The 83,704-nt window shown below is 72.2% G+C and carries 77 protein-coding genes, 1 tRNA gene and 4 pseudogenes; 40 read left to right on the top strand and 42 right to left on the bottom strand.

Annotated elements, in window-relative coordinates; genetic code table 11:
- Window positions 1–26 precede the first annotated feature (26 nt).
- The gene (locus VGP36_19160; GenBank protein HEV7656834.1) at window positions 27–314 is read right to left on the bottom strand and encodes a WhiB family transcriptional regulator; all 288 of its coding nucleotides are present in this window, start codon (window positions 312–314) and stop codon (window positions 27–29) included.
- Window positions 315–564: 250 nt separating this feature from the next.
- On the opposite strand from VGP36_19160, the gene VGP36_19155 reads away from it, so the two are divergent.
- Window positions 565–2,979 (top strand): transglycosylase domain-containing protein, encoded by a 2,415-nt coding sequence (locus VGP36_19155; GenBank protein ID HEV7656833.1) that lies wholly within the window; start codon window positions 565–567, stop codon window positions 2,977–2,979.
- Between the two features lie 248 nt (window positions 2,980–3,227).
- Here the strand turns inward: VGP36_19155 and VGP36_19150 are convergent, their stop codons facing one another.
- Window positions 3,228–3,683, bottom strand: a complete 456-nt coding sequence (locus VGP36_19150) for a GatB/YqeY domain-containing protein (protein ID HEV7656832.1) — start codon at window positions 3,681–3,683, stop codon at window positions 3,228–3,230.
- A gap of 39 nt (window positions 3,684–3,722) precedes the next feature.
- On the opposite strand from VGP36_19150, the gene VGP36_19145 reads away from it, so the two are divergent.
- Window positions 3,723–4,613, top strand: coding sequence for a metallophosphoesterase (locus VGP36_19145; protein ID HEV7656831.1), 891 nt, complete (start codon window positions 3,723–3,725; stop codon window positions 4,611–4,613).
- Between the two features lie 17 nt (window positions 4,614–4,630).
- Window positions 4,631–4,707, top strand: a tRNA-Pro gene (locus VGP36_19140).
- A 485-nt stretch (window positions 4,708–5,192) separates the two neighbouring features.
- On the opposite strand, the gene VGP36_19135 is transcribed toward VGP36_19140, so the two are convergent.
- Window positions 5,193–5,747, bottom strand: coding sequence for a hypothetical protein (locus VGP36_19135; protein HEV7656830.1), 555 nt, complete (start codon window positions 5,745–5,747; stop codon window positions 5,193–5,195).
- A gap of 514 nt (window positions 5,748–6,261) precedes the next feature.
- Between VGP36_19135 and VGP36_19130 the strand changes: the two are divergent.
- A pseudogene (locus VGP36_19130) lies at window positions 6,262–6,405 on the top strand (IS6 family transposase).
- Window positions 6,406–6,470: 65 nt separating this feature from the next.
- Here the strand turns inward: VGP36_19130 and VGP36_19125 are convergent.
- Window positions 6,471–7,055 (bottom strand): hypothetical protein, encoded by a 585-nt coding sequence (locus tag VGP36_19125; protein ID HEV7656829.1) that lies wholly within the window; start codon window positions 7,053–7,055, stop codon window positions 6,471–6,473.
- Window positions 7,048–9,249 (bottom strand): MMPL family transporter, encoded by a 2,202-nt coding sequence (locus tag VGP36_19120; protein HEV7656828.1) that lies wholly within the window; start codon window positions 9,247–9,249, stop codon window positions 7,048–7,050. Before VGP36_19120 ends, VGP36_19125 begins: the two co-directional genes overlap by 8 nt.
- A 127-nt stretch (window positions 9,250–9,376) precedes the next feature.
- Here VGP36_19120 and VGP36_19115 point away from each other — a divergent pair, with 127 nt between their 5' ends.
- Window positions 9,377–9,979 carry a TetR/AcrR family transcriptional regulator gene (locus VGP36_19115; protein HEV7656827.1) on the top strand — a complete coding sequence of 201 codons (603 nt, stop codon included), beginning with the start codon at window positions 9,377–9,379 and terminating at the stop codon, window positions 9,977–9,979.
- A gap of 166 nt (window positions 9,980–10,145) precedes the next feature.
- Here VGP36_19115 and VGP36_19110 read toward each other — a convergent pair whose 3' ends face one another.
- The gene (locus tag VGP36_19110) at window positions 10,146–10,298 is read right to left on the bottom strand and encodes a hypothetical protein (GenBank protein HEV7656826.1); all 153 of its coding nucleotides are present in this window, start codon (window positions 10,296–10,298) and stop codon (window positions 10,146–10,148) included.
- Between the two features lie 326 nt (window positions 10,299–10,624).
- Between VGP36_19110 and VGP36_19105 the strand changes: the two are divergent.
- Window positions 10,625–11,337 (top strand): annotated as a pseudogene (locus VGP36_19105) (IS6 family transposase).
- Between the two features lie 82 nt (window positions 11,338–11,419).
- On the opposite strand, the gene VGP36_19100 reads toward VGP36_19105, so the two are convergent.
- The 4 genes from VGP36_19100 to VGP36_19085 form a co-directional block, all read right to left on the bottom strand.
- Window positions 11,420–12,520 (bottom strand): hypothetical protein, encoded by a 1,101-nt coding sequence (locus VGP36_19100; GenBank protein HEV7656825.1) that lies wholly within the window; start codon window positions 12,518–12,520, stop codon window positions 11,420–11,422.
- A 462-nt stretch (window positions 12,521–12,982) separates the two neighbouring features.
- Complete coding sequence (locus VGP36_19095; GenBank protein HEV7656824.1) at window positions 12,983–13,630, bottom strand: response regulator transcription factor; 648 nt, start codon at window positions 13,628–13,630, stop codon at window positions 12,983–12,985.
- Complete coding sequence (locus VGP36_19090; protein HEV7656823.1) at window positions 13,627–14,823, bottom strand: histidine kinase; 1,197 nt, start codon at window positions 14,821–14,823, stop codon at window positions 13,627–13,629. Before VGP36_19090 ends, VGP36_19095 begins: the two co-directional genes overlap by 4 nt.
- A 9-nt stretch (window positions 14,824–14,832) precedes the next feature.
- Complete coding sequence (locus VGP36_19085; GenBank protein HEV7656822.1) at window positions 14,833–14,970, bottom strand: hypothetical protein; 138 nt, start codon at window positions 14,968–14,970, stop codon at window positions 14,833–14,835.
- 12 nt (window positions 14,971–14,982) lie between these two features.
- Between VGP36_19085 and VGP36_19080 the strand changes: the two genes are divergently transcribed.
- Window positions 14,983–15,453, top strand: a complete 471-nt coding sequence (locus VGP36_19080; GenBank protein HEV7656821.1) for a substrate-binding domain-containing protein — start codon at window positions 14,983–14,985, stop codon at window positions 15,451–15,453.
- A gap of 23 nt (window positions 15,454–15,476) precedes the next feature.
- Here the strand turns inward: VGP36_19080 and VGP36_19075 are convergent, their stop codons facing one another.
- Window positions 15,477–15,620, bottom strand: a complete 144-nt coding sequence (locus VGP36_19075; protein HEV7656820.1) for a hypothetical protein — start codon at window positions 15,618–15,620, stop codon at window positions 15,477–15,479.
- Window positions 15,621–15,694: 74 nt separating this feature from the next.
- Here VGP36_19075 and VGP36_19070 point away from each other — a divergent pair, with 74 nt between their 5' ends.
- Both VGP36_19070 and VGP36_19065 read left to right on the top strand, forming a co-directional pair.
- Complete coding sequence (locus VGP36_19070) at window positions 15,695–16,372, top strand: hypothetical protein (GenBank protein ID HEV7656819.1); 678 nt, start codon at window positions 15,695–15,697, stop codon at window positions 16,370–16,372.
- Window positions 16,373–17,197: 825 nt separating this feature from the next.
- On the top strand, window positions 17,198–18,208 hold the full coding sequence (locus VGP36_19065) for an SDR family oxidoreductase (GenBank protein HEV7656818.1): 1,011 nt from the start codon (window positions 17,198–17,200) through the stop codon (window positions 18,206–18,208).
- A gap of 558 nt (window positions 18,209–18,766) precedes the next feature.
- Here the strand turns inward: VGP36_19065 and VGP36_19060 are convergent.
- Window positions 18,767–19,615 carry a hypothetical protein gene (locus tag VGP36_19060; GenBank protein HEV7656817.1) on the bottom strand — a complete coding sequence of 283 codons (849 nt, stop codon included), beginning with the start codon at window positions 19,613–19,615 and terminating at the stop codon, window positions 18,767–18,769.
- Window positions 19,616–20,068: 453 nt separating this feature from the next.
- Here VGP36_19060 and VGP36_19055 point away from each other — a divergent pair, with 453 nt between their 5' ends.
- On the top strand, window positions 20,069–21,079 hold the full coding sequence (locus VGP36_19055) for a cobalamin-dependent protein (protein HEV7656816.1): 1,011 nt from the start codon (window positions 20,069–20,071) through the stop codon (window positions 21,077–21,079).
- A gap of 300 nt (window positions 21,080–21,379) precedes the next feature.
- Here VGP36_19055 and VGP36_19050 read toward each other — a convergent pair whose 3' ends face one another.
- A complete protein-coding gene (locus VGP36_19050) occupies window positions 21,380–22,540 on the bottom strand; it encodes a PP2C family protein-serine/threonine phosphatase (GenBank protein HEV7656815.1) in 1,161 nt (386 codons plus the stop codon).
- A gap of 1,214 nt (window positions 22,541–23,754) precedes the next feature.
- Here VGP36_19050 and VGP36_19045 point away from each other — a divergent pair.
- The 3 genes from VGP36_19045 (at window position 23,755) to VGP36_19035 (ending at window position 25,987) form a co-directional block, all read left to right on the top strand.
- Entirely contained in the window at window positions 23,755–24,870 is a 1,116-nt protein-coding gene (locus VGP36_19045; protein HEV7656814.1) for an exo-alpha-sialidase, read from the top strand.
- Complete coding sequence (locus VGP36_19040) at window positions 24,867–25,184, top strand: MoaD/ThiS family protein (protein ID HEV7656813.1); 318 nt, start codon at window positions 24,867–24,869, stop codon at window positions 25,182–25,184. Before VGP36_19045 ends, VGP36_19040 begins: the two co-directional genes overlap by 4 nt.
- A 365-nt stretch (window positions 25,185–25,549) precedes the next feature.
- Window positions 25,550–25,987 carry a hypothetical protein gene (locus VGP36_19035; protein ID HEV7656812.1) on the top strand — a complete coding sequence of 146 codons (438 nt, stop codon included), beginning with the start codon at window positions 25,550–25,552 and terminating at the stop codon, window positions 25,985–25,987.
- Between the two features lie 719 nt (window positions 25,988–26,706).
- On the opposite strand, the gene VGP36_19030 is transcribed toward VGP36_19035, so the two are convergent.
- Genes VGP36_19030 through VGP36_19015 form a run of 4 tightly spaced genes read right to left on the bottom strand, consistent with a single transcriptional unit; the run spans window position 26,707 to window position 30,371 of the window.
- Entirely contained in the window at window positions 26,707–27,579 is an 873-nt protein-coding gene (locus tag VGP36_19030; GenBank protein HEV7656811.1) for an alpha/beta hydrolase, read from the bottom strand.
- Complete coding sequence (locus VGP36_19025) at window positions 27,564–28,415, bottom strand: sugar phosphate isomerase/epimerase (GenBank protein ID HEV7656810.1); 852 nt, start codon at window positions 28,413–28,415, stop codon at window positions 27,564–27,566. The genes VGP36_19030 and VGP36_19025 overlap by 16 nt, the downstream gene beginning before the upstream one ends.
- Window positions 28,412–29,452: a Gfo/Idh/MocA family oxidoreductase gene (locus VGP36_19020; protein HEV7656809.1), complete on the bottom strand. Its 1,041-nt coding sequence runs from the start codon at window positions 29,450–29,452 to the stop codon at window positions 28,412–28,414. The genes VGP36_19025 and VGP36_19020 overlap by 4 nt, the downstream gene beginning before the upstream one ends.
- Window positions 29,445–30,371: an ROK family protein gene (locus VGP36_19015; protein ID HEV7656808.1), complete on the bottom strand. Its 927-nt coding sequence runs from the start codon at window positions 30,369–30,371 to the stop codon at window positions 29,445–29,447. The genes VGP36_19020 and VGP36_19015 overlap by 8 nt, the downstream gene beginning before the upstream one ends.
- An 89-nt stretch (window positions 30,372–30,460) precedes the next feature.
- Between VGP36_19015 and VGP36_19010 the strand changes: the two genes are divergently transcribed.
- From VGP36_19010 to VGP36_18995, 4 genes are read left to right on the top strand one after another with little or no spacing between them, the layout of a single operon-like run.
- On the top strand, window positions 30,461–31,150 hold the full coding sequence (locus VGP36_19010) for a ribulose-phosphate 3-epimerase (protein HEV7656807.1): 690 nt from the start codon (window positions 30,461–30,463) through the stop codon (window positions 31,148–31,150).
- The gene (locus VGP36_19005) at window positions 31,147–32,136 is read left to right on the top strand and encodes an alcohol dehydrogenase catalytic domain-containing protein (GenBank protein ID HEV7656806.1); all 990 of its coding nucleotides are present in this window, start codon (window positions 31,147–31,149) and stop codon (window positions 32,134–32,136) included. Before VGP36_19010 ends, VGP36_19005 begins: the two co-directional genes overlap by 4 nt.
- Window positions 32,133–33,122, top strand: a complete 990-nt coding sequence (locus VGP36_19000; GenBank protein HEV7656805.1) for a zinc-dependent alcohol dehydrogenase family protein — start codon at window positions 32,133–32,135, stop codon at window positions 33,120–33,122. Before VGP36_19005 ends, VGP36_19000 begins: the two co-directional genes overlap by 4 nt.
- Before the next feature lies 1 nt (window position 33,123).
- On the top strand, window positions 33,124–34,362 hold the full coding sequence (locus tag VGP36_18995) for an AGE family epimerase/isomerase (GenBank protein ID HEV7656804.1): 1,239 nt from the start codon (window positions 33,124–33,126) through the stop codon (window positions 34,360–34,362).
- On the opposite strand, the gene VGP36_18990 is transcribed toward VGP36_18995, so the two are convergent.
- On the bottom strand, window positions 34,314–35,171 hold the full coding sequence (locus VGP36_18990; GenBank protein HEV7656803.1) for a dihydrodipicolinate synthase family protein: 858 nt from the start codon (window positions 35,169–35,171) through the stop codon (window positions 34,314–34,316). The genes VGP36_18995 and VGP36_18990 overlap by 49 nt on opposite strands.
- A 69-nt stretch (window positions 35,172–35,240) precedes the next feature.
- On the opposite strand from VGP36_18990, the gene VGP36_18985 reads away from it, so the two are divergent.
- Window positions 35,241–36,221 carry an acetylxylan esterase gene (locus VGP36_18985; GenBank protein ID HEV7656802.1) on the top strand — a complete coding sequence of 327 codons (981 nt, stop codon included), beginning with the start codon at window positions 35,241–35,243 and terminating at the stop codon, window positions 36,219–36,221.
- On the opposite strand, the gene VGP36_18980 is transcribed toward VGP36_18985, so the two are convergent.
- The 3 genes from VGP36_18980 to VGP36_18970 all read right to left on the bottom strand — a co-directional run bounded on the left by VGP36_18980 (window position 36,211) and on the right by VGP36_18970 (window position 39,399).
- Entirely contained in the window at window positions 36,211–37,107 is an 897-nt protein-coding gene (locus VGP36_18980; GenBank protein ID HEV7656801.1) for a carbohydrate ABC transporter permease, read from the bottom strand. The genes VGP36_18985 and VGP36_18980 overlap by 11 nt on opposite strands.
- Window positions 37,104–38,066, bottom strand: coding sequence for a sugar ABC transporter permease (locus VGP36_18975; GenBank protein ID HEV7656800.1), 963 nt, complete (start codon window positions 38,064–38,066; stop codon window positions 37,104–37,106). Before VGP36_18975 ends, VGP36_18980 begins: the two co-directional genes overlap by 4 nt.
- 85 nt (window positions 38,067–38,151) lie before the next feature.
- The gene (locus VGP36_18970; protein ID HEV7656799.1) at window positions 38,152–39,399 is read right to left on the bottom strand and encodes an extracellular solute-binding protein; all 1,248 of its coding nucleotides are present in this window, start codon (window positions 39,397–39,399) and stop codon (window positions 38,152–38,154) included.
- A 390-nt stretch (window positions 39,400–39,789) separates the two neighbouring features.
- Between VGP36_18970 and VGP36_18965 the strand changes: the two genes are divergently transcribed.
- Both VGP36_18965 and VGP36_18960 read left to right on the top strand, forming a co-directional pair.
- Entirely contained in the window at window positions 39,790–40,866 is a 1,077-nt protein-coding gene (locus VGP36_18965) for an Ldh family oxidoreductase (GenBank protein ID HEV7656798.1), read from the top strand.
- Window positions 40,863–41,822, top strand: a complete 960-nt coding sequence (locus VGP36_18960; protein ID HEV7656797.1) for an NAD(P)-dependent oxidoreductase — start codon at window positions 40,863–40,865, stop codon at window positions 41,820–41,822. The genes VGP36_18965 and VGP36_18960 overlap by 4 nt, the downstream gene beginning before the upstream one ends.
- 3 nt (window positions 41,823–41,825) lie before the next feature.
- On the opposite strand, the gene VGP36_18955 is transcribed toward VGP36_18960, so the two are convergent.
- The 7 genes from VGP36_18955 to VGP36_18925 all read right to left on the bottom strand — a co-directional run bounded on the left by VGP36_18955 (window position 41,826) and on the right by VGP36_18925 (window position 47,406).
- Window positions 41,826–42,563 carry an SDR family oxidoreductase gene (locus VGP36_18955; protein ID HEV7656796.1) on the bottom strand — a complete coding sequence of 246 codons (738 nt, stop codon included), beginning with the start codon at window positions 42,561–42,563 and terminating at the stop codon, window positions 41,826–41,828.
- Complete coding sequence (locus VGP36_18950) at window positions 42,553–43,533, bottom strand: transketolase C-terminal domain-containing protein (GenBank protein HEV7656795.1); 981 nt, start codon at window positions 43,531–43,533, stop codon at window positions 42,553–42,555. Before VGP36_18950 ends, VGP36_18955 begins: the two co-directional genes overlap by 11 nt.
- A complete protein-coding gene (locus VGP36_18945; protein ID HEV7656794.1) occupies window positions 43,530–44,585 on the bottom strand; it encodes a thiamine pyrophosphate-dependent dehydrogenase E1 component subunit alpha in 1,056 nt (351 codons plus the stop codon). The genes VGP36_18950 and VGP36_18945 overlap by 4 nt, the downstream gene beginning before the upstream one ends.
- Window positions 44,585–44,830, bottom strand: a complete 246-nt coding sequence (locus tag VGP36_18940; GenBank protein ID HEV7656793.1) for a biotin/lipoyl-containing protein — start codon at window positions 44,828–44,830, stop codon at window positions 44,585–44,587. The genes VGP36_18945 and VGP36_18940 overlap by 1 nt, the downstream gene beginning before the upstream one ends.
- A 54-nt stretch (window positions 44,831–44,884) precedes the next feature.
- A complete protein-coding gene (locus tag VGP36_18935; GenBank protein HEV7656792.1) occupies window positions 44,885–45,673 on the bottom strand; it encodes an SDR family NAD(P)-dependent oxidoreductase in 789 nt (262 codons plus the stop codon).
- Window positions 45,670–46,551, bottom strand: a complete 882-nt coding sequence (locus tag VGP36_18930; GenBank protein ID HEV7656791.1) for a fumarylacetoacetate hydrolase family protein — start codon at window positions 46,549–46,551, stop codon at window positions 45,670–45,672. The genes VGP36_18935 and VGP36_18930 overlap by 4 nt, the downstream gene beginning before the upstream one ends.
- A gap of 81 nt (window positions 46,552–46,632) precedes the next feature.
- Window positions 46,633–47,406, bottom strand: a complete 774-nt coding sequence (locus VGP36_18925) for a GntR family transcriptional regulator (protein ID HEV7656790.1) — start codon at window positions 47,404–47,406, stop codon at window positions 46,633–46,635.
- Window positions 47,407–47,564: 158 nt separating this feature from the next.
- Between VGP36_18925 and VGP36_18920 the strand changes: the two genes are divergently transcribed.
- Window positions 47,565–48,452 (top strand): SMP-30/gluconolactonase/LRE family protein, encoded by an 888-nt coding sequence (locus VGP36_18920; GenBank protein HEV7656789.1) that lies wholly within the window; start codon window positions 47,565–47,567, stop codon window positions 48,450–48,452.
- Between the two features lie 202 nt (window positions 48,453–48,654).
- Here the strand turns inward: VGP36_18920 and VGP36_18915 are convergent.
- Window positions 48,655–48,807: pseudogene (locus VGP36_18915) on the bottom strand (IS6 family transposase).
- Window positions 48,808–49,135: 328 nt separating this feature from the next.
- Here VGP36_18915 and VGP36_18910 point away from each other — a divergent pair.
- The 3 genes from VGP36_18910 to VGP36_18900 are packed head-to-tail and all read left to right on the top strand — an operon-like array spanning window position 49,136 to window position 51,305.
- Complete coding sequence (locus VGP36_18910) at window positions 49,136–49,285, top strand: hypothetical protein (protein ID HEV7656788.1); 150 nt, start codon at window positions 49,136–49,138, stop codon at window positions 49,283–49,285.
- A gap of 11 nt (window positions 49,286–49,296) precedes the next feature.
- Window positions 49,297–49,863: a DinB family protein gene (locus tag VGP36_18905; GenBank protein HEV7656787.1), complete on the top strand. Its 567-nt coding sequence runs from the start codon at window positions 49,297–49,299 to the stop codon at window positions 49,861–49,863.
- Complete coding sequence (locus tag VGP36_18900) at window positions 49,860–51,305, top strand: hypothetical protein (protein ID HEV7656786.1); 1,446 nt, start codon at window positions 49,860–49,862, stop codon at window positions 51,303–51,305. Before VGP36_18905 ends, VGP36_18900 begins: the two co-directional genes overlap by 4 nt.
- A 487-nt stretch (window positions 51,306–51,792) precedes the next feature.
- Here the strand turns inward: VGP36_18900 and VGP36_18895 are convergent, their stop codons facing one another.
- The 3 genes and pseudogenes from VGP36_18895 to VGP36_18885 all read right to left on the bottom strand — a co-directional run bounded on the left by VGP36_18895 (window position 51,793) and on the right by VGP36_18885 (window position 54,318).
- The gene (locus tag VGP36_18895) at window positions 51,793–52,719 is read right to left on the bottom strand and encodes a hypothetical protein (GenBank protein ID HEV7656785.1); all 927 of its coding nucleotides are present in this window, start codon (window positions 52,717–52,719) and stop codon (window positions 51,793–51,795) included.
- Between the two features lie 123 nt (window positions 52,720–52,842).
- Window positions 52,843–53,712 (bottom strand): glycine-rich protein, encoded by an 870-nt coding sequence (locus VGP36_18890; protein HEV7656784.1) that lies wholly within the window; start codon window positions 53,710–53,712, stop codon window positions 52,843–52,845.
- A gap of 504 nt (window positions 53,713–54,216) precedes the next feature.
- Window positions 54,217–54,318 (bottom strand): annotated as a pseudogene (locus tag VGP36_18885) (IS6 family transposase).
- Window positions 54,319–54,579: 261 nt separating this feature from the next.
- On the opposite strand from VGP36_18885, the gene VGP36_18880 reads away from it, so the two are divergent.
- The 5 genes from VGP36_18880 (at window position 54,580) to tcuA (ending at window position 61,534) form a co-directional block, all read left to right on the top strand.
- On the top strand, window positions 54,580–55,902 hold the full coding sequence (locus tag VGP36_18880; GenBank protein ID HEV7656783.1) for an MFS transporter: 1,323 nt from the start codon (window positions 54,580–54,582) through the stop codon (window positions 55,900–55,902).
- Window positions 55,903–55,968: 66 nt separating this feature from the next.
- Window positions 55,969–57,591 (top strand): thiamine pyrophosphate-binding protein, encoded by a 1,623-nt coding sequence (locus tag VGP36_18875; protein HEV7656782.1) that lies wholly within the window; start codon window positions 55,969–55,971, stop codon window positions 57,589–57,591.
- Between the two features lie 3 nt (window positions 57,592–57,594).
- Window positions 57,595–58,581, top strand: a complete 987-nt coding sequence (locus VGP36_18870; GenBank protein ID HEV7656781.1) for an NAD(P)-dependent oxidoreductase — start codon at window positions 57,595–57,597, stop codon at window positions 58,579–58,581.
- Window positions 58,578–60,035, top strand: coding sequence for an aldehyde dehydrogenase family protein (locus VGP36_18865; GenBank protein HEV7656780.1), 1,458 nt, complete (start codon window positions 58,578–58,580; stop codon window positions 60,033–60,035). The genes VGP36_18870 and VGP36_18865 overlap by 4 nt, the downstream gene beginning before the upstream one ends.
- A gap of 17 nt (window positions 60,036–60,052) precedes the next feature.
- On the top strand, window positions 60,053–61,534 hold the full coding sequence (tcuA, locus tag VGP36_18860; GenBank protein HEV7656779.1) for an FAD-dependent tricarballylate dehydrogenase TcuA: 1,482 nt from the start codon (window positions 60,053–60,055) through the stop codon (window positions 61,532–61,534).
- 50 nt (window positions 61,535–61,584) lie between these two features.
- Here tcuA and VGP36_18855 read toward each other — a convergent pair whose 3' ends face one another.
- Window positions 61,585–62,958: an aldehyde dehydrogenase family protein gene (locus tag VGP36_18855; protein HEV7656778.1), complete on the bottom strand. Its 1,374-nt coding sequence runs from the start codon at window positions 62,956–62,958 to the stop codon at window positions 61,585–61,587.
- Window positions 62,959–63,085: 127 nt separating this feature from the next.
- On the opposite strand from VGP36_18855, the gene VGP36_18850 reads away from it, so the two are divergent.
- A complete protein-coding gene (locus VGP36_18850) occupies window positions 63,086–64,474 on the top strand; it encodes an MmgE/PrpD family protein (GenBank protein ID HEV7656777.1) in 1,389 nt (462 codons plus the stop codon).
- A gap of 25 nt (window positions 64,475–64,499) precedes the next feature.
- The gene (locus tag VGP36_18845) at window positions 64,500–66,146 is read left to right on the top strand and encodes a thiamine pyrophosphate-binding protein (GenBank protein ID HEV7656776.1); all 1,647 of its coding nucleotides are present in this window, start codon (window positions 64,500–64,502) and stop codon (window positions 66,144–66,146) included.
- A 132-nt stretch (window positions 66,147–66,278) separates the two neighbouring features.
- On the opposite strand, the gene VGP36_18840 is transcribed toward VGP36_18845, so the two are convergent.
- Entirely contained in the window at window positions 66,279–67,931 is a 1,653-nt protein-coding gene (locus VGP36_18840) for a thiamine pyrophosphate-binding protein (GenBank protein ID HEV7656775.1), read from the bottom strand.
- A gap of 300 nt (window positions 67,932–68,231) precedes the next feature.
- Here VGP36_18840 and VGP36_18835 point away from each other — a divergent pair, with 300 nt between their 5' ends.
- Window positions 68,232–68,912 (top strand): GntR family transcriptional regulator, encoded by a 681-nt coding sequence (locus VGP36_18835; protein HEV7656774.1) that lies wholly within the window; start codon window positions 68,232–68,234, stop codon window positions 68,910–68,912.
- A 22-nt stretch (window positions 68,913–68,934) separates the two neighbouring features.
- Here the strand turns inward: VGP36_18835 and VGP36_18830 are convergent, their stop codons facing one another.
- Window positions 68,935–70,158, bottom strand: a complete 1,224-nt coding sequence (locus VGP36_18830; GenBank protein HEV7656773.1) for an alpha/beta fold hydrolase — start codon at window positions 70,156–70,158, stop codon at window positions 68,935–68,937.
- 336 nt (window positions 70,159–70,494) lie between these two features.
- On the opposite strand from VGP36_18830, the gene VGP36_18825 reads away from it, so the two are divergent.
- From VGP36_18825 to VGP36_18795, 7 genes are read left to right on the top strand one after another with little or no spacing between them, the layout of a single operon-like run.
- Window positions 70,495–71,349, top strand: a complete 855-nt coding sequence (locus VGP36_18825; protein HEV7656772.1) for an ABC transporter ATP-binding protein — start codon at window positions 70,495–70,497, stop codon at window positions 71,347–71,349.
- Complete coding sequence (locus tag VGP36_18820; protein HEV7656771.1) at window positions 71,346–72,209, top strand: ABC transporter permease subunit; 864 nt, start codon at window positions 71,346–71,348, stop codon at window positions 72,207–72,209. The genes VGP36_18825 and VGP36_18820 overlap by 4 nt, the downstream gene beginning before the upstream one ends.
- Window positions 72,206–73,006: an ABC transporter permease subunit gene (locus tag VGP36_18815; GenBank protein ID HEV7656770.1), complete on the top strand. Its 801-nt coding sequence runs from the start codon at window positions 72,206–72,208 to the stop codon at window positions 73,004–73,006. Before VGP36_18820 ends, VGP36_18815 begins: the two co-directional genes overlap by 4 nt.
- 15 nt (window positions 73,007–73,021) lie before the next feature.
- Window positions 73,022–73,786: an MBL fold metallo-hydrolase gene (locus VGP36_18810; GenBank protein ID HEV7656769.1), complete on the top strand. Its 765-nt coding sequence runs from the start codon at window positions 73,022–73,024 to the stop codon at window positions 73,784–73,786.
- Window positions 73,783–74,664, top strand: a complete 882-nt coding sequence (locus VGP36_18805) for a fumarylacetoacetate hydrolase family protein (GenBank protein HEV7656768.1) — start codon at window positions 73,783–73,785, stop codon at window positions 74,662–74,664. Before VGP36_18810 ends, VGP36_18805 begins: the two co-directional genes overlap by 4 nt.
- On the top strand, window positions 74,661–75,413 hold the full coding sequence (locus VGP36_18800) for an MBL fold metallo-hydrolase (protein ID HEV7656767.1): 753 nt from the start codon (window positions 74,661–74,663) through the stop codon (window positions 75,411–75,413). Before VGP36_18805 ends, VGP36_18800 begins: the two co-directional genes overlap by 4 nt.
- A 24-nt stretch (window positions 75,414–75,437) precedes the next feature.
- The gene (locus tag VGP36_18795) at window positions 75,438–76,592 is read left to right on the top strand and encodes an alpha-hydroxy acid oxidase (protein ID HEV7656766.1); all 1,155 of its coding nucleotides are present in this window, start codon (window positions 75,438–75,440) and stop codon (window positions 76,590–76,592) included.
- Between the two features lie 10 nt (window positions 76,593–76,602).
- Here the strand turns inward: VGP36_18795 and VGP36_18790 are convergent, their stop codons facing one another.
- From VGP36_18790 to VGP36_18770, 5 genes are all read right to left on the bottom strand, one after another.
- Window positions 76,603–77,391 carry a hypothetical protein gene (locus VGP36_18790; protein HEV7656765.1) on the bottom strand — a complete coding sequence of 263 codons (789 nt, stop codon included), beginning with the start codon at window positions 77,389–77,391 and terminating at the stop codon, window positions 76,603–76,605.
- Window positions 77,388–77,687 (bottom strand): putative quinol monooxygenase, encoded by a 300-nt coding sequence (locus VGP36_18785; GenBank protein HEV7656764.1) that lies wholly within the window; start codon window positions 77,685–77,687, stop codon window positions 77,388–77,390. Before VGP36_18785 ends, VGP36_18790 begins: the two co-directional genes overlap by 4 nt.
- A gap of 10 nt (window positions 77,688–77,697) precedes the next feature.
- The gene (locus VGP36_18780) at window positions 77,698–78,252 is read right to left on the bottom strand and encodes a PPC domain-containing DNA-binding protein (GenBank protein ID HEV7656763.1); all 555 of its coding nucleotides are present in this window, start codon (window positions 78,250–78,252) and stop codon (window positions 77,698–77,700) included.
- On the bottom strand, window positions 78,242–79,354 hold the full coding sequence (locus tag VGP36_18775; protein ID HEV7656762.1) for an enolase C-terminal domain-like protein: 1,113 nt from the start codon (window positions 79,352–79,354) through the stop codon (window positions 78,242–78,244). Before VGP36_18775 ends, VGP36_18780 begins: the two co-directional genes overlap by 11 nt.
- Window positions 79,355–79,424: 70 nt before the next feature.
- Window positions 79,425–80,522, bottom strand: coding sequence for an ABC transporter substrate-binding protein (locus tag VGP36_18770; protein ID HEV7656761.1), 1,098 nt, complete (start codon window positions 80,520–80,522; stop codon window positions 79,425–79,427).
- Between the two features lie 267 nt (window positions 80,523–80,789).
- On the opposite strand from VGP36_18770, the gene VGP36_18765 reads away from it, so the two are divergent.
- Window positions 80,790–81,731 carry an aldo/keto reductase gene (locus VGP36_18765; protein HEV7656760.1) on the top strand — a complete coding sequence of 314 codons (942 nt, stop codon included), beginning with the start codon at window positions 80,790–80,792 and terminating at the stop codon, window positions 81,729–81,731.
- On the opposite strand, the gene VGP36_18760 is transcribed toward VGP36_18765, so the two are convergent.
- Together VGP36_18760 and VGP36_18755 are read right to left on the bottom strand one after the other, a co-directional pair.
- Window positions 81,716–82,279, bottom strand: a complete 564-nt coding sequence (locus tag VGP36_18760) for a hypothetical protein (protein HEV7656759.1) — start codon at window positions 82,277–82,279, stop codon at window positions 81,716–81,718. The genes VGP36_18765 and VGP36_18760 overlap by 16 nt on opposite strands.
- Window positions 82,269–83,342, bottom strand: a complete 1,074-nt coding sequence (locus VGP36_18755) for a 2-dehydropantoate 2-reductase (protein ID HEV7656758.1) — start codon at window positions 83,340–83,342, stop codon at window positions 82,269–82,271. The genes VGP36_18760 and VGP36_18755 overlap by 11 nt, the downstream gene beginning before the upstream one ends.
- Window positions 83,343–83,704 lie beyond the last annotated feature (362 nt).

The following is an 83,704-nucleotide window of genomic DNA, read 5'->3' as shown; positions in this document are numbered from 1 at the left end:
AGACCGACCGCGGTGGTTTATCTGGGTCAGCCGGTGGCCTGCAGCTGCAGGTGCTCCCGGCGTGCGGTCTCCAGCAGAGCCCGCCACGAGGTCACGTCCGGCCGGCGCTTGAGCAGCGCGCGCCGCTCCCGCTCGGTCATGCCGCCCCAGACCCCGAACTCGACCCTGTTGTCCAGGGCGTCGGACAGGCACTCCGTACGCACGGGACACCCCATGCACACGGCCTTGGCCCGGTTCTGCGCGGCCCCCTGGACGAAGAGCTCGTCCGGGTTCGTGGTCTTGCAACGTGCGTCCTTCGACCAGTCCACCAGCATGTCGGCGTTCATCCGCTTGTCCCCCTGCGTACCCGCGCCCCCCACCAGAACGCTGGGAGCAGCCTAGGAAACCGGACACCTGTTCAGACAGACCCCGATCGGATCATTAGGAGTGGCCCGCTCTGACTAAGCCCGTCGGCAGGTGAGAGTCAGATTCGCACTACTCCGTTCTAGCCCGTTCGGCGTAGTAAGCGGCTACGCCGCTAACAGCCGGCGGTGAACGTCAGCCGTTGGCCGTAGTCTGCACCGCATGGCTGGTCCGTTCCTGCGGAAATCCCTAGGTGTCGTACAGCTCACAGCGGCGGTCGGCGTCACCGGAGTACTCGTCGCGGCGGTGTTGTTGCCGGTGACCGGCGGGCTCGGCCTCGCCGCCCGCAACAGCGTCCAGGCCTTCGACGACCAGCCCTGTGACGTCGAGGCCGGCATCCCCGAGCAGGCCTCGGTGATGTACGCGGCGGACGGCACCACGATCGCCACGTTCTACAACCAGAACCGGCAGGTCGTCAGCGCCAAGCAGATCCCCAAGATCATGCGCCAGGCCATCGTCTCGATCGAGGACCGCCGGTTCTACGAGCACCACGGCGTCGACCCCGAGTCGCTGCTGCGCGCGGTCGTGAAGAACCAGCAGGCCGGCGAGGTCGTGCAGGGCGGTTCGACGCTGACCATGCAGTACATCAAGAACGTGCGGCTCTACCAGGCCAAGACCCTGGAGGAGCAGAAGGAAGCGATCGACCAGAGCCCGGGCCGCAAGCTCATCGAGGCCCGCTGCGCGCTGGAGCTGGAGAACAAAGAGACCAAGGACGAGATCCTCACCAACTACCTGAACATCACCTACTTCGGCGCCAGCGCGTACGGCGTGGAGAAGGCGTCCCGGACCTACTTCGGCAAGTCGGCGACCAAGCTGACGGTCCCGGAGGCCGCGCTGCTGGCCGGCCTGGTGCAGAGCCCCATCCGGTACGACCCGTACAAGTCGAAGACGGCCGCGAAGGCCCGCCGCGACACGGTGCTCAACGACATGCAGAGCCTGGGCTACATCAGCGCCGCGCAGGCCAAGGCGGCCAAGGCGTCGGCGGTCCACATCGTCCCGAAGCCCAGGTCCAGCGGCAAGGACTGCGCGAACTCCACGACGAAGATCATCAACGCCGGGTTCTTCTGCGACTACGCGAAGGCCGCGCTGACCGCGGCCGGCTTCCCGCAGGACCGCCTGGAGACCGGCGGCCTGAAGATCTACACGACGCTCAACCCGAAGATCCAGAACTCGGTCCAGGGCGCGATGCCGTTCGACGTCTGGGCCGGGAAGAAGTCGGCTGCGGTGACCGACATCATCCAGCCCAAGACCGGCAACGTGCTCGCCTTCGGCGTCAGCCGGAAGTACGGCATCAACACGAAGGATCCGAACGTCACGTCCAACCCGCTGAACACGTCGGCCACGGCGGGATCCGGGTCGACGTACAAGGTGTTCACGCTGGTGTCGGCGCTGCAGAACAAGGTGCCGCTCGAGGCGTTCAACATCACCGTCGGGAACACGTACACGTCCCAGGTCTGCAAGAACGGCAACGACCCGTACACGGTGGTCAACGCGGGCAACTACAAGGAAGGCCCGTACAACCTGGACGTGGCGACGTACGAGTCGGTGAACACCTTCTTCGTCGCGCTGCTGGACCAGCGGTTCAACTGCGACCTGACCGGTCCGGTGCACGTCGCCCAGGCGATGGGGATGAAGCAGACCCTCTCGGCCAAGCGCCCGAACAGCAACCTGACCGAGGCCCAGGCCTACATCAAGGGCAAGAGCGCCTCGTTCACCCTCGGGCCGAACGGGACCAGCCCGCTGGAGCTCTCCTCGGCGTACGCGACGCTCGCCAACGACGGCAGGTACTGCCCGCCCACCCCGCTGGCCAAGATCATCGGTGCGGACGGCAAGGCGATCGGGCTGCCGGAGCGGTCCTGCCAGCAGGTGATCACGGCGGGCATCGCGCACACCGTCACCACGGTGCTGGAGAAGGACACCAGCCACTCCGGCGGTACGGCGGTCGGCTCGTTCGCCGGGCTGGTCGGCGCGGGCCGCCCCATCGCCGGCAAGACCGGTACGGCGTCGGGCCGCAAGCCCGGTGACGACAAGCGCGCCACCGGGAACTCGGCGGCCTGGTTCGTCGGCTACACCCCGGACTACGCCGGCGCGACCGCGGTCTTCGACCCGAAGAACACCTCGATCGCGCTGACCGACGTGCCCGGCAGCGGCAGCGTCTTCGGTCGCTACTCGGCCGACATCTGGCGCAAGGCGATGCAGCCGTTCCTGGCCGACCACACCTGGTCGTTCCCGGCGGCCGACCCCGCGGTCGTCAACGGCGACAGCGTGCCGGTGCCCTCGGTCACCGGCCTCGACCCGAACGCGGCCGTCGCGGTGCTGCAGGCCAACGGGTTCCAGGCCCGGGTCGACCCGACGAAGAAGGACAGCGCGGTGCCGCCCGGGCACGTGGCCGAGCAGTCCCCGAGCGGGCGGGCCTCGCGCGGTCAGGTCGTCACGCTCTACCTGTCCACCGGCAAGGGCGCGGCGGTGCCGATACCCGGCCAGCCGCTGCCGCCCGGGGTGACGCCCCCGACGCCTCCTGGCCGCGGTGGTGGTGGCCGTGGTGGCGGCGGCGGCGGTGGGGGCGGCAACAACTAGCGCTCGTACGACGTGGGGCCCGGGCTGACCGGCCCGGGCCCTCGTCGTCGGCGGCGTCGTCCGCGGCCTGGTCACGTCCGGCCCTCACCCGTCTCGCGCAGCGACAGGCGCATCTGCCGCGCATTCGAGCAGACGCAACCTTGTCGAGTGCAACGCGTCGACCCCAACCGGCGCAGCCCTACTGGACTCACGGCCGATCCGGCCAGGGCCGAGGCCCGGTCGACAGCGAGCCCGCGGTCGGTCCCTGCTCAGCCGGCGAGCTGGCGGCGTACCTCGGTGGACAGCCGCTTCCCGTCGGCACGCTTGCCCGCCTTCGCCTGGACCGCCTTCATCACGGCGCCCATCTGCGGCATCCCGGTGGCGCCGGTCTCCGCGATCGCGGCCGCGACCAGGTCGGTGATGCGGGCGTCGTCGAGCTGCTCGGGGAGGTAGCGGTCGAGCACCGTGCCCTCGGCCCGCTCCCGCTCGGCCAGCTCGTCCCGCCCGGCCGACCCGAAGGCCTCGGCCGCCTCCCGCCGTTTCTTCGCCTCCCGCACGAGCACGGTGAGCACCTCGTCGTCGGACAGCTCGCGCACGCTCGCCCCGGCGACCTCTTCGGTGGTGATCGCGGCCAGCGCCATCCGCAGGGTCGCGGTGGTCAGCTGGTCACGCCCGCGCATCGCGGTGGTCAGGTCGGTCTGCAGCCGGTCCTTGAGCTCGCTCACGCCCGGGAACCTACCCCGCCCGCCGGATAGTGTGGACCGATGCAGAGCCGCTCGCTCGTCGCGCCCGCCGCCGGTCTGGTGGGGGCCGGTCTGGCGACGCTGGCGTACGCGGGGCTGATCGAGCGCAACGCTTTCCGGCTGCGGGAGCTGGAGGTCCCGGTGCTGGCCCCGGGCGCGGACCCGCTGCGACTGCTGCACCTCTCGGACCTGCACCTGACCTCGGCCCAGAAGCGCAAGCGGGAGTGGATCCGCCGGCTCGGCCGGCTCGAGCCGGACCTGGTGGTGGTGACCGGCGACTTCCTCGCCGGCATGGATGCGGTGGGCCCCGTGCTGGCTGCGCTGGAGCCGCTGCTGGAGCGCCCGGGCGCCTTCGTCCCCGGCAACAACGACTACTACGCGCCGCGGGCGAAGAACCCGCTGCGCTACTTCGTGCCGGAGAAGAACCGCGTCTTCGGCGCCAGGCTGCCCTGGCCCGACCTGGCGACCGCGATGACCGACGCCGGCTGGGTCGACGTGACGAACCGCCGCGCCACCCTCAAGGCCGGCGACCGCGTCATCGCCCTGGCCGGCACCGACGACCCGCACCTCGGCCGCGACCGGTACGCCCCCGCCCCCGCCGACCCGAGCGCGGATCTCCGCCTCGGCGTGACCCACTCCCCGGAGCCGCGGGTGCTGGACGCGTTCACCGCCGACGGCTACGAGCTGATCCTCGCCGGCCACACCCACGGCGGTCAGCTTCGCGTCCCCGGCTACGGCGCCATCGTCACCAACTGCGGCATCGACCGGGCCCGCGCCCGGGGCCTGTCCCGCTGGGACGACCGCGCCTGGCTGCACGTCTCCCCCGGCCTCGGGACCTCGCCGTACGCGCCGGTCCGGTTCTGCTGCCCCCCGGAGGCGACCCTGCTCAAACTCGTTCCGCGGCTGGGCTAGACTCCTCTACGCACCATCGGGGTGTGGCGCAGCTTGGTAGCGCGCTTCGTTCGGGACGAAGAGGCCGCAGGTTCAAATCCTGTCACCCCGACCACGTACTCCCACGTCAGGGACGTGGCGTCCGTCCACTGTGGATCTGCGAACGGCCCAGTGGGAGGGAATTGGGAGGATCCGTTGTCGATCATGGACTGACACCACGCGCCGGCGACTACCGACCGTAAGAACTGACCCGACCGGGCTACTTGCTCAACGTGACACGAGCTCAAGTATCAATCAACGGGCGTCAACGGCGCCGAACAACCGCGCAGCTGGCTTCGCGAACGTTATGCGGTTCGATGAATATATGCGTCGCGGGCGAATGTCGGTCTCGTAGGCCGCCGATGCCAGTGAGGGGAGAACCGTCGTTGCGGCGGGACGGTGTTGCCATGCTGGCGCTCTCCATGACCGTCAGGGGCGTTCCGATGTCCGGTGTGCCGTTTGGTGCGATCCCGGCGCCGTACGGCGCCTGCGGCCGAGCAAGGTACCAGCGCGACGGTCGCGGTCATCGCGCAGCCGATCGACCGGCGCCGGTGCCGCCGGCTACGTCCCACTCCGGCGGCGGTACAGGCGCTCGCCGTGCTCTATCAGCTCCCAGCAGACTCGGCCTAAGGCCACGACGTCCGCCTCGGAGGCGACCACGGTCAAGGTGTAGCCGCCGGTCGCCGGCTGCGCCCCGACCAGGTCCAGCCCGATCAGTCGCGCCCAGTACCGGCCGTGCGCCAGTCCGGACGACAGGCTCCATAGCCGCTGCGCCTCGTCCCGCCGCCCGACGAGGTCCGCCGCCTGCGCGATCATCGAGGTGGTGTGGAGCTTGCCGCCGACCGTGCCGGCGTTGAGGCCTAGCGTCTTCGCCAGTCCGATCATGTCGGCTTGGCGGTCGACGCCGGTCTTCCGGCCCGGCTGCTGCGGCCTGATCTTCTCGTACTCGGCGCGGTCGCCGAAGTCGCGGTACCAGATGCGGAGCGCGCGCAACAGCCGTTCGTCCTGCTGGTCAGGCGCCAGCAGCCACAACGCCTCGGCAGCGTCCTGGAGCGACGCCCGTAGCAGCGTTAGTGGCACGTGCGGGTGGGCCACCTGCGCGTCGATGAACAGCACGCCGAGCCCGTGTAGGTGCTCGATAGCGGTGTCTAGGCCGATCCGCATCAGGGAGCTGCCGGGGAAACCCGGCAGGTGCTGGTCATCGTCCGCTAGCTCGCTGCCCGGGCCTGGCTCGGGGCGCGGCGACGCCGACACGGCTGCGTACCGCAACCGCGCGGAGTGAAGGATAGGTGCAAGGCCCGGGAACGTCCCGCTCTGCTGAGCCGAGGTCACTCGTCCAGCCTGACATGCGTCATGGGCTGCAGCCGACCGCGGCCCGCGACGCCGGTGCCCACCTCGCTGGAAGCGGCAGCGCGACGCTCGCCGGCGAAGTCGTGGATGCCCAAGGCGGCACGCCCGGCACGACGGCGGAGCCGGAGCTCTGGCAGGCGTTGCAGACACTCGCGATCGCAGGACTCGACCTCCGCGGAACCTCCTGAGACCTGGGACGCTACACAGGACGCCTCCGCCGCGACCCGATCGAGAAGGTTGCGATCGTCAGCCGGGCTGGGTTGTTGACTCGGCGTTGACTGAACGCCTCCGCTCGGCCGCACGAATCGCTGCCGGCCACGCGTTCGTGCAGAACCTTCGCCGCGGCCACTACGAACTCGCCACCGAAGTCCCGCCTCAGCTGCGCCTCGCGGCAGCCTTCACCGAGCTCGCACTTGCCGTCTGACCGAAGCAGCTACCGGGCCCGGTCTTGCCCATTCCGGCCCAACGCAACACCGCCTTCTGGCGCTCCTACCGCCTCGCGAACTGACCGGACCTCGGTCGATGGCGGTAGCGGGTCAGGAAGGCCGCGGCGATCAGATACCAGACGATGCCGCCGAGGGAGTACTGGGCGAGGGTGTCGAGGGCGTTCTGGGGTGTGCCGGTCCAGGCGAGGTAGCCGAGGCCGGCCAGGACGGAGCCGGCGCCGCTGATGGCCATCAGCCACTGTCCGCGCATGGCTCGCGCACGCTGCAGCGCGACGCCGAGTTGGACGGCTCCGGCGATGATTCCCCAGGCACCGAAGGTGGCCAGGAGTGCGGTGTATCCGTCGCGGCCGGCCGTGAGGATCGCGGCGGTGCATAGGAGGTCACCCGCGATCTCGGCGTAGTGCGCCGCGGTCACGGGTGACCTCGTGGTCGTGCGGAGGTCGATGAGAGTCGCGACGGCGTCGATGATCGGGTAGAGGGCCACCAGAGCGACGACCGTCGCTTGTGGAGGATCGGCGGCGAGGGAGCCGGCCTGGGTCAGGGTGAGCAGGGCGGCCACCCAGACGATCGCGGCGGCGGATCGTCCGGCGTAGATGAGGGTGAGTGGAGGGGCGGAGCGGTCAGTCATCGACGGCTGCGGACGGTACGAGCCTGGTGTCGCCCGGTGCGGGTTCGGTCTGTTCGCCGTCGAGGTCGACGTGCGGCAGGACGCGGGCGATCCGGCGGGGGAGCCACCAGTTGGCCGGGCCGAGCAGGTGCATGGCGGCGGGGACGAGGATTGTCCGCAGCAGCACGGCGTCGAGCAGGATCGCGACGGCGAGCCCGAGTCCGAACTCGCCGATGGGGCGCCGGCCCTCGAGGACGAAGGCGAAGAAGACGAAGATCATGATGGCCGCGGCGGCGGTGATCACCCGTCCGGTGGCGGCCTGCCCGAGCCGGATGGCACGGCCGGTGTCGCGCGTGCGCTGCCATTCCTCATGGATGCGGCTGACCAGGAAGACCTGGTAGTCCATCGACAGGCCGAACAGGATCGCGATCAGCATGACCGGCAGGAACGACTCGATCGGTCCGGCCCGGCCGAGGCCGATCGCGTCGGACCCCCAGCCCCATTGGAAGACCGCGACGACGACGCCGAATGACGCGCCCGCGGCCAGGAGGTTCATGACTGCTGCGGTGAGCGGGATGACGAGGCTGCGGAACGCGATCAGCAGCAGCGCCATGCCGAGCAGGACGATCACGGCGAGGAAGACCGGCAGCTTGCCGCGGAGTAGGTCGGCGAAGTCCTGGAAGACCGCGGTCTGCCCGCCGACGTACGCGTGCAGGGTGGTGCCGCTCTCGGCGGCCGGGATGACCTGGACACGGAGGCGGTCGATCAAGTCGGTGGTCGCGGTGGACTGCGGGGCGTTCGCCGGGACGACGTCGAGCACGCTGACCGTGCTGCCGGCCGGCCCCGGGACGGCCGTGACGGACGCGACTGCCGGCAGCTGCCGCACCGTGCCGGTCAGCGCGGTGAATGCGGTTCGCGCGGCCTGGTCCGGGGTGTCCCCGACGACCAGCAGCGGTCCGTTGACGCCGGGACCGAAGCCCTCCGTCAGAAGGTCGTACGCCTTGCGGGTCGTCGACGCTGCCGGGTCGTTGCCCTGGTCCGACGAGCCGAGCCGGATCGCGAAGGCCGGGATCACCAGCACCAGCATCACGAGGAGCGCGGCCGCGCCGAGCACGGCGGGGCGCCGTTGGACCATGCTGGACCAGCGGTCCCAACTGCCCGCGCGGGCCGGCTTTGCCCCGCCGGGCCCGGCGGCGCCGAGGCGGCGGCGTTCGCGCCTGCTCAGCACCCGCGTACCGAGCAGCCGGAACAGGGCGGGCAGCAGGGTGGTGGCCGCGGCGACCGCGACCGCCACGGTGATCGCGGCCGCGACGCCGACGCCGGTGAGGAAGCCGACGCCGAGCACGAGCAGACCGAGCATGGCGACGACCACCGTGGCGCCGGCGAACACGACCGCCCGCCCGGCGGTGGACAGGGCGGTGACGGCGGCCTGTTCCGGGGTCAGCCCCGCCCGCAGTCCGGTGCGGTGCCGGGTGACGACGAACAGGGCGTAGTCCACCGCCACGCCGGTCCCGATGAGCGCGGCCACGCTCGGGGTGATCGAGTTGATCGACAAGGTGTGGCTGAGCAGCCCGATGATCTCAATTCCGGCGCCCACGGAGAAGACGGCCGCCAGCAGCGGGAGGACGACCGCGGGCAGCGAGCCGAAGGCGAGCAGCAGGACGACCGCCGCGGCCGCGAGACCGATGCCGACGCTGCCGGAGACCGGGCTGCCCTTGAGCGTCTGGAACGCGCCGCCGCCGAACTCGACCTGCAGGTGCGGCCCGCGCAGCGCCGACGCGGTGCTGACCAGCGGGGTGATGTCAGCCTTGGTGAGAGCCTGATCGGGCCGATCGAAGCTGACCGTCGCGTACGCAGTGCGGCGGTCGGCGCTCACCCGGCCCGGACCGTACGGGCTGGTGACGGCCGTGACGAAGGGCTGCCGAGCGATCGCGGCCAACGCGCTCCCGACCGTACGGGTGGTGGCCGGGTCGGTCACCGGCGTGCCCGGGTCGGTGCTGTGGAACACGATGGTGTCGTCGCCGGAGCCCGGCCGGTGCACTCCGCTCGCCAGCAGGGTCTGCGCGCTGGTGGAGTCGGTACCGGGCAGCGCGAAGCCGTCCGCGTAGTCCTTGCCGGCCTTCTTCCCCACCCCGGCGAGCAGTGCGAGCAGGACGAGCCACAGCACGATCACGGCGCCGGCGTGCCGGTAGCACCAGCGGGCGAGGCGGCTCACGACCGCACCCGTCCGGTGGCGATCGAGTCGGGTCGATCCGGTTGCCGGCGCATCGTCTCTCCTGTCAGTCAGGTAACTGACTTAGTCCTATCAGCGGGAGACGGTGCCTGTCCATATACTCAGCCAGGTGACTGACTCAACCGAGGGAGACGCGGCGCCGAAGTCCCCGCGCGGCGCCGACAAACGGGCCCGGCTCGTCGCCGCCGCCCGCCGGACCCTGCATGAACAAGGGATCGAGCGGACCACACTGGCGCACGTCGCGGCCGCGGCGGACATCCCGGTCGGCAACGTCTACTACTACTTCAAGACGAAGGACGAGCTCCTCGCCGCCGTCATCGAGAACTACGACGGCGACTACCCGATGCTGCGGGAGATCATGGGACGGCACCGGACGCCCAAGGCACGGCTGAAGGCGCTGGTCCGAACCTGGTCGGCGGCCAAGGAGCGGATCGCCGCCCACGGCTGCCCAATCGGCTCGCTGTGCTCGGAGCTCGGGAAGCGGGAGGAGTACGACACGCTGTCTCGAGCCGCCGGCGACGTACTCGGTCAGCTCGTGACGATCGCCCAGGAGCAGTTCGCCCTGCTCGGCCGCCGGGACGCCCGCGATCTCGCGCTCACCCTGGTGGGGGCGTATGAGGGAGCTGCCTTGCTGGCCAACAGTCTGCGCGACCCCGGCGTACTGGCGGGCGAGGCCAAGCGATTGGAGCGCTGGATCGACTCGATCGCCTGATCCTGGCCGGCGCGGCGGGGACCACGAGCAGGCTCAGTGAAAGGCACGCGCAGCGCGCCCACGAGTAGCTGCACCCGGACGAGCGGTCCCACCAGCGCGGCCACTTCGGCAGCGGAGTTCCTAGTCACGGGGGGAACAGTGCGTTGACCACCACCACTGCGTCGTCTCAGTCGCAGGACAGGCCCATCCGGTCGGAGTAGGCCCGGACGTGCCGTCCCGGTCCTACCCGGTCGGTAAAGGTGAGCAGCACGTCGTATCCGCGCCCAGAGCTCCACGACCTGACCGTCCAGCCGGAAGCCGTGTACTCGTCCGCCAGCACGTCGACAGCGTCGAAGTGCGTTGCCGAGGCCGATTGCAACGTGCCGTCGGGGTTCTGGCTGTCGGCGTCCCAGACGACAGCGCGCCGAATCGTCCGACTGTTCGCCTCTGAGCGGGGCGGCGCCGGTAGTCGTGTACGGAACGTAGCCAGACTTCGGGTTGTCCGAGGGCGTTCGTCTTGGCTGACGGGGGCGAAGAGTCCGCAAGCTACGGGGATGCCCGCCCAGGCGGGTGGCTCTCGCGCCCATCGCCGCCGACCCGAGTCGGGTCTGTTGCGTAGGCCGAGACCGGGCGCGGCCGTCGGGGCTGGCTGAGGAGGCTGGACGGGTGCGTCGACCTCGAGCCGTCCGTCCCGCTGTCGAGCGGTCGGCGTTTGCCGGGTTTCGATTTCCGCCGGAGGTGATCACCCTCGCGGTCCGCTGGTACCTCCGTTACAGCCTCTCCTACCGGGACATCGAGGAACTGCTGGCCGAGCGCGGTATCGAAGTCGATCACGTCACCGTGTACCGGTGGGTGCAGCGGTTCACCCCGCTGTTCGCCGACACCGCCCGCTCGCTGCGGCATGTATCCGGGGACCGGTGGTTCGTCGACGAGACCTATGTCAAGGTCGCCGGCCGCTGGCGGTACCTGTACCGGGCGGTGGACCAGTACGGGCAGGTCATCGACGTGCTGCTGTCTGAGCAGCGAGACACCGCCGCCGCCCGCCGATTCTTCACCTGCGCTCTTCGCCACGGACCGGCGCCGGTCGAGGTGACGACCGATAAGGCCAGGCCGTATCTGCGAGTCATCAACGACCTGGTCCCGGCTGCTGCGCACGTCACGGAGCAGTACGGCAACAACCGGGTCGAATCCGATCATGCTCGGTTGAAGGCTCGGCTGCGGCCGATGCGGGGGCTCAAACAGTTCCGGTCGGCGACCGGATTGCCGCCGGCCACGCGTTCCTGCAGAACCTCTGCCGCGGCCACTACGAGATCGCCACCGACGTCTCACCACCGCTTCGACTGGCAACGGCGTTCGCCGAGCTCGCCCTCATCATGTGACCAGCGCTTCGGTCGAGACTCGACGCGTCCCGTCACGCTGGATGCAACAGACCCGGTCAGCGGGCTCCCGGCCGGAGACCGGTCAGTGGGCGGAGTCGTCCCGCGCCCGGTGGTACTGGCGGTCAATGCGGGCCAGCGTGTCGGCGGTGATCCCCGCGGCCGGCGCCGGTGGGTACGCGGCGAGGATCGCGTTGACGACCCGCTGCAGCCAGGGGTCGGCGGTCAGGTCGCCCCGGACCGGGCGCTGGGTGAAGTCCGCGCCGCCCGCGGGCCCGGCGCCGAAGGTCATCTGCACGACTCCGCCGGCGACCGCGGCGCTCGGCGCGCCGCCCTGCTGCAGCGCGTGGGTCAGCGGGCCGCTCTGGCCGTGCAACGTCGACAGGGCCTGCACGATCTGGTTGGCCCGGGTCGCGTCGGCCGGGTCGAGCAGCGGGGCCGCGGCGGCCGGCCGCATCCCGTCGGCCAGGTCGGTGATCTGCTGGGAGGTCTGGCCGGTCCGGATGCAGCGGACCATCTCCTCCAGCATGTTCTCGGCGTGGATGCGGGCGTGGGTGATCAGCATCTGCGCCCGGCCCAGCTGTGCGCCGGCTGCCGGGGCGAGCTGGGCACCCGGTCCGGCGGCGACGGCCACCGCGTTCGGGTTGCCGGCGGCGACCGCCCCCGGCGCGGTGCCGGCGTGGAAGGCGTTGGTGGTGAAGTCGTAGTGCGGCGCGTTGTACAACCGGGTGGCGCCGAGCATCCCGATGAAGGCCGGCCCGCCGTACGCCATGTCGATGATCGCGTTGCTCACCCCGTGTGCCGACTCGTGCACGATGGTCCGGCCCAGCTGCGGCGCGGTCCGGTTGGCCAGGTCGGCGATCGGCAGCGTGAGACGCTGGGTGCGGCCGTTGGTGGTCGCCCCGCGGTTGAACTGGGTCAGCCAGGCGCTGACGTACACGTCCCGGGTCTGGTTCTGCCAGCGGCCGACGACCTGCCGCATGGCCTGGAAGTTGGCCAGCGCCGCGGCCCGCTGGACGTTGCCGAACACCGCGTCGAGGTAGGCGTCGCGGTTGCCGGCGCCGAGGAATGCGGCGATGAGCAGGTCGGCCTGGGTGAGCGCGGCGTCGATCGCCAGGCGCTGGGCCGGGGAGGGCACGGCGGCGTTCGCGGGGAAGGCGGGGAGCCCGGGGAGCGGACCGGTCACGGGAGTTCCTCCGTACGTCGGTGGACGGTCTCTCTGATGAGTGGCAGCCCGGCGTCCAGATATATCAATGCGTCGACGATGAAGGAACGGTCATGCGGGTGAAGTCGGCCAGATCTGGCGGCAGCTGATCGGGACCTGCCTGTTCCCGGGTAGCGCTCCGCCACAGTCTTGCGCGGGCGGTGTCCGACAATTCGAGCACATCGGCGATCAGTCGTAGGGTCTCCGCCCGGGGAGTGACGCTGTCACCTCCAGGTTGCGGACGGTGCGGGGACTGACGCTGGCCCGGGCGGCCAGTTCCTTCTGAGTCAGCCCGGCGCGCCGTCGATGTCCGCGCAGCTGGCCTCCGACCGAATCATCCGGAACTGAGGCCATGCTCCATTCGTATCGGCAACTGACCTCCCAGTCGTCTCAGTAACTGGCCCCGCCATCGTCCGGGAAAGATAGACAGTCGGCCGTTGAGTGTCAGGCGAGGCCGGCTTGGTGGGCGAGGATCGCGGCCTGGACACGGTTGGCCACGCCGAGCTTGCCGAGGATGGTGCTGAGGTGGGTCTTCACCGTCCCCTCGGCCAAGTGGAGACGGCCGGCAATCTGCGCGTTGGACAGACCTGCGCCGACGAGCGCCAGCACGTCTCGCTCGCGGGGCGTGAGCGCGGCGACCTCGTCCCGCGCAGCCAGCCGGTCGCGCAGGTCCCGCCCTCGCAGCGAGGTGAGGATCTGGCGGGCCACTACCGGGGCCAGCACGGTTCCGCCGGCGACAGCCGCTTTGACCGCGCCGATCAGCTCGTACGGGTCGGCGGACTTCAGCACGAACCCGGCCACACCGGCGTCCAGCGCCCGGGCCACATACCGGTCCTCGTGGAACGTAGTGACGATGACGACCGGGACGTCGGGGTGGCGGGTCCGGATCGTCTCGGCGGCGGTCAGCCCGTCCATGTCCGGCATCCGGATGTCCAGCAGCACGAGGTCCGGGCGGGACCGCGCGAGCGCGTCGAGCACGGCCCTGCCGTCGGCGGCCTCGGCCACCACCTCGATGCCTGCGTCGGACTCCAGGATGGTGCGCAGCCCGGCCCGGACCATCGGCTGGTCGTCGGCCAGCATCACGCGGATCACCGGCGGTCCCGCCCAGGGTTGGTCAGCCGGGTGAGGAGCCCGTCGTCGAAACAGACCTCGTAGGTGTCGTAGGCCAGCGGGTAGTTGCCGTCGCTGTAGTAGCGGCAACCCGGCTCGGCGGCGCGGAACCGGATGTGGGCCTGCCGGCGCGGCAGCAGGCGGGTCGCCGCCTCCTCGGTCATCCCCACGTGCAGCTGGCGGTAGCGGTCGGGCTCGATCGTGGTCTCGTGCGCGGCCCAGGCGTAGAAGCCCGTGGTCAGCAGGACGAGCAGACCCAGCGGCGCGACGAGGGTCGTCACCAGCGCCGTGCGGGCCCGCCGCCGGTGCTGGCGGTAGTCGCGGTCGAGGGCGTCGGGCGGCGGGTCGAGCCGGCGGTCGACGTCAGCCGGGATGCGGGCGACCAGACGGAACTCGCCGTCTGCCGACCCGGTGGTGAGCGTGCCGCCCACCGTGGCCAGCTGCGTCGCCAATGCGGCCAGCCCGGTGCCAGTGCGGTCCACTGTGGATTCCGGATCCTCGCTGAGCGGATTTCGGACCTCGAGCCGGTGGGTCCCGAAGACGACGGTCACCGGCAGGCCGGGTGCGTGTCGGGCCGCGTTGGACAGCGCCTCGGTGAGCAGCCGGGAGGTGAAGTCGTCCGCCGGCGGGTCGCCCGTCACGTTGATCCGCATCCCGGCGACCCGGACCCGGTCCAGCACCGCGGCTGCGCCGGGCTCGGCCCGCAGCAGGTCCACCAGGCGGCGCACGGTCGCCGTCGCGTCCGCGGCGCCGGCGCGGATCGCGGCGGCATGCTCGAGGGTCGCCGGCTCGGCCGTGGTGACCTGGATCCCGGCCGCGCGCAGCGACAGCAGGGCCAGGTCATGGCCGAGCGTGTCATGCAGTTCGGCGGCGATCCGGGCGCGCTCGCGCAGGCCGGCGTCCCGGGCGTAGTCCCAGCCGCGCAGCGCGAGCTCGTATCGCAACCGTCGGTGGACCCCGGCGAGCAGCGCGAAGACTGCGATGACGAGCACGCCCTGCTCCGCGAGCCAGGGACCGATGGCGTGCCACCGCACCAGGGCGATCGCGGTGACGGCTTCGGCCGCGCACAGCACCGCGATCGCCGGGCGGTGCCGGCCGCGCCGGCCGACCAGGTAGCTGCCGAGGACGACGACCGTCGACAGGGTGAACACCCACCACTGGTCCGAGGGGTCCATGGCGGGAGCCTAAGTGTCCCGGCGGCCGACGAGGACGTACGCGGCGACCTGCGCGGCCGCCACCCACACCGCCAGCACGACCGCGTCGGCGCCACCAACTGGGGTGGCGGGCTCGCCGCCACCCGGCACCTGCTTGAGCTCGGGCACCGGCGGATCGCGGTGATCGGCGGGCCGAGGGGCCTGCTGTGCAGCCGGGCCCGCATCGACGGCTATCGGGCCGCCCTCGAGTCGGCCGGCGTCCCGTACGACGCCGGGCTGGTCCGCGACGGCACCTTCCACCACGCCGGCGGGTACGAGGCGGCCACCGCCCTGCTGGCCTGGCCCGACCCGCCGACCGCCGTCTTCGCCGGCAGCGACGAGCAGGCCTTCGGCGTCCTCGAGGCCGCCCGGGTGGCCGGTCTCTCGGTGCCCCGCGACCTGTCCGTGGTCGGCTTCGACGACCTGCCGATCAGCCGGTGGGCCACGCCGCCGCTGACCACCGTCCGTCAGCCGCTGGCCGACATGGGCCGCGTCGGCGCGCAGATGCTGCAGACCCTCATCGAGGGCCGCGAGCTCGACGCCGGCCATGTCGAGCTGGCCACGCGGCTGGTCGTCCGGGCGTCCACGGCCGAGCCACGCCGGATCGGCTGACGACCCGCAGCCTCAGCGTCGGGCTACAGGACCACCCGCGCCGGGACGAGCCGGATCTCCGGCGGGCCGTCGATCCGGGCCGGGCTGGCCGGCGCTTGACGCGGATCGCGGCGGACGTGATCGCAGTGGAAGAACCAGCTACCGGCCGGGTCCGGCTGCGGCCGCATGGGCTCCGGCGCTCCGGGTACTCCGTGAGTCGGGCGTCGAACCACCGGCGCGGCTCTCCCTGCGGAGGACGACGATGACCGACGATGCGATCGACCAGCGGGCCGGTCGAGTGCGGGTGGCCCGCAGCCGGGGCGCGCTCAGCGGGCTTCTCCTCCTGCTGCTCGGGTTGTGGGCCGCCCTGGTGCCGTTCGTGGGGCCGTACGCGAACTACTCGTACACGCCCGACTCGACCTGGACCTGGACCGCCGGACGGTTCTGGCTCGAGGTGCTGCCGGGTGCGGCCGCGGCCCTCGGCGGCCTGTTCCTGCTGGTCACGGCCAACCGCCTGGTCGCGCTCTTCGGCGCCGGGCTGGCCGCCGCGGCCGGGGCATGGCTCGTCGTCGGACCGGTGCTCGGGCAGCTCTGGGGCGGCCCGGAGGGCTCGGCCGGCACCCCGGTCGGCGGGAAGACCGCCCGGGTCGTCGAGCAGATCGGCTTCTTCTCCGGAGTGGGGGCGGCGATCCTCCTGCTCGGCGCGCTGGCAGCCGGGCGACTCGGGGTGCGCAGCCTCCGGGACGTCCGGGCGGCGCAGCGGCACGACCAGGCGGCGGCGGGCGGTGCGGCCGCGGAGCCCGGACACCCCCGGGACCGGGTGCACCAGCCGGAGGAGGCGGCGGAACGGACGGACGACGACGGCGCCACGGCCGCCGGGGTCCATGGACTCGGCCGGCCGAAGCGGCGCCGGCCGACCGACCGGGACGTCGCCGGATGAAGGACGGGACCGCGCCCGGCGGCAATCATGCGCACTTGAACCGACGGCCCGAGCCCGAGCCCCCGAGGCCTGCCGTCCTTGGCCTGGCCTCCCCGTGCCGTGCCGTGCCGCAGGATCGCAGTCCTGCGCTCCAGCGCGACCAGCGTCCATAGGAGGATTCCTCGCTCGGACGGCGCCGGTCGGAGCCGTTTGTTAGCAAGCGTTCAGTTCGTTCGGCCCCTGGGTATTTGTCCGTTGGTAGATAGGCTTCTCTCCGTAGCGGGCAGAGCACCGAGTCCCGCGGATCACGAGGAGGTAGGCATGGCTGAGGATCGCCGCGTCCGGCGACCGATCTCCCCGACGACGCCCTGATGCGGGAGCCAGACCCGCAACGACACGTTCCTGCACGGCTCGGACGACACATTGGCTCGGCACACCCGGCGGTATGACCGAGCTCGAGACCGAATACCTTCGCCGGCGGCCGCAGCGCGATGTCGAACCGGAACTGCCCCGTGCCGGAGCGCGAAGCCGCTGACAGACCCTAGACGGTCGGCGCGGCTCTCCGATGGAGGCGGCCGTGGAGCGGGTTGTCTTCGGGCTTCGGTGACACGGTGCGGGCGCGCCACGTCCAATCACCTGCCCGACCTGGAATCGGGCGTTCACGGCGCCTGTGGCTGGAACGCCGCGTTGGGCGCGCTCGGCGCCACGGCATGTGTTCGGGCCGGCCCGGCGTCGGCTCAACTGCACGGCCTACGGTTGCTCGGACGCCACTGATCTAAGAGCACCGGGACAACTGGATCGTCCGCCGGCTCACTGGCCGGCGGCGACGGACGGAGGCGAACCGGCATGACGTCGGAGGTAGTGGTGATCACCGGAGCCAGTGGCGGGATCGGGCGGGCCACCGCGCGCCTGTACGGGAGGCGCGGCGCGAAGGTGGCGCTGCTGGCCCGCGGCGAGGACGGACTGCGGGGAGCGGCCGAGGACGTCGAGACCGCCGGCGGCACCGCCCTGCCGATCTCCGTCGACGTCGCCGACCACGCCCGGGTCGACCAGGTCGCGAGCCGCGTCGAGGACGAGCTCGGCCCGATCGACGTGTGGATCAACGATGCGTTCACCTCGGTCTTCGCGCCCTTCGCCGAGATAGAGCCGGAGGAGTTCGCCCGCGTCACCGAGGTCAGCTACCTCGGCTTCGTCTACGGAACCAAGGCCGCGCTGAAGCGGATGCTGCCGCGCGACCGGGGCACGATCGTGCAGGTCGGATCGACCTTGGCGTACCGCGGGATCCCGCTGCAGACCGCCTACTGCGGCGCGAAGCACGCCATCCAGGGGTTTCACGAGGCTCTGCGCTGCGAGCTCCTGCACGACCACAGCAACGTGCACGTGACCATGGTCCAGATGCCGGCGGTGAACACCCCACAGTTCGACTGGGTCCTGTCCCGGTTGCCCAGGCACGCGCAGCCCGTCCCGCCGATCTACCAGCCCGGGGTCGCCGCGCGGGCCGTCGTGCACGCTGCCGACCATCCTCGCCGCCGCGAGTACTGGGTCGGCGCGTCCACGGCGGCCACCCTCGCCGCCAACGCGATCGCACCCGGCCTGCTCGACCGGTATCTGGCCCGGTCCGGCTACTCCTCCCAGCAGACCGGCCAGCGGCGCGACCCCGATCAGCCCGCCAACCTGTGGCACGCGGCCGACAGCGGGAGCGGCCACGACTTCGGCGCCCACGGCGACTTCGACGACCGTTCCCACCCGCGCAGCGCCCAGGCGTGGGCTTCGCAGCATCACGGCCTGCTCGGGGCGGCCGCCGCCTCCGCCGCCGGGCTCGGCGCAGTCCTCGGCGCCCGTCGCCGGCGCGGCTGAAGTCACGTCAACGCCGGACCTGCCTCGCCGGACCCGTTGTCAGTACGTCCGGCCCGCGCGTCACTGCTGTACCGATGAGAGCGCCGCACCGCCCGAAGCGATTGTCAGCCGTATCGCCTTCGGTGCAGGCTCGCCTATAGGGCATCCTGGCCGGGCACCGCGGCGTGGGTGGCCGAGAAGGGCCTGTTCTGCTCGAAGGAGCGTTGCCCTCCTCGCCGGTCCACAGTAATCGGCAGGCGAGGAGGGCGGCGTGGGCCGCGTCTCATCGGAGTAGACCCGCACAGGCTGTCAGCAACGATCGAGGTCCTCGACCAGCGGGAGAATGTCCTCGGCGGCGGCCGGTGTCAGCGGGCGGCAGTCCTCGGTCGCGTGGTCAGCACCTCCACCCACTGGTGCCTGGCCTCGGCCGCTCCGTCGAGCCACTGCACGGGCTCGTGCTGCCACGCGCACGGCACCTCACCCACCGTGACATCGGATCCTGCAGCTCGGGAGACTTCCTCCAACCACCACAGGGAAATCTGCTCCAGATGGCCGTGCGTGCGTAACGACGTGGTGAGGTCACAGAGCTGCCGCCGAGCCTCGATCAGACCCGTGATGTCGCCTGCGACGGCGAAGGCCAGGGCCTCCACCATGAGTGGATGCACGCAGTCCGATCGATAACCCGCTCTCCGCATGAGTTCGATGCTCTCGGCCGTCCGCCGAAGAACGCCGGGCAGCGGAACGGATCCGACCTCCGCCAGCGCGGGCCAGAGATCGCGCGATGCCGATGGTGCTGCCCATCCGCTCATTCGCCTCCAGGGCCGCCGCGGCCAGCGCGGCGCCACGCTCCGGCTCCGTCCAGGACACGCTCCAGGAAACGTACTCACGCAGGAGTGCCTCCATCACCGGGGAGGTTGCCGCTTCAGCGACCGTGGTGGTGATCCAGAATTCGCGCTGGGCTCCGGGAAATCTGCCGTTGGCAAGCAGGACGAAAGCCGCCATCGAGTGTGCGCCCCGGCTTACGGCCGGGTCGGCCTGGTCGCCGCTGGTCCACTCGAGCACGGCGGGGAACCGGCCGGCTCGCTCGTCGAGAACGGCGAACCAGTATCCGAGCCGCTCGGCGGGGAACCCGGACCGGGCCAGATCGTCCAGCGCGGTGCGTGCTTCGTCGTTCCGGTCGAGCCTCACGAGTATCTGCGCTCGCTCCAACGAGAGCCACCGGGTGGCTCCCGGGCTTACCTGCGCTGACCCGATCGCACGGTCGAGAAGCTGGACTGCCGTTTCCAGACTCCCGCCCTCACGCTGGTACACCGCACGACAGCCGAGGATCGCAGGCGCTGCCCGAGAACCGGCGGCTACCGTCATGGACTCCAGCTTGGTGAGCACTTGCCATTGACCGAGGCCGTTCACGACCTTGCCGACGTCCAAAAGACCGGGCAGACCGGCAGCTCACACACGGCCGCACCACGCTCACCCCGACCCCAGATCAACAAGACTCGGCAGCAATTCGGTTCGGTGCATCCGGGCTTACGGGGCTGGCCCGGAAGGCGTCCCGGTGCCGGGCCTGGGATCTCGGCGCCGCGCCGCGCTGGACCGGGCCGCCGCCCATGGCTTCGCCGGCGTCACGGTGGCCTGCGAGCCGACCGGGCATCGGTGGCGGGCCTTCCTCGGCGTCCCGGCGGTTTCGACCACGAGCGCTGCACCGGGTCGAGTCAACGGACGAGCTGGACGTCAGCGCGCGCCTGGAGAAGGACCCCTGAGCTCAGTCGGGGGCTGCGTGTCGGCTTATCGAGCCGTGGCGCCCCGGCTCCCCGACGGGATATGACGGCGGCGGTAGACGTGGGATCGTGTCGTCTCACGGGCTGACGGGAGTCGGTTGACATGCAGTGTCTCGCTGCGACCGGAGACTACCTGCGGGCTTTGTCGAGGCAGGATCGCGGTGCTGCCATCGATGTGGCCACGCGGGCGGCGGACGCCCCGGTCCCGGTGGCGGACGTCATCGAGCAGATGCTCGCGCCGGCCCAGGTGGAGATCGGCCTCCGCGCCCAGCGCGCCGACTGGACGATCGCCGATGAGCACGCGGCGACCGCCATCACCGAGATCGTGCTCAGCGTCCTCGCGCTGCGCCAGCCCGCCCCGGTCCCGCGCCCAGCGCCCATCTGCGTGACCACTCCGTCCGGCGAGTGGCATGGCATGGCCGCCCGGATGGTCGCCGAGGGCTTGCGGGCCCGTGGCTGGGACGCCATCTTCCTGGGCACCGACCTCCCGGACGACCACCTCGGGCGGTTCCTGCACCGCGTACGGCCGGCGGCTCTGCTGCTCAGCTGCACGACGGCGGCCGCGCTTCCCCAGCTCGCCCGCTCCCTCGAGGTGGCCGTCGACGCCGGCGTCCCGACGCTCGTCGGAGGGGCCGCATGCGGCACGGACGAACGCCGGGCCCGCGCCGTCGGGGCGAACGCGTGGGCGCGGGACACCGCGACGGCGCATGCGTTGCTCTGCAGGTGGATCGACGAGGGCGTCGCTCCCTCTCCCGCACAGCGCGCGGGCATCCCGGCGGACTATCTGGATCTCATCAGCCGGCGCAGCTCGCTGGTCGACCGGCTCGCGGTTCCGTCAGAGGGATCGATGGCACCGGCCGCGGCCGCCACCCGGCCACGCCCGTCGATCCGACAGGTCAGCGCTCAACTGGTGGACGTCCTCGCGGCGAGCCTCTTCGTGGACGACCCACGACTGTTCCAGGAGCACGTCAACTGGCTGGTCGACATGCTGGACGCTCGCGGTACATCACCGGATGCGACACGCGCCCTGCTCGACTTCCTGCAGGCCGCCTTGATCGACATCCCGCGCGCGGAACGGTTCACCGCGATCAGCAAGAAGTCGCGAAGCGCGTGACCACAGCGCCCCAGCCGGCTCAGAAGCCGACGCCAACCGAGCGCGCCGGCCAGGAGCGCCCCAGCCCGCTTCTGGCGCCGAGGGGCCCGCGTTGCAGGAGGCACCCGCCAGCTCGCCGGAGGTGATCACGGTCGCGGTCCGCTGGTCGCTGCGCTACGGCCTTCCCTGGGATTCGAAGGTGACCCCGTGGGCGATCGCGGCCGCTCGGGATCGTCCCGATACCAGCTGCCACCGCACTTGTAGGTCATCGCCATCATGAGCCCGGCGAGATCCGGCCTTTCCGGGCGCGTCATGCCGCCTCTACGGCAGGAGCGCGTCGGTGTTGGTGTTTCTCCACTCCAGAAGCAGGAGCGTGGCGTCGTCGGTGAGCTGGCCCTCCTGGTGGTCGAGCAAGGCGTGGACGACGCGCCGCATGGTTTCCGGGGCGGGAAGGCCGGCGGCGAAGTTTCGCCGGAGCAGGTCCACCAATGCCTGCTCGCCGAAGAAGACACCGGTCGGGGAGCGGGCTTCGGTCACTCCGTCGGTGTAGAACAGAACCCGGTCATCGGGTTGGAGCTGCTCCCGGCCAACGGTGATGGTGGTGTCAGGTCGCCCCGTGACGGCCAGGCCAAGTGGCAGCGTGGGGCGGCTGTGCAGAGATCTGACCAGCCTGCCGTTCCGCAGCAGCAGCGGTTCGGGATGCCCGGCGTTGATCCAGCTCAGCATGCCGGTGTCGGTGTCGAGTTCCGCCAGCACGGCGGTGGCGAAGGCGGTGCCGCCGAACGCCTCGATCAGCGCGTCGTGGATGAGCGTGGCGGTGTCGGTCAATGACCTGTCGGCGCGCCGACCGTTGCGGTACGCCGCGACGGCCAACGCCGCGAGCTGGGCGCTGCGCAAGCCATGCCCCATGCCATCGAAGACGGCGACCCGCGTCCAGCCCGGGTCCACGGCGTAGTCGACGGTGTCCCCCGCGACCTGATAGGCCGGCTCCAGAGCGGCGGCGATGGTGACCTCGTCGCAGGCGAAGGTCAGCGGTGGCAGCAGTGACCATTGCATCTCCGCGGCCAGGCCCATTTCCGACTGCCGGCGCAGCCGCACCATGGTGTCCCCGTACACCATCTTGGTCATGATCAGTTCGGTGACCAGTGCCGCGAAGCGGCGCAGCCGGACGCCGATCAGGCCGGTGGCGATCTTCGGTTCCACCGCGGCGTTCACCGTCACGCCGAGCACGCCGAGCCGCTCGATGCCGTCCAGCAGCGGAAGCCACACCCGCAGACGGCCGTCGGGGGCGCCCTGCGTCAACACCTCGACGTGCTGGAAAGCCCGTCCTGGAAGTGTGGCGTCGACGCTGAGCGTCTCCACCTGCCGTCCGACACCGGGGCCGCGCGGATCGAGGAACGGAACCAGAACCCGCTGCTGCAGATCGACGAGATACACCGTCGCGTCGTCCGCGCCCAGCGTCGCCGCGTGCCGCGCGACCAACCCCGGGAGCTGGTACGGCGCGGCCAGATGCGCGTCCGCCAGCAGCGCGTCGACAGCACGCTCCGCATCACTGATCCCCTGCCGGGCATCGCTCCCCCCGGAACAGTACGAGAAACTCCGCTCTTGATGCGGGTGAGTCCGGGCCGGGACAACCTTGGTGACTGGATCCTTGCCTCGGCCGGAACAGGCATGGACGGTCCTCAGTCGGAGTGTCCGACGTCGGCGCCCCGCCCGGCGGTCCCGCGACACCTGCCGAGCCGCAGCAGGGGCGCTTGTGCACGCATTCGGGTCCTGACCGACCGGGACGGCTGTGCTCGGCGCGAGCACACGACGGCGCCGTCGTGTGCAACGAATGGGAATGGGTAGCCACACTGCGTGCATACGGACGACGTCGTTGCCGAGCGCTTCCGCCCGGATCCGCAAACGGTCTCTGCTACCCGCCGTTTCATACGGCGAGCGCTCCGGGAAATCGAGGCCGGGCCGGCCGGCGGCGACGTCGTGTACATACGGATCATGGCCGCGAACGAGCTGGCGGCCAACGCGGTGTTGCACGCTCGAACCGAATTCACTGTCCGCGTGCTCATTGACCCGCACCGGATCGTGTCGAGGTCAGCGACGGCAACACCCGCATGCCGCAGCCCTGCCTGGCTCCCGCCGACGCGACGTCCGGCCGCGGCCTGGCGATTGTGGACGGCAGCGGCCTGCAGTGGGGTGTGGAACGCCACGCCCGCGGCAAGACCGTCTGGATTGAGTCGTGACCGCTGGACGCTCCACCTGCCCCAGAGCCGGTCGCGGGTAGGCCCTCATATCGGCCATAAGCGTGCATGGACGGCGGCCGTTGCGAACGCTTCGCAAACGTGTTAGGTCCTGCGGCCGGGAAGGAATCCACCCTCGGCAACGGGCACGGTGATGGTGGCTGGACGAAGTCGGTGCCGTCGCGGTGAACACCGCCGACCTCGCCCGGCTCCGCGCCCAAACCGGCTCTCGCCCGGTCGGCCCACCACCGGGCGCCGAGTGCTGCCGGACGACCCACCCCACCGGATTCAACACGCCGGCCGCCGCGTCACCCTGCGCCTCGACGGCCGGACCCAGCCGATTTGGACGGCCGTCGGGACGCGGCCGCGCCGGCGGCGGGGCCGGTCAGCCCGACCGGGCGGGATGGGCGCGATGTCGGTCGCCAGCGCTATGGTCCCGAACCTGCGAAGGGAGTCGAGATGAGCGGCGTACGGGTGCTGGTGGGCACACGCAAGGGCGCGTTCGTATTAACGGCGGACGCCGAACGGGAGCGTTGGGACGTCAGCGGGCCTCTCTTCCCGGGCTGGGAGATCTACCACGTCGCCGGCTCCCCGGCCGACCCGGGCCGGCTCTACGCATCGCAGTCGTCGGGCTGGTTCGGCCAGCTCATCCAGCGCTCGGACGACGGCGGCACGACGTGGGAGCAGGTGGGTAGCCGGTTCGAGTACGACGGCGTCCCCGGCACGCACCAGTGGTACGACGGGACGCCACATCCGTGGGAATTCGCGCGCGTCTGGCATCTTGAACCGTCGCGGACCGATCCGGATACGGTCTACGCCGGCGTCGAGGACGCGGCCTTGTTCCGCTCGGTGGACGGCGGGCACGAGTGGCAGGAACTGCCCGGGCTGCGCGGCCACGGCTCGGGACCGGCGTGGCAGCCCGGCGCCGGCGGGATGTGCCTGCACACGATCGTGCTGGACCCAGTCGACCCGCAGCGGATCTTTGTCGCGATCTCCGCGGCCGGCGCGTTCCGAACCGACGACGGCGGCGTGACCTGGCGGCCGATCAACCGCGGCCTGCGTTCCGACGGCATCCCGGACCCCGACGCGGAGGTCGGCCACTGCGTGCACCGGATCGCGATACACCCGTCCCGTCCGGAGGTCCTGTTCATGCAGAAGCACTGGGACGTCATGCGCAGCGACGACGCCGGCGAGTCATGGCACGAGATCAGCGGCGACCTGCCCAGCGACTTCGGGTTTCCGATCGCGGTCCATCCGCACGAGCCCGACACGGTATACGTCGTCCCCATCAAGAGCGACTCGCAGCACTTCCCGCCGGATGGCAGGCTCCGGGTCTACCGCAGCCGCACGGGCGGCAACGAGTGGGAGCCGCTCACCCAGGGCCTGCCGCAGAGCAACTGCTACGTGAACGTGCTGCGCGACGCGATGGCCGTCGACTCGCTGGACCGGTGCGGGGTGTATTTCGGCACGACCGGCGGCCAGGTCTACGCGTCGGCCGACGATGGGGACAGCTGGGCACCGATCGTGCGGGACCTCCCGGCCGTGCTGTCGGTCGAAGTCCAGACCCTGCCATGACCGCACCGGACACGACGGCCGTCCGGGTTCGCCTGCCGGCCCACCTGCGGACCGTGGCCCGCATCGACGGCGAGCTGGAGATCCGGGTCCAAGGCCGGCCGACCCAGCGGACCGTCTTGGACGAGCTGGAGGCCCGGTACCCGAAGCTGCGCGGCACGATCCGGGACTCCGTCACCAAGAAGCGTCGGCCCTTCATCCGGGTCTTCGCCTGCGAGGAAGACCTGTCCCACGAGTCTCCCGACACCCCGCTGCCGGACGCGGTCAGCACCGGAGCCGAGCCCTTGCTGATCGTCGGAGCCATGGCCGGCGGCTAGCGGCCCCGAACTTCGCGCCATAATTCGGGACGAAGAGGCCGCAGGTTCAAATCCTGTCACCCCGACCAGCAAGACCCAGCAGGTCAGAGCCCCCATCGCGGGGCTCTTCTCATTTCTGGCGACCATCGCTCGTCCTCGTCAGTCAACGCCGAGTCAACAGCCCGGTCCGGCGGGAGGTCAGCGACCGCGGTGCCGGCCTGCTCTACCGCGACGACCCCTTCTTCGTCACCATCCTTGCGGCCCACACGTCAGGACCCACCCGGCTGATCATCTCGACCGGTGCCCTGCGCGGCGTAGACCCGACCCGAGCCTGGGATGCGCTGTCCGCTGCCAACGCCTTCGACCGCACCCGAGCTCAAAGCCGAATGGCGGTTACGGAAAGCCCTGGCCGCGGCCTGACCATCACCCTGCATCTGACGATGGGTCCAGCGGTTCTGACCAACGTGCCCCCGTTCGCCCGGGGTCTGCTGACCGAGTTCACCGGCGAGGCGTCGATCGCCCGCAAGTTCCTGTCCGACCACGGCGTAACCGGCGACCCATTCCGCTTGAACACCGAGACTGATCTCGCCGACCTCCTCGACACCATCGATGACCGCACCGAACCCCTGCTCGACTTCGACGAGATCATGCGCTGGAGACAGCCATGGCCACCATCTGGGACGACCCGCAGGTTCAGGCCATATTCGACATCGACGCCGGGCACCCCGCCCTGCGCCTGCACGACCTCGACGACGCCGACCGTGCACTCGTCGAGCGGTACGCCGCTGCGGACAACCACGCGTCACATTGTGGGTCGGACCTGACCTAAGCTGGACAGCTTCCACGAATCGGCGCGCCCGGCCACGACGGTGCGGCGAACGGATAAGGAGCTCGCCAGCCAGCCGATCGGCCTCTGCCTCGACCTCCGGCCCGGCAGCGCGGCAGCCGTCAAGGTTCACCAGGACCTCGGTGAACTCGTGCTCCCACAGGAGTTGGGCAATCTCGTGTGCGACGCCCGCGCGGCGCTGCGTCTCGGTGTGCGACTCGTTCTCGACGATGGACATGCCGCGGCCGAGAGGGACCAGCGCGCTGAGAAGACACCCTGACGATCCTCGGCGAAGCGGGCGAATTCTCAGGTGGACAGGCAGCGATCTGGCCGCGGTCCGCGACGTCGAGCGGCACGGCCGGATGTTGGCTCCCCTGCGCCCGAGCAACGTGCCGGAGGTCGTGGCTTGCCGTGCGGATCGACACCGGAGAGCTGTACAGGCCGTAGCGCCGGGCGCCCAGCGCAACTTGGCCGGCGCCGCCAATGGCCCCGATCCCACTGGTCCGGGCCGGAAGTCGATCTGGGAGAGCAGATTCGCGATCCCGATGTTCTTGCAGTACTGCGCCATGGAGACGGAGGCGAGGTAATCCTCGTTGTCATGATCGTCGAGGACCGGTACGTCCTGCGCCAGGCGAACCAGGTTCGCTTCGGGCGCGCCGGGGTCCGGGACAAGGACGGTGGGGCGAGGGCGGGCAAATCCACTGCGGCTGGCTGGCGTCAGGACCCGAAGTCGGCCGCCAGCTCGGCCAGCCTGGCCCGATGGCCGATCGGATCGTCGTCCCTTGCCGGCACGGTGCGCAGCACCGCGCCGGGGACTGCTGCCGCCCATTGCTCGGCCAGCGCGAGCGGGTGCAGGGGGTCCCGGGGCGCCCCGACGACCAGGGTGGGCACCGTGACACCGGCCAGCTCCCGGTATGACCGGAACGGCGCCGACCACGGCATCCGGGCCAGCCGGACGCTGCGCCGGGCCGCGTCGGCAGCGTCGAACTGGGCCAGCAGGCTGGCCGCCGCGGTCGGCGAGCGGGCCGCCACCTCCGTGTACGTGCCGGTCCGGGCGAACCGGCCCCGGCCGGCGGCGCCGTACCGGCGCAGGCAGTCGGCGACCGCGAGCAGCGGCCGCAGATTCGGGGGCGGCACGGTCTCGCCCCAGGCCGGCCGGATCAGCAGCAACGACCGGACCACGGCCGGCTCCCGCAACGCGAGCGCCGCCGCGACACCGGCGCCCATGGACACCCCGACAACCGCGGCCGGCCCGAAATGCAGCCGGCGCAGCAGCGCGGCCACGTCCGCGGCCATGCCGGGGAAGGTGAGGTCGGCCGGGTCGCCGACCAGGCCGGTGCAGCCGTGCCCGCGCAGGTCCGGCGCCAACCGGTCGGCCCGGCCGTCTGTCCCGGCCACCGGCCACAGCTGGCCGGCGTCGCCGCCGAGCCCGTGCAACATCAGGACCGGCGACCGCCCTCCTGACCCGCGCTCCCACCGGTACGCCGCCGCGGCCGCGAACTCCTCCGCCGACCCGCCCGCCCCGCCGGCCGGATCGGTCGAGTCCGAGGGATCGCCAGGCTCGGCCCGCCAGGTCACCCGGGCCGCCACGGGTGGCGGGTCAGGCCGGCGGCGAGGAAATCCCTGACCCGACGCGCGTCGGCCTCGGTGACGTCCTGCACCACCACCGGCACCGCGACCGGCAGCCCGGCCCGCAGCGCCAGGACAAGCTCGTAGTCCAGCAACCCCTCCCCCACCGCCGCGTAGCCGCCCGGGGTGACGTCCTTGGCGTGCAGGCAGACCACCGAGCCGGCCAGCGTCTCCGCCGCCGTGGTGAGGATCTTCCGCTGGTCGGCGGCCTGCTCGGGCGTGACCAGGTTGGCCGGGTCGAGCACGATGCCGACCAGCCCGGCGTCCGGGCCCAGCTCGGCCAGCAGCCGGACGGCGCGGGCGGCGTCGGCGATCACGTTCGCCCCCTCCGGCTCCACCCCGAGCCGGATGCCGGCGGCGGATGCGGCGGCCAGCAGCACGTCGAGGGTGGCCCGCAGGTCCCGCCAGGCGGCCGGGGTGTCGTTGTCCGGGTGCCGGCGCCACATGTTCTCCGGGTCGCGGGTGCCGGTGCACAGGGTGGCGAACCCGGCGCCCAGCTCCGGCACCCGGGCCAGGAACCGGGCCGCCCGCGCGGTCAGCTCCCGCCGCCGGTCCGGGTCCGGGTCGATCGCGTTGTAGGTGACCGACACGCCCCATACCGACACCCCGCGGTCGGCGAAGGCGGCCGCAATCCCGGCCAGGTCGAGCCCGTCGGGGTCGGCCGGGACCGTCGGCAGCCCGACGCTGGACAGGTTGAGCTGCACGGTGTCGTAGCCGGCCGCGACGACGGCGTCGGCCACCGCACCAGCGCTGTCCCGGATGAAGCTGCGGGCGAAGACGCCGACCCGGTCCGTCACGGCCGGACCGGGTCGCCGCCGGCCGCGACGCTGGCCGCGGTAGCTTCGATCACCCGCAGCGCGGCCAGCCCGTCCCAGCCGTCCGGCTCGGCCGGCCGGCCGGTCCGGACCGCGTCGGCGAAGGCCTCCAGCTGCCGCTGGTACGGGTCCACCGCTCCCAGTTCGGGCGACCGCCACAGCTGCTCGTCCTCGGCGAATACTGCGACAGTGCTGGACCGCCGGTAGAACGGGAAGTACGACTCGATCCGCAGCTCGCCACCCGCGCCGTACAGGGTGACGTGCTCGGCGTAGTCGGAGTGGGTGTTGGCGGTGATCGCGACCGCGGCCAGCCCCCGCTCGGTGCCCAGGGTCACCTGCCAGTGCAGGTCCGGGCCGTGCTGAGCCAGTTGGGCCCGCACCTCGGTGACCTCGCCGAGGAAGAACCGGACCGCGTCGAAGACGTGCGCGCCGTGGGTGCGCAGCAGGTAGGCCGGCCGGTCCACCTTGAAGGTCGCCTCGGTGGCCCGGACCGTCTCGTCCACCACCATGGCCGGGAACAGGGTGGCCTCGGTGCTGGCCCGCAGCTTCGTCGGCAGCCGGTAGGCGAAGTCGGCCACCAGCAGCTCGCCCAGCTCCGGCACCCGGTCCCGGGCCCAGCGCAGCGCCGGGTCGTGCCGGCGCATCGCCCCGATCTGCAGGGTCCGACCGGCCTTGTCGGCCGCCTCGGCCAGCTGCAGGCCCTCCTCGGCGGTGGCCGCGGACGGCTTCTCCAGCAGCACGTGCCGGCCGGCGGCCAGCGCCGCCCCGCCCAGCAGCAGATGCAGCCGGTCCGGCACCGCGATGAGCACGGCGGCCAGGTCGGCGGCCAACAGCTCGGCGGTGTCGGTCAGCCCGGGTACGCCGTACCGGGCGCCGACGCCGCCCGACAGGGTCGGGCTCGGGTCGCTCACCGCGACCAGCTCGACCGCGAGGGACTTGGCGATAGCCGGCAGGTGCACCACCTGGGCGATGCGGCCGCAGCCGATGACGCCGATGCGGAGCGGCGCGGGGTCAGGCACGGAGCAGTCCTCTTCTCTTCCGGCCGGCGGCCAGCTCGGCTGCGCCGATCGCGCAGGCGTACGGGCCGAGGGTGCTGAGCGAGATCTCCGGCGGTGCGGCCACCGCGGCCAGCGGGCCGGGGCCGGCCAGGGCGGCGGTCACCGCGTCCCGCAGCGGCGGTCCGGCGCCTTCGGCGACGCTGCCGGCGAGCACCACCCGGGCCGGGTCGAGCACCGGCTGCAGGATGCGGACGGCAGCCGCCAGGGCGGCCGCGGCGGCACGCAGCGCCGCGGCCGCCCGGGGGTCACCCCGTCCGGCCGCGGCGACCGCCGCCCGCGCGTCCGGGGTACCGGCCGCGGCCGCCAGCCCCGGGCCGCTCGCGTAGAGCTCCAGGCAGTCCAGGCCGCCGCACACGCACGGCCGGCCGTCCCCCGGCACCGGCAGGTGCCCCAGCTCCCCGGCCAGCCCACCGTCCCCGGTCAGCACCGTCCCGCCCGGCAGCACCACCCCGCCGCCCACCCCGGTTCCCAGCGCCAGCACGACCACGGTCCCGGCGCCCGTACGACCGGCGGCCACTGCGTCGGCGGCGGCGCGGACGGCTTCGGCGACGGCGGCGGCGTTGCCGTCGTTCTCCATCACCACCGGGCAGTCGAGGGCGGCGGCGACCAGGTCGGGGAGCGGGACGTCGCGGAGGCCGAGGTTGGCCGCGTGCACGACCCGGCGGCGGTCGGCGGACAGCCAGCCGGCGACCGACAGCCCGACCGCGTCGACGGGGTCACCGCCCGCCACGGCGAGCGCGGCAGCGCGGATCGCGGCGACCACCCCGGCGGTGGTGGCCGTGTCCGGGCGCAGCCCGTGCTCCCGCCAGCTGCGGGCCGGACCGGTCAGCGCGGCGGCGGCGACCTTGCTGCCGCCGATGTCCACGCCGACCGCAACCACGAGACTCCTGACAGTTTTTTGTTTACAGACTGCATTGATGGTGTCATGGTGCCGAGGCGGCCCGCAAGCACCTCGACGAGGCGGTGGAGATGAAGCAGTTCGTGTCGCTCTGGTCGGCCGACCAGCTCGACCTGGGCCGGGCGGTCGACCTGGTGGACGATCTCGTCGACGGCTTTCACGTCGACGTCTTCGACGGCCACGACGTCGCCGAGCTGCTCTACGGCCCCGACCTGGTCGCCGCCCTGCGGCGCCGGACCGGGCGGACCGTGGACGTACACCTCAACGTCACCGACCCGGACTTCTGGGTGCCCCGGTTCGCCGCCGCCGGCGCCGACGTGATCACCGTCCAGTCCGCGCCCTGCCCGGACGTCGACGCCACCCTGGCCGGCATCCGGGACACCGGCTGCGCGGCCGGCCTCGGCCTGGAGCTGCACGAGCCGGTCCCCGTCGCCGCCGACCGGCTCGGCGCGCTGGACCGGGTGCTGGTGATGGGCACCGAGACCGGCGTGAAGGGCCGCGACCTCGATCCGGCCGCCCCGGAGCGGGTGACCGCGCTGACCGCCGCCCGGGCCGCCGCCGGCTGGACCGGCGACCTGGTGGTGGACGGCGGCATCCGCCGGCACACCGTCCCCCGGCTGGCGCGGGCCGGCGCCGACGGGGTGATCCCCGGCTCGCTCGTCTTCGCCGACCCCGACCCCCGCCGGGCCGCCGCCGCGATCAAGGAGCTGGGCGCCGACACCGACCTCGCGGACTTCTGGACTGCGGCGGTGGCCCGGTGAAGGCTGCGGTCGTCGCCGCGCCCGGCAGGCTGGCGATCACCGAGCTGCCCGACCCGGCCCCGCTGGACCACCAGGTGGTGGTACGGGTGCACACCTGCGGGATCTGCGGCACCGACCTGCACGTGCTGGACGGCGACTACGGCGTTGTTCGCTACCCGGTGATCCCCGGGCACGAGTTCACCGGCACCGTGGTCGCGGTCGGCCGGGCCGTCCGGGATCTCACGGTCGGCACCGCGGTCGCCGTCGACCCGATGGACTACTGCGACGCCTGCGACCGCTGCCGGGCCGGCTGGACCAACATGTGCCTGCGCGGCGGCGGCCTCGGCACCACCGCCCCCGGCGCGCTGGCCGAGTACGTCGCGGTGACCGGCGCCCGCTGCGAGCCGCTGCCCGACGGCCTCATCCCCGAGCTGGGCAGCCTGGTCGAGCCGCTGTCCTGCGTGCTGCACGGCCTGGACCGGCTCGGCCCGGTGCTCGGCGAGCCGGCTCTGGTGTTCGGGGCCGGCCCGATCGGGCTGCTCACCGCCGCGCTGCTGGACCGGGCCGGGGCCGAGGTGGACGTGGTGGACCGCAACCGGGACCGGCTGCCCACCGCGGCGGCGTTCGGGGCGCGGCGTACCGGCACCGCAGCGGCGGAGCTGGACCAGGGCGGCTGGGGCGTGCTGGTGGACGCGACCGGCAGCCCGCGGGCCATCGCCGACGCCTTCCGGTACGCCCGCCGCACCGCCCGGATCGGCCTGCTCGGGGTGAGCGGGCCGGGCGCGAGCTTCGAGTTCGAGCCGTTCGACATCGTGGCCCGGGAGCTGACCGTGGTCGGGGTCAATTCGGTTCGGCACAGCTTCGGCCGGGCCGCCAGGCTGCTGGCCGCCGGCCGGCTGCCGGTGCAGCTGCTGCACGGCGCCGCGTACCCGCTGGCCCGGACGGCGGACGCACTGGCCGCGGCCCGCCGCGGCGAGGGCTTGAAGACGAGGGTGGAGATCACATGAGGGCGATCGTGTACGACCGGCCGCGGCACTGGGAGCTGGCCGACGTGCCACTGCCGGAGCCGGGGCCCGGTCAGGTCCGGCTGCGGGTGCTGGCCAGCGGGGTTTGCGGCACCGACGTGCACCTGCACGCCGGCCAGTTCGGCCCGGTCTACCCGCTTACTCCGGGGCACGAGATCGTCGGCGTGGTGGACGCGCTGGGCGACGGGGTCACCGGCCGTACGGTCGGCGAGACGGTGGCGCTGGACAACATGGTGGCCTGCGGCGACTGCGCGCAGTGCCTGCGGGCCCGGCCGCAGTTCTGCGCCGGCATGCGGGCGCTCGGCGTGACCGACCCGGGCGGCTTCGGCGAGGCCGTGCTGGCCCCGGCCGGCAAGTGCCATCCGGCCGGCGACCTCAGCCTGGAGGCGGCCCTGTTGGCCGAGCCGACCGCCTGCGTGGTGCACGGGCTGGACGTCCTCGACCTCAAGGCCGGCAGCGACGTGCTGGTGCTCGGCACCGGGCCGACCGGGCTGCTGCTCACCCAGCTGCTGCGGGCGTCCGGCGCGGCGCGGGTCACCGTGGCCGGCCGCACCCCGGCGAAGCTGGAGCTGGCCGCCGCCCTCGGAGCGGACCGCATCCTGCCCATCGGCGGCGACCTGCGCACCCCGGACGGGTACGACGTGGTGGTCGACGCCACCGGCGCCCCCGAGGTGCTGGCGACCGGCCTCGGCCTGCTCGGCATCGGCGGCACCCTGTTCGTGTACGGCATGACCGCCGAGGACGCCACGCTGACCGTCAACCCGTACGACGTGTTCCGCCGCGAGCTGACCATCAAGGGCTCGTTCTCCCAGGGGCACAGCTTCGATCGGGCGATGGCGCTGCTGCGCACCGGCCGGGTCCGCCCGGACGGGATCATCACCCACTGGCTGGACCTGGACCGGTACGGCGAGGCGCTGGACCGGGTCGGCGACCCGGCCTGCGTCAAGGCCGTGGTCCGGGTCGCCTGAGGTGGACGCGCGCTTCACATTGGCCCGGCCGGAGCACCGCGCCTGGGCGGTGGCCGAGGCGCATCGGCTGCTCGACTTCGCCCGGTCCGCGGCCGACCGGGAGCACGGCGGCTTCACCGGCCTGGACACTGCCGGCCGGCCGGTGCCCGGCGTCAAGCCGCTCTACGCCACCGCCCGGATGACCTACGCGTTCTCCCTGGGCTGCCTGCTCGGCCGGCCGGACGCCGAGCTGGTCGAGCACGGCCTGGCCGCGCTGCGCGGCCCGTTCGCCGACCGGGCGCACGGCGGCTGGCACGCGGCGCTCGCCGATGACGGCAGTACGGTCGCCGACGGCACCAAGACCACCTACGCGCACGCGTTCGTGCTGCTCGCCGCGGCCACCGCGGCCACCGCCGGGTTCGCCGCCGCCGACCTGCTCGACGCGGCGACCGAGGTGGTGGACCAGCACCTGTGGGCGCCGGCCGAGCGCATGTGCGTCGAGTCGTACCCGGCCGACTGGTCGGTGCCGGAGGACTACCGCGGGGTGAATGCGAACATGCATGCGGTGGAGGCGTTCCTGGCCGCGCACGCGGCCACCGGCGACCGTCGCTGGCTGGACCGGGCGGCCAAAATCACCGCCCGGGTGGTCAGCTTCGCCGCGGCGAACGGCTGGCGGATCCCCGAGCACTTCACCGCCGACTGGCGCCCGCTGCCCGACTACAACGCCGGCCGGCCGGCCGACCCGTTCCGCCCGTACGGGGCGACGCCGGGGCACGCGCTGGAGTGGGCCCGGCTGGTCCTGCAGGTGTGGGCGCAGACCGGCGACCCGGCGCTGCTGCCGGCGGCCCGCGCGCTGTTCGACCGGGCGGTGGCCGACGCCTGGGACCTGGACCGGTACGGGTTCGCGTACACCACCGACTGGTCCGGCCGGCCGGTGGTCACCGCGCGACTGCACTGGCCGCTGACCGAGGGGATCGGCGCCGCCCGGGCGCTGGCCGCGGCCACCGGCGAGGACGCGTACGCCGACCGGTACGCGGAGTTCTGGGCCCTGGCCGACCGCGCCTACCTGGACCGGGAGCACGGCGGCTGGTGGCACGAGCTGGACGAGGACGGCCGGCCGGCGGCGACGATCTGGGCCGGCAAGGACGACGCGTACCACGCCCTGCAGGCGTGCCTGCTGCAGCTGCTGCCGGCCAACCAGGGGCTGGCGCCCTACCTCGCGGGGACCGCCAGCGCCGCCGTCACCGATGGCGTCAGGTAGTCCCGGCGGCGCCGCAGCGGCAGCCGGGCGTCCCCCATCGGGTGCCCGTGCAGCTGCCCGGCCAGGTCCTTGAACGCGGTGATGAACTCCAGCTCCGGCGCCGCCGCCAGCACCGCCCGCTGCACCGCCAGCACCTCGTCCCGCAGCGCGTACGCGGTCGCCAGGTCGCCGTCCCCGGCCGCGGCCACCAGCCGGGCCAGCGGCCCGGGCAGCAGGTTGGCCATCCCGGCGATGGCCCCGGCCGCGCCGGCCGCCACCGCGTCGGCGATGACCGCCTCGGCCCCGACGTAGACGGTCTTGCCGGCCGCCACCAGCGCCCGCGTGTACGCCAGGTCGCCGCCGCTGTCCTTGGCGCCCCACAGCGTGCTGCCGGCCACCCACTCGGCCGGCACCGGCGGGGCCAGGCTCGGGATGTGGTAGCCGAGCACCGGGTGCGCGCTGGCCGCCGCGACCTGGTCCAGGAACGCGGTGACGCCGTCGGCGGCCCCCTCCCGGAAGTAGTACGGCGGCAGCACCAGCACCGCCCGCAGCGGCAGCTCGCCGTAGCCGCGGACGCACTCCAGCGCCGTCGGCAGCGCGGTCTCGGTGACCGAGGCGATCACCGGCACCCCGGGCAGCAGGTCGACCAGCTCGGAGGCGGCGGCCAGCTTCTCCGGCACGCTGATCGACGGGCCCTCGCCGGTGGTGCCGAAGAGCATGACGCCGGCAGCGCCCTCCTGGACCACCCACCGGCAGTGCGCGGCGAGCGCGGCGACGTCGATGCCGCCGCCGGCGAACGGGGTGAGGACGGGGACGACGAGTTCCGGCACGAGACCTCCCGGCGCGGGTAGAGTCCCAGCCAATCTGATTGACCGTCAACTGTCAACAAGGAGTGGGACATGGCCGTCCAGTTCGACCTGCCGCTGCCGGAGCTGCGGGACTTCCGCCCCGAGCTGCCCGCGCCGGCCGGCTTCGACGAGTTCTGGGCCGGCACGCTGGGCGCGGCCCGAGAGCACGAGCTGGCCCCGGAATTCGTCCCGGTGGACACCGGGCTGGCCCTGGTCGACGTCCTCGACGTGCGGTTCACCGGCTTCGGCGGCGACCGGGTCGCGGCCTGGCTGGTCCTCCCCCGCGGCACCGAGCGACCGCTGCCGACGGTGGTCGAGTTCATCGGCTACGCGGGCGGCCGCGGGCTGCCGCACGACCACCTGCTGTGGGCCGCGGCCGGCTACGCGCACCTGGTGGTGGACACCCGCGGCCAGGGCAGCGCCGGCCACAGCGTCGGCGTCACCCCGGACAACGCCGGGGCAACCGGCCCGCACGCGCCGGGCTTCCTGACCATGGGCGTCGAATCCCCCGACAGTTACTTCTACCGCCGGGTGTTCACCGACGCGGTACGGGCGACCGAGGTGGCCGGCGCGCACCCGCGGCTGGACCCGGACCGGGTGATCGTCACCGGCGGCAGCCAGGGCGGCGGCATCACGGTCGCGGTGGCCGGGCTGGTGCCCGGGCTGCTCGGGGCCATGCCGGACGTGCCGTTCCTGTCCTGCATGCGCCGGGCCACCGAGATCACCGACAGCCGGCCGTACGTGGAGATCACCCACTACCTGGCCGGCCACCGGGACGCGGTGGAGCGCACCTTCGAGGTGCTGTCGTACTTCGACGGGGTGCACTTCGCCGCCCGGGCGAGCGCCCCGGCGCTGTTCTCGGTCGCGCTGATGGACGCGGTGTGCCCGCCGTCGACGGTGTTCGCTGCGTACAACCGGTGGGCGCACCCGCGGACGGCGATCGAGGTCTACCCGTACAACGGGCACGAGGGCGGCGGCGGCTTCCAGCGGGCCGCCCAGCTGCGCTTCGCCGCGGAGCTGCTCACTGCTTGACGGCGCCGAAGGACAGCCCCCGGGCGAACCCGCGCTGCACGAAGACGGTGGCCAGCAGCGCGGGCACGATGACGACCACGCCGGCGGCGGCCAGCTTGCTCCAGTCCGAGCTGAGCAGGCCGACGTACGAGTTGACCGCCACCGGCGCGGTCTGCGTCTTCGGGCCGGTGAGGATCACGGCCCCGAAGTACTCGCCCCAGGCCGACAGCCCGACCATCAGCCCGACCGTGGTGATCCCCGGCAGCACGGTCGGCAGCACCACCCGCCACAGCGCGCCCAGCTTCGAGCAGCCGTCGATCCAGGCCGCCTCGTCCAGCTCCCTCGGCACCTCGGACATGTACGCCCGCATCAACCAGACTGTGAACGGCAGGATCCCGGTCTCGTACGCGAGCACCAGCCCCGTGTAGCTGTCCAGCAGGTGCGCGTGCTGGTAGATGATGTAGAGCGGGATGATGAAGATCACCGGTGGGATCACGTAGGCCAACACGAACCAGGCCTGGATGAACTTCCCGCCGCGGATCCGGGTCCGGGCGAACGCGTAGCCGGCCGGGATCCCGAAGGCCAGTGCGATCACGGTGGTCACCACCGAGACCAGCAGTGAGTTGAGCACGTACTTGCGGAACTCGCCGGTGAGCAGCTCGGAGAAGTTGGCCCCGGTCGGCTTCGACAGCCAGTGCGGCGGCACCGCGAAGGCGTCGTCCGGCTGCTTGAACGCGGTGGACAGCATCCACACCAGCGGCAGCAGGATGAACACCGCCCCGAGCCCGAGCAGCACCCACAGCACGATCGAGCCGGCCAGCGACCGCTGGGTCGCGCGCCGCCCGCGTCGGCGCCGGGCCGCCGCCACCGCCGGGACCGCCGCCGTGCCCCGATCCGTCGCGGTCATGCCCGCCCCCTCCGCGAGGCGGCGAACAGCAGCCCCAGTGGTATGGCCATCAGGCCGACCATCAAGGTGGCGAGCGCGGCCCCGTAACCGATGTTGTTGAACGCAAACGCCTGCTTGTAGACGTAGTAGTTGAGCACCGTGGTGGACAGTCCCGGGCCGCCGCCGGTGAGGATCTGGAACAGCGCGAACTGCTGGAACGCGGCCACCACCCGCAGCAGCGCGGCCAGCGCGATGACCGGCCGGACCGCCGGCAGCGTGACATACCGGAACCGCTGCCAGGCAGTGGCCCCGTCGACCATGGCCGCCTCGATCGGGTCCTGCGGCGCGCCGAGCAGCGCGGCCAGCACCAGCAGGGCCACCACCGGCACCCCGCTCCACAGCTCGGTGATGACCACCGACGGCATCGCCAGCTTGGTCGAGGCCAGCCAGTTCGGCTGGCCCAGGTGCAGCAGGCCGAGCCAGTAGTTGATCCAGCCCTGCGAGGTATTCAGCAGCGCGCCCCAGCTCGTCGCCGCGACCACGCTGGCCGCGGTGAGCGGCAGCAAGTAGACCACCCGGAAGCCCGGCATGATCCGGCTCTTCTGGGACAGCAGCACGGCCAGCAGGACACCGAGCACGACCTCGAGCAGCACCGCGGCACCGGCGTACTCGAAGGTGTTGCGCAGGACGGTCTTCGCCTGGTCGTCACCGGCGATGCGGCTGTAGTTGTGCAGGGTGAGCGGGAAAATCCCGTCGTGCGTGCTGCTGATGCTGGAGAAGCTCAGCCCCAGCCCGGCCAGGAACGGCAGCACCGTGACCAGGAAGACAGCCAGGAACGAGGGCAGCACCGCCAGCGCGAAGAAGTGCCGGTCCAGGCGGGCCAGCAGACCCCGGGCCGGCCCGCGCACTCGCTGCCGGGGCTCGCCCCGCGTCTCCCCGCGGGACAGCGGGACGGGGTCGGCGGATAGGTCGTTGCTCATGTGCTGCCCCTGTTCGACGGCGGAAGGCGGAACGCGCGGTGACCGGCCGACGGGACACGTCGGCCGGCCACCGCCGGGGCTCCGCTCAGTTCTGCAGGCCGGCCTGCTTGAACACCTGGTTCTGGCCGTCGGCCGCGGCCTTCATGGCCGCGTTGACGTCCTTGCCGGCGACGATCTGGGAGATCGACGTCTGGTAGGCGTCCTGACTCTCGTTGAACACCGACGACGGCGGGAACGGGTTGGGCACCGAGTTCGCGCCGACCCACTTCAGCGCGGTCAGCACGCTGGCCGGGACCCCCGGGAAGGTCTGCTCGGTGGTCGAGTTGCGGACCGCCAGGGCCGGCACGCCGGTCGCCGTGATCTGGTCGGTCAGCACCTTCGGCGAGGACAGGTACTGCATGAGCTTCCAGGCCGCGGCCTGCTGCGGCTTGCTCGCCCGCGGGTTGAGGAACATCCCCCACGGACCGGTCGCGACGCACGGGTCACTGCCCGGGCAGGACGGCTCGACGAAGTCGACGTTGCCGGCCAGCGGCGACCCGGCCGCCGGGCTCAGCTCGTTCTTGTTGAACACCACTATGCCGTCCCACATCATGGCGACCTTGCCCTGGTCGAAGTCGTTCTGGCAGTTGGTCAGGGTGTAGGTGCCGATGCCCTTGGGGGCGTCCTTGGTCATCAGGTGCTGGTAGTCGTTCGCCCACTGCACCGCGCCGGGCGAGTCGAGCAGGGACTTGTAGTTCTGGTCGACGAAGAAGCCCTGGTTGCTGGCGTTGAACGGGATGTAGTAGCTGAGCATCTGGTTGGCGGTGGCGATGGCCGCGCCGGCCTGGCTGCCCCGGGTGCACCAGCCGGGCGTGCCGGTCTTCTGGGTCACCGCGTCAGCCGCCGCGATCGTCTCGGCCCAGGTCGTGGGCGACTTGGTGACGCCGGCCTGGGACAGCAGCTTCTTGTTCACCGCCAGCACGCCGCCGTCGACGAACACCGGCAGGCAGTGCAGCGTGCCCTTGAACGTGCAGTCCTTGATGCCGCCCTTGGCGAAGTCGCTGAAGTTGAAGTCGGAACCGGTCAGCGAGGTGTTGTCGACGTACGGCTTGAGGTCGGTGCCGCCACCGGTGAGCTGGACGTCCTGCGCGATCAGCGAGGTCGGGCCCTCGTACATCGCGAACTCGTCGGACTTCGAGCGCTGCGCCAGCGCCGTCTTGTCGATGATGCTGGCGTCGGGGATCTGGGTGTAGTTCACCTTGATCCCGGTCTGCTGGGTGAACGGTGCCAGGTTGGCCTTCTGCCAGTCCCAGAACACGTTGGAGTTCGACCAGATGGTGATCTCCTTCGCCACGTCGCCCGACCCGGACCCGCCGGACTCCGTGGAGTCCTTGGAGTCCGAGCCACAAGCCGTCAAGACGAGGGCGGCCGCCAGCGCGAGGGCCAGCGGGGCTACGCGCCTCGCTCGTGGTCCAGTCACCTGATACCTCTTCCGTGAGATTGGTTACTGTAAACAATTACGCGGAGGTTACACTCCGCCCTTGCCGCTGACCAGGCAGTCGCGCAGGTCGGCACGTGTTCGCATCGATGTCGGTGATCGACCCGATCTTTCATGTCTCTCCTCGACTGTCGTCGTCGTCGACAGAGCGGGGCGGGACCGGCCGCCCGCGGGCATTACGGGGGTGTGTCGCGGGCCTCATCATGGAGCTTGCCCCGCCTAGCGTCAACTGCTAGTTGTTAACGAATGACGGATAGATCGGCGGAGACCAGCTTCGCCGCGGCCGAGCTGGACGCGGTCTGCCGGCGGGTGCTGGCGGCGCTGGGCACCCCGGCCGACCTGGCCGCGATCACCGCGGACGCCCTAGTCACGGCCAATCTGCGGGGGCACGACTCGCACGGCGTGCAGCGGCTGCTCCAGTACGCCGGCTGGATCGCCAACGGCCAGGTCGACCCGGCCGGCCGGCCCGAGCGGGCCCGCACCCGCGGCGGCACCGCGGTGGTGGACGGGCACTGGGGGTTGGGGCAACCGGCCGCCCGGCTGGCCACCCGGACCGCGGCCGAGCTGGCCGCCGAGCACGGAGTGAGCGCGGTGACCATCACCCGGTGCAACCACATCGGCCGGCTCGGCGAGTACGTCGAGACGCTGGCCGGCGCCGGCTGCGTCGGCCTGGCCTTCTGCAACTCCGGGCCGATCGTCGCGCCCAGCGGCGGCAGCCGGCGCACCTTCGGCACCAACCCGCTGGCGTGGGCGGCGCCGCGGGCCGGCGGCCCGGCGCTGGTGCTCGACTTCTCCACCGCCGCCGCCGCCGAGGGCAAGGTCCGCCTCAGCCTGGCCCGGGCCGAGCCGGTCGCGCCCGGCACCTTGATCGACGCCGGCGGCCGGCCCAGCACGGACCCCGCCGACCTCTACGCCGGCGGCGCCCTGCTGCCCTTCGGCGGCCACAAGGGCAGCGGGCTGAGCTTCATGATCGAGCTGGTCGGCGGGCTGTTGTCCGGAATGGGCGCGGCGCCCATGCCGGACTACGGCGGCGGCAACGGCACCGTCCTGCTGGCTCTGTCGGTGGATGCCTTCACCGACCCGGCCGGGTTCGCCGCCGGCGCGGCCGCGTTCGCCGACCGGGTGCACGAGGCCCCGGGCGGCGGCCGGGAGCCGGCGGTGTTCCTGCCCGGCGAGGTCGAGACCACCGCCCGAACGACCCGGAGCACGGCGGGCATCCCGGTGCCGGACACCATTCGCCTCGAGGTCACCGCACTGCTCGGCCCCGCCGGCGCCGAGCTCGGCCGGTTCGCCCTGCTTCCCACTGACGAGAGGACCCCATGACCGACCGGCCGCTGCTGGTGATCGCCACCGGCACCTTTCCCGACCCCGACGCGGTGGTCGAGCGCTACCGCGACCGCTGTGCGCTGCGGGTCGCCGACCTGGCCGATCCCGCCGCGACCTACGGCGCCGCCGCTGTCGTGGTCGCCACCCACGCGCTGGACGCCCCGGCGCTGCGCGGCCTCGCCCCGTCGGTGCGGGCGATCGGCCGGACCGGGGTCGGGCTGGACTCCATCGACCTGGACACCTGCGCCGAGCTGGGCATCACGGTGGTCAACCAGCCCGGGTACGGAGCGACCGAGGTGGCCACCCAGGCCGTCGCGATGCTGCTGGCGCTGCAACGCAGACTGCCGTACTCGGACCGGTTCGTCCGCGGCGGCTGGCAGGGACCGTTCGCGCTGACCCCGCTGGCACCGCTGGACGAGCTGACGCTGGGCCTGGTCGGCTGCGGCCGGATCGGCGCCGAGACCGCCCGACTGGCCGCCCCGCTCGTCCGCGAGGTGATCGCCTACGACCCGTACGCGCGCCGGCTGCCGCCGGCGGTGCGTCAGGTCGACGACCTCGACGCGCTGCTCGACCGCAGCGCCCTGGTGAGCGTGCACTCGCCGCTCACCGACGCCACCCGGGGGTTGCTCGGCCGGGCCGAGCTGGGCCGGCTGCCGGCCGGCGCGGTAGTGGTCAACGTGGCCCGGGGCGGCATCGTGGACGAGGACGCGCTGGCCGAGCTGCTCGTCTCCGGCCACCTCGGCGGGGCCGGCCTGGACGTCTTCGGCACCGAGCCGCTGCCGGCCGGCTCGCCGCTGCTGGCGGCGCCGAACACGCTGTTCAGCCCGCACGTGGCCGCGTACTCGGAGCGGTCCATGTGGCGGCTGGCCAGCTGGACCGTCGAGGACCTGCTGGGCTGGCTCGGGCAGGGCGGGATCGAGCACGGCAACCTGGCCGTGCGCGGCTCCCGCTGAGGCTCAGACGAGGCGGGCCAGCATCCCACCGTCCACCACGAACGGCGACCCGGTGACGAACGACGCCCGCGGCGAGACCAGGAACCGCACCGCCTCGGCCACCTCGGCCGGCTCCGCGGTCCGGCCGATCGCGCCGCCCGACGCGGCCACCCGAACGCCGTCCCGGGCCATGCCCGCCCCGTGCCGCACCGACATCTCGGTCTCGACGCTGCCGACCACGACCGCGTTGACCCGGATCCCGGCGTCGTAGTAATCCAGCGCCATCTGCCGGGTCAGCGCCAGCACGGCGCCCTTGCTGGCCGCGTACGCCGCCGCCCGCGGCACGGTGGCCAGCGCGTGCACGGATGCGATGTTGACGATGCTGCCGCCCGCCGGCAGCCGCGGGATCACCGCCCGCGACAGCAGGTAGACGGACTTGAGGTTCACCGCGATCACCCGGTCCCAGACATCCTCCGGGGTGTCGTGCACCGCGTGCACGTCGATGATGCCGGCGTTGTTGACCAGCGCGTCGATCCGGCCGTATCGGTCGGCCACCTGCTCCACCGCGGCCGTCACCGCGCCGGCGTCGGCGACGTCGGCGACCAGGTGCAGGTGGCCCGGCGGCGGGTCGGCCGGCAGCAGGTCCAGGGTGGCCACCGCGTACCCGTCCGCGCGCAGGCCGGCGGCGACGGCCGCCCCGATCCCCCGGGCCCCGCCGGTCACCACCGCGACCGGCGGTCCGGCGGCCGGCTCAGGCGGCACGGGCCGGTACGGCCAGGCGCACCGCCCGGGCGATGTCCTCCGCGGTCGGGGTGGCCGCGGCAAGCAGGGTGGGGCTATGCGGGGTGGGCACGTGCGGCGCGCCGACCCGCAGCACCGGCCCGTCCAGCTCGCCGTGCAGCGACTCGGCCAGCGCGGCCGCGATCTCGGCGCCGATCCCGCCGTGCCGCGGCGCCTCGGTCACCACCACCAGCCGGCGGGTGCGGCGGACGCTGTCCTCCACCAGCTCCAGGTCGAGCGGCGCCACCGTACGCAGGTCCAGCACCTCCACCTCGACCCCCTCCGCGGCCAGCTGCTCGGCCGCGGCCACCGACCGGGACACCGTCACCCCGTAGGTGGCGATGGTGACATCCCGGCCCGGCCGGCGGACGACGCCCCGCCCGAACGGCACCAGGTCCTCCTCGCCGCCGACCTCCCCGCGCAGCCCGGCCAGCAGCTTGTGCATGAGGAAGATGACCGGGTCCTGGCCGCGCAGCGCGGACTTGATCAGCCCCTTGGTGTCGGCCGGCGTCGAGGGCATCGCCACCAGCAGCCCGGGGGTGTGCGCGAACCAGGACTCGATCGAGTTGTTGTGCTGCGCCCCTCCCCCGGCCACCCCGTTGGTGCCGCGGATGACCAGCGGCATCGGCGCGCCCCACATGTAGCGCACCTTGGCCGCCTGGTTGACGATCTCGTCCATCGCGCCGAAGGCGAAGTCGATGAAGTTGAGGTCGACCACCGGGCGCAGGCCGTTCATCGCCGCGCCGACCCCGGCCGCGACCATGGCCGCCTCGGAGATCGGCGCGTTGCGCACCCGGTCCCGGCCGAACTCGTCGCCGAGCCCGCGGACCTGGCCCCAGTGGCCGCCGCGCTCGAACAGGTCGGTGCCGTAGACCAGGATCGACGGGTCGGCCCGCATCTCCTCGGCCAGGCCCTGCCGATAGGCCTGGGACAGGGTCACGCGCGGGCTCATGGGTTGCTCCGGATCCGCAGGTCGGTGGCGGTCACGCCGGTCAGCAGCGTGCCGGGGTCGGGGAACGGCGAGGCCTCGGCGTACTCGACCGCCTCGGCGACCGCCTTCTCGGCGGCGGCCAGCGCGGCGGCCACGTCGTCGGCCGACAGCAGCCCGGCCAGCTGGGCCGCGGCGGCGAGCCGGAGCACCGGGTCCTGGGCCGCCCGCCAGCGCTCCACCTCCTCCCGGGTCCGGTACGTCTCCCGGTCCCCCACGTCGTGCCCGCCGAGTCGGTAGGTCAGCGATTCGATAAAGGTCGGGCCCCCGCCGGCCCGGGCCCGCTGCACCGCGGCGGCGGCGGCCCGGTGCATCGCGGCCACGTCCTGCCCGTCCACCTTCTCCGCCGGCAGCCCGAAGCCGCGGGCCCGCGCGGCGATGTCGCCGCCACCGGTCACCTGCGCGTACGGGGTCTCCACCGCGTAGAGGTTGTTCTCACACACCACCACCAGCGGCAGCTGCCACACCACGGCCAGGTTGACGTACTCCCAGACCCGGCCGATGTTGGCGGCGCCGTCGCCGAAGAAGCCGACCGCGACCTGGCCGCGGTGGCCGACCGAGGAGCCGAGCGCGGCGCCGAGGGCGAGGCCGAGGCCGGCGCCGACGATCCCGTTGGAGCCGAAGTGGCCGCGGCCGACGTCGGCCAGGTGCATGTGGCCGCCCCGGCCGCCGAGCGAGCCGGTGGCCTTGCCGTAGAGCTCGGCCATCACCTCCCGCGGCGGCAGGCCCTTGGCCAGCGTGACGTGGTGGCTGCGGTGGGTGCCGGTGACGATGTCGCCCTCGGCCAGCGCGCTGATGACGCCGACCGCGGTCGCCTCCTGCCCGATGGCGGAGTGCATGCCGCCGGGGATCTTGCCGGCCATCACCAGCGGCTCGGCCACCGTCTCGAACTGCCGGATCAGGCTCATCGAGGCCAGCCAGCTCTCGGCCTGCCCGCGGTCCACCCCGGTCAGGTCGAGCGGTGCCAGCTCCGGCGAGGAGGCCCCGCCGGCCGACTGGCGATCGAGGATCGTCATCAGCCCACACTCTCGATCCAGGTCAGCACGGTGCCCGGCGGGACCTCGGTGTCCGCCTCGCAGAGCAGATCGCCGACCACGCCGGCGACCGGCGACTCGATCTCGGTCTCGGCCTTGGCCGTCTCGACCAGCACCAGCGGCGCCCCCTCGGCCACCGCCGAGCCGGCCGTCACCAGCCACTTCTGGATATAGGTGTCGCCCTCGGTCATGCCGTACGAGGGGACGGTCACGTCGAGCCGCGCCACGAGTCCTCCTGTGCTCTGCTTGTCGGGCTGTGCTGTGCTTGTCGGGTGTTCCGGTCAGCCGACGGTTCCGCCGGCGTTGAGCGCGAGGTTGCCGCCGTCCACCGGGAGCAGCACACCGGTGATCATGCTGGCGGCGTCCGAGGCGAGGAAGACGACGGCCGCCGCGATCTCCTCCGGCCGGGCCGGTCGGCCCAGCGGGATGCCCCGGCGGTAGTCGGTGGCGGTGCTGTCGCCGGCCGCCGTCCGGGTCTGTTCCACCGAGACGAAGCCGGCCGTGGCGACCTGGCAGGGAGCCACCCCGTTGACCCGGATGCCAGCGCCGGCCCACTCGACCGCCAGCTCCCGGGTCAGCGCGTCCACCCCGCCCTTGGACACCGCGTACGCGAGGTTGCCCCGGCCGAGCGCGCTGCTGCCGGCGATCGAGGACACGTTGACGATCGACCCGCCACCGGCCGGAATCATCCGGGCGGCGGCCGCCCGGGCGCAGAGGAAGTAGCCGGTGAGGTTCACCGCCAGCGTCCGGTGCCACCCGACCAGGTCCAGTTCGAGCGGCGGCTGCCGCAGGTTGATGCCGGCGTTGTTGACCAGCACGGTGGCCGGTCCCAGCTCGGCGTCGACCCGGGCGAAGGCCGCCTCCACCGCCGCCTCGTCGGCGATGTCGCAGCCGACGCCGACCGCGGCGCCGCCGCGGTCGGCCAGCTCGGCCGCCCGCTCGCCGGCCGCCCCGGCGTCAATGTCGAGCACCGCCACCGCCGCACCGGCCGCGGCCAGCTGCCCGCACACCTCGGCGCCGATGCCACGGGCGCCGCCGTTGACGACCGCGACCCGGCCGGGCGCGGTCACGCGGAGGCCGCCGTCACCCGGTTGGCGATCGTGCCGATGCCCTGCACGGTCACCCGGACTACGTCGCCGACCGCCAGCAGCCGCTCGGGGTCGAAGCCGATGCCGACGCCGCCCGGGGTGCCGGTGGCGATGATGTCGCCGGGTTCCAGCGTGCACACCGCGCTGATCCGGCTGACCAGCTCGTACACGCCGAAGATCATGTTGCGGGTGTTGGACTTCTGCCGCGGCTCCTCGTTGACGTGGGTGCTGATGTCCAGGGCCTGCGGATCGCCGACCTCGTCCGGGGTGACCACGGCCGGTCCGATCGGCGCGAAGGTGTCGTAGCTCTTGCCGAGCGTCCACTGGGAGTTGCGGTTCTGCACGTCCCGGGCGCTGACGTCGTCGAGCACCAGGTAGCCGCCGATCACGCCGGGGGCGTCGGCCTCCTCGACGTGCCGGCAGCGCCGGCCGATGACGACGCCGAGCTCGCCCTCGTAGTCCAGCCGGGTCGAGTCGGCCGGGTGGACGATGTCGGCGTACGGACCGGTCACCGAGCTGGGGAACTTGGCGAAGACGACCGGCGCCTCGGGGATTGCGTCGCCGGTCTCCTCGGCGTGGTCGCGGTAGTTCAGCCCGACCGCGACGATCTTGCCCGGCCGCGGCACCGGCGCCAGCAGCTCGACGTCGGCCACCCGGTGCCGGGCGTCCTCGCCGGCGGCCCCGACGGCACGGCGCAGTTGGTCCAGCACCACCGGGCCGCCGGCCAGCACCGCCGGCACGTCCGCGGGCAGCCGCGGGTCGACGCGGCGCACATCCACCACGGCGTCCGGCCCGTCGGCGGTGACCAGCACGCCGAGCCGGGCGGCGCCGCCAGGCGGCGCGAAGCTCGCCAGCCGCATGAGTCCCCCTTGTCGAGAATCGCTCGTTGATTGTCAACAGTAGGCCACGCGACAAGTGCCGGGCAAGGCCCTGCAGGCCCGTCAGTCGAGCAGGAAGGACTCCGCGATGTCCCGCTGCGACGGGCCTGTCTCCGGACCGTCGTTGTCGGCCAGCGCGACCCAGATGCGGGTGTATGCGGACCGGATGTGATCCCCGATCGCGGCCACGGCCTCGCTCTCGTCGCCGGCCCGGATGAGGTCGAGCAACCGGGCGTGGCTCTGCGCCATGTTCTCCCGCCAGTCCGGCCCGGCGACGTTGCGGGACAGCAGCAACCAGTAGACCTGCATGCGGATGTTGGACCAGCTCTTGTAGAGCCGGTCGTGGTGCGCGGCCCGGAAGATCGCGTCGTGGAAGTTCACGTCCAGCCGGGCCGCGATCTGCTCGGTGATCTTCCGGCGCATCGCGACCTGCAACTCACTCAGGCTGTTCTCCAGCCGGTCGAGGTCACCGGCCTGCCGGCGCCGGATCGCCAGCCGCACCGCCAGCGCCTCGGTCGCCGAGCGCAGGCTGTAGACCTCACCGAGGTCCTCCAGGGACAGCTCGACCACGGTGGCGCCGCGATGCCGGGACAGGCTGATCAGCCCTTCCCGCTCCAGCACCAGGAAGGCGTCCCGCACCGGACCCCGGCTCACGTCGAGGGTCTTGGAGATCTCCTCCTCGCGCAGGTGCTGCCCCGGTGACAGCTGGTCGTTGAGAATGGCCTCGCGCAGCCGCTCGGCCACCACATCGCCCAGCGAGGTGCGCGTCGCCGGCTCCGTCGCGGCCAGGGAGAGCGCCACCGAGTCCTTCTTCGTCGAGCGCCGCGAACTGGTCATCGGAGCTGGCTCTCCTGAGGTCAATCCTGCAGATTGTCAACGACAAACATAGATCGACGCGGTCCCGGTGTCCACGGACCCGCGTGCCGGGCGGTCGGGCCGGAGTCGGCAGCTGCCAGGAGGATACGGACATGATGCCCCGCTGGACCGCAGAACCGGTGTCGGACACGTGTGACGAGCTCGGCGAGGGACCGCGCTGGCACGTCGCCCGGCAGGAGCTGATCTGGGTCGACATCCTCGCCGGCACCGTCCGCTGGGCCGGCTGGAGCGCGGGCGGGCTTCGGGTGCTGCGCACCGTCCGGCTGGACCGCCCGGTCGGGGCGATCACCCCGGTCGCCGGCGGCGGCTACTTGGCCGCTGCCGCCGACGGGCTGGCCTGGCTGGAGGAGGCCGGCACGCTGACCCCGCTGCCCGGGGCGGCCGGAACGGCGGCGGCCAGCCCGGACGGCTCGCTGCGGATGAACGACGCCACCTGTGATCCGTGGGGCCGCTTCTGGGCGGGGTCCATGCCGTACGACACCCGGCGGACCGGGGCCGGCCGGCTGGTCCGGCTGGACCCGGACCTGTCGCTCACCACGGTGCTGGACGCGGTCACGGTGTCCAACGGGCTGGTGTGGAACGCCGCCGCCGACCGGATGTGGTACGCCGACAGCGCGGACCCGGTGGTCTGGCAGTTCGACGTCGACCCAGACTCCGGGGCGGTCCGCGGTCGCCGGCCGTTCGCCGAGCTGGCCGGCGCCGTGCCGGACGGCATGTGCCGGGACGACGAGGACCACGTGTGGGTGGCCGCCCACGGCGGCGCCGCCGTGCACCGGTACGACCCGCACGGCCGGCTGGTCGGCACGGTCGACGTACCGGGGGTGGCCGGCGTGACGTCGTGCGCCTTCGGCGGCGCCGACGGCGGCACGCTGTTCATCACCACCGGCCACATCGGCCTGGACCCGGCCGCCCGGGCGGCCGCCCCGCTGGCCGGTCGACTGCACGCCGTCGACCCCGGGGTGACCGGCCCGGGCCTGACCGAGTTTGCCGGCCGCCGGTTCAGTTGATCCAGATGATCTCGCTGTCCAGGGCGGCGGACAACTCGGAGGCCTCCCGACTAAGCACCTACGAACCGGAGCCGAGCCCCTGCTGATCGTCGGAGCCATGGCCGACAGTCAGCGCCACCAGACTTTGCGCCAAGCAGGCGGGTGGGACGGCACTGTTGCATTCGGGCGCATGCGGCGAGCTCAGCCCGATAGAGAACGCCGCTCAGACCGCGGCTGCGAGCTCGGTGAAGGCGGCCGCGATGCGGAGGTGTGCTGGGACGTCGATGGCGAGTTCGTAGTGGCCGCGGCGGAGGTTCTGGACGCAGGCGTGTCCGCGGGCGATCACCGATGCCGACCGCGGGCGTTTGAGTCCGCGGGATCTGTACGCGGAGCAGGTCGGCACGGCCGTAATGGCGGTCCCTGCCAGGCCGTCGCCGATCAATCGGCGACCTGCTCGGTGACCGGTCCAGAGACCAGGTCGCGAAGCAGACCATCAACAGTGTCCGGGGCGGAGTGATCAGCTGTGCCACCAGGCAGAGCTCTTCGGCCTGCTCCGACAGGGCTTGGAGCCGACGCCCCATCGACTACCGAGTTGCCGGGCGCCGGGCGGGCGCCTTGGGAAGTCGGGCGCCGCCCGAGCACGGCCTGCCGCCCAGCGGCATGCACCCACGGCACCTCGCAGCAACGGCTGACATGCTGGCCGGATGGTGTCCTTGACGAACGCCGATCTGTGCAACGCGGCGGCGTTGATCTCAGCTCTCCAACGGGAGCTGCGAGGGATCGTCACGACGAAGGGCGCCGGCGACTGGTTCATGTTCTATGACCCGGCCGGCCAACGGCGGCCGCTCACCTGATTCTCCCGTCCTTGCCCGATAGCGACACAGCGGCGCATCCCGCGCGCAATGCGGCATGGTCGGATGTTGGCATGAGCGTTCTGCCGCGGGTACCGGAGCCGTCGGACGGTGAGGAGCGCAGTGTCCTGTTGGGCTGGCTCGCGTTCCACCGCAATGCGCTGGAGGCCAAGTGCGAAGGCCTCGACGCGGAGCAGTTGGCGACCCGGTCCGCGCCACCGTCACCGCTGTCCTTGCTCGGGTTGGTCCGTCACCTGACGGAGATGGAGCGGGTGTACGCGGTGTGGGCGCTCGGGCCGAAGTCGGAGCTGCGGTTCGTGTGGGGCGAGTACAGCGACGGCAGCCCGGAGTGGGACATCGACGCCGATTCCTCAATGCTGGCCGATTCGATGGCGGCCTGGGAGCGGGAGAAACAGGCCGCCGACGAGCGAATCGAGCAGCACGCCGAGTTGGGTTCCGTCGGCAGCGGCAACGGCTACAGCGTGCGGTGGAACCTGCAGAAGCTCATCGGCGAGTACGCCCGGCACAACGGGCACGCCGATCTCGTCCGCGAGCGGATCGACGGACAGACCGGAGAATGACCGGCGCGATCGCCAGCACCGGCAATCACACACCGGCGGCAGATGTGTGCGTCGCCTCGTCCTCCGAATCAGGCGGTCGGGATCTGCGCACGAGTTCGCAGCTGGCCGGCCCGCGGGAGAGACTGTCACCGGTGATCGGCCGAAAGAATTCTCGGCGCTATGTTGGCCGGGTGAGCGACGTACTCGAGGGGGGCGGGTCTCGTCGCTCGGGGCCGCCCCGCTGGGTCTGGCTGGTGGCCGGGGTCGTCATCGCGCTCGGGGCCGCCAGCTGGGCGGCAGCAGGTGGCGATCGGGCCGGCAAAGCGGGGTCCGATCGGCCACCGGCCGCTGGCCCGGCCTCTGCATCGTCACCGTCACCGTCACCGTCACCGTCACTGTCGCTGTCACCGCCGTCGCCTTGGCCGTCGGCTGCCGGTGCCTGCGGGAGCACCGCGTTCCGGTCGCTGCTGAGCGCACAGCCGCTGACCGAGCGGATCGGTGTCCGGCTGCTGGTCGGCGGGTACGGGGTGCGCCTGGTCGATGCCGACACCGGGACGGCGCGGCCCGTCCGTGGAATACCCACCGACGCCACCCACACGGTGAGCGGGCTGGTGTCGGCGGCTGGGGTCGTCTATACGACGTCCGCCCGGTGCGACGGCGTCGCCGGCCGGGTCTACCGGCTGGACGATGGCACGGCGCACCCCCTTGCCGCGACGCCGGTCGATGGCCTGCTGGCCGGTGCGGGCCGGGTCTGGGCGGTGGACTACCCGGACGAGTTCGCCCCGCCGACCATCCCGGTCAGGTTGCGCCCACTGAACGGTGGTCGGGCGGTGGCCCTGCCCTCCGGCGCCTACCCGGTAGCGGACGCCGCCGCTGGAATCGTGGCCGGGGTAGATCAAGTCAGCGCGATGCCGCACGTGGTGCTTCTCGACCCCAGCACCGGCCGGCCGGTACGCACGCTCGGCGCCGGCATACCACTGGCCGTCGACCGAAGCGACCTTCTGCTCCAGCTCGGTTCCTGCGCCCTGGGCCGGGCCACCGCCTCGTGCACCATCGCCCGGATCGATCTCCGCACCGGTCACCAAGGCAGCCGCTACGTCCTGCCCACCGGCCGAGTCCCGGTCTCGGCCGGATCCGTCAGCCGCGACGGCCGGCTGGCCGTGTTCCAGCTCGCCCGGGCCCACACCGACCCCCGATTCGACCCCGGACATCCCATCCCGCCGGCCGACATCGCCCTGCTGCATCTCGACACCGGCCGCCTCGACATCGTGCCCAACCTGGAACTCGCGCCCAAAACCGACGCCGGCCTTGTCATCGCCGACGACGGCAGCTGGCTTTTCGTCGCCGTGAACGACGGCGACCACACCCACCTGCTCGCCTGGCATCCCGGCCTCGACGCACCCCGATCCGTTGCCCGGCTCCCCGGCCCGATCAACGGGACACCCTCGCTGCTGATCGCCTAGGAGCACGTGCCCACACCGGCCTCAATCTCGCCCCGTATGAGCCGGCCTCATCGCGGCAGATGAGTGCGTTCGCGCGGGCGATACCGGCACAGGGACGGCGGCGACCATCGTTCGCGGTCAGCTCATCCTGCGAGAGTTCACTCGACTAGCGGCATCGGACGACCCGGCTGCTGCCGATCGGGCCGATTCACCCGACGGCAGCTTCCAGGAATGGCCACGCCGCCGTCCGGCAAGCAGGTGACCGGTGGGTAGGTGGTGCCGCGCTGGGAGTGGCGAGGCGGTAGGAGACGGTGTCGGTCTCGGCGCAGGCGACCGCGAGCGTCACCGGACCCAGGCCGGCATCCACCGCAGGGAACGCGCCCGCCACCTCCGCGCCGACGGTCATGTCGGCAGCAAAGACCCGCAGCCTTCCCCTGCCCCTGCCAAGGTGCGCACCGTCCGCCGGTTGGCCGTGCCGACCGGCGGACGTCCGGACTCGCGCACGACGTCAGAGTGAGATGGGGGTGACGGTCACCTGACCGTTGCCGATTCCTGCGCCGTCGTTGTCAACCGCGCAGGAGATGCTGGTGTTGGTCATGCCGTAGGTGGCCGAGCTGCCGGCTCCGCCGCCCCCGCCGGCCGAGGTCAGGCTGGCTCCCGTGCCGCCGTTGCCACCGTTCACGCCGCCGCCTCCGCCGGCGCCATTGCCGCCGAGGCCGGAGCCGCCGCTGCCGCGTTGGCCGGCCATCCCCGGCTGGCCGCCGGCTGCACCGCCCTTGCCGCCCTTGATGGACGACCCGTGGGCACCGTTTGACCCGGTCCACGACGGAGCCGGGGAGTCGGACGGATCGCCGGTGCAGCCGGCCGTGCCGCCTTCACCTGCGAACTCGGGGTCGCCGCTCGGTCCGCCCAGGCCACCGCCGCCACCGGCGACGAGGATGGTTTGTGGGTTGTTCTCGTTGATATCGGTGAGCTGGATCGTGGTGGCGCCGCCGCCGGCGCCGGAGGTGCGCAGGTCGTCCTTGGCGGCGTTGCCGTTGCCGCCGACGGCGCTCAGCCCGCCCCAGCCGCCCTTCGGGTCGGCGTCGGACGAGCCGGCGTCCGCGCCCTCGCCCGCGACCGAGATGTGGAGCCACTGGCCGGGCTGTACCGCGATGGTCCCGGTCACCGCGGCCCCGCCGGCCTTGACGTTGAGGTACGGCTCGTTGGTCGTCCCGCCGGAGCCGCCCCTGGCGGTGATCGCGAGGGAGGTGACGCCGTCGGGCACCTGGTACCGCACCATCGCGCCGGTGTATCCGAACGGCTCCGGGGTGGTGCCGACCACCGCGTCGACGGCCCGCGCGCCGGCGCTGGTCGTGGCCGGCACGCAGGCGGCCAGCGCGGGCGCCGTGGCCACCAGCCCGCAGACCGTCGCCGCGATCCCGGCGCGACGCATCCTGTCCGGGTGGCGTCGGCGCGGCGCCGGTCGTGCTGTCGTGCTGTCGTGCTGTGTCATGTCGAGCTCCTGTCGAGAGCCGGCCTCGGCCGGCGGATGAGAAAGGGGTGCGCCGGCGGATGGTCAGCTGGCGTTGGTGCTGATGACGACTGAGCCGTTGCCGCTGGTCGAGGCGCACGCCACGCTGACGTCGCCCATGCCGGAGGTGGTGGAGCTTCCCCCGCCCCCGCCGCCGCCGGCTGAGGTCATGGCTGCGCCGGTGCCCGGGTTGCCGCCGTTGACGCCGCCTCCACCGCCACCGCCGTTGCCGCCCAACCCGGATCCGCCGTCACCGCGCCCGCCGGCTGGGCCCGACTCGCCTGCCGCCGTACCGCCCTTGCCGCCCTTGAGGACCGAGCTGCTCCCGTTGCTGCCGTCGGCGCCCGGCCACCACGGCGACCCCTGGAAGTTGCAGCCCGCGCTGCCGCCGGAGCCGGCGTTGATGGGGTCGCCGCTCGCGGCGCCCGAGCCACCGCCGCCGCCCGCGACCAGCACCGTCTGCGGGTTGCTGCCGTCGGCGGCGGCCAGCTGGATCGTGGTGGCGCCGCCGCCGGCGCCGGACGTGCGCTGGTGGTCCTTGGCGGCGTTGCCGTTGCCGCCCTTCGCGTTCAGACCGCCCCAGCCACCGGCCGGGTCGGTGTCGTCGCTGCCGGCGTTGCCGCCCTCGCCGGCGACCGAGATGAGCAGCAGTTGGTTCGGCTGGACGGCGAGGGTTCCCGTCACCTGGGCGCCGTTGGACCGCGACGAGGCGGTCGCCCCCTTGCCTCCGGACCCGCCGATGGCCGTGATCGACAGGCTGGTCACTCCGTCGGGCACCGAGTACTGCTGCACCGAATTGCCTTGGTACGTATACGGCGGCGGCGCGGCGTCGAGCGCTTGGGCCGACGCTCCGGCGCTCATCGAGCACCCGGCAACGGCGACGGACAGCGCCGCGGCGCCTCCGACGACGCCCACCGCCCCGATCCGACGGCGTCGTGCCACATCTTGTGGCTTCGTTCTTCGCGCACCGGAGTTCCGACGCCCGTCGTTCATGGTGATCGCTCCCATCAGCCCGGCACGGCCTCATTCCGTGCGCTGGGGAGACGATCCGGTCCACCACTCAAAGCCGTCTGAAACCGGGTGTAACAGCAGTTGAAGCTGGCGGTCAGTCGGTGCGGCGGTCGTCGCCGGTCAGTTGGGCAACCTGGCGTGAGAGTCGAGGGCCAACGGAAATACAGCTTAGGAGTGCCTCCGGCGACGTCGGCCGTCGCCCGACGCAGGATCTCGTTCTCTGCTCCAGTTGCTTGTTCCGACGCCTCAGCTCGCGGACTTCAGCGTCGTCCGCGGCCGATCGCGGCCGGTCGTGGCGAGCCGCAGTCTCACAGGCAGGAGCCAACTCAACCCCTGGGCAGGCGGACGGTCGGCTACTCCCGGTCTTGAGCCAGACCCGGCCTGTCGGGCACAGCTGAGGTAGACACCGGTGACGTGGTCGACCTCGACACCGCGCTCAGCGAGCAGCTCTTCCAAGTCGCGGTAGGACAGGCCGTAGCGCAGGTACCACCGGACCGCGAGGGTGATCACGTCGGGTGGGAACCGAAACCCGGCAAACGCCGACCGAGGAACGCAGGGACGGACGGCTCGAGGTCGACGCACGCGGTCAGCTTCCTCAGTCGAGCCCAAGCGCCGCCGCCGGGCTCGACGCATGCAACAGACCCGGCTCGCCCCAGGTGTCGGCAGCCCGATCGGCAACGCCACCAATTGATCGACCCCGCGCCTGACTGCCGGAGAACTCTCGGCATATTGTGTTCTGGTTACATACAATCATTGACACCGGGTGGTTCGATGGTCATGAGCTCATCGTTTCGCGCGCTCCGCAGTCGGAACTACCGACTCTGGGCTACGGGCACGGTCGTCTCGAACACCGGTACCTGGATGCAGCGGACAGCCCAGGACTGGCTGGTGCTCGTCATCCTGACCCGCCACTCGGCGTTTGCCGTGGGCGTCGTCACCGGCCTGCAGTTCGCGCCGCTCATCGCGTTCTCCGCGCACGCCGGGCTGATCGCCGACCAGTACTCCAAACGGCGGGTGCTAGCGGTCACCCAGAGCGTGATGGGCCTGAGCGCGCTGGTTCTCGGCACGCTCACAGTGACGCACACGGTCCGGCTCTGGCACGTGTTCGCCTGCGCCCTGCTGCTGGGCATTGCGTCGGCGGTCGACAACCCCGCCCGCCAGGCATTCGTGTCGGAGGTCGTGCCGCGGGCGGACGTGACCAGCGCGGTGAGCCTGAACAGCGCCTCGCTCAACGTCGGACGGCTGATCGGTCCCGGCGTCGCCGGACTTGTCATCGCCGCGGCCGGCACCGGTCCGGCGATCCTGATCAACGCGGGCAGCTTCGCCGGGGTGCTGGTGGCCCTGGCCCGGATGCGCCCCGGCGAGATGTACGCGTCGAACCGTGCCCGCCGCCGCAAGGGTCAGGTCCGGGAGGGCCTGTCGTACGTCCGGCACCGTCCGGACCTCGTGCTGGTGTTCGCGATGACCGGCGTGGTCAGCATGTTCGGGCTCAACTTCCAGCTCACCAACGCACTGATGGCCACCGGGCCGTTCGGCAAGGGACCGCGCGAGTACGGCCTGCTCGGTTCGGTGATGGCGATCGGCTCGCTCGCCGGCGCCGTCCTGGCCGCGCGCCGGGAGCGGCCCCGGCTGGCACTGCTCGTCGCTGCCGGGATCGCGTTCGGCTGCCTGCTCACGCTGGCTGGCGTGATGCCGACGTACGCGGCGTACGCGGTGCTGCTGGTGCCGATCGGTCTGTGCACCGTGACGTTCCTGAACAGCTGCAACACCGCGGTGCAGCTCTCGACCGCACCCGCGCTGCGCGGGCGGGTGATCGCCCTCTACGTCGTGGTGCAGCAGGGCACGACCCCGATCGGTTCGCCGATAGTCGGCTGGATCGGCGGGGTCGCGGGCGCGCGCTGGTCGGTGCTGTCCGGCGGGATCGCGGCGCTGGCCGCCTGCCTCGGCGGGCTGCTCGTGCTCCGGCGGGCGCCCGGCATCTCCCGACGGTTCGCCGCCGCCCTGGCCTCCGCTGACGAGCCCGCGCCACCCCGGCCCGCCGGAGTCGCCGGCGACGTGACCACGGACGGGGCGTCGGGCGTCAGATCCCCTTGATCCCCTCGTACGGACTGGTCTAGTCTCGGATTCCATGCAGTTTGCATACAACTCTAGGGCGGGCGTGTGGACGTTGGGCGGCAACTAGGCCGGATGCTGCACACACTCGGGGTCAGGCGGATCTACGGCTTGCCTGGCGAGGATCACATGGCCTTGCTCGACGCGTTGGCCGGCGCGGGCCTGGAGTACTGCACGGCCTTCGACGAGACCTCCGCGGTGATCATGGCCGCGACCGACGCACAGCTGACCGGACTGCCCGGTGTCGCGGTGCTGTCCCTCGCCCCGGGCGTGAGCAACGGAATCAACGGGCTGCTCAACACATACCTGGAGCAGGTCCCGCTGTTGCTGATCTCGGGCCAGCACCCGGCCGACGGGCTGCCGTTCGTGGTCCGGCAGGGGTTCGACATCGAGTCCCTGGTCGCCCCCGCGACCAAGTGGCGGGCCCGGGTGACCGCCGGGATGGACCTGCCCGCCGTGCTCGGCAAGGCCTTGGACGAGGCGATGTCCGGCCGGCCGGGTCCGGTGTACCTGGAGATCCCGGACGGAGTGTCCACCTCCCCCGCGGTCGCCACCGACGCGGCCGCCGAGGCCGCGGTGCGGCAGTTGCACGACCGCTGGTCCGCGGGACCCGCGCTCCGGGCCACCGCTGCACCGGACGGCCTGCGGGACCGGCTCGCCGTCTCCGAGCGGCCGGCCCTCGTGCTCGGCGGCCGGCGCCGCCGGGTCAGCCGGGCGACCGTCACCGCGTTCGCGGCGGCCTGGCGGGTGCCGGTGTTCACCACGACCCGGCAGAAGGGCGCCCTCGACCCCGCGTTCCCCTTTCATGCCGGAACGTTTCTCAATGGGCGGTTCGAGAAGGCGATCCTGGACCGGGCCGATCTGGTCGTCATGATTGATCCCGAGGCGTTCGACTTCTACAACAAGCCGTGGTGCTTCGGCGCGAACCCGGTCGCGATCACCGATGAGCTGTTCACCGAGTGGATGAACCCGTTCGCCGATCGGCTGGTCCTCGATCCGGACGCCACGCTGGCCGCGCTCACCGAACGGGGCGGCGGACCATCGGCCTGGACCGCCGAGGATGTCGCCGCCTACCGGCGGGGCGTGCGCGCCACGCTCCTGCCGGACTCGGACACGTTCTCGGTGGCGCACGCGGTGGATGCGGCGCTGTCGGCGTGGCCGTCCGACGGCTACCTCGTCGCCGACGCCGGGTTCAGCAAGCCGCTGATCGCGCTACTCAGCGAGCCCACGCTGCCGGACCGGTTCCTGGCCTCGAACGCGCTGTCCACGATGGGCTACTCGATCCCGGCCGCGGTGGGGGCGCGCCGGGCCGGCGCCCGGCCGGTGCTGGCCTTCCTCGGGGACGGCTCGCTGCTCATGCGCGCCACCGAGCTGGCGGTCTCGGCCGGCGACGGCGCGCCGGCCGTGTTCGTCGTGCTCATGGACCGGGCGCTGACCCAGATCCAGGTGAAACAGGAGCGCCGGAAGCTGGCCACCGTCGGGGTCACGCTGCCGCCGATCCAGTGCGGCAAGCTGGCCGGCGCGCTCGGCATCGACGGCGTGGATGCGTACGACGCCGAGGAGCTGCGGGTCGCGGTGGCCAAGGGCCTGCACGGCGATCGGCCGATGCTCGTCGGGGCGCACGTCGATCCGGCTCCGTCCCGCCCGCTGTTCGAACTGCTGCGGGGCTGAGCGATGACCGCCCGGACCCCCACCGTCGCCGTCCTGGACGCCATGCCCGCGGCCTCGCTGCGGGTGATCGAGGAGATCTTCACCCCGGCGTACGCGCTCGCGGCCGCCGACGACGGCACCCCCGCGGCCAAGCGCGTCGCCGCCCGCGACGCGGACGTGCTGCTGACCATGTGGGGTTCCGTCGACGCGGACACGATCGCCGCGGCCCCGCACGCGCGGGTGATCCAGAAGCTCGGCGTCGGGGTCGACAAGATCGACGCGACCGCGGCCGCCGCGCGCGGTGTCGTGGTGCTCAAGGCCGCCGGGATCAACGCCGACGCGGTGGCCGAGCTGGCGGTCCTGCTGACGCTGGCCGTCGGCCGACACTACGACAAGGCCACCGCCGCGGCCCGCAAGGGCCTGCTGGCCAAGGAGGAACTGCGCGCGGAGTCGTTCCAGCTGCTCGGCCGCAGGTACGGGCTGCTGGGCTTCGGCGCGATCGGCCGCGCGGTGGCGACCCGGATGGCCGGCTTCGGGGTGGAGATCGTCTACTACGACCTCGCCCCGGTCGACCCGGCGGTCGAGCGGGCCTGCCACGCCCGGTACGTCGAACAGGACGAGCTGATCGGGACCGCGGACGTGATTTCGCTGCACCTGCCGAGCACGCCGGGCACCGACCGGATCGTGGACGAGAGCTTCCTGGCCCGGACGAAACCGGGGGTGATCATCGTGAACACCGCCCGTGGTTCGCTGATCGACGAGCCCGCGCTGGCCCGCGCTGTCGCCAGTGGACAGGTGCTGGGCGCCGGGCTGGACGTGACCGCCCAGGAGCCGATCGCCGCGGACTCGCCGCTGCTGGGCCTGGAGCGGGTCGTGCTCACCCCGCATGTCGGCGGCGCGGTGGCCGACAACTTCCCCCGGGTGATCCGGCGCGCGTACGACAACGCCGAGGCCGTGCTGCACGGCGGCAGCGTCGATCCGGCCGACGTCGTCGTCTGGCCGGGCCGGTGAACGCCGAGCTGGACCGCTTCTTCCCCGGCGGCCACGTCCCCGGCGGGTACGTGCACGGCAAGACCCTCGACACCACCGGCGATCCGATCGCGGTGCTGGACCCGGCCGACCGCGGCCTGCTGACCGAGGTGCGGGCCGCGACGGCCGCGGAGGTCGGGGACGCGGTGGACTCGGCCGGGCAGGCGTTCCGCGGGGTCTGGCGGCCGCTGGGCGAGGTCGGGCGCGGCGAGGCGCTGCACCGCGTCGCCGCCGCGCTGCGCCGCGACCTGGAACCGCTGGCCCGCCTGGAGTCCGTCGACACCGGCAAGCCGCTGCGGCAGGCCCGCGGCGACGTCGCCACCGCCGCCCGCTACTTCGAGTTCTACGCCGGAGCCGCCGACAAGCAGTACGGCTCGGTCATCCCTGGCGAGGGCCCCTACTGGGCCTACACGCTGCGGGAGCCGTACGGGGTGGTCGCCCACATCACGCCGTGGAACTCCCCGCTGAGCCAGATGTGCCGGGGCGTCGCGCCGAGCCTGGCCGCCGGCAACACCGTGGTGGTCAAGCCGTCCGAGGTCACGCCGCTGACCAGCCTGGCCGCCGCCGCGCTGTTCGTGGCAGCGGGACTGCCGCCCGGCGTCTGCAACGTGGTCATGGGCACCGGTCCGCAGACCGGCGCCGCGCTGGTCGAGCATCCCTCGGTCGCGCACATCGGCTTCACCGGCTCGGTCGCCACCGGCCGCCGCGTCCTGCACGCCGCCGCCGAGCGCATCGTCGGGGTCAACCTGGAGCTCGGCGGCAAGTCCCCGACGATCGTGCTGCCGGACGCCGACCTGGACGCCGCGGTCACCGCGGGCGCGATGGCCGTGGTCCGCAACGCCGGCCAGTCCTGCTTCGCGACCACCCGGATCCTGGTGCACCGCTCGATCGCCCGCGACTACACCGAGCGGCTCGCGGTCGCGGTCGGCGGCCTCAGCGTCGGGCGCGGGCTGGCGGACCCCGACCTCGGCCCGGTCGCGTCCGAACCGCAGCTGCGCAAGGTCACCGCGGCGCTGGACGCGGCCCGGGACGAGGGCGCGCGGCTCGTCGTGGGCGGCACCGCGATCCCGTCGCTGCCGGGCTATTTCCTCACCCCGGCCGTGCTCGCCGGCGTCCGCAACGACATGCGGGTGGCTCAGCAGGAGATCTTCGGCCCGGTCCAGTCGGTGATCGAGTACGACACCGAGGCCGAGGCCGTCGCGATCGCCAACGACTCCCCGTACGGGTTGGCGGCCGGGGTGTTCACCCGCGACCTGTCGACCGCGCACCGGCTCGCGCGCCTGCTGGAGGCCGGCCAGGTCCAGATCAACGGCTATCCGCTCGGCGGGGTCGAGACGCCCTTCGGCGGCTACAAGCAGAGCGGTCTCGGCCGCGAGAAGGGGCTGGCCGCGCTGGAGCACTACAGCCAGCTCAAGACCGTGATCGTCCGCAACTGAATGGGAGAGGTGTCCTCGTGAACGAGCAGCCGGCCAGGCACGTCGTCGTGGTGGGAGGCGGGAACGCCGGGCTGTGCGCCGCGCTGTCCGCCGCCGAGCAGGGCGCGCAGGTCACCGTCCTGGAACGGGCCCCGGTGGCCAAGCGCGGCGGCAACACCGCCTTCACCGCCGGCGCGATGCGGGTCGCGTACGAGGGCCTGGACGACATCCTCAGCCTGGTGCCGGACCTGAGCCCGCAGCAGCAGGCGGTCACCGACTTCGGCCGCTACGACGAGTCGAAGTTCTTCGACGATCTCGCCCACGTGACCAAGTACCGCGCCGACCCCGACCTGGCCACCACGCTGGTGTCCAACAGCCTGCCGACGATGCAGTGGATGCAGGGCAACGGCATCCGCTTCACCCCCATCTACGGCCGGCAGGCGTTCGAGGTCGACGGCCGCTACACGTTCTGGGGCGGGCTGACCGTCGAGGCGGTCGGCGGCGGTCCCGGGCTGGTCGAGTTCCTGGCCCGGGCCAGCGAGAAGGCCGGCGTGAGCACCCGCTTCGGCGCCCGCGCGATCGCGCTGGAGACCGGCCCGAACGGGATCACCGGCGTGGTCGTCCGGGACGGCTGGAAGGAGGAGACCATCGCCTGCGACGCGGTCGTGCTCGCGGCCGGCGGCTTCCAGGCCAACACCGAGTGGCGCACCCGCTACCTCGGTCCCGGCTGGGACCTGGCCAAGGTGCGCGGCAGCTCGTACAACACCGGGGACGGGATCCGGATGGCCCTGGACATCGGGGCCAGCCCGGCCGGCAACTGGTCCGGCTGCCACGCCGTGCAGTGGGACCTCAACGCGCCCGAGTTCGGCGACCTCGCGGTCGGCGACGGCTTCCAGAAGCACAGCTATCCCTGGGGCGTCGTGTTCAACACCGACGGCAAGCGGTTCATGGACGAGGGCGCGGACTTCCGCAACTACACCTACGCCATGTACGGCCGGCGCGTGCTGGAGCAGCCCAACCAGGTGGCCTGGCAGGTCTTCGACGGCAAGGTCGAGCACATGCTGCGCGACGAGTACCGGATCCGGGAGGTGACCAAGGCCAGCGCGGACACGCTGGAAGGGCTGGCGGCCAAGCTCGACGGCATCGACGTGGCCGGCTTCCTGGCCGAGGTCGAACGCTACAACGCCGCCGTCGACCAGAGCATCCCGTTCAACCCGAACGTCAAGGACGGCCGCGGCACCACCGGCCTGGCCGTGCCCAAGTCGAACTGGGCCAACACCCTGGACACCCCGCCGTTCCAGGCGTACGCGGTGACCTGCGGGCTGACGTACACGTTCGGCGGGCTGCGGATCGGCACGGACGCGCAGGTGCTGGACACCGGCCTGGAGCCGATCCCGGGCCTGTACGCGGCCGGGGAGCTGACCGGCGGGCTGTTCTACTTCAACTATCCCGGCGGGTCGGGGCTGACCAACGGGTCGGTGTTCGGGCGGATCGCGGGCCGCAACGCCGCCCGCGTCTGAGCGTGCGTCCGGCCACCGTCCGAACTGGACGGTGGCCGGCGGGCTCAGGCTCAGGCGACCCAGACCGTCCTGGGCACGCAGAACTCGCGCATCCCCAGCTCGGACAGCTCGGTCCCGAAGCCGGAGTTCTTCACCCCGCCGAACGGCAGCTGCGCGTACGAGGCGGTCATGCCGTTGACGAAGACCGCACCGGACTCCAGCTCGGCGACGCACCGGCGCCGCTCGGCCGCGTCGGCCGTCCACACGCTGGCGCCCAGCCCGAATGGCGTGTCGTTGGCCTTCGCGAGCGCGTCATCCAGGTCCTGCGCCCGGTAGAGGGTCGCGACCGGGCCGAACGCCTCCTCGCGGTGGATGCGCATCGTGCCGGTGACGCCGGCCAGCACCGTCGGCGCGAACCACCACCCCGGCCCTTCCAGCGGCGTGCCGCCGCACAGCACCCGCGCGCCCTGCCCGACCGCATCGTCCACGAGCGACTGCAGGCGGTCCCGGGCGGCCTCGCTCACCACCGGCCCGATGTCGGTGTCCCGGCGGCGCGGGTCACCGACGACCAGCGCGCGGGTGCCGCGGACGAACCGCTCGACGAACCCGTCGTAGACGTCGGTGTGCACGATGAAACGCTTGGCCGCGATGCAGCTCTGGCCGGTGTTCTGGGTGCGAGCCTTGACCCCGACGGACGCGGCCCGGTCCAGGTCCGCCGACGGCAGCACGACGAACGGGTCGGAGCCGCCCAGCTCCAGCACGGTCTTCTTCAGGTGCTGCCCGGCGAGGGCGGCGACCGACCGGCCGGCGGCCTCGCTGCCGGTCAGCGTCGCGCCCCGGACCCGCGGGTCGGCCAGCACGTCCGCGACCGCCGGCACCTCGATGTGCAGGCTCGCGAACGCGCCGGCCGGGAAGCCCGCGCGGCCGAACAGGTCCTCCAGGTAGGCCGCGGTGCGCGGCACGTTCTCCGCGTGCTTGAGCAGCACCGTGTTGCCGGCGGTCAGCGCGGGCGCGGCGAACCGCAGCACCTGCCAGATCGGGTAGTTCCACGGCATCACGGCCAGGATCGGCCCCAGCGGCTGCCACACCCGGTAGGCCGCGCTGGCCCCGACCTCGGCCGCGTCGACCGGCTCGTCGGCCAGGAACGCGGCCGCGTGCTCGGCGTAGAACCGCATCCCGGCCGCGCTCTTGGCCACCTCGGCCTCGGCCTGCGCGAGCGGCTTGCCCATCTCGGCGGTGACGATCGGGCCCAGCTGCGCGGCACTGCCGGCCAGCAGATCGGCCGCGCGGCTCATCAGCGCGGCCCGCTCGGCCACGTCCAGGCGGCGCAGCACCGCGAACGCGGCGGCGGCCGCCGCGATCCGGGCCTCCAGCCCGGCGGCGTCCAGCGTCTCGAAGGAGGCCTCGAGCTTGCCGGTGGCCGGATTGGTGGAAGCGAAGACCACGGCCGGAGCCCCTTTCGGATGGGCGTCACGCCGTTTCCTCGGCGTGCGGACTACCGAAGTGCTAGTTGCATACGTAGAGTATACCAAGCCGAGAGGACTCCGAGAACGCGAAGGACGTGGCCCGTAGATGGACAAGACCACCGCGCTGCTGGTCGAGTACGCTCAGGACTTCTCGTACGCGGCGATCACATCGCCGGCCCGGGACGCGACCCTGCGACACCTGGTCGACTCGATCGCGTGCGCGGTGGCCGGCTACTCGAAGGAGCCCGCCCAGATCGCCGTCCGGGTCGCCCGCACGGTCTCGGGGATCAGCCCGGCCACGGTGTTCGGCGCCGGCCTGACCTCGCACCCGGCGTACGCCACGTTCGCCAACACGATCATGATCCGCGGGCTGGACTGGAACGACGGCATGCTGGCCAAGGGCGGCGGCCACCCCAGCGACATGATCGCCGCGCTGATCGCCACCGCGGAGACCCTCGGCTCGTCCGGCGCGGACCTGCTCGAGGCGATCGCCCTGTCGTACGAGGTGCTGGGCGCGCTGGGCAACGGGGCCCCGGCCACCCAGCGGGGCTGGGACCAGGGCACGTTCATGGGCGCGGCCACCGCGGCCGGCATCGGCAAGCTCCGGCACTTCACCGGCGCGCAGCTGGCCAACGCGATCTCGCTGAGCATCGTGCCCTCCATCCCGCTGATGGTGACCCGGCGCGGCGAGCTGTCGATGTGGAAGGGCGCCGCCACCGCCGACGCGGTGATGCACGCGCTGACCATGACCCAGTACGCGGGCGAGGGCATGACCGGCCCGGCCGAGCCGTTCGAGGGCACCGCGGGTGTCTTCGAGCAGGTGACCGGGCCGTTCGAGCTGAGCCTGCCGGCGTACCCGGGCGGGCACTACATCACCGAGATCTCGCACCAGAAGATGTTCCCGGCCGAGTCCCACTCCCAGGCGCTGCTCGGGCTGATGCCGACGGTGCGGGAGTGGACGAGCGTGGACGAGATCGAGTCGATCGACGTCGAGGCCTACTCGGTGATGCGGGTGGCGATCGGGCTGGACCCGTCGGTCTGGGACCCGAAGAACCGGGAGACCGCCGACCACTCCCTGCCCTACCTGCTCAGCGTGGCGCTGGTCGACGGCGACGTCACGGTCGACTCGTTCACCGACGAGCGGATCGCCGACCCGGCGCTGCGGCCGGTGATGGCCAAGATCTCGATCCGGGAGAACGAGGAGTTCACCGCGGGCTACCGGCCGCCGGGCATGGAGATCGCCGGCTCCCCCAAGGTCCGCATCACCGTCCGGACGAAGTCCGGAGGGCAGCTGCAGGAGATCGTCACCTATCCCCGCGGCCACATGAACAATCCGATGAGCGTGGCCGACATCGACGCCAAGATCGACCGGACCTGCCGCGGGGTGATTCCCGACGAGCACCGCGACGCCGTACGCAAGGCCTGGTGGACGATCGAGGAAGCCCCCGACCTGACCGAGGCCATCGCCACGATCGCCGACTTCGGCGACCGCTGACACTTTCCACGGAGGCTGCAGAGCAATGAAGGTCTACCAGGCGCTGGCCAACGCGTTCTACGCCGAGGGCGTCACCGCGGTCTTCGGCATGATGGGCGGCGCGAACGCCAGCTGGATGAAATACATGAACGAGCTGGGCGCCACCGTCCACCACGTCCGGCACGAGGGGGCCGGGCTGGCCATGGCCGACGGCTGGGCCCGGATGACCGGCACACCGGGCGTGGTCACCACCACCGGCGGACCGGGCATCGCCCAGCTGGCCACCGCGATGATCGTGGCCGGCCGGGCCAACACGCCGCTGGTCGCCTTCTGCGGCGACGTCCCGTTCGGTGACGACGACGCCGCCCAGCACCTCGACCAGGCCCGCTTCGCCGCCGCGGTCGAGGCCGGCTTCGTCCGCCTCACCAGCGCCGACACCGTGTACGAGAAGGTGCAGCGGGCCTTCCACCAGGCCCGGACCGAGTCCCGGCCGGTGATCCTGAGCATGCCGGAGGACCTGCGCAACCACGACGTGGACGACGCCGACGAGTACGTGCCGTCGACCGCGCTGCTGACCGCGAACCCGCCGTACCCGAACCCGGCCAGCATCGCCGAGGCCGTCGACCTCATCGCCGGCAGCGAGAAGCCGGTGATCATCGTCGGGCGGGGCGCGATCCTGGCGGGCGCCGGCGAGGAGATCCGCCGGCTGGCCGACCGGACCGGCGCGGTGATCGCGACCTCGCTGATCGCGAAGAACTGGCTCAACGACCACCCGTACCACGCCGGCGTCTCGGGGCTGTTCTCGACGAGGACGGGGATGGAGCTGTTCGGCGAGTCCGACTGCGTGATCGCGATCGGCGCGAGCATGAACCTCTACACCACCGAGCACGGCTACCTCTACCCGTCGGCGAAGGTCATCCAGATCGACGCCAAGCGCAGCGTGGTCATGGGCGACGGCCGCACCGCGGACTGCTACATCTCCTCCGACGCCAAGCTCGGCACCCAGGTGCTCGACGCGGCGCTGGCCGAGCGCGGCGTGACGCTGACCGGCTACCACACCGACGAGGTCCGGGACCGGCTGGAGCACGCCCTGGACGACCCGCAGGAGTACGAGTTCGGCGCCGGCCTGGTCGACCCGCGCGAGGCCGTCCGGGTGCTGGACGAGGAGATCCCCGGCGACATCGGCCTGGTGCTCGGCGGCGGCCAGCAGAACCACTTCGGGATCATGCTGGCCCGCCGGCCGCGGTCCTGGATCCTGCCCAACCTGCACTTCGCCTGCATCGGCCAGGGCATGCCGACCGCGATCGGCGGGGTGATCGCCGAGAACACGCCGGCCTTCCTGCTCGAGGGTGACGCCGGCTTCCTCATGCACCTCGCCGACTTCGAGACCGCGGTGCGCTACGCCGTACCGCTGCTGGTGGTGGTCATGAACGACGAGGGCATGGCGGCCGAATACCACTCGATGCTGACCAAGGACATCGACCTGTCGATGACCAGCATCCCGACGCCGGACCTGGGCGCGGTCGGCGTGACGCTCGGCGGTCGCGGGGCGCTGTGCCGCTCGGTCGAGGAGCTGCGGCAGGCGGCGAAGGAGTTCGTCGCCAGCCCCGGGCCGATGATCATCGACCTGCGCATCGCGCAGGTGGTGGCCAGCATCCCCAACCGCCGCCGCTTCTACGGCCAGGAGGCCTGACCCCCGACCCGACAGTGCCCCGTCGCCTTCCGGCGACGGGGCACTGTCCTGTGTGGACTGTTCAGACCGGGCCGGGACCGTCACGGCCCGGGGGCGGCGCTGCCCCGGGCCGGAACCGCCGTACGGACAGGCTCAGGCGTCCTGGCCGAAGTGCAGCCGCCGGTACGGGATGCTGATCACGTTCGTCGAGATCCGGACGTCGACCAGCGTCGGCGCGGGGTCGGCGACGAACTCGTCCACCGCCGCCGCGAGCTGGTCCAGCGAGCGGACCAGGCTGCCGCGGCCGCCCAGCGCGCGCCCCACCTCACCCAGGTCCGGGGTGGTGATCCGGGCCAGGTCGGCGTTGAGCCCCTTGACCCGCGCCTTGTGGTATTCCGCGCCGAGCAGCTGGTCGTTGAAGATGACCACCAGCAGCGGCATCCCGTAGCGCACCGCGGTCTCGAACTCCGGCAGGTGCATCATGAAACCGGCGTCGCCCTCGACCAGGAACGCGGGCTTGTTGCCGCTGGCCTTGACCGCGCCCATCGCCGTGGTCAGGCCCTGCCCGATGCAGCCGAAGTGCTGGTTGGCCAGCACCAGGTCGCGCCGGCGCTTCATCAGGATCGTGGAGAAGCAGATGTTCTGCCCGCCGCCGATGACCAGCCCGATCTCGGCCGGGATCTTCTCGTCCAGCAGCTCGCAGACCCGGCGCGGGTCCACGGTCGTGTCCTCGAGCTCGTACGGCTCGTTGTCCTCGAAGGCGGTCGCGAGCATGTCCTTCACCGCGGGGGTGCGGAAGCCCTCGTTGTGGTGCACGCCCTTGGTCAGCAGCGCCTGGTGCAGCTGCTCGATGCCCAGCCGCGCGTCGGAGTGCACGTACAGGTCCGCGGTCCGGTTGCCGCCCATGACCACGTGCGGCTGCGCGTCGAACTGGATGTAGGTCGCGCCCGGGTAGAGGTAGCCGTGCTCGGTGGTGAACTTGTTCAGGCTGGCGCCGACGGCGATGACGACGTCCGCGTCCTGGAACAAGCCCATCGCGGTCTTCGTGGAGTACAGGCCGGAGATGCCGACGTGGTATTCGTCCTCGCTCAGCCAGGTCTTGGCCATCAGCGTGGTCGCGATCAGCGCGCCGGTGTTCTCGGCCAGCTGCAGGATCGCGTCGCCGGCCCCGGACCGCTGCGCGCCGCGGCCGACCACGATCACCGGCTTGCGGCTGCGGGCCACGACCTCGGCCGCCTCGGCGATCTTGGCCGGGTCCGGATACACCGTGTAGGGCTTGATCAGCTCGTCCGAGGTGACGTACTGGTCGTCTTCGTCGATGCTCTGCTGCTGCACGTCCATCGGCGCGTTCAGCATGACCGGCCGGGACTCGGTCTTGGCCAGGTAGAACGCCTTCTGCACGGCCTCGTACGCGTCGTCGGCGGAGGTGACCGGGACGAAGGCGCACTCGCAGGCGTCGGCGAACTTGCGCTGGTCCAGCCGCTGCGGGGCCTCGTCGTCGCCGGCCACGGTCTGCCCGACGAAGGCGACCAGCGGCGTCCGCGCCCGGGCCGCGACGAGCAGCGTGGTGGCGAGCTGGGCGACGCCGGGACCGCTGGTCGCCGTGCAGACGCCCGGGACGCCGGCGATGCGGCCGAAGCCGTCGGCCATGGCCAGGCCGGCGCCCTCGTGCCGGACCTCCAGCAACTCGACACCGAGCTCGTCGAGGCTGTTCATCCAGTACATGTTGGCGTCGCCCATCATGCCGAACACCGCGGTCGCGCCTTCGGCGACGAACGCCCGCGCGAGCGCCTCATAGACCTTCATACGGCGACCCCTTCAGAGCACCTCGGAGAGCAGTCTGTATTCATCTAGCATACAATAAGTCGAGAAACCCGTAAGCAACAGCCAGGCGCCGACCTTCGGTGGCTTCCTCGCCGAGGCCGGACCGTATAAGGTGTCAAGGCCGACGCGCAGGCCCGACGCGTACGGACTCGAGTTGGACCGACCTTTGGCCGCAGGCGGGCCATTGCTGTATACGATGCCCACACTATCGGTCCCGCCGACCACAGGAATGAGACGGGAATGTCGCAGCCCATGCGTGACAACGGCAGTGCGGCTCAGGGCTTGCATGCGCTGTCACTCAAGCTCGACGGGGCCCCGCCGACGCGCGGCCGGATGCCGGACGCGGTGGCCCAGGTGCTCCGCGAGGCGATCCTCGACGGGCTGCTGGAGCCGGGCGCGTGGTTGCGGGAGTCCGAGGTGGCCAAGGCGCTGCAGGTGAGCCGCACCCCGGTCCGGGACGCGCTGCGGGTGCTGGCATCCGAGGGCCTGCTGCGCATCAACGCCAACCAGGGCGCGGTCGTCACGCCGATGACCAGCGACGACGTGCTGGAGCTGTACGCGATGCGCGAGACCCTGGAGACGCTGGCCTCCCGGCTCGCGGCCCGGCGGGCGCCCCGGCAGTGCCTGGAGAAGTTCTCCGAGCTGATCCCGAGGATGAAGAAGGCCGGCGAGGACGGCGACATCAAGCTGCTGTCCCGGCTGAACTTCGAGTTCCACGCGATCGTCCGCGACGCCGCCGGCAACCGGTACCTGGACCGGTTCCTCAGCCAGATCCAGTCGGCCGCCCGGCGCTTCCCCGACCCGACGCTCAGCCTGCCCGGCCGGGTGGAGGAGTCGATCGCGGAGCACGTCGCGCTGGCCAACGCGATCAGCCAGGGCGACTCCGAGGAGGCCGCCAAGCTGGCGGCCGCCCACATGCAGCACCTGTCCGAGCTGCGCATCCGGCAGCTGCTCGCCCAGTAGCCCGCTCACCCGGCAGACCCGCTCACCCGGTGGCGACGTCCCGCTCGGCCACGTCCGCGACGAACCCCGCGCTGCGCCGGAACAACTCCGCGGCGTCCTCGTCCAGCGGGACGTGGTGGTCGCTGCGGGCGAACCGCACCCGCTCCAGCTTCGCCGCCGTCAGCCCGGACGCGACCAGGTCGGCGTCCGTGGTCCGGACGATCGAGTCCTGGCCGGACGCGCCGAGCAGCACCGGCGCCGAGACCGACCCCAGGTCCCGTACGGTCTGGCCGCCCAGCGCCTGCAGCGCGATCAGCGCGCGGATGGCCAGCCGGTCGTAGCCCGCCGCGCGGACGCCGGGCCTGCGGACGCCGGTGGCGCGTACCCGGACGGCGGGGAGGAGGAAGGCCAGCCGGCGGCGCAGCGGGGACGGCACCCGCAGGCCGGTCACGGCCGGGTTCACCGCGACCACGCCGGCCACGTCGTCCGGCCGGGTCTCGGCCAGCCGGAGCGCGAACGTGGCCCCGGCGGAGATGCCCATGACCACCACGACGTCGTGGTCGGCCCGCAGCGCGGCCAGGCTCTCGGCCGCCGCGGCCGGGGCGGCGGCGACCGCCCGCTCGTCCAGGTCCCGCCACTGCGAGCCGTGGCCGGGCAGCCGCGGGATGCTGACCGCGATCCCCTCGGCCGCCAGCGCCTCACCCCAGCCGCGCAGGTCGGCCGGGCCGCCGCCGAAGCCGTGCAGCAGCAGCACCGCCGGCGCCGGGAGCGCCTGCGCCGCCTCGGCCGCGACGTCCGGCCCGAGGTGGGCCGATTCGCTGGCACAGCGCAGGCTGAGCGCCTCGACGAACTCGGCGGTCATCCGGCGGACCACGGCCGCGGCCGCGTTGTCGATGACCGAGGCGAGCTTGCCGCTGAGGTTGACCTCGCCGGTCGTGGTCACGTGCGAGGCGGCGCCGCCGTCCACCGGGGTGACCGTGAACCCGGCCGTGGCCTTGAACTTGGTGCCGCCCTGGCCGTCGCGGCCGCTCGCGATCACCGTGCCGCTGAGGTTCTCCGGGTCGAGCTCCAGCGCGACCTTGCCCTTGAACTGCACCCGCAGCGCGCTGAACTTCACCGTCATGGTGCCGTCGTAGCTGCCGTCCTCGTGCTGCGCGCCGAGGCCGGCGCCGTTGACGCACTCGACGACCGCGTGCGGGTCGGCTAGCACCGCGTAGGTCTGGGCTGGCGGAGCGGCCACCGTGAACTCGTCGTTGATCTCGATCACTGGCTCATCGCTGCTTTCCGTGATCGCCGCGTCCGGTGCCGGGCCGCCGGTCGGGCGGCCGTCGAGCTGCGACGACGGTGCATACTCCTAGTATACGAAGCGGATCGCAGACCGGTCAACGCGACCATCCATCTCCGGCCCTCATCGGCGGTCCCCGATCTCCGCGAGGACATCGACGGTGCCGGTCCGGTCAGCGTACGCGCCGGTCGTGGCCGTCGGGAGGCCGTCATGACGTTGACAAGACAGGCGCGTCGGATATGGTGTTCTTCTCGTATACACGCCTCCAGCGGGCGCACGAAATCCGATCGACAGGCGACGCGCGGGAGGCTCCGCCCAGTGGCTGATCACAACGTGGTGGCAGAACACGGCTCGGTCGGCACCGTCCCCGACCCGGCCGGGTCCGGACCCGGCCGGGATCCCCGGGACGCGCCGGTCATCATCGAGGCCGAGGACCTCAGCTTCCGGCACACCGAGGAATCGCCGTACGTCCTGCAGAACCTCAACCTGCAGGTGCGGCAGGGCGAGATACTCGTGCTGATCGGGCCCTCCGGCTGCGGCAAGTCGACGATCCTCAACCTGGTCGCGGGCATCTACAAGCCCACCGGCGGCCGGCTGAGCTGCCTCGGCTCGCCGGTGGCCGGGCTGAACAAGCGGGTCACGTACATGACCCAGTTCGACACGCTGCTGCCCTGGCGTAGCGCGATCGACAACGCCGCGATGCCGCTGGAGATCAAGGGCGTCGGCAAGAAGGAACGGTACGAGCGGGCCCGCGAGCAGATGGCCAAGGTCGGCGTCGGGCACGCGGAGAAACTGCGCCCGCACCAGCTCTCCGGCGGCATGCGCAGCCGGCTCTCGCTGGCCCGCGCACTGCTCAGCGACACCGACATCATGCTCATGGACGAGCCGTTCAGCGCGATCGACGCCCTGCTGCGGGTCCGGCTGCAACAGCTGCTGCTCGACGTCTGGCATGAGACCGGCCGCACGCTCATCTACGTCACGCACGACCTCGACGAGGCCATCACCCTCGGCCACCGGGTCGCCGTGATGAGCACCGGGCCGGCCCGGATCAGCCTGATGCGCACCATCGACGCGCCGCAGCCGCGGGACGTGGCCCGCTTCCGGGCGACCTCGGAGGCCCGCGCGCTCTACGTCGAGCTCTGGGAGGCGCTGGAAAGGCCGGCCGCCGCGTGAGCACCCCGACCCTGAGCGAGGCCGCGGTCCTGCCGGAGGCGGTCCCCGAGCCGCCGCGCCGGCCGCGCCGCCGGCGGATCGTCACCCGCTCCTCGGTCACCGTGCTGGTCGCCCGGCTGCTGCTGATCGCCGCCGTGCTGGGCCTGTGGGAGCTGCTGTCCGGCGGCCCCGACGCCGTGCTGCCCGACGACGTGGTCGGCACGCCGGTCTCGGTCGGCCACCGGGGCTGGCAGCTGATCATGGACGGGCAGCTGCCCTCCAACCTCGGGTCGACCGCGCTGACGATCTTCTACGCGCTGCTGCTCGCGATCCCGATCGGCGTCGGGATCGGCGTGCTGGCCGCGAACCCCATCGGCCGCTGGCTGTTCCACCCGATCATCACGCTGACGTACGCGATCCCGAAGGTGGGGCTGATCTCGCTCTACGTGCTGCTGCTGGGAGCCAACACCAAGACCCACGTCGTGCTGGTCACCGGCGCCGCGCTGTTCGTCTACTACTTCTCGGTGCTGCAGGCGAGCACGGAGATCGACCGCCGGACGCTGACCGCGCTGCGGATGATGGGCGCGGGGCCGCTGCGGATCGCGTGGTCCTACCTGCTGCCGAGCTCGGTCCCGTACCTGTTCGCGGCCACCCGGATCGCGCTGCCGCTGGCGTTCGCGACGGAGATCTTCGCCGAGATCAAGGTGCCGGCGACGCCGGGCCTGGGCGCGCTGCTGACCCGGCTGACCGGCGCGCTGGACGCGCCCGGCTCGATGGCGGTGGTGATCTTCGTGGTCATCATCGGCTACCTGGTCGACGTCGTGCTCGGCGGCCTGCTGGCCCGCTACACCCGCTCGATCGGCCGGGGGATCCCGACATGAGCCGCAACCCGTACCCGCGCCGGGCGCTCCGGGTCGGCGGCGTGGTCGTCCAGTGGGCGGTCAGCCTCGGCCTGCTCTACCTGCTCTGGCGCTGGGTGCTGACGCCGAAGCTGAACAGCGCCTTCTTCGCCGGCCCGGACCGCACCTGGGCCGCCTTCAAGACCGACCTCGGCGACGGCGTGCTGCGCGACATGATCACGGTGACGCTCAAGGAGGTGCTGGTCGGCTTCGGCCTCGGCACCGTCATCGGCATCGTGCTGGCGCTGGTCATCGGCCTGTCGCCGGCGCTGGTCGGCAAGCTGCTGGAGCCGATCAACACCGGGATCTACGCGATGCCGAAGTTCGTGCTCGCGCCGATCCTGTTCGTCTGGATCGGCAACGGCTTCATGTCCCGGACCTACCTGGTGCTGCTGGCCACGGTCCCGGTCGTGACGCTCTACATGGTCAGCGGCATCCGTACGGTCGACCCGGCGACGACGCGGGCGATGCGGATGATGGGCGCCAACCGCCGGCAGATCGCCTGGAAGCTGCTGCTGCCGCACACCAGCAGCTACCTGTTCACCTCGATCGCGTTCGTGATCCCGCACGCGCTGACCGTGGCGATCGGCGCGGAGATCATCTTCGGCGCCTCGGACGGACTCGGCGGCGGCCTGTTCAGCCGGTCGGAGCTGTTCAACTCGGCCGGCGTGCTGTCGACGCTGCTCACGGCCACGGTGATCTCCGCGGTGCTGCTGGGGCTGTCCGGTCTGGTCACCAAACGCCTGCCGGGCCTGTCCCGGCGCGGCCCGATCCAATAAGGAGAGCCCGTACCGATGGCGACCATCACGGTCCTGCAGCACGGCCACCCGATCCGGACCTCCCAGGGCATCATCGGGTTCTGCAGCACCTACCTGATCCGGGGCGAGAAGACGACGCTCGTGGACGTCGGGCACGTCGGCCGGCGCAACTCGCTGATCGCCGCGCTGGCCGCCGAGGGGGTCGAGCCCGGCGACATCGAGACCGTGCTGCTCACCCACGCGCACTGGGACCACGCCCAGAACATCGACCTGTTCCCGAACGCGGAGCTGCTCCTGCACCCGTGGGAGCGCAAGTACGCCGCGGCGCCGCACCCCAACGACTGGGCCACCCCGGCCTGGACCGGCGCGATGCTGGAGACGCACCCGAAGATCCGCGAGGTCGAGGAGGGCTTCGACGTCGAGCCCGGGGTCATGGCGATCCACACTCCCGGCCACTCCCCCGGCTGCCTGACCGTGCTGGTCGAGAACGAGGGCACGACCGACGCGATCACCGGGGACGTGCTGCACTACGGGACCGTCGCGCTGACCAAGGTCAACCCGCTGGTCTTCTGGAACGAGAACGACGCGACCCGCAGCATCGAGCGGATCCTCGACGTCGCCGACGTGATCTACCCCGGCCACGACCGGCCGTTCCGGGTGGTGGGCGACAAGATCGAATACCAGGCCGCCCAGCAGATGCGGGTGTTCGGCCTCGACCCCGGCGACCCGGGCACGGTCTTCGACGCGAGCGAGCGGCCGGTCTGGATCATGCCCGGCATCGAGGACCAGACGATCGGATGAGGCTGGTCTCGTTCCTGGCCGGGAACCGCCCCGGCTTCGGCGTCCTCGACGGCGACCGGATCGTCGACCTCGGCGCGGCCGGGGACCGCTACCGGGAGCGCGGCCTGGCCGCGCCCACCTCGATGCTCGAGCTGCTCCGGCTCGGTCCGGAGGGTCTGGACGTCGCCACCGCCACAGTCGCCGACGGGCCGGTACGAACGCTGGGCGACGTCGTGCTGCGGGCGCCGATCCCGCACCCGGACCAGATCGTCGCGATCGGGCGCAACTACGTCCGGCCCGGGCGGGACCGGTCCGACGCGCCGGGCAGCCCGCGGATCTTCCCGAAGTGGTCGTCCACCGTGATCGGGCCGGGCGAGGCGATCGTCCGGCCGGCGGCCACCCGCAAGCTCGACTGGGAGGTCGAGCTGGCCGTGGTGATCGGCCGGACCGCCCGCCGGGTCGCCCGGAAGGACGCCCTGGCGTACGTGGCCGGCTACACGATCATCAACGACGTCAGCGCCCGGGACATCCAGAACCAGCAGCCCGAGCAGCTGGCCATGGCCAAGAACTTCCGCACGTTCACGCCGATGGGGGCCGCGATCGTGACCGCCGACGAGGTGCCGGACCCGGGCGCGCTGGACATCCGGTGCTGGGTGAACGGCGAGCTGATGCAGGACTCCAACACCCGCCACCTGATCTTCGACGTGCCCGAGCTGGTCAGCCGGCTCTCCCACGTGCTCGACCTGCACCCGGGCGACCTGATCAGCACCGGCACCCCGCCGGGCACCGGCAACGGCCGGACGCCGCCGCGCTACCTCGGCCCCGGCGACGTGGTCCGGATGCAGCTGGGTGACCTGGTCGAGCTGGTCAACCCGGTCGTCGACGAGGCCGTCGCATGACCGGCTGGGAGATCTACTGCTGCCGGCTCGGGACCCGCGCGACGCTGGCGTCCCGGCAGATCTCCGGCGACACCGGTCCGCGCACGAGCGTCTACCTGCTCTGGGTGCTGCGGCGCGGGGACGAGGTGGTGCTCGTCGACACCGGCGTCACCGAGCCCGAGGCGGCCAAACGCGGGATCACCGACCTGGTCGCCCCGAAGATCGCGCTGGGCCGGCTCGGCATCGACCCGGACCAGGTCGAGCGGGTGCTCGTCTCGCACCTGCACGGCGACCACTTCTGTGCCTGGGACGCCTACCCGCGGGCCCGGTTCCTGGTCCAGCACGCGGACCTGGAGTTCTTCTCCGGCCCGTACGCGCGGTTCCCGAGCCTGGTCCGCAACGCCTCGGACATGGCCGGCGTGATGACGCTGAACTACCAGGGCCGGATCGAGGTCGTCTCCGGCGACGTCCCGGCCGATTCCGGCCTCGATCTCGTCCGCACCGGCGGCCACACGCCCGGCAGCCAGGCCGTCGTGGTGGAGACTGCCGCCGGGCCGCGGGTGATCTGCGGCGACGTGGCCGGGACGTACCGGACGATCGCGCTGCTGGAGCCGTCGCCGCTCTCGACCAGCCGGCCCGAGGCGGTGGTCGCGATGGACCGGCTGCTCGGCCTGGTCGGCGGCGACGCCGGACACCTCTACCCGAGCCACGACCTGCAGCTGTTCGAGCACGGCAGCGAGATCGCCGACGGCGTGTTCCGGATGCGCTGACCCGTTGCCACCGAGAGGCCGCTGATGAGACTGCACCGCACGGTGACCGTCGCCGACGTCCGCGCGATCGCGAAGCGCCGCCTCCCGTCCCCCGTCTTCGACATCATCGACGGCGCCGCCGGCGACGAATACTCGCTGCGCCGCAACACCGAGGCCTTCCAGGACATCACCTTCCGGCCCCGGACCATGGTCGACGTCCGCAAGCGCACCACCGCCACGACCGTGTTCGGGCAGGAGATCTCGATGCCCGTCATGCTCGCGCCGACCGGGGCGGGGCGGGTGATCTCGCGGCACGCGGAGCTCGCGGTGGCGCGGGCGGCGAGCGCGGCCGGCACCGTCTACATGCAGAGCACCGCGACGGCGTACCCGCTGGAGGAGGTGGCCCGGCAGTCGACCTCGCCGCTGTGGTATCAGCTCTACCTGCCGCGCGGCGACGGCGCGCTGGAGCCGCTGCTGGCGCGGGTGGCCGAGGCCGGCTACACCGCGCTGGCCATCACCGTGGACACCCCGATCTTCGGCAACCGCGAGCGGGACATCCGGCACCGCAGCTCGATCCCGGCCCGGATCAGCCCGACGCTGGTGCTGCAGGGGATGAGCCGCCCGCGCTGGGCGGTCGAGTTCGTCCGCGCGAACACGACGGCCGACTCGCTGCGCCGGCGGGCGAGCGGGCAGCGGCGGCTCACGCCGTCGGCGACCCAGAAGGCGATCATCGACACGCAATACCCCGTCACCTGGGCCGACGTCGAGCGGGTGCGGGCGCTGTGGCAAGGGCCGCTGCTGATCAAGGGGATCATGCGCTCGGACGAGTGCGACCGGTATCTGGACCACGGCGTCGACGGGTTCGTCGTGTCCAACCACGGCGGCCGGCAGCTGGACGGCGTGCCGGCGACGATCGAGGTGCTGCCCGAGGTCGTCGCGGTCGTCGGCGGCCGGGTGCCGGTGTTCCTGGACGGCGGCGTCCGGCGCGGCACCGATGTGGTCAAGGCGCTGGCGCTCGGGGCGAGCGCGGTGTTCGTCGGCCGGCCGTACCTGTTCGGGCTGGCGGCCGGAGGCCAGGCCGGGGTCGAGCGGGTGCTGGAGCTCTACCGCTGGTCCATCGACCACACGATGGCGATGCTCGGCGTCACCGACCCGGCGGAGCTCGACCGGAGCTTCGTCAACGTGGGCCCGGCTCGGTGACGCCGCCGGCTCAGCCGAAGTTGATCGTGACCGAGCCGAGGTCGCCGAACGTCGCGGTCATCTCCCGCGCCTCGCCGACGTCCGCGCCCGCGAGGATCGACCCGGTCAGCAGCCGGTCGCCCGCGTGCAGCCCGAGGCCGAACGCGTCCAGCGACGCGCACACCCGGGTCAGCGACAGGAACGGGTCGTCCACCGTCTCCCGGTCGGTCACCCCGGAGCTGACCTCCACCCCGTCGCGGACCAGCCGGACGGGCACGGCGTCGGTCGCCCGGGCCGGGTCCTGCTCCGGCCCGACCACCAGGCCCCAGTTGTTCATCGCGTTGCCGACCCGGGCGGCCAGCGACAGGCCCATCCCGCGGCGCGAGCAGATCTCGAACGACGGGCTGACCGCGGCGACCGCGGCCCGCGCCTGCTCGACCGTGACCGCCGGGCCGCTCAGCTCGGCGCCCATGGTCAGGCACAGCTCGGCCTCGAGCACGGGGACGTGGATGTCCGCCCGGGACAACGTCGCTCCGGACCGGACGATGCGACTGGCCAGGATGTAGCCGAAGGGCCGGTAGCCGACGCCGCCGCGGTCACGGCCGCCGCGCGAGGTCCAGGCGATCTTCCAGCCGCCGACCCGCTCCCCCGCCGCCTGCCACCGGTCCAGCACCGCGACCTGCAGCTCGGCGCCGGGATCGACCGAGCCGTCGCCGTACTCGCTGAGGATGTCCGGGACCGGGTGGGGCAGCCGGCCCTGGGAGATGCCGAAGAGCAGGTCGGCCGCGGCGTCCTTCTCGGTGGTGCCGGTCGCGGTCACTCCCCCGCCTCTTCCCGGCTCAGGACGCGTACGTCGATGGGCCCGGCGATCAGGTCCGCCACCTGGGCCCGGTAGGCCTTGAAGTAGTCCGCGTCGCGGTGCGCCTGCAGCGCCGCGTCGTCGGCATACTCCTCGAACAGGTGGAAGCTGCCCTTGTCCGCGCGGTAGAGGTCGTAGCGCTGGTTGCCGGGTTCCTGGCGGGTGTTGCCGACCATCCACAGCAGCAGCGCGGCGAGCTTGTCCTCGCCGCCGGGGGTGGGTTCGAAGGACGCGAGCAGCGTCACTGGGCGGGCCATGGGCATGGGCTCACTCTCTGCCGCCGGCGGGGCCGGCGAGCTCTCTGCCGCCGGCGGGGCCGGCGAGCTCGATCTCGAGGTTCTTCGTGACGGGGTCGGGCGTGCGGCGCATCTCGATGCCGGTCAGCTCGGCCAGGTAGATCTCGGCCGTGGTCCCGACGATCGTGTCGTCCATCAGGTGGCCGCCGTAGGTCATGCCGGCCGGGGTGCCGACGGAGAACTCGGCGTGCACGTGGAAGACCAGGCTGCCGTCCGGCGCGGGGGCCACGTTCCCCTGTAGGGCGAGGATCTCCAGCGGGCCGGGGAACGTGGTGAGCCGGCGCTGGTCCGGGGTGATCGGCCACTCGCCGGGGAACGCCCAGATGTTGCGTACGGTCGCGTGCTGCAGGCTGGCGACGCCGCTGAACACGACGGCCTGGCTCATCCCGGCCGCGCGCAGCAGCCGGTCGAGCGCCGGCAGCACGTCCTCGCCCGGCGTCAGCCGCGCGACCAGCACCCGGCCGAACCGGCCGATCCCGGCCCTGGTCCCGTCCACGAGCCCCTCGGACACCTGGTCAGCAGGCAACGGCGGCCACCCTCTCCTCGTCCACCTCGACGCCGATCCCGGACCCGGTCAGCCCGTCCACGGTCAGCTGTCCGTCCACAACGGACAGTGGACGGACGACCACGTCCACCCGGCTGTGGTGCGGTGTGATCGCGGTGCCGAGCGGGAGGCTCGGCGTGCTCAGCGCGATGTTCAGCATCGCCGCGGACAGCACGCTGGTGTCGCCGGGCATGCCGGCCACGAACGGCCGCACGCCCAGCGTCCCGGCGACCCGCAGCACGTCGACCACGCCGTCGATGCCGCCCGCCTTGAGCAGCTTGACCACCACGGCGGCGGGGGTGCAGCCGGCGAGCGCGCGGCCGAGCAGCTGACTCGCGTCGAACACGCTCTCGTCCGCGGCGACGTCCACGCCGGCCGTGTGTCCCAGCGTCGCCAGGGTCCGCGCGTCCCAGGCGGCCACCGGCTGCTCGACCAGCGTGACGCCGAGGCTCACGGCCTGCCCGACGAACGCGTACGCCTGGGCCGGCGTCCAGGCCTGGTTGGCATCGACGTAGAGGCGCATGGCCGCGGGCATCCGGGACCGCACCCCGCGTACGGCGTCGAGGTCCTCGGCCACGTCCGGCCGGCCGACCTTGAGCTTGATGGCCGAGAAGCCCCGGCCGACCGCCTCGACGGCGTCGGCCTCGGCGGCGTCCCGGTCGAAGTTCCCGATGAAGGCGACGGTCGGCACGCTGCGGCGGGCGAGACCGCCGAGCATGACGTAGAGCGGGATGCCGTAGTGCCGGGCGACGAGGTCGTGGACGGCGATGGAGGTCGCGCAGCGCAGGGCGATCCGGGTCCGCAGCGTGCGGTGCACGGTGGCAAGACCGGCGATCAGCTCGGCCGGCTCGCGGCCGAGCAGCGCGGGCTCGAGCACCGCGACGAGGTCGGCGGCCAGCGACGCCTCGGACTCGTCGGTGAAGGTCTGGTTGAACGAGCCCTCACCCCAGCCGGCCAGGCCGTCGGAGTCGGTGAGCTTGAGCAGGAACGCGCGGGCCGTCTCGGTGGTCTTGTTCGAGGTCGTCACGGGCTTGGTCAGCGACACCCGGATCGGGACGGCCTCGATCTTGACCAGCTTCGGCATCCCGCGCTCCTCTCTGTCGGCTGAATGGCTCGGGCCCGCGGCCGCCGGTGGTCCGGCGGCGGGCCCGAGCTCAGTTCGCGGCCTTGAGCGCGTCGGTGACGAAGGAGGAATCCACCACGTCGGCGTAGTTGATCTTGAGCGAGTTCGGCGTGATCAGGTTCTGCACGTCCTTGGCGTGGTTGTACGCGTCCTCGCCCATGGACGGCTCGGCCCAGTAGTCCTGCAGCGAGCGGAAGAGCGTGTGCAGCGTGGTCGCGTCCGTCGTCCCCAGCGCCTTGTACTGCGCGGTCACGATGGCCTCGGCCTTGTCCGGGTTGGCCTTCGCCCACGTCCAGGCCTGGGTCATCGCCCGCACGGCCGCGGCGACGGTGTCCTTGTGCTGCTGGACGAAGGAGGTCTGCGCGGCCGCGTAGATCGTCGCGGTGTCGGCCAGCGGCTGCACCAGCCCGAGGTTGATCGTGGTGCTGTCAGGCAGCAGCGAGTTCGGCGGGTTGCCGATCAGCGCGCCGGTCTTGCCGGACTGCACCGCGGCCCGGGTCGCGCTGGAGGAGCCGGCCGGGATCAGCTGGACGTCGGTGTCCGGGCCGGGGCCGTAGGTCAGGCCGCGCTGCTTGAGGATCGCGCCCAGATAGCCACCGACCGGCGAGGTGAGGCCGGAGATCGCGATCTTCAGGTGGGAGCCCTTGAGCGCGGTCAGCTGCTTCTCGGTGTCGGCCGCGGTGGTTCCGGACGGGATGTGCAGGCTGCTGGCGACCGGGTTGCTGACCGTGATCTGGAACGGGCCACCCAGCCGCACGCCGTAGACCGCCTTCAGCGGCACGCCGGACTGGGCGACGCTCATGATCGTGTTGGCGGCGCCGAAGATGAACGAGTCCTTGTTGCCGAGGAACTGGGCGACGATCTGGGACGCGGTCGACCCGCCGGTGCCGGAGTTGACGATCTTGACGTTGAGGCCGTTGCTCTTGAAGAACCCGGCGCCGGCGGCGACCCAGGCCGGCTCCATGTCCGAGGTGAAGGCGCCGGAGATGGTGACGTTGGTTTCGCTCAGCCCCCCGCCGGACCCCGACGACCCGGAGGCCGAGCTGCTGCCCGATCCCGAGCTGCCGCAGGCCGCGAGAAGGACGACTACCGCGGCCGCTCCGACGAGCCTCGGAGCGGACCTGCGCATGGACCGGGTGTTCCTCATGACGCGCTCTCCTGATCTCGTACGGCCAGGGGATATCGGGCCGGATGTAGTATGCACAAGGTATGCAAGACACGTCAACGGCTCGTCACATCCAGTCCATCGCGGTGTAACAGGAGATCAGGAGCAAGCCCGCCTGATCGGGACAATCTCCCGACTACGCCAGTCCGGGCGGATGCCTAGCCTGATGAGCGAACGGTCAATACGGTTGAGTACCGACAGTATGGTATTCACTCCCGCGAGGAGGGCCCCATGGAAACTCGAGCGGTCGGATCCCTGCGGCTGTCCGTGCTCGGCCTCGGCGCGGGCACGCTCACCGACGACACCGTCGCCCAGGTACGGCCGATGGTCGCGGCCGCGCTGGAGAGCGGCGTGACCTACGTCGACATCTCCAACCGGCCGGCCAGCTCGGAGCGGCTGCTCGGCCGGGTGCTGCGCGGGCACCGCGACAGCGTGGTGATCGGGACGAAGTTCGGCTCCCGGCCGCGGCCCGGCGTGCTCGCCTGCGCGACGCCGGACTACGTCCGGGAGTCCGTCGAGGCCAGCCTGCGCAACCTGGACACCGACCGCATCGACCTCTACTTCCTGCACCGCCCCGACCCGGCCACCCCGATCGCCGACACCCTGGGCACGCTGGACGAGCTGGTGCGCGCGGGCAAGCTGCGCGAGATCGCCTGCTCGAAGTTCACCGCCGCGCAACTGGCCGAGGCGGACGCGGTGCGCACGGCCGGCGGCAGCCGGTTCGCCGCGGTCGAGAACCACTGCAGCCTGCTCGACACCGGCGACGTGGACACCGTGCTGCCGCTGTGCGCGGAGCGCGGGATCGCGTACCTGGCCTACTGGCCGTTGTCGGCGGGGCTGCTGACCGGCAAGTACCGGCAGGGTCTCCCGCCGGGCACCCGGTTCACCCGGGACGAGCGCTGGATCGCCCGGGCGCAGGAGTGGCACAGCGAGGCGAACCGGCTGCTGGTGGAGCGGCTGCTGGCCTGGGCGCAGGAGCGCGGCCACTCGCTGGTCGAGCTCGCCTTCGCCTGGCTGCTCGCGCATCCGCAGCTGTCCACCGCGATCGCCGGGGCCAGCTCGCCGGAGCAGGTGCGGGCGAACGCCGATGCGGCGGGGGCCTGGCGGCTGACCGCGGCCGAGTACGACGAGGTGACCGCGATCGCGCAACCGGCGGCTCAGTCGGCCGGCTGACGCTCCGGATGGTCGCCGCCGCCGACGCTCTCCCGGACGGCCATCATGTCCAGCCGGTCCAGGAAATACAGGATGCTGGTGACCAGCTGCGGCGGCACCCGCGGGTTCTTCGGGGAGTGCTCGAGGATGCCCTGGGCCACGTGGACCGGGCAGCCGGCGGCGAGGGCCGCGTGCACGCCGTACACGGGGTGGCGCAGCTGCTGGCCGATCGGGGAGAGCCGCGCCCCGGCCCCGTCGGGCTCGAACTCGACCAGTTTGCTGACGTCCTGGAGCAGGGCGACGCTGAGCAGGTCGTCCCGGTCGATGGCGACGCCGTGGTAGCGCTCCAGCACCTCGGCCACGGCCAGCGCCATCTCGAGGATGGCCCGGTTGTGCCGGAACTGCGAGTACGCCAGGTGCGGCGCGATCGGCACGTCGGTGAGCGCGTCGAACCCGCTCTCCTCGAGCATCCTGGTCCAGACGGCGAGCACCTGGGCCCGGCGGTTGCCGTCGGCGATCTGCCCGATCTCGGGGAAGTAGTCCAGGACGGCCCGCTCCTCATCGGACATCGGCGAACTCCTCGCCCAGGACGTTCTCCCGCCCGGCCTTCGCCTCGCCCCGCTCGACCCGCAGCACCGCCCGGGTCAGCGCGGCGTTGGCCGGCGCCGGCACCCCGGCCGCGGCCCCGCGGGCGGCGACCAGACCGCTGATGAACTCGATCTCCGTACGCCGCCCCTTGGCCATGTCCTGCGCCATCGACGGCCGCTGCAGGTCGCTGCGGGCCCCGGACCTCGTCGAGTCCAGCAGGATGCGGTCGACCTCGGCCCGCGCGTCCGCGTCCCCCTCGCCGGCGCGGGCCAGGGTCTCGGCGTCCAGCTGCCCGACGGAGGCGAAGCTGTAGCCGAGCGCCCGGCCGACGCGGACGGCTTCCGAACCCAGCGCCACGCAGACCCGCCGGACGTCGTCGTCGCGGTCGCGATCGTTGCCGCCCATCCCGGTCGCGGCCGAGACGCCGTTGCGCATCGAGTTGACGCAGAGCTTGCTCCAGCGCATGCCCCAGAGGTTCTCGGTGGGCCGCGCGGTGGCCACCGCGCCGAGGATCCCGGCGAGCTCCTGGGCGCGCGGGGTGATCCGGCCATGCACCTCGCCGACGTGCAGGGAGGTGACCTTCGGATCCTTCGGAGCGGGATAGTCGCGCCGGATCCGGCCGGCCTCGAACAGGTCGAACCCGAGGCCGCGCCCGACGACGCAGCCCATCGTGCGGCCCCAGCCCACAGCCCCGGCCAGCCTGTCCTCGTTGATCCCGTTCTGCATCGACACGCAGTAGCCGTCGGGCGCGAGGTAGTCGCGCGCGAGGGTCGCCACCCACTCCGTGTCGTACGACTTGACCGCGATGATCGCGATGTCGATCGGTGCGCGGCTGAAGGCCTGGACATCGGTCACATGTACGGCGTCGACCGGCACCGTGCGGGGCTCGGTCATGCCGCTGAGCTCGACGCCGGAAGCCCGCATCGTCTCGACGTTGCGCGGCCAAGGATCGACCAGCGTGACCTGCTGGCCCGACTCGGTGAGCACCGCCCCGACATAGCCGCCGACCGCGCCGGCGCCGAACACGACGATCCGCTTGCCCATGCACCCTCCGCTTGCTGGTCGCCGTACCGCCGGCCGACGATTGCGCACTGACAGTAGACGAGTTGTATGTAATATTTCAACGGCGTGCGCCCGTTGCATCCACCTCACCCGGTCCCCGCCAGCGGATCGCGAGGTTGCCGAGGGTCGCGGGCTGGGGCGCTCCGCCGCTGGGTGGCCGCGGATGTCGCGGGGCTACTTCCCGGGCGGTTACCGCTTCCGTACTGCGTAGGTCAGGTGGGTCACCCGCTGCGTCGGCTCCGCGCGGACCGGCTCCAGGGCCACGCGGCCGGCGTCCACGCCCTCGAACAGGCGGATTCCGGCGCCGAACAGCACGGGTGAGAGCGCGATCGTGAACTCGTCGA

It is taken from the genome of Mycobacteriales bacterium (genome assembly GCA_035995165.1).
Classification (GTDB): Bacteria; Actinomycetota; Actinomycetes; order Mycobacteriales; family CADCTP01; genus CADCTP01.
This window is presented reverse-complemented; position numbering and strand designations above follow the sequence as displayed.

Bases quoted from the DNA above. Each gene is read 5' to 3' on its own strand.
- VGP36_18775 (HEV7656762.1), bottom strand. From the start codon at position 79,354: ATGCCGAAGCTGGTCAAGATCGAGGCCGTCCCGATCCGGGTGTCGCTG.
- VGP36_18770 (HEV7656761.1), bottom strand. From the start codon at position 80,522: ATGCGCAGGTCCGCTCCGAGGCTCGTCGGAGCGGCCGCGGTAGTCGTC.
- VGP36_19090 (HEV7656823.1), bottom strand. From the start codon at position 14,823: ATGGACCCCTCGGACCAGTGGTGGGTGTTCACCCTGTCGACGGTCGTC.
- VGP36_18975 (HEV7656800.1), bottom strand. From the start codon at position 38,066: ATGAGCAACGACCTATCCGCCGACCCCGTCCCGCTGTCCCGCGGGGAG.
- VGP36_18795 (HEV7656766.1), top strand. From the start codon at position 75,438: ATGAGACTGCACCGCACGGTGACCGTCGCCGACGTCCGCGCGATCGCG.
- VGP36_18985 (HEV7656802.1), top strand. From the start codon at position 35,241: ATGGCCGTCCAGTTCGACCTGCCGCTGCCGGAGCTGCGGGACTTCCGC.
- VGP36_18980 (HEV7656801.1), bottom strand. From the start codon at position 37,107: ATGACCGCGACGGATCGGGGCACGGCGGCGGTCCCGGCGGTGGCGGCG.
- VGP36_18760 (HEV7656759.1), bottom strand. From the start codon at position 82,279: ATGTCCGATGAGGAGCGGGCCGTCCTGGACTACTTCCCCGAGATCGGG.
- VGP36_18895 (HEV7656785.1), bottom strand. From the start codon at position 52,719: ATGCGTCGCGCCGGGATCGCGGCGACGGTCTGCGGGCTGGTGGCCACG.
- VGP36_18810 (HEV7656769.1), top strand. From the start codon at position 73,022: ATGGCGACCATCACGGTCCTGCAGCACGGCCACCCGATCCGGACCTCC.
- VGP36_19035 (HEV7656812.1), top strand. From the start codon at position 25,550: ATGGCGGTTACGGAAAGCCCTGGCCGCGGCCTGACCATCACCCTGCAT.
- VGP36_18805 (HEV7656768.1), top strand. From the start codon at position 73,783: ATGAGGCTGGTCTCGTTCCTGGCCGGGAACCGCCCCGGCTTCGGCGTC.
- VGP36_18850 (HEV7656777.1), top strand. From the start codon at position 63,086: ATGGACAAGACCACCGCGCTGCTGGTCGAGTACGCTCAGGACTTCTCG.
- VGP36_18910 (HEV7656788.1), top strand. From the start codon at position 49,136: ATGGTGTCCTTGACGAACGCCGATCTGTGCAACGCGGCGGCGTTGATC.
- VGP36_18845 (HEV7656776.1), top strand. From the start codon at position 64,500: ATGAAGGTCTACCAGGCGCTGGCCAACGCGTTCTACGCCGAGGGCGTC.
- VGP36_18965 (HEV7656798.1), top strand. From the start codon at position 39,790: ATGACGGATAGATCGGCGGAGACCAGCTTCGCCGCGGCCGAGCTGGAC.
- VGP36_18925 (HEV7656790.1), bottom strand. From the start codon at position 47,406: ATGACCAGTTCGCGGCGCTCGACGAAGAAGGACTCGGTGGCGCTCTCC.
- VGP36_18870 (HEV7656781.1), top strand. From the start codon at position 57,595: ATGACCGCCCGGACCCCCACCGTCGCCGTCCTGGACGCCATGCCCGCG.
- VGP36_19065 (HEV7656818.1), top strand. From the start codon at position 17,198: ATGACGTCGGAGGTAGTGGTGATCACCGGAGCCAGTGGCGGGATCGGG.
- VGP36_19040 (HEV7656813.1), top strand. From the start codon at position 24,867: ATGACCGCACCGGACACGACGGCCGTCCGGGTTCGCCTGCCGGCCCAC.
- VGP36_19125 (HEV7656829.1), bottom strand. From the start codon at position 7,055: ATGACTGACCGCTCCGCCCCTCCACTCACCCTCATCTACGCCGGACGA.
- VGP36_18960 (HEV7656797.1), top strand. From the start codon at position 40,863: ATGACCGACCGGCCGCTGCTGGTGATCGCCACCGGCACCTTTCCCGAC.
- VGP36_18785 (HEV7656764.1), bottom strand. From the start codon at position 77,687: ATGGCCCGCCCAGTGACGCTGCTCGCGTCCTTCGAACCCACCCCCGGC.
- VGP36_19010 (HEV7656807.1), top strand. From the start codon at position 30,461: ATGAAGCAGTTCGTGTCGCTCTGGTCGGCCGACCAGCTCGACCTGGGC.
- VGP36_18880 (HEV7656783.1), top strand. From the start codon at position 54,580: ATGGTCATGAGCTCATCGTTTCGCGCGCTCCGCAGTCGGAACTACCGA.
- VGP36_19155 (HEV7656833.1), top strand. From the start codon at position 565: ATGGCTGGTCCGTTCCTGCGGAAATCCCTAGGTGTCGTACAGCTCACA.
- VGP36_19055 (HEV7656816.1), top strand. From the start codon at position 20,069: ATGCAGTGTCTCGCTGCGACCGGAGACTACCTGCGGGCTTTGTCGAGG.
- VGP36_19070 (HEV7656819.1), top strand. From the start codon at position 15,695: ATGACCGACGATGCGATCGACCAGCGGGCCGGTCGAGTGCGGGTGGCC.
- VGP36_19160 (HEV7656834.1), bottom strand. From the start codon at position 314: ATGCTGGTGGACTGGTCGAAGGACGCACGTTGCAAGACCACGAACCCG.
- VGP36_19075 (HEV7656820.1), bottom strand. From the start codon at position 15,620: ATGCGGCCGCAGCCGGACCCGGCCGGTAGCTGGTTCTTCCACTGCGAT.
- VGP36_18900 (HEV7656786.1), top strand. From the start codon at position 49,860: ATGACCGGCGCGATCGCCAGCACCGGCAATCACACACCGGCGGCAGAT.
- VGP36_19000 (HEV7656805.1), top strand. From the start codon at position 32,133: ATGAGGGCGATCGTGTACGACCGGCCGCGGCACTGGGAGCTGGCCGAC.
- VGP36_19045 (HEV7656814.1), top strand. From the start codon at position 23,755: ATGAGCGGCGTACGGGTGCTGGTGGGCACACGCAAGGGCGCGTTCGTA.
- VGP36_18815 (HEV7656770.1), top strand. From the start codon at position 72,206: ATGAGCCGCAACCCGTACCCGCGCCGGGCGCTCCGGGTCGGCGGCGTG.
- VGP36_18930 (HEV7656791.1), bottom strand. From the start codon at position 46,551: ATGCGGCTGGCGAGCTTCGCGCCGCCTGGCGGCGCCGCCCGGCTCGGC.
- VGP36_18755 (HEV7656758.1), bottom strand. From the start codon at position 83,342: ATGGGCAAGCGGATCGTCGTGTTCGGCGCCGGCGCGGTCGGCGGCTAT.
- VGP36_18765 (HEV7656760.1), top strand. From the start codon at position 80,790: ATGGAAACTCGAGCGGTCGGATCCCTGCGGCTGTCCGTGCTCGGCCTC.
- VGP36_19145 (HEV7656831.1), top strand. From the start codon at position 3,723: ATGCAGAGCCGCTCGCTCGTCGCGCCCGCCGCCGGTCTGGTGGGGGCC.
- VGP36_18950 (HEV7656795.1), bottom strand. From the start codon at position 43,533: ATGAGCCCGCGCGTGACCCTGTCCCAGGCCTATCGGCAGGGCCTGGCC.
- VGP36_18840 (HEV7656775.1), bottom strand. From the start codon at position 67,931: ATGAAGGTCTATGAGGCGCTCGCGCGGGCGTTCGTCGCCGAAGGCGCG.
- VGP36_18945 (HEV7656794.1), bottom strand. From the start codon at position 44,585: ATGACGATCCTCGATCGCCAGTCGGCCGGCGGGGCCTCCTCGCCGGAG.
- VGP36_18800 (HEV7656767.1), top strand. From the start codon at position 74,661: ATGACCGGCTGGGAGATCTACTGCTGCCGGCTCGGGACCCGCGCGACG.